Source organism: Paraburkholderia sp. (assembly GCF_047605525.1).
Lineage (GTDB): Bacteria > Pseudomonadota > Gammaproteobacteria > Burkholderiales > Burkholderiaceae > Paraburkholderia.
In genome coordinates this window covers 57672-172536 of sequence record NZ_JASGFN010000016.1, presented here as the reverse complement: position 1 = coordinate 172536, position 114865 = coordinate 57672, and the positions used below count along the sequence as shown (strand labels likewise).

Below are 114865 nucleotides of genomic sequence, written 5' to 3'. Positions count from 1 at the left end.
TGAAGAAAGCGCAGGCGCTTGACAAGGCCTTTAACGAGGTCGTGACCGCCGTTCAGGAAGGTGATCGGCGGCGTGCGGTGGCCGCTGACTTCGAACTGCACATGGTGATCGTCCGGCTGACCGGACACTCACGACTGGAGACCCATTACGGGCTGATTTCGCAGCAGATGCGTCTATATCAGAAGATGGTCAGTCAATTCCTTACGCTCGACGACTATGTCGAACTTCACGCTCCGCTGATTCAGGCAATCAAGGAGGGACGGTCGGTCGACGCGCAACGCATTGCGTCAGAACACAATACCGAAGATGGAGAGAAACTGGTCAAGGAGTTGACGCAGCGCGAGGAGGTCGCGAGAAAGGCCGGGTAGAAGAATAGACGAGCAGTACGACACACAACGACAGAAGATGGTGCATTTAGTGCGCCATTTTTGCCAATTTATTTGCATTCCTAACCATCTTAGGGAGAATCACGATGAAGGTGTTTCTATGTGGTGTGGTGCTGGCACTCCTTTCGTTTGCCGACTATCAAAACGCGATTGCGGCAGACGGTGGCACTCTGAGCCGTGTCCAGCAGGCGAAGAAGGTCATTATTTGTACCTCCAATGATGTCCCCTACGCATATCGGGATCCGAAAACTCAGCAAGTCACGGGAACCGACATTGACATGGATCGGGCAATCCTAGGGAAGATGGGCGTCACATCTATCGATATCTTCGAAGTTCCGATCTCGGGGATTATCTCGGCTCTCAACACAGGCCGTTGTGACATGATATCGGACAATATCGCGATTACAGTGAAGCGCTCCGAGCAGGTGTCGTTCTCGACCCCCATGTACAAAGCAGGTCAGGCGCTGATCGTGCCGAAGGGAAACCCGGCCAATATTCATAGCGAGCGGGATTTCCACCGCCATACGGTAGGCTCATACCTTGGGACGATCCAGCTTGACTGGTTAAATTCCCTAGCCCAGAAAGACCCGTCGATTCAGGTCAAGCCGTACAAAAACATTCCAGAGATCTTGGCGGAATTGCGCGCGGGCCGTCTTGATGCGGGGGCCTTCGACGACATGGTTGCAGCAGATGCGCTTCGCACCGATCCCACTTTGCCAATTCAGATTCTCGATTACAAGATGCCAATCGGAGACTATGCGGTAGGTGCTGCATTCAGAAAGGACGATGTGGCATTCCGTCAGGCATTTGACGAGGCAAATCGCCAGTTTCAGCTCGACGGCGGATTGACCAAGGTACTCGCACAGTGGCGGCTGACCCCAGTCGAACGCTACTACCCATTTCCAAACTGCTGCCAGTAGGGGCTATCGTGGAAACCATTCTTGCCTATCTCCCGGCGCTGTTAAGCGGTGCGGTTGCGACCATCTATATCACCTTTCTGTCGATGGCGATCGCACTCGTCCTCGGTTTGTTCATCGCGTTGGGCCGGAGGTCGCACCTTCGGCCTGTTCGGTGGGCACTACGTGCGTACGTCGATTTCATGCGAGGTACGCCTCTGCTTCTACAACTGTTCTACATCTACTACGTGTTTCCGTACATTGGCATCAGGATGCCCGCGTTGCTAGCGGGGGTGTTAGGCCTGTCTCTCAACTACGCGGCATACCTGTCTGAGGTGTATCGGACTTCGATCGATGCGATCGGCATTGGGCAGATCGAGGCGGCACGGGCATTGGGCCTTCGTCCCCGACACGCCTTTTCCAAAGTGGTCTTTCCGCAGGCGCTGCGCATCGCTGTTCCGCCCATCGGCAATTACTTCATTGCGATGTTCAAAGATACCGCTTTGGTCGCCGTCATTTCGGTTAAAGAATTGATGTTCACCGCCGACCAACTCAGTTCAACCACCTATCAATACCTGATCATCTATTCGACTACGTTCGTTATCTATTACCTCATCAGCTATCCGGCCTCGATGCTGGTTGCGCATCTGGAGCGAAGAATGAGGCGAAACGACAGGGTATTGAAACCGGAGGCTGGACAACTGCTCGGTGGGCACGTTTAGCGCCCACTGAGACGACATCCAAGCAACTGATTTCAAGCTTATTATAAAGGATTCCTAATGTGTGAGCCTGTTATATATGTAAATGGTAAATTCGTGCCAGAAAGCAAGGCGACAATTTCCGTGCTTGATCATGCGGTTCTTTACGGCGACGGCGTGTTCGAGACCGCTCTCGCTTGGGAAGGAAGCGTTTTCAAGCTTGACGATCATCTGGATCGCTTTTACAGATCCATGCATGCGCTATCTCTTACGTGCTCTGTTTCTCGTGAACAATTGATCTCTCTCATACTTGAAGCCATACGCCTGAACAATGTGCGTAATGCGTACATCAAATGGATCGTGACGCGTGGCACGAACGGGAAGCCACTCATGGAGCCTGCGGGTTGCGTACCGAACCTGATCATTTTGGTTCAACCCTATCTGTACATGGCGGCAAAGGAGCGCATCGAGGGTGGACTGCGCGTCAAGACGGCTGCAGTGCGTCGCCCTTCGGGCCAGGTTTTGGACGCTCACATCAAGAGCCTCAACTACCTGAACCTGATTCTCGCGAAGCTTGAAGCAAAGGCGGCCGGCGCAGACGAAGCGCTGTTGCTTGACTCGTACGGCCGGATCTGCGAGGCGCCGGGATATAACGTCTTTGTGGTCCGGGGACAGCAATTGTTGACACCCTGTCATGACATTCTGGCCGGCATCACCCGGCAAACTGTCATGGAGTTGGCCGGAAGTCTCGAATTGTCTGTCGAGTCTTTCGATCTGGAACTTTACGATGCCTATACCGCCGACGAAGTGTTCTTCTGCAGTACGGCGGGTGGGCTGCTACCGGTGGTCGAACTGGACGGCAGGACAATTGGCTCAGGCAAACCGGGGCCCATCTTCGGCAAGCTGTCGAAGGCGTATCTGGAGCTGATTGCTTCCGGGCGTTACGGAATACCGATCGACAGAGTCGTTCGGATTGGAGACTGAGATGCGTACACAAGCACTACGCGCACGACATGCACAACCGTCCGCAGGAGTCGCAGGGGCTGACGCTACTGGCGATGCCTTGGCGAAGGTGATTGGAGTGGCTAACAGTGACGCCGCCAAACGACGCCTGCTGAGCACGTCGGGCCATGCAGCCATCGAGATGAACGGCGTCAGCAAGTGGTTCTGGCACCATAAAGTGCTCAATAACGTCTCCCTGAAAGTGAACGAGGGGGAGCGGGTTGTGGTCTGTGGCCCCTCGGGCTCGGGCAAGTCAACACTCATTCGATGCATCAACCAGCTCGAAGCACACCAGCAAGGCCGTATTGCGGTGAACGGAAGCGATCTCACCGATGATGGTCGCGCGCATGACAGCTTGCGCGGTGAGGTAGGAATGGTCTTTCAATCATTCAATCTTTTTCCGCACTTGACCGTTATCGAGAATTGCATGCTTGCGCCCATGCTCGTTCGACAGATGAAGCGGTGTGAAGCGGAGGCGCTAGCAGTCAGCCTGCTGCAACGTGTCGGCATCGAAAGTCAGGCAGCGAAGTATCCCCCGCAGCTATCTGGTGGCCAGCAGCAGCGGGTAGCAATCGCTCGGGCTCTCTGCATGAAGCCGAGAATCATGTTGTTCGATGAGCCCACATCTGCACTGGACCCTGAAATGATCAGAGAGGTGCTCGACACGATGATCGAACTGGCCAACACAGGAATGACCATGGTGTGTGTGACTCATGAGATGGGTTTCGCCCGGCAGGTTGCCGATCGAATCGTCTTCATGGATGCGGGGGAAATCGTCGAAGTTGGATCGCCCGCGCAGTTCTTCGAAAATCCAGAAAGCGCGCGACTAAAGGTATTTCTAAGCCAGATCCTGCACAGAGAATAAATACTGCAATCGGATCAGGCGCATTTTTCGCCGAACCGAGCCGTAGAAGGGGTCGCTTTAGAAAAGCGGAAATAATGCACGTTAAGCAGGCGACGCCCATCTGGCCCGGGCTTCGAGCTATCTTGCGACGAAGGCTTCAGTCATCTGGCGGGCACGCTTGACCTCGTCACTTTGCAGGTAGATGGAGGTAGTCGCGATTGAGGCATGGCGGAGGTTATCCCGCACGGTTGTCAGTTCGGCTCCGCGAGCCAGCGCATGAGTGGCATGGGTGTGATGCATCCAGTGCGGGCTGGCGCGTCGCAGCTTTTCGGCAAGTGTGGGGTGGTCGGCTGTAATGACATCAGCGACCTGAGCAAAGAAGCGCCGCATCACATTCCACAGACGGGTACCGGTGATGCTGGTCGTGCTGTCCTGTTCGAGGCTCGCGAGCAACGGGGTCCTTGGGTCCCAGCGCGCCGGCGTGATCGGACGGCGACGCTGCACGAGATACTGGTCGAGCGCTGTACGTGCCAGTGGCGGCAACGCTACCTTGCCGGGCTTGCTTCCTTTGCCGACCAGATGGCCGTCGAGACAGGTAGCCACGTCCTCCGCGTCGCGTATACCGTAGAAAGACAGCTCGTCGACCATCAGTCGCGCGACGATCTGCGTCTTTCCGGCGATCTGCAGGCCGGTCTTCTGTGCCAGAAGCTCCTGCTGACCAACCAGCAACGTGAAAAGCTTGATCTGCTGACGGTCCAGTGCATCGTGGACATCGCGCAGCCACTCATATTCGTTCTCGTTGTAGCGTTGCGCCTCGTCGCAAAAAAGCAGTACGGTTCCGCTGCCCGCGCGGGCGGCGGCCTCGCGTATTCTCAGCGAGAGTCGCATCCGCTTCGACGGGTTCGAACCCGCGTTGGGATCGGGGTCCCCGACGGCCTCGAGCAGGTTTGCAAAGAATGGACCTTCGGCATGCCTGGGCTTATGCTCACACTGCGCGTGGTAGCTGGTCATCTTCGGATAGTTGCGCGCCAGCAGCAGTCTCACGTACTCGATCGCCCGCGTCTTGCCGATGCGGGATGGCCCGTAGATCAGCGCCCCCATGATCCTGTAGTGCAGACACCGGACCACGAGCTCGTAGAATGCCTGGATCGCCGGAGTCGCAATGCGGTAGTTGCCGGTCGCAAGCGGATGCAGCGATGGATCGATCGGTCTCGGTACGTCAACTGACATGATGCACCTCCAGTTTGTGATTACGGGTTAGAACACCTGGCCTGAGCCGATCGAGAGCTTACGCACGCGAACCCCAGTGCGAGGGGTCGGTGCCGGGGCTACGCCCGCGGGCTTCTGAACGACGGACACAACGGCCGGTGCCGCAGGGGGCGCCGCGGCGCGCAGTGGCCCGGCTGGCGTGCGAACGGTCGGCGCACCTGCCAGTACCCGGACGGTCTGCGCCAGGTCATTCGCCGCTCGGCGGCTCTTCTTCGCCTGCGCGAGCTTGGCCTGGACGTACGCTTCGATTGGATTCGAGTCGATTCCGGCGCGGGGTCGCCGTCTGCCACGCAACTTGAGGATTTCCTGCCGCAGCTTCAGGTTATGTGGCATCACGCCCCATGCACCTTGCGCATTCAGGACACCCAGCTCGGTGCCGTCTGGCAGGAACGCACGCACGCTACGCAGATCGTCCGCGTTCAGGTACAGCAGCAGTTTTCTGCCTATCAACTGGGTGCTGGAAGCCAGAACGTCGTTCGTATATCGCGCCCCGTACAGGTTGATGTGCGGTCGTACTCCTTGCGGCAGATACGCTCGAACGCTGCAATGGCGCGCGGATTGCATCAGGCACAACGTACGCCGGTGAAATTCGGCGAGCCATGTCACCATCACCTGCTTACCACGGATGAAATACTCCATCGCCTCAAGCGGAGTGACATTGTTCAGGCCGGCATGCGGGGTGCCATGATAGCTTGCGATCGCATATTCAACCAGTTCCTCCAGCTCATGGAGCGATACGCAGAGGCTCAGGTCGCCCTTCGGATCGGCCAGTTCACGCCGCAGGTCGCGCGGATGGGATCCGGTATAGCCAGGCAACCGCGAAGAAAACCGGCTGGCGACCGTTCCGAAAAATCGCTCGACGTACGGACGCTCGTCCGGGCTGTACTTCGGCCCCGCATCAACACAGCAGCCAACGAACTCGCAGAGCGCTGTGAGCGTTTCATTCGCCAGATTCGCCTTCGCGTTGTCAAGCCTGATCCACTCCCATGTCGCCCACGCCAGTTCAGGAAAACGATGGGACGCAAAGCCCTCATGCGGACCATAATCAAGCCCGGGTATCGAAAATGAACGCTTCAGATGTGGCTCAAGCGCCTTCTCTACAGTCTTGATCACGTCGTAACGGCTGTATTCGCGGGCGAGGACGATGTGGTGGCCCAACACCATCCGCGTGCAAACGTCGATGATCACCAGCAGCCATACCCGTTCGATCTCGAATTCGTGCTCAAAGCCCAGCGGATCGCGCACGAGCACCTTCAGACGGATGTCGAGTCGATGCCCGTCAAACTCGACAACCTGATACGGCCGCGTCGCGGCTGGAGTCGCATTCTCGTCGTGCCGTGGCAAACCTTTCAGATGCGATGCGCCCGCCGAATGCGCAGCGGTCCCGAAACTGCGCAGCATCTCCGCTTTCAGTCTCTGCGATAACGACCGGATCGCGTTCCCCGCCGTGTTGAAGGGATAGTCCGCCGCCGTAAGTCCAACCGCGCGACATTGCCGCAGGAACTCGTCATGCAGCGATCGCAGGCCACGCAGGCGCGTACGAAGACGGCCGTCCGTGCCGACCTGTTGCAGCAGTACCCGGCGTTGTTTCACCTGCAATAGTAACCAGGCTGCCAGCTTCGGATATCGCTCGAAGAGCAGCGACAAGGCACCTACGGCACCACGGCTACCGCGGTCACCGTGAATTGTCACCGGACTTGTCCTGACATAATCCGAAATCCGCACGTGTTTCAAACACGCGCGAAATCTGAATATGCGTCCGTCCGGATGCTGCGCCAATCCCCGGTCCAGCAAACGATAGAGTTGTCGCCTGTTCACTCCCGTCGCCAGCTCGATGTCGCTGATGCATTCTCCGCGCACGTATCTCTCGACTGCTTCCATACGACGCTGGAAAGCGCATCGCTCTTCGTCACCAAATTCCGTATACGCGACGCCGGGCCATGCCGCAACGTCCAGCGCCTGAAAATCAGTGCGCCGCCGGTTCACGACTGTTCTCCAACGGCGACAAACTCCGTGAGCAGCGACAATTCGTGCGCGCGTAGCTCGGGGGCCTGCACGCGGCCGGCATGCAGCAAGCCGAAAACCGCGGCACGCACGAGAACTGGATCCCCAGTTGTGAACTCGCGCTCAATCGAAAGTAGCCGATGCGGACGAGCAACAAACCGCTCAATCGCGCCACTGAGCGACGGAGGGACGAGGCCACGCGTGGCGACGAGGCAAGGGAGCATCCGCTTCCAGTTCGCGATCCACGCACGAGAGGCGGCGATTTCAGGTGACTGGACCGACCTGACCGTCAGCCCTGCATTGTCGAGAACCACGTCTGGTTTTACAGATGGCTCGGACGCCGAATCGAAAAGGATAACTAACTCTTGACGATCAAAGTAACGCACCCAAAAATCCGCGAGATAGCGTTTCCCTTCAGATTGGATAAAACCTGGTCGCTCACAGAACGCGGTGACCGCTGGATCTGCCTCAAGCATGACCCACTGCTCGAGCGCGGACTGGCGGTACAGCGTCAGTCGTCGGTCCGCCTTCAGGCTGAACACTTCAAGGCGATGGGCGCCGCGGGGACGGTCGAGCGCGATCGGCTGACAATCGAGAATATTGTCCATAAGATCAGTGGCTTACGGAGAAAATTCGAAGTCTAGGACGCAAATTGACGAATTTAATGCGGACTTATGCGAATTGACGACTTTATTTCGTACGGACTGAAATTAAAGTCGTCAATTCCCACCCGTAGATCACCGCTGGCGCCTCGATTCCGGATTGACAGATTTATTGCGTTCTACGGCCGCCGGCCGTCATGCCTCCGCCAATACGCAGCGTCTCGATGCTGCCGTGCATTTCCAGCGCGTTGACGCCCTGGCCGTGCGTAACCAGACCGCCCGTGATCTCCACTTCGCGAACCGAGCCCCCCGGCTTGACGCTGAACGCGATGGCTGACAGCGTAATGACCACGCCCTTGACCAGCGAGTCGCCCGTGCCACCGTAGGTCTCGATGCCACGACGCACCACAATCCGACCCACTGGCTGGCTGATCTGGATGCCCACGGCACCATCGGCATGCGTGACCACGCGGTCGAACTCGGCCGACTGCACCGTGCCCGTATAAACGTTGAACCCGCGCGCACCCTGGCCAAAGGTTTCGATGGCGGCGTTCACCTTCAGCACGTTGACCGTGCCGAAGTTCACGAAGCCGATGCCGCTCGGACCGTAAGAAGTGATTTTGTCCACCGCCACCCAGCGGTCCACGGTGCCCCAGTTGTCCAGCACCATGTCGTTGGGGCCGTAGGTGGTCACGGGGCCGACGTTGCGCACGCTGTCCACAAACGCACCGTACACCGTGAACACCCCGCCGGTGATACGATCCGGCGTGCCTTTGGCAATGCCGCCGTCGCTGTAGACCGCGCCGGTTTCCAGGCGGCGCGCCATCAACCAGCCGCCCACGTCACCCGCGCCGCTGACGAAGATGCCACTGCCGCGCACCGGCGCGCCGGCACGGCCCGCCGACAAACCGGTGAGGTCCGCGGTGATGGTGACGGCAGGGTCGGTCTGCTGGTTCCAGAGCGTGAAGGCACCCGGGATGACTTCCACGCCATAGCCCTTGGGTCGTTCCTCGTAACCGCGCGCATCGGCTGCCTCGATGTCGATGTCATGGGCTTCGATATGGCCGCCACGCACCTTCTCACGTGCGAGCAATTGCACCACACCGGTTACGTCCAGATCGCGCATTACCAGGCGACCAAGACTCTCAACGGTCGTGTCGTTGAAGATCGCGCGTCGATCCAGGTCGGTGACCAGTCGCAGATTTTCGACCTGGTTGTCGGTTGAAAGCTGAAGGCCGTCCTGACCCGACACAAAATGCATCGATGTTCCTGGATTGCCTCCGGTCAGACTTTGGCCCGGGCGAAGACGTAGCGTAGGCAGGCCGTCCAGATTGGCTGCCACCGTAATATGCACGACAGCGGCATCAGCCACCGCCGCGAGCAGTTCTTCATTCGTGGAAACTTGACATTGTTCGGTGCCCATGCGTTGTTCCTGGTGAGACCACTGAGAAAGTAACTTCGGACAAGCACGAAGGAGCAACCCGGTACATGGTTCCTCCTCGCCGAAATTTCGCTCAGCCTTCGCCTTGCACCGGATCGGTATTGAACGTGTAGAGGACGATCTTCCAGACCCCGTCGATTTTGTGCAGCACAAAGACCTCGCGGTTCAGATCCAGCACGCTCCTGCCGTTCTCGATTACGGCCGCCCCTTTGTGATGATGCGTGCGCACCACTGCCGTATCGCCGTACACGTTGATCGCGTCATACGAAAATACGGTGGTGAATTTCGCGATCCTGAATAGCGCATCGTACCCATCGATCTTCTGCTGGCGCGTCGCATAGGTACGCTTGTCGTTCCATTCCGCAACGCCGTCTTCCGCGAACAGATTCAGGATCGTGGCGGTATCCCCGGCGTTGAGCGCCGTCTCATAGCGGTGGACGACATCGTAGACCTGTTGTTGTACCGCTCGCACGGCGGGATCCGGAGCATAAGGTAACGCTTCTTCTCCGGCCGCGTGTACGCCGGCAACACCACTGAACGAAAGGGCAAGCACCAAAGCTGCTTTGACAGGCAGGAAACGAAAAACCTTCACGGACCGCTCTCCTGAAAAATTTAAGGAAACGACTGGCGCAGCATAGGGGAAGAGTGCAATACTATAAATAGATAAAATCTTGATGGACTCTGTCTGGGAAACAGATAATGTTGGATTCCCTCAGCCTGGACCAGCTTCGTGTTTTCGTCGCGATCGCCGACCACGGCAGTTTCTCGGCCGCAGCGCGTCGGCTGTACCGTGCGCAGTCGGCAGTGAGCAATGCCGTTCTCAATCTGGAAAGCGTGCTGGGCGTCAAGTTATTCGACCGGAGCGGCTGGAGACCGCAACTGACCGAGCACGGGCAAGCCTTGCTGGTCGATGCACGAGCCATCCTCGCGCGCGCCGATCAACTGAAAGCACGTGCGCTCGGTCTGACGCAGGGGCTTGAAGCCGAGTTGTCCGTTGTCGTGGATGTCATGTTTCCGACGGCACAACTCGTGGATCTGGCGACACGCTTTCAGCAGACATTCCCTGGCGTGCTGCTTCGCCTCTGTGTCGAAGTACTGGGCAGCGTACCCGAGCGTGTTCTATCGGGTGAATACGACCTGGGCATCCAGGGATCGCTGCCCGACATCGCACCGGAACTGTCCAGTCACGTATTGCCGGAGATCACCCTGGTGCCCGTCGTCGCGCCAGACCATCCGCTGGCAGTCCAACGAAAAATCACGATTGATACGCTACGGGAGCATACGCAGATCGTTCTGACAGACCATAGCGGGCGAACCAGAGGACGCACCTTCTCCGTTTTCTCAGACCTCCGGATTCTCACTGCCGATCTGGGCTCGAAGCGTGCGATGCTGCTTGCAAAGCTGGGCTGGGGGTTCATGCCTCGTAGCTTCGTGGAGGACGACCTGAGCAGCGCACGGTTGAGCGAACTCGACCTGGCGGAGCGTCAGCCGCGTAGCAGGAAGATGCCTTTGATCGCCATCTACCGAACCGACGCTCCCCTCGGGCCAGCCGGAAAGTGGGTGCTCGATATGCTGCTGGCCGCCGAGAAAAAGCCGACTTCCCGACATTCCTGAGTTGTTCCTCAACTGCGGTTAGTCCGCGGCGCCTGCTGACAGAGTTGGTTCGAATTCCGGAATGCTGGTGCCTTTAGTGGTGATGGCGACGCCCAGTACGATGATGACCGGTGCGGCGAACGCCTTCTGCCGGCGGTGTTCATGCGCGGAGCGGGGTTCGTCTGGCGAGCGGGCGGCTGCGATGTCCACCAGCGGTGCTGACATGCTCGCTTGTCTTCTAAAGGAAATGCATCGGGCCGCTTCAGAACTTGAACGTAGCTTTGGCGGAATCTCGAGGCTCCTTGAGGTGACAGGTTTCTTCTCAGCCTTATGTTTCAGGTTCACAACTCCTATAACGTGCGAAGTGCTAACAGATCGATATCGCGCTGCTGTTCCCTTGCCCTTGCGAGCAACCAACGATGGAAGGCGCGGCACTGTGGACGATCGAACGTACTTTCGCTCCAGGTAAGAATGTACGGCCACGGCAACGGAATGGTCGAAGCAACGGGCATCGAGAGCCTTCCCGCCGCCAGATCGTCTGCGACCATTGAGCACTGGGCGAGCACGAAACCATGGCCGTCGATCGCTGATTGAATCGCGACGCTCGACAGGGAATGCACCTGATACGGCTCGTGCAGTGTGGATGTCTCGACACCGTTCGCGGCAAACCACTCGCGCCACGACGGAGGCGAAGCAAACTTTGGCAGCCAGTCAACCGCGATCAACTCAAATGCGGCAAGATCAGCAGGCCTGAGCGCAACTTTGCCCTTGCGCGGCAGGATCCGGGGGCTGCATACCGGCACGACGCTATCGCGGAACAGTTCGATTGAGGTGCCTGCGTCGTCGCTACGATCGCCATAGCTGATTCGAAAATCCATCTCGTAGGCATCCGGCGACGGCTCCGAATGCGAGCCATCCAGATAGACGCTGATGTCTGGATGCGTTTTTTGCCAGGCGTTGATGCGCGGTGCAAGCCACTTCGATAGCAGCGAGGGCAAAGCGCTGACATTGAGGCTGCGCACGTTTTTTGATCGTTCGATGTCGTCTTGCGCGATCCGCAAAGTTTCGAGCGCCGCGAGGCAACTTTCGTGATATCGGCGGCCCGTTGCGGTCAAGCGCATCCGTTTCCCTTCCTTAGTGACGAGCTTCACGCCGAGCGCGTTTTCGAGCAGCTTGATCTGCTGACTTACCGCACCAGGAGAGACGTTGAGTCTACGCGCAGACTCGACAAGGCCGTCGCAACGGCCGAGTGTTTCGAAAATCTGGATCGCGCGAAGCGGTGCGAGCGTATTCATATCGAGTTTGGACGCCAAGATCAGTTTAGAAATTCTAAAGCAAATTGCGCTTTCTAACTGCTGTTCTTTTCTATTTTGACTTCCTACAGTCAGTGCATCGGCTGCGAGGAGTGGCGCGCAGGCCCGATGGCATTGAAAACAGAGGAAGCGGCTATGTTCGTCAGAAACGCGTGGTACGTAGCGGCGCGCAGCGCCGAAGTCCAGGAGTGCCTTATGCCGTTGAAACTGCTCGGCGAACGAGTCGTGCTGTTTCGCACGCCGGATGGGGCCGTGGTCGCGCTCGAAGACGCGTGTCCGCATCGCAAGCTGCCGCTGTCGATGGGGCGATTGCGTGGCGACCGAATCGAATGTGGATATCACGGCCTGACCTTCGACTGCTCCGGTGCATGCGTGCGCGCGCCGGCTCTCGCGCGCATTCCACGGGCGGCGCAGGTCCGCAGCTATCCCATCGAAGAGCGTTATGGTCTCGTCTGGATCTGGATGGGCGAGGCCAAAGCCGTCGACATAACCCGGATTTTCGATGTTCCCGAATGGGGCGATCCAGCATGGGGCTTGAACGAGGGCGACGCAATGACCGTGGCTTGTAACTATCTCTATGTGACCGACAACCTGCTTGACCCGTCGCACGTCGCGTGGGTGCATCCGGGTTCGTTCGGCAACGCTGCGTGTGAAGCCGAGCCCTTGAAGACCGTTGCAAGCGATGTCGGCGTGACCGTCTCACGCTGGATGCGCGATGTCGAGGTCGCACCGTTTTATGCGAAGTTCGTCAAATTCTCGGGACGCTGCGACCGCAAGCAACACTATGAGGTTCGGTTTCCCTCACACGCGATCATCAAGGCAGTCTTCACGCCGGCGGGTACGGGTGCCGACGACGGCCCGCAGGACGACCACGTATTCCTGATGAATTCATACAACTTCATGACGCCGATCGATGAATCGCATACGCGTTACTTCTGGTTTCAGATGCGCAATTTCGACCAGCAGGACGACGCGGTGTCGCGACAATTCAACGAGGACGTGCGCAACGCATTCGAGGAGGACCGCGTCATCCTTGAAGCCGTGCATGAAGGCATGGCAAACCGGCGCACGCCGAATATCGACCTCGGGATCGACGCTGGACCACTGAGGTTCCGTCGCGGCGTACAGCGGCTAATCGATGCCGAGCATGCGGCGTCGGAACATGTGCCGCTTGTGCGCTTGTCGACTCCGGCAACGAATCAACCGGTGAGGTGATGGGATGAACCGCTCGACATGCTTTGGCGTGACGAGGCGCTGCCTTGTTGCATGTGGACTTCTGAAGTAGTGACACTTCGTGTGACAAGCGCTGGGTTGTATGCAGCCTCACATCAACAGGTCTGACACGATGAGGGAATGGTAATGAGCGTCACTTTTTTCGACACTTCGAGTTTCGCCAATCAGCGCGAGCACTTTCTCGAGGCCGCTGCACGCGTCAAGGCGACTCACGTCGCGTATCCTCACCCGATGCACGGACCACGTGGCGAGGCGCTTTCCACAGACGTCGCGATCGTCGGCCCCGCCGGCGCGCAAAAGCGCCTCGTGCTGCTGTCGGGAACCCATGGAATAGAGGGTTATTACGGCTCCGACAGCCAAATAGCGTTACTCGATAATCTGCGGGACCACGCCTTACCTGAAGACACCTGTGTCGTGCTCGTGCACCTCGTCAACCCTTGGGGCACGGCGTGGCTGCGTCGGGTGAATGAGGACAACGCCGATGTGAACCGCAACTACATCGACTTTACGCACGCGCCACCGGCGAATACGGCATACGAAACGCTGCACGAGATCTATCTATGCCGCGATCTCGACGGAGCGGAGCGTCGGCGCGCGGATGAGCAACTCGCCATGCACATGCGCAACCGCGGGGAAGTATACGTGCGCAATATCATCGAAGCGGGACAGTACCGGCACCCAGACGGCATCTTCTTCGGCGGCACACAGCAGACGTGGACGAACCGCACGGTGCGTCAGATCATGCAGGCACACGTCGCGGGTGCGCGCACTGCCATCGCCTTCGATTTGCACACCGGCGCGGGCGCGTATGGACATCCGATGCTGATGACAATTGCCGAGCGCAAGGTCCCCGCGCACGATACCGCGCAATCGCTATTTGGTCCCTGGCTATACAGAATCCTCACTGCGGCGGACGCGTCGTCCGACAGCGGTGTCGCAGCGACGGCGACCGGTTATACCTCGCAGGCACTGATCGATCAACTTACCGACGTGGATCTGATACCGCTCGTGATCGAATGTGGCACATACGACGGCGCGCGTGGACACACGTTGTTGCGCGACGATCACTGGTTGCATCTGCACGGCGATCCGTTCGACGCGACGGGGCGGCGGATCAAGGCCGCGCTGCTGGAACACTACTACCCCGCCGATGCCGACTGGCGCGACCTGATCGCTCTGCGCACGCGGCAGATCTGGCAGCGGGCACTCGACGCACTGACGAAGGTGTAGTCCGCGAAGACTCTCGCACGACATGGTTCTTTCACCCCACGCACCGGCGGCAAACGTCCGCGGCGTAACACACGAACGGGAGCGCATATGAAACGCATCATTCTGGGTGCCGTGCTGACAATTGCCGCACTGACCACACAGGCAAAGGATATGACGGAGTTACGCTTTGGCGTCGACCCGACCTACGCACCGTTTGAATCGAAGTCGCCTTCCGGGCAACTGGTCGGTTTTGAGATCGACCTTGGCAGCGAAATCTGCAGGCGCTTACAGATGCATTGCGTATGGGTTGAAACAGGCTTCGACGGCATCATTCCCGCTCTGCAAGGCAGAAAATTCGACGCAATCCTGTCCGCGATGTCGATTACGCCGAAGCGCGAAGAACAGGTTGCATTCTCCCAGCCGCTTTTTAACACGCCGAGTCGCCTGATCTCCAAAGATGGTTCCGGTTTGCAACCAACCGTCCAGTCGTTGCGGGGCAAGTCCATTGGCGTCGCTCAAGGTTCGACACAGGAGGCGTATGCGAAGGCGTACTGGGCGACGGCGGGCATCAACGTGGTGTCGTACGCAAATCAGGAACAGGTATATCCGGATCTGCGCTCCGGTCGCATCGATGCGACGTTCACGGATGCTCTTGCAGGCATCAACGGCTTTTTAAAGACACCGCAGGGCCGCGGTTATGGCTTTACGGGTCAAGATGTCAGCGATCCGGAAACGCTCGGCAAAGGTGCAGGCATTGGCTTTCGAAAGAACGACTCTGCACTGCGCCAGAAGGTCAATCAGGCAATTGATTCGATGCTGAAAGACGGCACGTACAAGCGCATCGAGCAGAAGTACTTCGACATCGACATTCACGGAAGTTGATCGCAACCATTTATGCTCCCTGCATCCAGAATGCAGGAGTATGTTGGGAGCAGCACTGCTGCCATGCGTTTCCGGCAGCCGGATGCGGGAGAGGCCTACGAATGTAAGTCTGCAGATGATCAAAAGCTGGGTGTTTATGCGATCCCGGCGAGGATGGCAAGAGTTGAAGTCTTGCCGGAGCGCCGCCGCCGGTTCAACTCATGCAACTGACGTGTTGAAATGGTCGTCGAAATTTCCTCCGGCCTGCAGAAAAAGCGTATCTGTTCTGGACCGTCGTAGTGGATGGCAGCGTCCCCCTTCCGCATATTCGTCGCACAGCGGGAAATAAGTGCGGTGAGATCGAACCATTCCCGTGTTTCACGGTCTCTGTCGCTGGCGAGGAACGCCAGCGCTGACGTGATTATCGACTGCATGATGTCGGTGTTCTGGATCAGCTTGTCGGGCACGACGTCTGTGCGATGGGTTTCAATACACGAACGAGGACTTCCAGTCGCTACTTCGGCGGGAAGGCATTGCCTGCAGCATGAGCCGTCGCGGCGATTGCTGGGACAACGCCGCGATGGAAAGCTTCTTCAGCACCCTGAAGACGGAATGCGTGAACCGAAACGTCTATCGCACCCGAGACGAGGCACGCGCCGATGTGTTCGATTACATCGAGTGTTTCTACAATCCGCACCGTGGGCATTCAACACTGAACTTCCTTAGCCCAGTTCAAGTTCGAGCAGTGCATTACGGGCTAATGCACCTGTCCGGGAAAGCGGTGGAAGGCCAGTATCAAGCACGGCGGCTCGCCGACTTTGTCTCCTTCATGGAAAGCCATAAAGCCGCGATTACCATGACCAGGCTTGCCGTAGCTTGGGCGATCTTGCCAGTTGGCCGGGACGCCTCCTGGACATTGAGGCTCACCGATGTACGTGGCTTCGCCCGGTATGTCGCGAACATCAATCCGCGAACGGAGGTGCCACCCGTCGGGATCTTACCGCCCTTGAATCGCGCTCAGCCATTTGTTTACAGCGAAGCGGAGATCAACGCGCTATTGACGGCGGCTCTGGCCCTGCCGCCTGCAAACACACTGCGACGATAGACTTACCATCATTTGTTTGGGTTGATCGCAGTAACCGGTATCCGCCCACGTTCCGGCTCTTGCTCAAGTTTGCCCAGACGAAGCTCCGCAAACCGCCTTCAGCCTTGACCGTCGCTGATCTGGATGCGCCGTTCATCAGCACGTTTCTTGCCGACCTGGAGACGGCACGGGGCGCCAGCGTCTAGACGCGCAATTTACGTCTGACGTCCATTCGCTCCTTCTTCCGGTTTCTGTCGTTTGAGGGCCCAGCCCACGGCGCTCTCATTCAGCGGATACTGGCGATACCAATGCAGGCTCCGCCTACCGCAATCGAGTGCGTGCGGTCGGTTGCCTTGAGAATCACTCGGCATAGTTCGGTACACGGCATAAACCGCAAAATTGAACGGTATCGATTCAGAGGCGTCGGTATCGATCCGGAGGCGTATCTGCGCTACGTGCTCGCACGGATCGCCGACCATGCGATTAACCGCATTGACGAACTCGCACCGTGGATCATCGCCGCTCAACTCCGCACCGCAGTCTGAAGATCACGATCTCCAGTCCAGACGTCGCTAATGCTACGCTTACGCGTCATCCGTGCGACGTTGCGTTGATGACACATGGTGCAATGTCCACCAGCGCATCGAGTCCGTCTGGACGCGAATCAGGCACCTGCGTCACAAGTAGTGGGCGATTCCGATGCCCGCGCCAAACTGGTTCGCATCGGGCACGATGTTCGTTTCGTATCCGGTTAGCCCCTGTTGTGAGCGATTGTTGCTCTTGGCGAAGCCGAACTGCATGTAGAGATGGGTGCGCTTGGACAGCCCATAGTCGGCCTTTGCAGCGGCGATGTACGGATGCTGGTCGGCCGATCGGTGTCGACTGGCATCCCGCTCGTCGGCTCGGTATCCCAATATAAGCGCGGCACTGCCATGGTTCACGAGTCGCTGGTGGGTTCCCCACTTGGGCTATCGGTTGTTGGTTATGCGGACACGGTCTGCTCGCATCGACCCTCTCACGCTCTGAATCGTACCTTTCATCTGTGCGTTCCGTGGCCAGCAGGCGTAAGCGCGGCACGCCATTGATCTGCGCATCGAGGCTCGTTTCGAGAGCTGGCCATATGGAGATACGCGAGATTTTGCAGGCGATAAAGTAAGATCGGCATTCGCCGGGAGAGAACGCGCATGAAAAGTCCAGAGCACAGCTATGAAGAGCACGCCGGGCGGACAACCGGGAGTGTGGCCTATGAACACGCAACCTTTGTTCCAGAGAAACTCGGGCCGCTGGTCGCCGAGGCACTTGGGGCGACACGATGCATCGTGTCCACTTCGACCGACGAGCGACTCGCTGAGGTCTGCTCCGGTCACGTTGCGTCGTTCGGCGAAATCCACGCTTCGGCGAAGACACCGATCATTGGATACTGCGAGTTCCGGGACAGGATGTTTTCTGTTCTCACGCGACGCGGCAAGTTCGTCGGTTTTGTGCAGGTTTCAGGACCGGAGGGCAGGTCGCGGTTCAGCGAGCACGACCTGAACGTCCTACGGATTCTCAGCATATTTATTGTGACGGCGATCGAGGCAGACCGTCTGCAAAAGCTCAGTGTCTCGCCGTTCACCCAGATAGCCCTGGGACAGTCGCCCGACCAGACGATCGGCGACATCGTCGCCCACTCAATGGGAGATCCCGGTCAGGTATCGAAAATTCTTGCGAAATCGTTCTATCGGGAGATGACGCGCGCGGGATTCGACTTCAGCCAGATTATCGGTGCGGCTACCGAGATCATCTCCGAGCTGGCCAGCAACGTGCGCAAACATAGTGATCGACAAAAAAGACGCGGAGGGTGAAATCCTGTGCGTCGTCAAGCGGCGCTATTGGCAGGCGGTGCGTTCGGAAGCCCTCCAGTCGGATCCGGCCGCGCGTGCGCGCTATCACGGCAGCGTCTTTCCTGGACGCAGGAGACGGATATGAGTCGGGACGGATACGCGCAACTGGAGGCGATGCGGGGCGGCAAGGACTTCGATGAATTTCTGCGAGTCCTGGCTGAGGCGACGATTCATGCATTCGACGACAACATTCGCGGACACCTCAATCCGGTGCTGGACAGCTGGGACGCCAGGGCGACACTGTCGCGTGCTGAACTGGACCAGCGCCTCGAGGATACGCTCTTCAGACTTGATTCGAGCGTCCGCGGGGACCCGTGTATACGGCACGCTGACAGTTCGCACGGGGCTTTCGCTTGCCGTGCCGGCGTGGTGCGAGCGCCCAGCAATCCCGGCTTGACGATCGAGGTTGGACGGTCGGCCTGGCGATTCATGGCGGGTCTTGCCATAGCGGTGTTGCTCAGCCCCTGACACGCTCCGCAACGCGTCGTCAGACCTATCTTTGCCGCTTTTACGGTTCCATGATCATTGGCTGGGCGACCCGGTCCCCTCGCCAGGCCGACACCGCAAGCGTGGCTGCTGCGACCAGTCCGAAGATGCCGGCCACGGCAACCGCGACAGAGAAACCTCCTGCAAAGGCATCCTGCAGTAATGCCCTGAATTGATCCGGCGAAACGTGGAGCGCAGCCGGCATCGCATGGCGATGGACCGCACTGCTGGCGAGCGAAGCCGCCCCAGTGACTCCCATCTGCGACAGGGCGTGATCCAGCGACGCCACGGCTCGCGCGCTCATGCATGTCCCGAGCAGCGCGATGCCGATGGTCATCCCGCCTTGCCGCAGCGCATTCATCGTGGCTGATGCCGCGCCCGTGCGTTCGCGCGGCGCGCCCGCCATCACGGCCGCTCCTGTCGTCGGCACTGCCAGGCCGAGTGCGATGCCCAGGACCGTAAAGCATGGCGCCAGGACGGAGTAGGGGGTAACGGACGTGAATGCCGTCATGGCCAGCATCGAGAGGCCGAGCAGGGCGTAACCAATGATCATCAGGCGGTTGGTGCCGTAGCGCTTCGACAGTTTCCCGAACAGCGGAGAGACGATCGCCATCGCCACGAAGACAGGCGCCATGCGCCAGCCGGTCTGCGTCGCCGTCCAGCCTTGTGCCTGCTGCAGGAACAGCGAGAACAGGAAGAGGCTGCTGTAGCCCGAAAAACCGAGCACGAAAGAGGCGAAGTTGAAGGCAGCAAAATCGCCTCGCCGGAAGAGATCGATCGGCAGGACCGGGCGATCGGAACGCAACTCGACAGCGACGAACAGAACGAACGCGACGGCTGCGACAAGCAGGGGGATGAGGGTTCGCGCATTGTTCCAGCCGGCCCGGCCGGCACTGATCAGTGCATAGGTCAACGCGCCGAGGAAGAGGGCGCTCAGTGCCTGCCCGGCGGGATCGAGCGCGGCGTGATCGGGGTGGGCACTTTCTTCCACGGCCCACACGCCGAGTCCGACCGTCGCGATGCCGATCGGCAGGTTGATCAGAAAGATGCTGGGCCAGCCGACATGATCGACCAGCAGGCCTCCCGCCATCGGTCCGAGAATCAGCGAAACCGCGCTGAAGGATGACCAGCCTCCAATGACGTGCGCGCGCTCGACAGGGTCCGGGAAGGCCTGCGTGAGGATCGACAGCGCGCCGGGAATCACCAGTGCGCCCGCCATGCCCTGCACGGCGCAGCCGGCGATCAGCGCCGCAAGCGAATGCGCGCACGCGCAGATCGCCGACCCTAGCGTGAACATGGCGACGCCGCCCAGCCAGGTCCGCTTGCGTCCATAACGGTCGGCGAGCGGCCCCGCCGAGAGCATGAACGCCGACAGGCAGAGTGTGTAGGAACCGACTACCCATTGCAGACCGGACAGGCTCGTGCCGAGATCTGCCTGAATGGCCGGAAGCGCGACGCTGACGATGCTGATGGCGAGCGTCGCCATGAAGGTGCCGAGATAGACGGCGGCAACGGCGAAGGGACGGCGGGAAGAGGCCATGGAAGCTCCGGTTTGCGCGACTCCAGAGCCTATTAAACTATTAGACCGACCGTCGGTCAATTGCATTGAGCGTCATGAGAAATGGTGTACCATCCCGAAATCGACTCATGGTCGAATCATGAGAGGAGGACGAGGACGATGGTGAGCCGCGCAGGATCGGGGAAGAGCACGCAGGCTCGCCGCTCCCGGACATGGAAGGTGCTTCCTGCCGAAGTGCGGGTGGACGACCTGATGTCGGCAGCGGCGGAGCTTTTCATCGGCAAGGGCATCGAGGCCACGACGGTTAACGACATCGTGGAGCGCGCGGGTGTCGGCAAGGGCACCTTCTACCACTACTTCGAGACCAAGGAAGACGTGATCCTCGCGCTGCGCGAGCGCTTCTCGCGGGATTTCACGGCGCGGGTCGCGCAGGCGGTCGATGCGTGTCCGGCCGACGATCATCGCGCCCGGTTTGCCGCGTGGCTGCGAGGAACCGTTGAGGCCTACATTGCCAATTACGAACTGCACGACGTGGTGTTCCATGAGTTCCGTCACAGCAACCGCAACGCGAAGGACAAGGAGATCGTCATCGATCAACTGGGTGCGGTGCTGGCCGCCGGCGCCGCGGCGGGGGCCTGGACATTGCTGGATGCGCGCGCTGCTGCAATTGTGATCTACGATGGCATGCACGGCGTGGTCGACGATGCTATTGCGGATGACCAGCGCGACGCAGAGACGATCTGTTGCCGGCTATCTGGGTTATTTGAACGAATGCTCTCGAAATAAATGTCGCGCTTCATCGTCAGGCTCGGCATGAGGTTTGTCGATCCCAGATGGATCGGGACGTAGCAAGCGGAGATCGCGGACATTGGCAATCTGCGTTGATCGCTGCAGAATGATGCCCTTTATGAATTCGGGTAAGAGGACAGGCGGAATGTTGCTTGGGATATCGCGAACCAACTGTGATGGCACTCCCCCGATGTAGTCATCGGGGACCTCGAACACAGGCTGTACTCGTATGCGACGTGATACTCCATGGCGGGACCGACTGACTGTTTCGCAATTATACGGGGCGCTGTGAGGCGGGCGATGTTGGGCTGTCAGGTCGTTCCCGGTGCCAGATACCCAGCGAATCTGCCTTTCCGGTTGAAGATTGTATGCGGCCGCGAGAGTTGAGCGTCTGCTCCACCGGTCAGGGTCTAACCGATACAGATCCCGACGAGAGCACGGCGCTAGCGCGGCTATAGGGCTGAACGGTATCATTTCATCAGTGCGGCTTGTCGGATTGAGACAAGCCGGGACCTCGACATCTCTTAGTTGCTATTGGCAGTCTGTGCAATCGTCGTGCGTAAGCAGTCCAGGTCGCTTACCTTGCATGCATGGGCAAGAGGTGTTTTGCCATCTGGCTTTTCTTCATGCGGGCAGCCTGGTCTGTTGTCGGGCGAAAGTGCCCTGTCACGTGCTGAGTTCGAGTGCCAGACGAGACCACTGGTCAATCTTTGGCCTACTGGAAGCAGACGAGTACACGACTTTCCTCCAAATGTCGGCCTATCGCACGCAGGCTGGCTTGACAGTGGAAGCCCCGATGTGGCGCATTGTTGCAGCGGATGAACAGGCATTTCGCGTCCACAAATGTTAGCCAGATGGTTCAGCCAGGGCGAGATCGACCGCGATCGCAAGCATCATCGCTGCGGCGTTAGCGGGTGGCGGCTTCATCCTTGTGGGACGGTAGATCGCATCGCCTGCGGCGATTCGTTGTCCACTCAGTGCGCATATTCCCGTTCGTCTGGCGGTGGCGAGCCGCCACACCTGCTCGCCGTACTTGCAGCCCTGCGGATCGCTCCATGAGACCGTCGCCGCTTGAGGACTGATCCGATCGAGCAGGGTGATCGCGATGGTTCTGTTGCTGTTCGACACGTGACTTGCATGCGAATCGACTGGATGCGTGACGCTATTCACCAACTGATGCACATATCCGGCATCCAGTTGACCGATAGCGCGCTGCCATGTGGTGCCCTCCGTCGTGTTCCGATCCAAATGTGTACTCCTGTCAACGACGACGTGAACCTTCTCAGCTCAACCGTATTTCCGGCTGCACCAGGCCGTTGAGCCGCTCTGCTGTCCACAGCAGTGTGGCCTTGCGAAAACCATGCAACGCCTGTTGATGACGGCGATAGAGCATGGCGTGGCTCAGTTGCGCGAACCGCCCCTTGATAAATCCGCCACGAAAGAACCCGAACTGCCCGAGCGTGCCGAAAGCGTTGTAGTCGCTCAGCGACACAAGTGCGCCCAGGTCCTTGAACGCGAAGTCTGGCAATGCGGCTCGGGCCGCCAGCCAGTCCGGCAGGTACTTCGCAAGAAACTCCGCCTGTTGTGTGGCAACCTGCGCCGTCGGAGCGAGAGGGCGCTCGTGACCGGCTGGCGTCAGGGTCGAGCAGTCGCCAAGCGCGAAAATCCGGTCGTCGTCCAGTGCCTGCAGCGTGGGCCGAACGCTGATCTGGTTCGAACGGTTCACTGCGATTCCATTCAGCCTGCCGAGAAAATCCGGCGCCTTGACGCCTGCCGCCCATACGATCAGATCGGCCGGCTGCCTGCTGCCGTCGTCAAGCCGGAGTCCATCCGCCTCCGCTGCCGTGACGCGTGTGCCGGTTCGCACAGTGAAGCCGATATCGCGCAACTGCGCCTCGCTGGATTCGGAGATGGCCGGCGGAAATGCCGCCAATATGCGGGGCGCGCTTTCGTAGAGTGTGAGATTCAGCCGCGAGCGAATATCGGGGTCACCATAACCCGCGGCAACTTCGAGCAGGCGACTCAGCTCTGCCGCCAGTTCGACACCGGTCGCCCCAGCCCCGACAATCGATACTCGAAACGCGCGATTCGCCACAACGCTCTGGAATACGCGGATGCGCAGGTTTTCGTTGAAGGCTTCGGCCTGCGCCTGGCTGTCGATGAAATGGCAATGGTCGAGTACACCGGGTGTGCCGAAATCGTTGGCGCGGCTACCCAAAGCGAGAATCAGCACGTCGTAGCCTGCCACACGTGGACCGATCACGACTTCGCCCGAGGGCGCCCTGAGTTCGGCCAGCTTCACCTCGCGGGTGTCCCGATCCAGGTCCTGCATCTCGCCGGGCTCATAGTCGAAACCGTGTTCCCGGGCGTGCGCAAGATAGATGACCTGCTGTTGCCGGACGTCGCGCGTGCCAGCCGCGATGGTGTGCAACATGGGCTTCCAGACGTGCGTCGCGCTCCTGTCGATCAGCGTGATGCGGGCACGCCCGTTACGGCCGAGCGTATCGCCCAGGCGTGTTGCCAGCAGGAGTCCGGCGATGCCGCCGCCCACGATGACGATCCGGGGGACTTGACCCATTGTCCAATATTCTACGAGTGATGAATTAATGTGATACTACGGCGCTGGCGGACGCATGTCAAACGTGGCACGAGGTGGTGTGCGCGTGAGCGTACCGGTTAAACTTCGGAAGTTCCTTCGACCGAGACGTGCTGCTGATGAAACACCCGGACGACAACGCGGCACCTGCTACTGCGATCACCGCCCGCCCGCGTCGACCGCGTGGTCGACCTGCGTGTAGCGATGCTGGTGGCGCCGATGCGTTGCTTCGGAGTGCTCGCCGCGCGTTCGCAAGGAGCGGATACGATGCGACGAGTGTGCGTGAAATTGCCAGGGAGTCCGGCGTCGATCCCGCGCTGGTTGCGCATCACTTTGGTTCGAAGGCCGCGTTGTGGATAGCGGTGGTGGATCAGATCGCTGAAGAAGCCGCGCCCATGATCGCGAAGACGGCGGCGTTGCGTCAGACATCGGGTCTGGGTCCGCGAGCCCGAGTCGAGAATGCCGTATCGATCCTGATTGACCAGGTGTTTATGACGCCGGACGTCGGCATGTTTTTTTCGACTGCCGCTACCGAAACCGGGGAGCGTCTCGACCTGTTGATCGAGCGGGTGGTCCGGCCGTTTCATGATGTTTTTGTGCCCTTGCTCATCGATGCCATTGATGCAGGTGAGGTTCCGGATCAGGATCCCGAGATCATGTTCATGTTGCTGGCCAACGGCATCAGCAAAACCGTCGCCTATAGCCATGTATTGAGCCCGTTCTCATCATTAACGCGATGCCCCAGGGAATTCAAACGTGCCGTCCTGAAGGCTGCGCTGGCCACGCTCGGCTGAATATCACGATCGCCGGGCAGGACGAAGTGTCTGTTTCTTGCGCGAGAAATGTCACCGTGCGAATCCGACGGACACCAGTATCACTGGTCCATTGAATCGTGGTGGCGGCGGGGCGAACCCGACGTTGTCGCCGACGCAGGTAACGCTGCGCCGAAATGCGCGCTGGCAGGCGGTCCATTGGACATTGCGCGCACAGCATGCGCTGTCCGGGTTTCTTCCCGGAACAGGAGTGCGGTTTCCATGTGGTCGACCACAACGTAGGGCGGGTCAGGGCGCCAACGCAGGAGCAACGGTCCGCCCGGCGTATCTGCCAGGATGGCGGGCACGCGTTTCCGGTCATCAAACTGCAGGTAGATCCGCTGGCTGTCGTCGAATACCTGATATGGCCGGACTGCGGTGTCACCGCCCAGATCCCAGTCGAAGTCGTAGACCGGTCCCGTCGCGGTCGGTGGTTCGGCGCAGGCTGATTGAAGCAGACAGGCCGTGAGCAGTACGGTTACAGAAAGCAGGGCGGTGAAGGGTTTCATCGATGGCAACTCCCGTCAGTGGTGCCGGGCGGCAGCAGCATGTCGCGCTGCGTGATGAACGTGATGCGCTGACCCGGCTCCAGCCGCAGCGTGGGCTGGATGTTCATGTTGCGTTGAAGGATCGTCTGCGTGGTCTGGGATAGCGATTGCGCGGCTGCCTCCGACAGATCGGTCGACATGCTGCCGTTGATGTTGATCGTCGTGCCGTTCGACTGGCTCTGGTTGTGGCCGATCCAGGCCGCGACGCCTGCAATCAGGAACGTCGATCCGAAGATCCTGAAGAAGTGATTGTTGACGTCGGCGCTGACACCGGCATCACCATCGGGGTCGTTGCCGGTCAGGCCGTCGAGCCGCATCGAGGCGTGGCGGAAAATCATCCGCGTGGCGGCCATCAGCATCAGGTCCTGACCGATCGCCACATCGTTATTCGTGCGACCCAGGATCCGCGTGCCCTTCGGAATCAGCAGGCAGCTTCCGTCGATGCTGTCGTAGATGTCGCGATCGACCATCGTGCGGAAAGTACCGGGCATGTCGCTCTTCGCGCCTTGCAGGATCACGGTGGGGATCGGTGTGCCCCCCATCACCATGTAGGGCGAACTGACAGGAACCGGGACCAGCGGGACACTGTCGTCGTTTCCTTCGCCCTGCTGCCTGATCCAGTCGGCGTTCCGATGATCGGTCGCACTGGATACGCTCACGGAGGACCGTCCCGATGGGGGTGACTCGCCGCCGCTCGTAGCGGCGCGGCCCGCCGCCGTCTGCTGGTCCGGGTGTTGCGACAGGTTGTCCGCGATGTGATCGAGCGGCGAGACATTGCCGGCGGGCGCGTTGCTCGTGCCGCTGCCAGTGTCTTCGTAGGCGACGAGCGACTGGCTCTGCATGGCCTCGATCTGCCGCTGCAAGGCGAGGCGATCGGCATCGCCCGTTCCCGGTGCCTCACCACCATTCCGGTAGTTTCGGGGGAGTGGTCCGCTGTCGTCTCCGGGCACGCCTTTGGGGATGCCGTCGAGCGGCGTACCGCCGAGCGGGGCGCTCGCGCCCGATGCCGCATCACCCGCACGAGCCAGTGCCAGGTTGCGCTGGTCCTCGAGGCGCTTGCGGATCGCATCGGGCGAAGCCTTGGGCTGCCGGGCGTCCGCCTCGATCTGTTCACGCTCGCGCCGTTCGGCCGCGGTCTCGTGGGGATGGGACAGCGCATGGACGAGCACGATCGCGAGCAGCGCCGAGCACAGGACAATCAGCAGCGTTTTCGCGAGATTGCGGCGAATGCGCGTGAGCTTCGCCGGTTCCTGCGTGAGCGGGGCGCTGCTTTTTTCGGGAGCGGCCATGGTCACGACTTTCCGTAGACGTTCTTCATGCGGGCGGAGTCACAGCCGAACAGGCCACACCCGTGACCGCGACCGTTGAAGACCCGGACTTCCTCCTTGCCGCGTCTGAGCAGCAGACCGTACGTCGTACTGGACTTCGTGTCCGAGCGCCGTGGCGAGTGCTTTGAGCTGCAGGACATGATCTGGGACGCCTGGTCGGCCGAGCGGCTACACCTGATGCTGGTTGGCCAACCGCTCGATGGCTGCGTTGAACCCACCAAACGTGTTTCGTCAACCTGCCTCGTGACCTTCCAGCGCAACCGCTACAGCATGCCAGCGTCGTTCACCAACCGGCCCATCAGCCTGTAGGTATAAATGCTAGTAAGAAAATCACATTGAAAAGCTTGCTAAAGGCTTGCCTCCTCATAATAATGCATACGTTATTGAATTAGTTGTGGAGAGGCCATGACCAAAGCCAGAGTTACTATCGACTCGCTGGCTCGCGTCGGATCAGGACTGGTCCGGCCTGAATGTGTCTTGACGAACTGGCGAGGCGATGTCTTTACGGCCGACTGGCGCGGCGGAGTCGCCCATCGCAAGCCCGATGGGACGGCCGAGCTGTACCTGGCCGAATCCGGAAGCGGGCCGCGCCTGCGCCCGAACGGCATTGCCCTCTGCCGCGACGGCAGCTTTCTGGTTGCCGATCTGGGCGAGCACGATGGCGGCCTTTATCGGCTAACCCGCACGGGGCAGGTCACTCGTCTGCTTGATGAGGTCGACGGGGTGTGTTTGCCCCCTTCCAACTTTCCGTTACTCGACGTGCAGGGGCGTATCTGGCTCACCGTCAGTACACGGCGCCAGCCTCGCGCCGAAGCTTATCGCCGCGATGTCGCGGATGGATTCGTCGTTCTGCTGGATCAGGGGTGCGCACGCATCGTTGCCGATGGACTGGGTTATACCAATGAGGCACAAATTTCCCCGGACGGGCAGTGGCTTTACGTCAACGAAACCTTTGGTCGGCGCCTGAGCCGCTTTCGCATCGGGGGCAACGGTGATCTCGGTCCACGCGAAACCGTGACGGTCTTTGGCGAAGGTGTTTTTCCGGATGGTCTGTGTTTCGACGCGGAAGGCGGCATCTGGATCACGAGCATTGTCAGCAATCGCGTGATCCGGATTGCTCCATCCGGCGAACAGCAACTGATCATCGAAGACTGCGACGAGGCGCACCTGGCCTGGGTGGAAGCAGCCTATTTGAACAATTCGATGTCGCGTGAGCATCTCGATCGATCGGGCGGTGCTTACCTTGGCAATATTTCGAGCCTCGCCTTCGGCGGTTCCGACCTGAAGACCGCGTATCTGGGATGTCTGCTCGACGACTGCGTCTATCGTTTCCGCTCTCCTGTAGCCGGCCTTGCCTCCGTGCATTGGCTGTACTAATCACGGCATTTGCCCCAAGTGGTGAGGTTGGATGCAGATGCGACGTAACTCGTTTCAGGGAAAAAAGAAGATGATTTACATGAATCGTCCTGCCGAGCATCAATTTCACGACGACGCAGTGGCGGCAGAGGCTGAGGAGGTCGCGTTGGAAGCGCAGCTTCAGCGCGTGACCATGCGCAAGGTTGCCTGGCGGATATTGCCGTTTGCCGTACTCTGCTTTTTCGTCTCGCTGGTGGACCGGGTGAACATCGGATTTGCCGCGTTGCAGATGAATCACGATATCAACCTGTCTCCTTCGGAATTCGGGCTGGCGGGTGGTCTTTTCTTCGTGGCGTATTTCCTGTTCGAGATACCCAGCAATCTGGCACTGGAGCGATTCGGGGCGCGCCGATGGCTCGCGCGCATCATGATCAGCTGGGGCATCGTCTCGATGGCGACAGCGTTCGTCACCGGACCGATATCGCTTTATCTGGCGCGTTTCCTTCTGGGGGCGGCAGAGGCGGGATTTTTCCCGGGACTGCTGCTTTACTTTACCTACTGGTTTCCTGCACGCTACAGGGCAATGGCCGTGAGTGTGCTGTTCATGGCGTTGCCGATATCGAGCGTGATCGGCTCGCCCATTTCCTCTGCCTTGCTCGATATCGACGACCGGTTCGGTCTGCATGGCTGGCAATGGCTGTTTCTCGTCGAAGCCTTTCCATCCGTGATGCTCGGCATCCTTACGCTGGTCGTTCTGCGCGATCGGCCGCATCAGGCCAGATGGCTTACCGAGAACGAAAGCAACTGGCTGACCCGGGAACTCGAGAATGAGCGCAGGACCAGTTCGGCCGCCGGGAAAGTGCCCGTCTGGCAGGCGCTATTCGACAAACGGGTCATCATCCTGATATTCGTCTATGCCGGGTCGTCTTCGATCGTGAACGGTCTTGCGCTTTGGCTCCCCCAGATCATCAGCAGTTACCACATTTCGAATGCCCGGGTCGGCGTGCTCAATGCCCTGACGTTTGCACTCGCTTCGCTCGGCATGATCTGGTGGGGGCGGCATTCAGATCGTACGAACGAGCGTATCTGGCATACGACAATTCCGCTTTGTGTGGCGGCCATCTGCCTGTCGTGCTCGACACTGTCTCTTTCATTGCCGCTCTCCATCGGCATCTTTGCCCTGACGCTTGCCTCAACCTACGCCTGCAAGGGACCTTTCTGGGCGCTTGCCAGCGATTGGATGCCGGGCGCCAGCGCGGCGGTGGGCCTTGCCCAGATCAATTCCCTGGCCAATCTCGGAGGGTTTGGCGGCAGCTACATGATCGGTCTCATTCGCGAAAAGACCGGCAGTTTCACGCTCGCGCTTGGTCCACTGGTGCTGCTGCTGGTGGTTTCGGTGTTTGCGATCTTCTGGGGGGCAAGGCATGGACGAAAAACGTCCATCGCCTGACCGGCAGATCCCAGCACACTGCGTATTAAATTCGTTTTGAAGCGTAACCGGGAGATTGGAAAAAGTGACGTCAACCAACCTGAACACGGCATCCGGTGCAGTACAGGCAGGGAATGCGGTGTTGTATGACGGGTCGAATGTCTCGTCATACAGCGAACGTGCCGCTCAGTGGCTTTCCGCGCTGGATTATCGCGACATACCCGACGACGTGCTGGAACAGACGAAACTCCGGATGCTCGACGTCATCGGCGTGACACTGGCTGGTAGCGCGTTGTCTTATGGTCCGATTGCCCACGATGCGGCGCTTGCCCTGGGAGGGAAGGCCGAAAGCACAATTCTGGGATTCGGTGAGCGGACGGGGGCTGCATCGGCAGCCATGGCGAACGGGCTGATGGCGCATGCGCTCGAATACGACGACACACATAACGAGACGCTCATTCATGCGAGTGTCACGTCGGTGACGACGGCGCTTGCATTAGGCGAAAGTCTGCAGGCGCCGGGACCCGCGGTCCTGACTGCAATCGCCGGGGCCAACGAGCTTGCCTGCCGTATCGGCATCGTCGCGCCCGACGTGTTGTTGCCCAATGGATTTCATCCGACGGCGGTGGTTGGCACATTCAGTGCAACCTACCTTGCTTGCCGGTTACTGGGACTCGATGTTGCGACGACGCGAAATGCGGTGGGCATTGCTGGCAGCATGACCTCGGGCAGTATGGAATGCTGGTCTGACAATACTCACGCCAAAACCCTGCATCCCGGTTGGTCGGCACATGCCGGCATCACGGCTGCTTATCTGGCTAGAGCAGGATTGACTGGCCCCGCGAGAATTTTCGAGGGACGCTGGGGTTTCTTTCGTTCGCATGTGCAGCAACCAGACTATGCGTTCCGCTTCGATCGCTTGCTGGACAGAATCGGCGACGAATGGGAGAGCCGCAATCTCTCGTTCAAGCCCTATCCGGTTGGTCACGTTATTCACCCATTTCTCGATGCGATTCTGCATCTGTATCGACAGGAGGGGTTACGTGCCGAGCAGGTTCGGGAAATTCGCTGCCTGGTACATCCGGACTGGCTTACCGTCGTATGCGAACCGGTGGCGGAGAAACTCTCGCCGAAGACCGCATGGCATGGGCGCATCAGCCTGCAATACACGCTTGCCGAAGCCTTGCACACAGGGCACCTTGATGTTCGCAGTTACGCGGACGAGAGTCTGTTCAATCCGGCGATCCTCACCCTGGCAAAAAAAATCGTTTGCGAGGCCGACCCGAATCCGACGGATCGAAAGCAGTTCAAGGGATGGGTCGTGGTCGACGCCGTTGACGGACGCCGTCTCGAACGCGTCGAACCATTCAACCGTGGTAGCCGGGAAAATCCTATGACCGCTTCGGAAATCGTGGAGAAATTCCGGGTGAATCTGCCGGAGAAATTCCACGGTACAAAAGCGGACGCGATCGTGGCCGCCGTCACCGAGTTGAATCGGGCGCCAGCGATCGCCGGACTGATTGCACTTTGTCAGTAAACAGGAAAGGCATCGCGGTACACGGAAAGGAAGCCGTGTCGACGATCGCTTCTCTATTCATATAAACGGAGGAAACGTTATGAAGCAGTCGATTGCCAGAATCTTGAGCTTGTGTGCGATGACGGTGTTGACGGGTGTTACGCAGAACACATTTGCAGCCGAATTGGTAAAAGTAGGGGCGGGGAGCGATGCCGATCTGAAACTTTACGTCATCGATTGCGGTGTCCTTCTCTACAACAATCCCAATAAATTTGGTTATAAGAAAGAGGATCTGAAGGAAACCAATCTGTCGAACGGTTGCTATCTGATCGTGGATCCTGGCAAGGGAACTTTGCTGTGGGACACCGGCGTGATACCCGACAATCTGTGGAAGGGGGACGGTATTTCGCCCAAGAAATTCTATGCCGAAGGGACCAGACCCCTGAAGGAACAGCTCGCCGAAATCGGTTACCAGCCGGACGATATTAAGTATGTGGCGGTCGCCAACCAGTACTGGGACCACATCAGTAACCTTTATCAGTTCGCTAACGATACCTGGCTGACTTCGAAAATCACGCGTGACAAGCTGCTTTCCAGTAATGCCCCTGAGCACACGGATCCAGCTCTTTTTTCCTCGCTGAAGGATACCAAGACCATTACCATTCCGGACGACAAGAACTATGACGTATTCGGCGATGGGTCGATCATCATCATCCCGACGCCAGGCCATACCCCCGATCATCACAGTCTCCTTGTCAATCTGAAAAGAACCGGTCCGATTATCATTTCGGGGGATCTGTGGCACTACACCAAGGATTTCGAGACCAACTTTACCCAAAACAATGACGATCGGCCGACCACTCTCCTGTCGAGAGCCAGGATTTTGCAGTTGGCAAAGAAAATCAACGCAAACATCTGGATACCGCATGATTATATTCAATTTAGTCAGTTGAAGAAGTCGCCCGAATACTACAACTGAATCGTGGGCGATAAAAGTAAATTCGCTATAGAGAAGAAGTGGTATGCGAGGAAAGCGATATCGGAAACGATGATATTAAGTTATAAAATTTAGCAGACTGGTGTTTGTGTTGTAATGAATTGTCGAGTAATCGAGGTATGGATGGTTCAAATATTTCGTCATATTACTAAGGATAACAAAACAAAGCAAAGGAGATGGCGGGATGAAGAAGATCTGCTCGGTGGCGTTTGCCACCTATGCCGGTATGGTGACCACGGTCAATGCGCAGAGCAGTGTCACCCTATACGGTATCGTTGATAACGGCATCAACTACCTCAGCAATGTGGGAGGGCATCGGTCATATGCGATGGGCGGCGGTGTGGGCAGCCGCTTCGGTTTTCAAGGCGTGGAAGATCTCGGTGATGGAAACAAGGCAATTCTGCTACTGGAAAACGGCTTCGATCCGAACAGTGGAAAGTTGGGACAGGGTGGGTTGCTGTTCGGACGACAGGCATATTTTGGACTGTCGAGCCCTTATGGAAAGGTTACGCTGGGTCGCCAATATGACGTTAAGATGGATTTCGTTGGTCCCTTCGAGTTCGGCAGTCAGTGGGCTGGCAGTCTGGCCGCGCATCCGGGCGACCTCGACAGTATGAACCGGTCTTTCCGCGCCAATAACTCGATCAAGTTTGACAGCGTCAGCTATGACGGACTGTCCTTTGGGGTGCAATACGGTCTTGGCGGCGTTGCCGGAGACGTTAGCAGGAATCAGACGTTCTCCCTGGGGGCTGGCTATGCGAATGGGCCCCTGACACTGGGCGTGGGCTACTTGAACGTCCGGAACGCGAACGTCAGCTTTTTCGGCAACGGCACGTCGGGCACCCCACAGGCTACGGTGGCAAACAACAGTTCGCCGGTGTTCAGTGGGTTTCTGTCTGCGCACACCTATCAGGTCGTGAGCGCAGGTGGTGCCTACCGGCTCGGGAAAGCGACGCTCGGGACGACCTACTCGAATATTTCCTTTCGAGGACTCGGCGATCTCAGCAGTGGCCCCAATCCGATCCATTACTCGGGCAACGTGTCATTCAACAATGCCGAGCTGAACATTCAGTATCAGCTGATACCGACGTTGATCGTCGGCGCGGAATACGACTACACGAAGGCCGGGAAAGTGTCGATGCTCGCAGGGAGAGGCGGCGGAGCCACTTATCAGGTGGTGGCGGCGGGCTTGGATTACCTGCTATCGAAGCGCACGGACGCCTACGTACTGGCAGAATACCAGAAGGCATCCGGTACGAACTCGCTCAATCTCCCGGCCGTCGCCGCCATCAATACCGAAACGGCGTCAGGCAGCGACAGACAAACCCTAATTCACCTCGGTATCCGTCACAAATTCTGAAAAGCCGCTCTGTGCCGGAGATCAACGATTCCTCACGTGACGAACGGATGTCCCCGCCGTACCGCGGAATTGACTTTTGTCACTCTCATCATTATTGTATACGTTAACGTATTAATTTCATCGACCCATTTACCTGCTGTGAGGTCTATGTGAACGGAACATCCACGACTCAAACCCTCGACATCGCGGTGTTGCCCGGTGATGGTATCGGTGTCGAAGTCACTCATGCCTGTCTCGACCTTCTGCGGGCTGTTGAGCCTCTATGCGGCGCACCGGCTCTGCATTTTGCCCGGTACGATGCAGGTGCCCAGTTTTATGCGAGGAGCGGCGAGGCATTGCCTGAGCGGACGCTGGAGGCGTGCCGGCGTTCACAGGCGATTCTGTTCGGTGCCATGGGATGGCCGGACATACGTTACCCCGACGGTACGGAGATCATTCCGCAGCTGGATCTGCGTATGGCGCTCGGCTTATATGCAGGGGTGAGGCCCATCCGCTGGTTCCCCGGATTGCCGCGAATCCTCGCGGACGAGCGCGCGCAGGATATCGACTTCGTTCTGGTCCGGGAGCAGACCGAGGGCCTGTTCTATGCACGGGGACGGGGCCAGGTTCTCGACGATCGCGAGGCCTACGACACGATGCAGGTCACACGGTCCGGCACGCAACGCGTGACCGAATTTGCCTTCCGCATCGCAGAACGGCGCAAGGCCAATGGAAGGCGCGCAAGGGTGACCTGTGTCGACAAGGCGAACGTGTTTGCCTCAATGGCCTTTTTTCGCAAGGTGTTCGATGAGGTGGCGGCCCGGCATCCCGAGATTTCGCACGATTATGCCTATGTCGATGCCATGGCGTTGACGATGGTCAAGAAGCCATGGTCTCTGGATGTTCTCGTGACCGAGAACATGTTCGGCGACATTTTGTCGGATCTGGCGGCGGGGCTGATTGGCGGTATGGGGATGGCCCCTTCCAGCGATATCGGTGACGATCATGGACTGTTTCAGCCGGCGCACGGCACCGCGCCGGATATCGCGGGGCAGGGAAAGGCAAATCCTTGCGCCATGTTTCTGTCGGGGGCCATGATGCTCGATTGGCTGGCCGAACGTCACGGCGAGTCGGGTCTGTCGGTGCGTGCCAGGCTGATCGAATGTGCGATCGAACTGACCCTGTCCAGCAAGACCGCCGTACCGATGGAATATGGTGGAAACGCGGATACCGCCGCCATGACCGCGGCAGTCATCGATGCCTTGCCCACTGCTTTGCGGAAGGTTGCGTAATGGATCCGATACTTGCAGGCGGGCTGGTCGTTGCCGTTACATTTCGCGTGAATCCGGTGAAGCGTGATGATTTTCGGCGGGCGGTACTGAACAATGCGCGCGAGTCACTCTCCTTGGAACAACTGTGCCACGTCTTCGACGTCAACGAGCATGCCGACGAGCCATTGTTCTTTTTATACGAGGTGTACGAGAGCGCGGCAGCTTTCGACACACATCTGACCTCATCGCATTTTCTGAAATTCAACGAGGCCACGACACCGTGGGTCACCGAAAAGCACGTCTCGCGTTACGTTCACCTTGGTGAACGGGGATCACCTGTTCCGGATTTTCCGGATCACAACTAGACCGGTGATGAGTCATGTTCCAGCCAAACGCCATGTCTTCGCCGACTCGTTCCAGGTACGGATATTCAAAGCTGATGCAGTCCGGTGTTTTTCAGAATGTGAAGCAACTCGTCTCCCGCGCGTTGCCGATGTTCCCGCTGTATCAGTGCAGCGGCTGGGGCATCGCCCCGTTGCAATGCATCGACGAGCGCCGCGTGTTCGCGCGTGGAATTCGCTGGCCGGGTTCGCAAACGCAGTGTCACCATGCGGGCTCGATGTGCGCGATCCCAGAAATTCAGCACGATATTGCGCAACATCGTATTCCCACACAAATCCAGCAGATGCCGATGAAAACGCTCATCCGCTTGCGCCCATGCATCGAGATCTTCCTGCTGTAATGCGCGATCCATATCGTCGGATGCCGTTCTTAGCGGTTGTAGCGCGGCTGCGCCGAGTCGGCGAGCGGCGACCAGTTCTGCGGCGGTGGCTTCCAGCGACGTCAGGATCGTATAGATCTGCGCCATGTCCTCGGCGGACACCGGTAGCACGCGCATGCCATGGCGCGGTACGACGTTCACCAGACCTTCGTGCTGAAGGCGCATCAATGCCTCGCGTACGGGGGTTCGGCTCATCCCGAGTCGAGTCGCCACTTCTTTCTCGGTTGCCTGCATACCTGCGGGCCATTCGTTATCCATGATCCGTTGGCGTATTTCCTGATAAGCCAGTTGCGTCATCGGGACACTTGCGGTGAGCTTGTCGCCGGATTGGGCGATGTCGTCGCTGGATGCCAAAGAAAACTCCATTCGGTGAAATTGAAGAGATTGATGGGCAGGGCGCGAAGTTAAAGCTTGTCTTCGCCGGACGCTGGAATTGCACGACATTATGTATGCGTTATCTCATACGTCATAGTATATGGGACGGGATACGCATTTGAATATTCTTTGTTCTGGAGCATGCTGACCGCCACCTTCCAGGGTGGGGATACAACGGCCTCGCAGGAGATTGCATGAATGCCGAACCACGACGCCCATTGCTGGGTTGTATTGCAGACGATTTCACGGGAGGTACCGATCTCGCGAGTATGCTCACGCGCGCTGGTATGCGCGTCATTCAGACCATTGGCGTGCCGGCCGCCACTGGAAAGATCGATGCCGACGCTATCGTGGTTGCCTTGAAGTCGCGCACGGTGGGCCGCCGACGAGGCAGTCGGGCAGGCACTCGCCGCGCTCGACTGGCTGCGTGAGCAAGGGTGCCCTCAGTTCTTCTTCAAGTACTGTTCGACGCTCGATTCGACGGACCTGGGCAATATCGACCTGGTCGCGGACGCGTTGCTCGATGCGTTGTGGCCGGAGGCGCGGCAGGCGACGGATTTCACTATCGCGTGTCCGGCGTTGCCGGAAAACCGCCGCACCGTGTATCTCGGCCACCTGTTCGTCGGAGACCGGTTGCTCAACGAGTCGAGTATGGAACACCATCCGCTTACCCCGATGCGCGATCCCAATCTCGTGCGTGTATTGCAGCGGCAGACGAAGTCAAAGGTCGGACTGATTCCGTTCGAGGCGGTCAGGTGCGGGACGGATGGCGTGCGCCACGTCATCGAAAGCTTGCGTGCGGATGGCGTTCGATTCGCGATTGCGGATGTCGTGACCGACGCGGATCTTCACGTACTGGGCGCGGCGTGTGTCGATCTTCGACTGGTGACGGGCGGTGCCGGCGTCGCAGTCGGTTTACCGGACAATTTCCGTCGTGCCGGTCTGCTCGATGCAGCGGTCAGGCCCGCCCGCCTGCCGGTCGTGGACCGGCCAGCCGTCGTGTTGGCCGGGAGCGTATCGAAGGCGACCAATGTTCAGGTCGCTGAGTGGTTGCGCAGCCGTCCGGGCATGCGTATCGATCCTGGAGCATTCGCACGCGGCGAACCGGTCGTCGAAAACGCACTCGCGTTTGCCGAAGCGCATCTCCGGGCGGCGCAACCGCGGCCCGTGCTGCTCTACGCAACAGCCGCACCGGATGAGGTGAAGGCCGTGCAGGGAGAACTCGGTGCTGCTGCGGGGAGACTGGTGGAGGAGATGCTTGCATTGATTGCCCGGAAATTGAAAGCACGCGGCGTGCGCAAGTTTGTCGTTGCGGGTGGCGAAACCTCGGGGGCCGTGGTTCAGGCGCTTGATGTGAAGATGCTGAGGATCGGAGCGAACATTGATCCGGGCGTGCCGCTTACAGTGAGCGTCGGCGAGACACCTCTCGTGCTTGCGCTCAAATCAGGTAACTTCGGGTCGGTTGATTTTTTTGCTCGCGGGTACGGCAAACTCCGCGTTATGGCGCCGCAGATAAACCTGGTCCAGATACGCGTTGGCCTGCTGCATGTCGGTGATGCCCGCCTTGGCCAGCTCGCGCGGCAGCCTCCCCTGATGGGTGCCAAACGCGCGCTCCGAGCGCCCGCGCGCCTCGGGGCGAGTACGCCGCGATATGCTCGATGCCCAGTTGCGCCAGCGCCCGGCCGAACTGTGTCGGGTTGGAGCGGTCGACCTTGCCGCCAGCCTCGGGCGTATGGAAATAATGGCTGCCGCGATCGGTGTACAGCGCGTAGAACAGACCGTGGCGCGCAATCGTCTGGCCCACGCCATGAAAGCTCGACGCGGTGCCTTCCTCCTGGCAGAAGAACATCGACAGGTGTTCACCGGTCGCGTCGTCCAGCGTCACCACCAGGTCCCAGTCGTGCCCGCTCACCCACTCGTGACAGCTCGTATCCTGATGCACCAGCATGCCCGACAGTGGCGCGCGCTCAAGTTTCTTGCGATGTTTGCCGCGGGCCTTTGCCCGTTTGACTTCACCGGCCTGCTGCAACTGGTTCTTCACCCACGTTGTAACTGCGCGCCACTGTGCTCACGCCGGTACCAGCTATGGAAATGCCGCACGTTCCAGCCCGCGTAGTCGCGCCGGTATAGTTCCACCAGCTTGACCACCTCATCGACCGGCGCGCGCCGGTGCGAGATCTGCTCGAGCCGTTTGTCGATCAGCCCGTCCAGCCCGTCGGCTTTATAGCGGTCCGTCTGCCGGCGAAACGTGCGCTCGCAAACCCCTAGCAACCGCGCCGCCTCGGCCTGCGTCAGCCGACTCTCCGCCAGTCCGTGTATGCCTCTTCGAATCTCATCTCCCGGGTTTCCTGTAACCAGCGTGCCCGGCTCAAGGGTGGCTTCATGCCGCACCCAAAAACCGGACACATTCGTGCTACAGAACCAGCAACAGCAACGCGCCCAGCGCCTTGTAGGCGATCACGACGAGCACACCGCCGACGCAGAACGCCAACACGGTGAAACCGTGCAGTCTGAGCTGTTCGACATGTCTGGCGTGGTTGTCCGTGCGCTCTCCGCGCACCAGCATCGCAATCAGCAGACCGATGCCGATATCGGTCGGCATGCCCGATATGTGCGTCGTGCGGACGCGCTAATTCGAGATACGGGTGACCACCGCGTTCTGAAAGCCCATCAACGCGCTCAGCCCGAGCACGAGCACGAGCACGATGCCCTCGCGGTATAGAGCATGTCGACGATCGCGAGCACAAGCAGCAGCATCGCTTCGGACAGGATGCAGAGCGCGAAAATCCGGACGATGCCGCACCGCAGCCCCGCTTCGACGACGACTGTCGCGAGCGTCGCGCCGGCGATGAACGCGAGGCTATAAGCGAGACGGTGATCGAGTCGGGCGGGGCGATCCGTTCCGCGATGAATCAGCATGGGTTCTGGTCTTGTCCTGATTTCTCCCGCTCGTGACCGTTCCATGAACGAGACCCCGTGCGGAGGGACACAGGATATCCGCTCGCTACGTGAGCATGGTCTTCGCGTAGCGTCGGTGAATCAGCCAGTTCGACGCGACTGCGCAGCCGAGCGTGACGATCATCAGGATCAGGGCGAGCGCCGCGCCGAACGGCCAGTTCGACGCCTTGCCGATCTGGTCGTAGATGGCCGGCGTCATCATCGTCAGGCTGGTGCCGCCGAGCAGCACCGGCGTCGCATAGGCATTCATGCACAGGATGAACACGAGCATCGAGCCGGCGGCGATACCGGGCAGCGACATTGGCAGGACCACCGACACGAACGTGCGCATGAAGCCCGCGCCGAGATTGCGGGCGGCTTCCTCGACAGACAGGTCGATGCCTTCGAGCACGCTCTGTAGCGTCAGCACCATGTACGGCAACACGACGCCGGTGGTGCCGAGCACGACCGCGAGCGGCGTGTAGAGCAGCCGGATCGGCTGGCTGACGATGCCGGTATGCACGAGCAGCGCGTTGACGAAGCCGGCGTTGCCGAGGATGACCATCCAGCCCGCCGCGCGCACCACGTTGCCGACCATCAGCGGAAACACCAGCAGCATCATCAGCAGGCTCTTGAAACGACTGCGCGTCTTCGCGAGCAGATACGCGACCGGAAAGCCGAACACGAGCGAGAGCGCCGTACACAGTGCCGAAATCTTCAGCGTCGTGAACAGCACGTCGGAGAAATACGGATCGGTGAAGAAACGGACGTAGTTCTCCAGCGTCCACGCCGACTTCATCAGCGTCAGCGGATCGAAGTGATTCAGGCTGTAGCGCACGAGCTGCAGTGCCGGCACCACGATCACGATCAGCACGATCACGCTCGCCGGCAACGCCAGCCATGGGCCCGAACGCTCCCGCGCCGCGTGCTTGCGCGCAGGGGCCGGCAGGGTGGATGATGGGTTCATCGCGGCGCGCTCAGAGGCCGACCTTGAAGTCCTGATTCCAGTAGTCGAGCAGACCGGGCTTCTGCGCGGCGACCTTCGCATAGTCGATCTTGAGCAGCTTCGCGAGTTCCGCGTCGGTGAAGCCGACCTGCTGCTGCAGGGCCGGCGGCAGCGCCGCGTTGCGCACGGTCGGCGCGTAGCCCATCGTCTCGGCGAAGCCGCGCTGCGCGCGCGGGTCGAGCATCGCGTTCAGGTAGTTGAAGCCGCAGGCAGCCGCCTGGCTGTTCTTCGGCACCGCCGCGTCGAATATCGCGGTCACGGCGCCTTCGCGCGGGAACGAGAACGCGACGGGCAGGCCGGCCTTCTTCCACTGGATCGCGCGCGCTTTCCACATGCAGGTGATCCATACCTCGCCGCTTTTCAGCGCGGCGGCGGTGGTCTCGTTCGACGGATACACCTTCGGCTGGTTCTTCTTCAGCTCGCGCAGAAACTTCATGCCGGAATCGAGCGATCCCGTCTTGTCGCCGCTCGCGAGCGCGCCCATCATCGCGTTGTAGTGGAACAAAATGTCCGTCAGACCGATGCGGCCTTTGACCCGCGGATCGAGCACGGCGTTGAACGAGTCGGGCGGCGTCGGGAATTTCTCCGGGTTGTAGATGATCACCATCGCGCTGAAGATGTGCGGGATCGCATACGGCTTGCGAAACTGCTCGAACGTGTTCACCAGATTCGGCACCGCCGCGTCGGTCGCCGGCGCTAGCAGGCCGGCGGCGTTCATGTCGTACATGTCGACGTCGGCCATGCAGGTGACGTCCATCGAGCCATGCCGCGAATTTTTCTCCGCGCGCATTTTCGTCATCCGCGTGATCTGGTCAGCGGTCGCGTAAGTGACGTTGCCGCCTTGGGCCTTGATGAGCCGCCCGACGTTCGCTTCGAGCTGGTTTTCGTAATCGCCGCCCGAGGTGCCGACGATCACGTCGGGACAGGCGGCGGCCGCCAGCGACGGGCGCGTGGCCAGGCCGAGCGACGGCGCGAGCATCAGACCCGAGGCGGTTTTGAGGAAGGTGCGGCGGCTGTGGCGGGTGTTCATCTCGGACGCTCCGGGCGGTAGGTGTGGGCGGTCAATCGAAGAGAACGCAGTCTTCGCTGCGGAAATGGGCAAAGGTCGTGCCGCCAGCGGTGAGGTGGGCCGGGTCGGCGAGCGCGTTGTTCTGCAGATGCGCGATCAGCGGATCGCCGTGCTCGGTCGTCGCGCGCACCTCGAGCGTCGCGCCCATATAGACGAGCGACGATACGACAATCGGCACGCAATGGGCGTGAGCGACCGGTGCGCGCCCGAGCGCGAGCCGCTCGGGACGCAGGCCGATCACGCGCGCGGCCGGGTGCTCATCGCGCAGCGTGCCGAGCGCGATCGGCGTGCCGCGCCGCGTGACGAACCGGCCGTCCTGATCGAACCCGCCTTCGAAGAAATTCATCTTGCCGAGAAAATCCGCGACGAAGTGATTGGCCGGCCGCTCGTACAGCGCGTCGGCGGTGCCGATCTGCTGGACCCGGCCGTCGTGCATCACCGCGAGCCGATCGGCGATCGTCAGCGCTTCTTCCTGGTCGTGCGTGACGAAGATCGTCGTCAGACCGAGCCGCTGCTGCAGCGCGCGGATTTCGTCGCGGACCTCGACGCGTAGCTTCGCGTCGAGATTCGACAGCGGCTCGTCGAGCAGGAACACTTCGGGCCGGACCGCGAGCGCGCGCGCGATCGCGACCCGCTGCTGCTGGCCGCCCGAGAGCTGGCGCGGATAACGATCGCGCAACTGGGTCATGCGCACCATGTCGAGCGCTTCGCGGATTCGTGCGTCACGCTCGGCGGTCTGCAGCTTGCGCATCTTCAGCCCGAACTCGACGTTTTGCGCGACCGTCATGTGCGGAAACAGCGCGTAGCGCTGGAACACCATTCCGGTATTGCGACGATCGGGCGGCAATGACGTGACGTCGCGTCCGCCGATCTCGATCGAGCCGCCGCTCGGCTCGACGAAGCCGGCGATCATGCGCAGCGTGGTGGTCTTGCCGCAGCCGCTCGGGCCGAGGAACGCGACCATTTCGCCATCGGCGATACCGAGCGAGAAGTCGGCGACCGCGACGGCGTTGCCGAATTGCTTGCGAAGATTGCGGAGCGCGACCTGTGCCATGTGAGCGGACTCTAGAGAACCTGACTGAGCTTGACGAAGCGGTCGGTGATGAGCATCACGATGCCGAGCAGAACGATCTGCACCGAGGACACCGCGGCGATGGTGGGATCGAGATTGAACTCGAGATATTCGAGGATCGCAATCGGCAGCGTCGTATGGCCGGGGCCGACCAGCGGCAGCGCGAGTTCGAGGTTTTCGAACGAGATGATGAAACTGAACAGCGCGGACGCGACGATCGCGGGCCGCAGCATCGGCAGCGTGACGCGCCAGAAGGTCTGCCAGGCGCTCGCGCCGAGATTGCGCGCGGCTTCCTCGACACTCGTGTCGAGCCCGCCGAGCGCGGCCGAGACGAGCCGCATCGTCCATGGGATCGTCAGGCACACGTGCGCGAGCAGCAGGCCGCCGAAGGTGCCGACGAGGTCGATGTTCAGCAGGTCTTCCGCGCGAAGATAAAACAAATAGATGGCGATGCCGGCGACGATTCCGGGCACGACGAGCGGCGCGAGCAGCAGCAGATTGATGAGCGCCGCGCCCCGCGTGCGGCGGCGCGAGATGCCGAGTGCGGCGGCGACCCCGACACTCACGCCAATCAGCGCGGCAAGCACCGCGAGTTGCAGGCTGAACACGAAACCGTTCGCGAACGACGCATTGCGCCATGCGTTCATGTACCACGAGGCGGTATAGCCCGATGGCGGGAACGTGAAGATCGCGTCCTTGAAGAAGCTGAGCCAGATGACGAACACGAGCGGGCTCAGAATGAACAGGTAGACGAGCACGACCAGCGTTCGGGCGGCGAACGCCGGCAATTTCCGGCCCGTGGTCCGAAGATCCCGGGCGGACAATGCAGCGATGCCTCCAGGTGACAGAATGCCCAACTTCAACGAACCCATTTGCTTCTCCCGTGCAGCAAAACCGTGATTCTATGGACAGACTGTAACGACTATCACGTACAGCCCACTGTACGTGATTCAGTATATTGCGTCAAGCAACCGGCGAGCGTGTCAGGGTTTCCCGCATGGCGCTTGCTGGAGCGTCAACTTTCCGCGATCAGCATAGGAGGAGATAACAGGCTCGCGGCGCGTTTGAGTTCGTTTATGACGTCGTTTCGCTGCTGGGGCGCGTCATCGGGCGCAAACATCGAGGCGCCGATCGCCAAGGCAGTCCGACTGCTTCTGCAAGGCTGAATGACCACCGCGAGTCCCACAACGTTCGAAAACACCTCGCCCTCATCCAGGGCGTAACCTCTCTCACGTACCTTCGCGAGCTTTTTATGGAGTGCCGATAGCGAGGCCACCGACTTGTCAGTGAAGCGGGGCCAGGCTTCGAGATCGGCATAGAGCGTATCGATCTCGGCAGGCGGTATAAGGGAGAGCAGCGCGTTTCCCACCGCCGTGACAGAGGCAGGGAAGCGGTCGCCTATGCTCGCTGACATCCGCATCGGGCTGTGCCCTTCGTGGCGCGCCAGATACAGTACATCGCGTCCGTCCAGCATGGCGATCTGCAATAGCTGTTTACCTAGCACTGCGGATTCAGAGCAGATTCGGTAAAACTCCCTTACCTGGTCGAACGACCTCAGGTAGGCGCCCCCGAGTTCCACGGTGCGGCGACCGAGCGTGTAACCGAGCTCCTGCCGCTGGATGAGGCCACCGGCCTCCAGCGCCAGGCAGAAATTCAATACTGACGACTTGGCGATTCCAAGAGAAACGGCAATTTCCGTCAGGCTTTGCGGTGCGCCACGTGCAGCCAGGAGATTCAATATGGCAACGGCCCGGGTCACCGCTGGCGCGGCCCCGCGGTCCATGCCGCCTGGCGCCGCCACGACGCTTTCCATTTTCGTTTGACTCGACACTGACGCTCCTTTCGGTTTCCGTGAGTCCATCCGCCGCCCCGCCAAAAATCGAGAGTAAACCAGATCTGCTGTTCGTTTACAACGTCAACGCAGTCCGGATTGGCTGGCTCCCCGTCGCTGCCCCTGCGAGCTTGGCGGGTTATTGACTCAATATACTGAATCACGTACAGTATATTGTACTGGATGACGTAGTTGCAGTCTGTCTCGGAATCATGGTTTTGCTAACTGCAAGGGAGAAGCAAATGGGTTCGTTGAAATGGGGCATTCTGGCACCCGGCGGCATCGCAGCATTGTTTGCGCAGGATCTTCAGTCCGCAGGACGGACATTGCTGGCGGTCGGATCGCGCAGTCAGGAGAGGGCGGATCAATTTGCCGCCAGGTACGGCGCGGCACGGGCGTATGGGAGCTACGAAGCTCTGGTGGAGGACCCCGATATCGAGGCGGTCTATATTGCTTCGCCGCATTCCGAGCATGCGGCGCATGCCGAGCTGGCATTGCGTCATGGCAAGCACGTGCTGCTGGAAAAGCCGTTCACGCTGACCGGAGTGCATGCTCGCCGGGTCCGCGACGTGGCGCGCGAGACGGGACTGTTCGCCATGGAGGCGATGCGTACCCGCTTCATGCCGCACACCGTCCGTATTCATGAACTGATCAAGGAAGGCGCGCTGGGCGAGATCAAGGCGTTTATTGCCGATCACTATCAGAGCCTCAACACCGACCCGGTCGGGCGGCTGTGGAATCCCGCGCTGGGTGGCGGCGCGCTGCTGGACCTGGGCATTTATCCCGTATCTTTCGCGTCCGATATCATGGGGACACCGAAGGACATCACCGCCGTGGCGACGATGACTTCGACCGGCGTGGATCTGTCGACTTCGATGATCTTCAAGTACGACAACGGTGCCATCGCCAGTCTGCAGACGGCCATGAACGCGCGCGGGCCCAACCAGGCAACGATCATCGGTGAGAAGGCTCGCATCGAAGTCGGGTCCGTGTTCTACAAGTCCTCGAAATTCAAGCTCATCAACGGCAAGGACGAGGTCATCGAGGACTTCTCCGAGCCCTATCCGTTCTGGGGCAAGCAGTATGAGGCCCAGGAGGTCGAGCGCTGCATTGCTGCCGGCCTCACCGAAAGTCCGCGTATGACCCTCGACGAATCCGTCGCAATCGCCGAAACCATGGACAAGGTCAGAGAGAAAATCGGTCTCAAATATCCGGCTGAAGCGTAGAGATGAATCCTGGAATTGCACCGGCGATGACCATGGAAAATGAACTTTCGCTTGCGCTACCCAGCCTTTGGGGTGACAAGGACCGACCGCATACTGCGCGCGAATGGGAGTATGCGCGAAAGCCGGAACTGATCGAACTCTATTCCTCGCAGGTGTATGGACGCACGCCCGAGGGCGGGGGCGTAACCGGCATTGAGGTAATGTCCCGGAACGGGAGAGCCTTGAACGGTCTCGCGACGATGACGCAACTAAGGATCACTCTGAGCGGCCCCCGCAAATCGAAGACCGCGGTTCTACTGCTATATACGCCGAACAGCGCGACGGCATCCTCTCCCGCTCCGGTCTTTGTCGGGCTCAACTTCATGGGGAATCATTCGACGACCTCGGACCCCACGATCGAAGTCATCCCGGGTTTTGCAAGTGCGGCGGGGTGGGAGACCGCTGCGGCAGAGCGGGCCGCACAAGCGCGCCGTTGGCCTGTAGGCATTGCACTTGAGCGTGGCTATGCGGTCGCCACGATGCATTGTGCGGACCTGGAAGAGGACGGGCCGGGACTCGCTGCCGGCGGCGTGCGCGGTCTCTTCAACAGCGAGGCGGAACTCGCGTCCCCCACGCCGGACATGTGGGGGGCCATCGGCGCCTGGGCTTGGGGCCTTTCGCGAATTCTCGACGTGCTGGCGACGATACCGGAAATCGACGCAACCGCGGCGATCGTGCATGGCCATTCGCGCCTGGGCAAGACGGCCCTCTGGGCCGCGGCGCAGGACCCCCGTTTTGCGGCGGCCATCAGCAACAATTCCGGTTGCGTGGGCGCATCGCTATTCCGTCATGCTTCGGGCGAGACGATTTCGATGATTACCGAGACGTTCCCGCACTGGTTTGCGAAGAACCTCAATGCCTATGCCGACGATCTGGAAGCGCTGCCTGTCGATCAGCATCATCTGCTGGCATTGATCGCACCCCGGCCCGTGCATGTCAGCAGCGCGACGTTGGATGCCCATGCGGATCCGCGCGGCGAGTTCCTGTCGACCGTGTATGCCAGTCCCGTGATGGAGCTATACGGCTATCACGGCACGCTGCCCCGCGACAAGGCACAGGCCGGATCGGATGTGTCCTGGCAGACCGCGGTCGAGTTGCCCACCCCGGAGCCGGGTAGCCGGGTCGGCGAGCGCTTGTCCTTCCATATGCGTGAGGGCGTTCATGACGTCCTCGCCGAGGATTGGAGGCACTTTGCCGACTTTGCCGATGCAAACGTGCTGTCGTAGCCGCGCGCAAAAGTTCGTGATCGACATGAAGGTCCGGAGAGAAGAGGCGTCCGAATGATTATCCGATATGCGCTTTTCGAGGGGCAGGTTTACCCCGATCAAATGGCCGCGTTTCAGCGCGCGGTGATCGAGGAAGTCCTGCCTCTTTGGAAGAAATTTCCCCACGCGAATGCGGTGCGCGTGAGTTTTGCCCGGTCTCGCGACCCGGGCGCCCAGGAATTTCCGATGATTCTGGCGGTGACCTATCCGAACCTCGAAGCCGTCGACATGGCACTTGGGAGTCCCGTGCGAATCGAGGCGCGGGCCGCAACCGAAAAGGTGTTGTCGCGCTTCTTTACCGGCAAGGTACATCACCACGTTATGGATGCCGAGGAGCAGGAGCTGTAATCGCTATCGCAACAACGTTGCGAGCAATCATATTGTTGTGACTTTGCCGGAGCATATTGTGGCCTTCGAAAGTTTTGACCTCAGCAACCGTTGGGCGCTGATCACTGGGTCGAGTCAGGGTATCGGGTTTGCACTGGCGCGCGGGTTGGCCGAGCATGGCGCGTCGGTTGTTCTGAACGGCCGTGACCGGGCGAAACTCGATGCCGCGGCGAGCGCGTTGCGGGAGACCGGCGCAACGATAGCCGTCGCCGACTTTGACGTAACAGACGCGGACAAGGTGAAGCGTGGCGTGGATGCGATCGAGGCAGAGATCGGCCCGATCGAGATCCTCGTCAACAATGCCGGCATGCAGTACCGCTCTCCGCTAGAGGATTTTCCGGTTGAGCGTTGGGAACAACTGCTGCGGACGAATGTATCGAGCGCCTTCTATGTCGGACAGGCGGTGGCCAGGCATATGATCGCGCGCGGCCGGGGCAAGATCATCAACATCGCCTCGGTACAGAGCGAACTTGCCCGTCCCGGCATCGCCCCCTATACGGCGACCAAGGGCGCGGTGAAGAATCTGACGCAAGGCATGTGCACGGATTGGGCCAAGTATGGCTTGCAGATCAACGCGATCGCTCCCGGCTATTTCAAGACGCCGTTGAACCAGGCGCTGGTCGACAGTGCCGAGTTCTCGTCCTGGCTGGAAAAGCGTACGCCCGCAGGCCGCTGGGGTGACGTCGAGGAACTGGTCGGCGCGGCGGTGTTCCTGTCGGGTAAAGCCTCTTCCTTCGTCAATGGACATACGCTTTATGTCGACGGGGGCATCACCGTCAGCCTCTGAGACGCGATGCCGCGACGCTCGACGTCGAGCAAACGCTGGTGGCCATCGTTGCGATGGCTACGAAGTTTTAGCCGCGTGCAAGCGCCATGGGGCCAGGCACACTCACCAGAGGAAACAATGAGCAAACCCGACATCCTGCTGATGGGACCCTATCCGGAATGGGACCTCGTAGAGCTCGACGAGCGATACACCGTCCACAAGCTCTACGAGGCGCAGGACCGCGACGCCTTCCTGAAACAGCATGCGGCAAGCATCCGCGCCATCGCCACGCGCGGGGAGCTTGGCGCATCGCGTGCTGTGATCGAGGCGCTTCCGAAGCTCGAGGTCATCGCCGTCTATGGTGTCGGTTATGACGCCGTCGATCTCGCGGCCTGCCAGGAACGAGGCATCCGCGTCACCAATACGCCCGACGTGTTGACCAATGACGTCGCCGATCTCGGCATCGGGATGATGCTTTGCCAGTCGCGCGGCATGATCGGTGCCGAGCGCTGGGTAAAGGACGGCAGTTGGACCGCAAAGGGGCTTTATCCGCTGAAGCGCCAGGTCTGGGGCCGTAGCGCCGGCGTACTCGGGCTGGGCCGCGTCGGCTTCGAGGTGACCAAGCGCCTCAGGGGCTTCGATATGGACGTCGCCTACAGTGATGTCGCCGAGAAGCCCTATGCCGGGGGGATGACCTATGTCGCCGATCCGGTGAAGCTTGCGGAGCGTTCGGACTTCCTGTTCGTTACGCTGGCGGCCTCGGCGGCCACGCGTCATATCGTCTCGAAGCAGGTCATCGCGGCTCTGGGTCCGGAGGGAATGCTGATCAATATCTCGCGAGCATCCAATGTCGACGAGGCGGCCCTGCTCGATGCACTGGAAAACGGTGCGCTGGGATCAGCGGCGCTCGACGTCTTCGACGGCGAGCCGCAGCTCAATCCACGCTTTCTGTCGCTCGAGAACGTGCTGGTGCAGCCGCATCACGCATCGGGCACGATCGAAACCCGCAAGGCGATGGGCAAGTTGGTGCGCGACAATCTCGCCGCCCATTTTGCCGGCATCGCACTGCCCACTCCCGTTATTTGAGAGAAAGCCCATGAAAGCCGTCGTCATCCATGCCGCCAAGGATCTGCGCATCGAGGAGCGCGAGGCTGAAAGCCTCGGTCCCGGTCAGGTGGAGGTCGCCGTCGGGGCGGGGGGCATCTGTGGCTCCGACCTGCATTACTACAATCATGGCGGGTTTGGCACGGTGCGCGTCCGCGAGCCGATGATCCTCGGTCACGAAGTTGCCGGCACGGTCCGGGCCCTGGGCGAGGGGGTCGTGGGCCTGGCGATCGGCGATCGCGTGGCGGTTTCGCCGAGCCGCCCCTGCAACGCCTGCGAATACTGCTTGAAGGGGCAGCAGAACCATTGCCTCAACATGCGCTTCTACGGCTCCGCCATGCCGATGCCGCATATCCAGGGCGCGTTCAGCCAGCACCTCGTCGCCGAACAGTGGCAATGCCACAAGATAGCGAAAGGCGTATCGATCGAGGAAGCAGCGATGGCCGAGCCGTTCGCGGTGGCGCTGCATGCGGTCGCACGCTCCGGTGCGCTGACGGGCAAGCGGGTGCTTGTCAGCGGCTGCGGGCCGATCGGCGCGCTGGCGATCATCGCCGCTCGCGCCCACGGCGCCCGCGAGATCGTCGCCACCGATGTCATGGATGCCGTCCTTGACAAGGCGCTCGCAATTGGCGCCGACCGGGCGATCAACGTGGCGAGCCACCCCGAAGCGCTTTCTGCCTATGCGGCCAACAAGGGATACTTCGACGTGCAGTTCGAGGCCTCCGGAAACGAACGTGCCGTTCGCTTCGGTCTCGAAGCGCTCAAACCGCGCGCCACGCTGGTGCAGCTCGGCCTCGGCGGCGACGTCTCGATCCCTCAGAACATGATCGTCTCCAAAGAGATCGAGATGAAGGGCACGTTCCGCTTTCACGAGGAATTCGGCCTCGCGGTCGATCTCATCAACCAGCGCCGCGTCGATCTCAAACCGTTACTGACCGCCACCTTCCCGCTCGAAGATGTCGTCGAGGCGTTTAAAGTCGCCGGTGACAGGAGTAAATCGATGAAGATCCATCTGGCGTTTTAGCGTCTTCGATCGATCGAACTGCGGTAGAAAACATTCGCCACCCTGCGTGTTGCATTTTGACGACGGATTCGGTTACAACTGCGGATCGTTGCATTTTTCGTTGTATTTGCAGGATCGAATTGGGGACGAACCTTTGTTCGGCAGGGCGGGCAGCGGCGCTTTGGAACCCCTCAGCACCACCAGTTTCGAAATTCGCCGTTGTCCAAAGTAGTCTGAAAAAGTTGCTTGCAGTCTCTGAAACCCGCGTGGCTATTGGCTCCGCGGGTTTTTTGTTGCCTGTGGGCGGTACAGGCGCGTCCAAGGGCGGCTATTAGAAAGAACCGCACTTTTATCGTTGTATTTCCCGAGGTATGTTGTATCCGTTGTCAGCCCCAGACACGAAATGAACGGCACGGCTTCCGTGCTACTACTGGCCGCATCCTCATTCGTGAGCGCCAGGGCGACGACGACGAAGTCGTTGAACGACCTCTGGCGCATGGCAGTGAGGATGGCTTCCGGATACCATGTTTTCCCGGCGACCGAAGGCATTCGATTCAGCAACGTTTGCTCTCTGGTCCGACACGGCTACGCTGGAAAAATGCCGGGCAACGATCCGGCTTCGCATCACAGGAAACACCATGAGTACGTTTAGCGTGCAAAGTCTGACGCGCAGGGTCGATCTCTTCACCCTGCGGCTGTTCCTTACCGTGGTGGACGAGCGTCAGATCCGGCGCGCAGCCATTCGTGAGAACATCGCGGCGTCCGCGGCCACGAAGCGTGTGCAGGACCTTGAGAGTGTCGCCGGAGTTCAACTGTTCGAGCGCGTTTCGAATGGCGTAGTCCCCAGTGCGGCCGGTGAAGTTCTGGCGAAGTATTTGCGCCAGTTGTTCGATAACCTCGAGGACATGCGGCGAGAACTTTCCGAATTCTCGCAAGGAGTGCGCGGGCATGTATCGATCGGCGCGACGGGTGCCACGATCATCCAGTATCTGGCCCGCGAGTTCGGTCAATTCACACGCGATTTTCCGCTCGTCGAACTGGACGTGATACAGGACGCCAATATCAACGTCGTTCGGGCCGTCGTATCCGGTAGTCTCGATCTCGGCGTCTATATCATGACTCCGGATCTCAATGACGAACCCCTCGACAGTTTTCCATATCGTACCGATCGGCTCGTGGCCGTCGTGCCGCTCGGGAACTCGCTGGCTGAACAGATGGAGGTCGGAATAGCCGACCTGATTACCCAGCCCTTTATTGCAATGCCGCCGCACACGACGCTGATGTCAGACGTGAATCGGGCCGCGTCGACAATCGATAAAGCAGTACAGGCGAGGTTCACGGTGAGTCATCCCGACGTCGCGCGCAGCCTGGTGGGGGCGGGCCTGGGGATTACCGTTTTGCCGGAGTGCCTGGTGCCGGTTGATACCGCCGCCCAATCAGTCGCGTTACGCATCAACGAGCCGTGGGCAATACGCGCGGTGCGCCTCGGAACTCGCCGCGGCAAGGCAATGACCGCGGCCACCCGTGCGTTGATTCATCAACTCACCGAGCAACCTGAAAATGCATCGTCCACAAACGGTGGTTTCGGGAACAATTGACGCCGCAGAGCCGATTCGCATCGTTATGAGATTTAAGGCGACGGCTCGCTCATTTGATTTGCCGCTGGAAAAACGCAATCGTTGCGCCGAGCAATGCCAGTACGATCATCACCTGAAACCCGTCCAGTACGCTCATGAAATTTGCCTGGTGCGCAGCTAGGCGAGCGAGCTCCGCCAGCGCGAGATTTCGCGCATCTCCGGAATCGTGTCCCGACGCCGTGAACGCGTGCGTCATCGCCTCGAGCGTGTTCTGGAAAACCGGGTTGTAGGGGCTTGCGAATTCAGTCAGCCGGGTTTCGTGGAGTGCCATGCGATGTTGCTCCAGGATCAGAACGGATGCGGTCGACAATGAATAGGAAAGCTGCTTGACGATATTCTTGAAGCGGTAGCCATGTGTGAATTCATCGTTCGAGAAGATCTGCAGAGCGACGCTGGCTGTAGGCAGCGCGATGAACATGAGCAGGAAGCCTCGTATCACGAGCGGCGGCAGCAGCCACGACATGCCGACGTCCGGCGGCAGAAGCACGAACCACATGCTGACGAACGCCGCCATCAGGAATCCCGGCACGATGAGCCATTTCTTGTGCGTGATGCGCTGCGAGTAGCGAAAGTAGGCGAACGCCATTGCGATGGACGAGAACGACGTAAACCCGAGCAGCCGCCCCGTGTTCTCGACCGGATAACCGAGCCCGCCTATTAACAGGCGAGAGACCAGGAAACCGATCGCGTTCGTGATGAAGTAGTAGAAAGCGTACAGCACGATGCCGACCCGATAGCGTCCCTCGCGCAGCGCATTCAGGCGTACAAGCGGTCGCGGATGGTGCCATTGCTGCCATGCGAACCAACCGAGCGCAAGCAGGCCGATTCCGGTCTGGAGCAGTAGCAGCGGTGAGGTCGTGAACAACTCGAAGTGGACCTGCTGCGTGACGATCTGAAGGGCGCCGAGCGCGGATGCAAAGACGAAGTAAGGCCACAAATGAGCCGCGCTGCGGGCTTCGGGTCGACGCTTGCCGATGTGCGGCACGAGCAGGAATGCGAGCATTCCCAGCAACGTTCCGGCGACCGTCGAGCACGTGAAGAGCGCGCGCCAGTCGAAATGCGCGACGAGATAGCCGCCGGTTATCGGCGCCAGCGCGCTGGCGAGAAGGATCATCGTGAGGAAGATCCGCGTGGCCGGTGCACGCTCCTGTGGAGTGAGACCCGTCTGCAGCAGAATGCGGCACGTGCCGAGCATCGGCCCGATAAAGTATCCCTGAAAGCCGCGCGCTATCGAAAGCTCGAGCGCCGACTCGCTCAGCGATGATGCGAGCGAGCCCACGGCGAACATCAGCAGGCAAACGGTGAGATAACGACGAAATCCAAGCCGTTCGATCAGCCACTGTTGCTGAACGATACCGAGCACGGATGCCGTAGCGTAGGCTGTGGATGACCAGACGAGTTCGTCGGACGACGCGTTGATGCCACCGGCAATGTAACTTGTGAAGAACGAAAAGATCGTGTTGTCGAAGTAGTCGATGCCGACGGCCAGGGCGATCACCCACGGGAACAGATCTTTACGCAGATGCCTGAGCGTCAGGATGCGCAGGCGGGAATTCGTCAGCTTCACCAATGGGTCCTTCGGTACACGCCGCGTTCCGTGCATTGAAACGCCTAGTGGCAACTTTCTTTGTGCAGCCATCCTATGGACGCGTACCGGGCATCGCAAGTCGTATTTCGCGAATCCCCAAGTTCCGGATTGCGTATGCGTTTGCGCAACGGTATGGGATACATGCGACCTCGATGCTTTGCAAGCATCGTTTCAGAGACGCACAACTGGCACTCCGCGAAAAACGGATGCCAGTGTTCAAAGGCCATTGACGTGATAGTTGAACGCCGACACGGCGGTGCCGAAATTGTCGGCGACCGATAACAGCACGCTGCCCGGTATGCCGACTCAGTGCCCGAACGGAATGAGAAAATCGGGTGTCAATTCATCGAACGGGAAGCCCAGAGAGTCCAACGGTCTTTTTCAACGATCGGTCCGTTGTCCGGCAGTCTCGTCTGGATATAAGCAATCAGCTTCTGCAGTTCGCTGTCGCTGAGTTCATGCAGGATCGAGCGGCCGGTGCGCGCCGCGAGATCCCGCGCAAGTTCGTCGAAACCTCCATAGGTCTTGCGTGTTTCCCAGACGGTGCGTGTGGTGATCTGCGTGAAGCCTGCTTTACGCAGGGCATTCTCGACCGTGACGGATTCCGGCCGGCGGCCTCGTTCGATTTCCAGCAATCGCGGAAAACACTCGAAGAAATAGCCTCGCAGATGTTCAGTCGATGCAGCGGCCTCGACGTCGGCGGGGGTACGATCCTGGATCAGGAATAGGCCGCCCGGCGCGAGAAGACGTTTTGCTTCAGCGAAACAGCCTTCATAGCTGTCCAGATGGTGGATCAGCGCCCGCTCGAAAACGACGTCCACGCAGTCTGCCGGCAGTCCGGTCGCGCATGCATCCCCCTGGCTGATCGAAGCCTGCGGGTAATCCTTCAGGCGCGCCTTCGCCGCCGCGACCATCTGCGCCGAAAAATCGATACCAAAAACAGCTTGTGCACCCAGATTGAGCCACGCCTCGGAGTAAATTCCGCCTCCGCAGCCTACGTCGGCGATTCGTCGATCGTCCGGTTCGACTAGTTGCGTGACGGCTTGCACCCAGTCCGCGCTGGCATCCCGGCTATCGTAGGTATGGCGGTTCAGTTTGCTGTGGAAATCGATCGACATTTCAACTTCCTCGTTCATTGACCGCTGTATGGTACGGCGCAAGAAAGGAGATATAAAATATCTTATAAATACCGTAAGCAGACGTTTTATATATCTATGGGATATTCAATCGATGGAACTCCGGCACTTGCGTTACTTCGTCGCCGTTGCCGAGGAAGAGCACATGACCCGGGCTGCTGCTCAACTCGGCATTCAGCAGCCGCCGCTGAGCCAGCAGATACGCGATCTGGAACGGGAGCTCGGCGTCGAGCTCTTTGACCGCACGCCGCGCAGCATCAAATTGAACGCAACTGGCAGCGTCTTTCTCGACGATGCAAGAGCGCTCCTCGCGCTGGCTGATGAAGCGAAGATACGTGCACGACAAACGGCACGCGGGGAACTCGGTCATATCGTCGTCGGATATACCAGCTCTGCATCGCTACACGAATACGTCCCGCAAATCATTCGTGCGTTTCGTGCCCGCTATCCGCTTATCAGGCTGGACGTGCGGGAAAACACGACACGTGATCTGCTCGATGCTGTAGCCGATAAAAAAATCGATGTCGCGTTCGTCAGATCGTCGACGTTGCATCGTCCAGAGCTGCTGAACATTCTCCTGTGCGAGGAACCGATGGTGGTTGCGATGCCGGTCGATCACCCGCTCGCCTCAGGCTCGACTCCGCTCTCTCTCGGCACGTTGGCGAATGAGTCTTTCGTCCTGTATCTAAGGGGTGATGGACCGGGCATTCAGGACGTCCTGATTCCCGCATGCCGCAAGGCTGGTTTTACGCCGCACATCGTCGAATCGGTGTCGCGCCTGCTTTCGGCCGTGACGATGGTTGCCGCGGGACGCGGAATCTCGATCGTGCCGGAAGTGCTGCAATCGGTTCATCAGTCGAGTGTCGCCTATCGCGCGCTCGACGCTCAATCGAGCTTTAGCGTGCCATTAAGCCTGGTTTGCCCGCTGGTGCGAGAGGACTCGCCGGTGGGCCGGTTCGTCGCCATTGCAAAATCGCTGCGTTCCGGTGACGCGGCAAGCAAGCGTCGCACGGACTGCATCGGCTAACAGCGCAGTCGGTTCTTCGCAGATTCGTCAGGATAGGGCCATTCTGGCCGACGGCGTTACACTCGACCGCTTCTTTACAGATGGCTTCCGGATCGGCTGGCTGGGAAGATATCGGTTGCCAAGTTGCGGCATCTGCGGCAAAATTTCGCGTTGCTGTATTTTTCGTGGTATCCGCGAACGACAACAGTGTTTCAGCAGCGAACGTAGTAAAAAGCGCAGTATAAGGAGTGGTAGTTCAGTCGGTTAGAATACCGGCCTGTCACGCCGGGGGTCGCGGGTTCGAGTCCCGTCCACTCCGCCAGTATCCACGAAAGGCGAACTCCGGTTCGCCTTTTTTATTGCCCGCTGTTGTAAGATCGGGCGTTCTGTTTTTGGCACCCCTTACGCATGCTCGATTTTTTCCGCAATCACCAGCGCCTGATGATGTTCATGCTCATCCTCGTCATTTTGCCGGGGTTGGGTTTCGTGGGTATTCAGGGTTTCCGCGGCTTCTTTGACGAAAGCGCCAACGTCGCGAGCGTCAACGGTCACAAGATCACCCGCGCGGAGTACGACGACGCGATGCGTCAGCAACTCGACCGCGCGCGTCAGATGCTCGGCGCGCAGTTCGACATGAAGACGTTCGATACGCCGGAGCATCGCCGCGAAATGCTCGACGGCATGATCGAGCAGCGTGTGCTGGCCGACGAAACGCAACGCCTGCATCTGACGGCTTCGGACGACGCGGTGCGCCGTGCACTGATGGCCGATCCGGTGATCTCGTCGCTGAAGAATCCCGACGGTTCGATCGACCTCGATCGATACAAGCAGTTGCTTGCGATGCAGGGCATGACGCCCGATCAGTACGACGAGCGCGTGCGCTACAGCCTCGCGATGCAGCAGTTGCCCGCGAGCATTCAGGCGAGCGCGTTCACGTCGAAGACGCTCGCGCAGCATCTGACCGAACTCGCCGATCAGCAGCGTGAAGTGCAGGGCATCGCGTTCCATCCGCGCGACTATGCGGCGAAGATCCAGCCGACCGACGCGCAACTGAAGGCCTACTACGACGCGCATAGCAATGACTTCGCGACGCCGGCTACCGCGATGATCCAGTATGTCGTGATGTCGCCGGCTACGCTGGGCGCATCGATCCAGCCGGGCGACGCGGACCTCAAGAAGTACTACGACGACAACATTGCCCACTTTCGCACCGACGGTGAAGTGCGCGCCAGCCATATCCTGATCGCGGCGCCGAAGGATGCGAGCGCGGCCGACAAGGCCAAGGCGAAGCAGAAGGCCGAGGAATTGCTCGCGCAGGTCAAGGCGCATCCGGACCAGTTCGCGCAGATCGCTCAACAGAATTCGCAGGATCCGGGCTCGGCGGCGAAGGGCGGCGATCTCGGCTACTTCGGCCGCGGCATGATCGCGGGCGGCCCGGCATTCGACGACGCTGTGTTCGCGCTGAAGAAGGACGAAATCAGCGGCATCGTGCAGACCGATTTCGGTTTCCATATCATCAAGGTCACCGATGTGAAGCCGGCGGTCACGAGGCCGTTCGACGAAGTGAAAGACCAGATCGCGAAAGACCTGAAGACGCAACTCGCCACCAAGGCGTTCACCGACGACTCGGAAGGCTTCACGTCGCTCGTCTATGAAAAGGCGAAGAGCCTGCAACCGGCGGCGGACAAGTACAAGTTGCAGGTGCAGACCGCGACGGTCACGCAGCAGCCGGATCCGAAGCTGCCGCCCGACAGCCCGCTGAACAACGCGAAGTTTCTCGCGGCGGTGTTCGCGAACGACTCGGTGTCGGCGCACAACAATACGCAGGCGATCGATGTCGGCAGCAACACGCTGATCTCGGCGCGCGTGACCGACTACAAGCCCGCCGCGGTGCCGGCGTTCGACGTGGTGAAGGACGCGGTGCGCCAGAAGGTGATCGCCGCGCAGTCGAACGAAGCCGCGCACAAGGACGGTATCGCGCAACTGGCCGCATTCGAGAAGTCGAAGACGACGGCCGGTTTCTCGTCGCCGCTGAAGGTCTCGCGCAACGATTCGCAGGGCGTGCCGCCCGCCGCGCTGAGCGCAATCTACAAGGTGGATGCGCAAAAATTGCCGGCCTATGTCGGTGTCGATCTCGGCGACGACGGTTACGCGATTTATCGTGTGCACCAGGTCGTGGCCGGCACGGCGGTCGATCCGCATCGTCTTGACGCGGCGCAGCAGCAGATCGCGCAGGTCGACGCGCAGTCGCAGGTGGAAGCCTTCGTGAAGGCGCTCCGCGAGCGTTCGAGCGTGAAATTCTACGGCGCGCCCGATAGCGCCGCGCAGACGGTCGACCAGTAAGCATTACCTGCCAGATGAAAAAAAGCCCCGCGACGCGGGGCTTTTTTCATTTGGCGATCAACATGAGATTGGCCAACGCTCCATTACAGACATCCGCTGATCGCGCTGGTGGCCTCGCTGCCGCCGGCGCCGTTCGAGCGGAAGCCGACCCACGTACCCTTGCCGCTATACGACGGACGTACCACCGCGGCGGCGCCGTTAGGCGGCTGCTGGCCCGGCACGTAGACGTCCATGGCCTGGTCGTTCGCGAGGGTGTTTTGCGAGACTACCTGCTGTTGCGACGCGTCCGCCCATTTTTGCGCGATGCAGCGGCCGACGGCGGCCGGTGGTTGCTGGCTCTGACCAACGGATTGGACGCCGGCAGGCGGTTGAGCGGCGCAGGCCGAGAGGGCTACAGTCAAAGCGATTAACGGTAAATATTTCACGTTATCTCCTCAGAAGTCGCTCAGGAATGAGCCGGGTGCACGGGATTGCGAAAACATCTTACAGCTTCGGCGATCCGTGTTCCCCTGGTTCCGGAAACAAGTTGTTAGCAGGCTTTTCAGTGCGGCGAACTTGTGCGAAGGAGTGGCTTGACAGCTGGCCACACGTTGTCCAGTAGCACGGGCTGTGCCTGCTCGGTCGGATGGATCTGATCCGCCTGGAACATGTCCGGTTTGTCCGCGATGCCGGCGAGCAGAAACGGTACGAGCGGCACATGAAATTCCTTCGACAACTGCCCGTAGAGACCGTGGAACTTTTGCGTATAGTCGGGGCCGTAATTCGTCGGTACGTACATACCGACGAGCACGACCTTCGCGTGGCCCTGCTGGGCCTGTTCGATGATCGTGCGCAGGTTGTCCTCGGTCGTGGACAGCGGCACGCCGCGCAACGCATCGTTGGCGCCGAGCTCGACGATCACGATGCGCGGCTTCAGCCGTTGCATCAACGTGGGCAGGCGCGCCCGTCCGCCGCTTGTCGTGTCGCCGCTGATGCTGGCATTCGCGACGCTATAATCGATGCGCTCAGCGGCCAGACGCTGACGCATCAACGCTACCCAGCCCGTATCGCGGGGCAGGCCGTATTCGGCGGAGATGCTGTCGCCGAGCACGACGATTACCGGCTTCGCGGCTTCCGGCGCATTGGCCGCATGCGCCGCCAACGGCAACGAAACCAGCGCGGCGGCCATCATGGCCGCGCCGAATGCCGCGGCCAACGCCGCGGCGCGAGGGGCGATGGCGCGCACTTTCAACCTACGCTTCACCATGCCAAACAGAACTGATCCAGTCATTGAAGTGCGGGGTTTGTGCAAGAGGGTTAAGGATGCAACGGGCGAACTGACGATTCTCGACGACATCGATCTTGCCATCGATGCCGGCAGTAGCGTGGCGATCGTCGGCGCATCCGGGTCGGGCAAGTCTACGCTGCTCGGCTTGCTCGCGGGATTGGACAGCGCGAGCTCGGGCTCGGTTCGGCTGCTCGGCCGCGAACTCGGCGAATTGAGTGAAGACGAGCGCGCCGCATTGCGCAGCGGCTCGGTCGGTTTCGTGTTTCAGTCGTTTCAATTGATGCCGCATCTGACCGCGCTCGAAAACGTCACGTTGCCGCTCGAGCTGCAAGGCGGCATCGGCACGCGCGAGGCGGCGGCGCGCGCACGGGGTCTGCTGGAGCTGGTCGGGCTCGGCAAGCGCACCAGCCACTATCCGAAGCTGCTGTCGGGCGGCGAGCAGCAGCGCGTCGCGTTGGCCCGTGCGTTCGTTACCCATCCGGCCATTCTGTTTGCCGACGAACCGACCGGCAGCCTCGACGCGGCCACGGGTCACGCGGTGATCGATCTGATGTTCGAGATGAATCGCGCGCATGGCGCGACGCTCGTGCTCGTCACGCACGACATCGAACTTGCGCGCCGTTGCGACACGACGGTGACGATCGAAGCGGGGCGGCTCGCGTGACGAACATGTCGCCGATGCAAAAACAAAGCGGGCCGTAGCAGCCCGCTTTTTTCATGACGGTACACTCGACCCGCGCGAGTCGACCTCAGCGCTTCAGCGCGGCGCGGGCCCGCGCAATCAACGCCGACGTCGACGAATCGTGCTTTTTCGCATCGACGCTCGCCGCCGTCAGATCGGCCTCGACCACCTTGCCCAGGATCTTGCCGAGCTCGACGCCCCATTGATCGAACGGATTGATGTTCCATACCGACGCCTGCACGAGCACCTTGTGTTCGTACAGCGCGATCAGCGCGCCGAGCGAACGCGCGGTGAGCGCGTCGAGCAGCAGCGTAGCGGTCGGCCGGTTGCCGGGGAACACGAGGTGCGGCGCGAGTTCGGGCTTGTCCGGGCCGGCCACCTTCTTCGCCTCTTCGAGCGTGCGGCCGAGCATCAACGCCTCGCTTTGCGCGAAGCAGTTCGCGAGCAGCTTCGGATGATGGCCCGCGAGCGGATGCTCGGGCGTGAGCACCGCGATAAAGTCGATCGGCACGATCGTCGGACCTTGATGCAGCATCTGGAAGAACGCGTGCTGGCCGTTCGTGCCCGGCTCGCCCCAGGTGACCGCCGAGGTCGGATAGTCGACCATCGCGCCGTCGAGCCGCGCCGACTTGCCGTTGCTTTCCATCTCCAGTTGCTGCAGATACGACGGCAGGAAATGCAGCGCTTCCGAATACGGCGCGACCAGATAGCTTTGCGAGCCGAAGAAGTTGCGATACCAGATGCCGATCATGCCCAGCAGCACCGGCAGGTTCTTCTCGAGCGGCGCGTCGCGGAAATGCTGGTCCATCGCATTGGCGCCGGCGAGCAGTTCGTCGAACTGTTGCGGGCCGATCGCGATCATGATCGACAGACCGACGGCCGACCACAGCGAATAGCGGCCGCCGACCCAATCCCACATCTCGAAGACGTTTTCTTTCGCGATGCCGAACTTGACGACCTCGGCCGGGTTGGCCGACACGCCGACGAAGTGCTTCGCGAGCGCGCTTTCCGGACAGCCTTTTGCGATGAACCAGTCGCGCAGCGAGCGCGCGTTGGTCATCGTCTCGAGTGTCGTGAACGTCTTCGACACGATGATCGCGAGTGTCTCTTCCGGATCGATCTGCTGCATCACGTTGTACAGATCGGCGCCGTCGACGTTCGACACGAAGTGCATGGCGATCTCCGGCGTGGCCAGATGATGCAGCGCGTGCACGACCATCTTCGGCCCGAGGTCCGAGCCGCCGATGCCGATATTGACGACGTGGCGAATCCGCTTGCCGGTGTAGCCGGTCCACGCGCCGCTGCGAATCTGCTCGGCGAACGCGGCCATCTTCGCGCGCTCGGCCTGCACTTCGGCGAAGAACGGCGCCTTCGGATCGGTCGCGCGCAACGCCGTGTGCAGCGCGGCGCGGCCTTCGGTCGGGTTGACGACCTCGCCCGCGAACATCGCGTCGCGGCGCTTCTCGACGCCGGCTTCGCGCGCGAGCTGCACGAGCAGTTTCAGGGTTTCGTCGGTGATGCGGTGCTTCGAGAAATCGGCGGCGAGACCGCCGCCCTCGAACGTGAAGCGCTCGGAGCGCGTGGGAGCGGGATCGTTCCCGGGGGCGAACCAGTCGCGCAGATGCGCGTCGCGAATCTTGTCGTAATGCGTCTGCAGCGAGGACCAGGAGGGGAGCGAGTTCTGGGTCATAGCGTCCGTCTAACCAAGGGGCACGAAGAAAGGCGCGCGCGAGGCGCGGCCGAGAAATGATGCGGCGATGCAGTCAGAGCGATGCCGCGCGGCCGGATTCGGGTGGGAGTGCTGGCGAAAACTCGCGACTCTCGCAACTCTCGCGAAGCGCAACGCGGTGTACGCGCCCGCCGAAGTTTCGCCACCACCCGCGATCGATCCGACCTCCGACACGCGGCGCAGACAACCAGTATAGCGGGGATGTATGACAGACGGCAGCGCGTTATGTATCCGTGCGGTATCCGTGCGCATGGGGGTCGGCGCCGCCACATACGCACGATGCGCGCGTTTCACGCGGCCGTCGGCGTATAGGGCGGATAGAACAGCCGGTTGAGCAAGGTTCGCACCATCGGCGCGAGTTCGCCCGCCGTCAGACCGGCGGGGCCGTGACCCTGCGCGGTGAGCGTGTCGGCGGCGAGGCCGTGCAGGTAGACGCCCGCGAGCGCCGCCTCGTAGCGCGGCAGATGTTGCGCGAGCAGCGCGCCGATGATGCCGCCGAGCACGTCGCCGGTGCCGCCCGTCGCGAGCGCGGCGTTGCCGCTCGGATTGATCGCGAGGCGGCCGTCGGGCGCGGCGACGATCGTGCCGACCCCCTTCAGCACCACGATGCTCGCAAAGCGGGCCGCGAGCGCGCGCGCGGCCGCCAGCCGGTCGCGCTGCACGCCGGGCGCGTCGCTGCCGAGCAGACGCGCGGCCTCGAGCGGATGCGGCGTCAGGATGCACGGATCGCCTTGCACGCCGCGCGCGGTCAGTTCGGCGGCGAGCGCGGGGTCTTTCGCGATCAGATTCAGCGCGTCGGCGTCGAACAGTTTCGGCACGTCGAGTTGCAGCACGTCGTGCAGCACGCGCGTCGCGATGTCGCGATGTCCCATGCCGCAGCCGATCGCGAGCGCGTCCATTGCATCGAGCGGCAGCGTGTCGATCGCATGCAGCATCAGTTCGGGATGCGGCGGATCGTAGGGCGGCGCGCCTTCGCCGAGCAGCGCGACGTGGACCTTGCCCGCGCCGGTGTGGAGCGCGGCGCGCGCCGCGAGGATCGGCGCGCCGCACATGCCGGTGTCGCCGCCGACCACCGCGAGGCTGCCGAAGGTGCCCTTGTTGGTCGCGAAATCGCGTGGTGGCATGAAGGCGCCGAAGAGTTCGGGGGCGTTCAGTTGAAGAGCAGGGCGTGGCGTGCCGCCGCCCTCGTTGCCGTCGCCGTTGAGCCCTCTGCTTAGTCCGAGCGGCGCGAGCGTCACGCGGCCGGCGAGATCGCGGCCTTGTGCGGTGAAAAGCCCCGGCTTCGCGCCGATGAACGTGATCGTGTGAGTCGCATGGACCGCTGCTGCGCCGTTGCCGCCGACCACCGCGCCGGTGTCGCTGTCGAGCCCGCTCGGCACGTCGAGGGCGAGCACCGCGCCTTGCGCCGGGCGTGCGTTCGTGCGTTGCGACAGCAGTCGGGCGACCCCCGCGAATACGCCGTCGAGCTCACGCGTGAGACCGATGCCGAACATGCCGTCGACGAGCCAGCCATAGCCGTCGAGCGACGCGGGCGGCGCCGCGTTGACCGGTACGCCCGCGGCGCGCGCGGTATCGCGCGCCCAACGCGCGTCGGCAGGCTTGACGTCGACCGGCATGCAGACTTCGACGGCGATGCCGGCCTTATGCAGTTCCGTCGCGACAACCAGCGCGTCGCCGCCGTTGTTGCCGGGGCCGGCGATCAGCCAGACGCGCTGCTGCGATTTCGTCACCGACGTATCGGCGGCGATCCGCTCGAGCAGCCAGCGCGCGGCCGCGTGGCCGGCACGCGCCATCAGCGTGTGTTCGGGCAACGCGGCGGCCGCCTGCGATTCGGCGACGCGCAGATCGGTCAGCGTGAGCAACGGCAGCGCGCGCGGATGCGAGGCATTCAGGGGATCGATAAGCGTGGGCGGCGTGTTTTCGGCGTCTGTCATGGCGAAACCTGGCGGTTTGCCCGCGCTGAGGCGGGCAGGCTTGGAATCGCTATGGTAGTGCCGATGCGCGCGCGGTGCGCGGCTGTTTCGTCGTGTGTGCGGCGCGGATACGATCGATGGAAATGAGGGGACCGCGGGGCCGCGATTGGCGGAGTAATGGACGGCGAAGCCGGGCCGCCGGATCCGGTCAAAGCCGCGCGAAGATTTACAGAAACCGCTCCGGCCGCAACGCGGCAAGCGTCTCCTGCGCAAGCGCCGGCGTCTCCCCCGAAACCAGCCCGGCAACGAGCTTGCCCGCGCCGCACGCGAGCCCCCAGCCCGCCGGGCCGTGGCCGACGTTGACGAACAGCCGCGGATGCAGCGCATTGCCGATCACCGGCAAACCATCCGGCGACAGCAGCTTCACACCTTCCCACGGCAGCGCCGCCGAAATCCGCGCGGCGCCCGGCATCCAGTCGTGCGTCGCCTGGCCGAGCAGCGCGAGCGCTTCTTTCGTCAGCGCGTCGCCGAGCGGCTTGTCGATCTGGTTCGCACTTTGCAGCACCGCGCCGCCCGCGATCCGCAGCCGGTGGTTCATGCGGCTCACCCCGATCCGCTTGACCGCGTCGACGATTGCCACGTGCGGCGCGCATTCCTCGTGCGCGATCGGCGCGACCAGCGTGTGCAGCCGCAGCGGATGCAGCGGCAACCTGAGCCCCACGCGCTCGAGCAGCGCCAGGCTGCCATGGCCGGCCGCGACGACGACCGTGTCGGCGTGAATCACCTCGACTTCGCGCAAACGGGTCGCGTGCTCGCGCGGCGCCAGTTCGACCGACGCGCGCTGGTTTTCGAGACGGATCCCCGACACTTCGCAGCCCAGCATGAATTGCACGCCGCCCTGGGCATCGAGCACCTGTTTGATCAGCTTCGTGAAGAGCGGACAGTTGGCCGTGCGTTCATGCTCGAAGAGCACGCCGCCGGCGAATTCCGGCTCGGTGGGCACCGCGTGCTCGAATCCCGCGCATTCGGCCGGCGTCATCACATGATGCGGGACCTCGAACCGATGCAGCAGATCGAGCGCCGCCGCGCTCTGTTCCCATTCGTGCGCGCTTCGCACGAGGTAGAGCAGCCCGCTCGCCTGTTCGAATTCGAGACCGAAGCGCGCTTCGGCGTCGGCCATCGCCTCGCGCGACGACTCGATCAGCGGCCGCAGCAGCGCGTACTGGCGGGCGAACGCCTCGGGTTCCTGCAACTCGGCGAGCTGCTTGACGAACTGCCGCGCCGGTCCATTGAAACCGGTCTTCGTGATCACACCGTTTTTTGCGTTGTGGCGGCTCGCCATGAAGGTCGGACCGAACCAGACGTCGAGCGGCGTCGGCAGCACGGTGCCACCTTGCCCGTAGGTCGCGCCTTGCGCGACGGTCGCGTGACGCTCGACGACGCACACGCGGTGGCCCGCCGCGCGCAGGTGATAAGCGGTGGCGACGCCCGCTATCCCGCCGCCAATGACGATGACATCCATGCTCTGATTCGATGTGCCGACGGGCGGCTGACGCGCGCCCGTTGGATGTGGCATGCGGCGCGCCGCCGGACGAGGCTCGGGCCGCGCGCGCCGATCTGGTGAAAGGGCGAATGATAGCAGTCAAACCACCCGCGCGGCGATGCGGCGGGCAGGATGCGGCAGCGCCTGGGCGCGAAAGCGGGGCGCGCGCGACGCCACGAAAAGCCCTCCGGACAGCCCTGCCGAGGCCCGTTGGACGCCCGTTCCCGGGGTATAATCCCGGACTTCCTTTCCGCCTCACGTCGCCTGCATGCATGCGCGACTCTCCGGCATCATTGAGCGACGCAACGTCAAGTCCCATGGCCCACTTCTCGTGTTTCCCCGGCGCTTCGGCCCTTTCCGATTTCCGTCAAACCCGCCTGCTCGACACGCTCACGCGCATCGACCCGAATATCACCAGCGTGCGCGGGCAGTATCTGCACTTCGTCAACGCCCAGACCGGACTGTCCGCTGAAGACAGCGCGAAGATCGAGGCGCTGATGCACTACGGCGATCCGTTCGAAGCAGGCAAGGAACGCGGCGCCGCCGAGACCTTCCTCGTGGTGCCGCGCTTCGGCACCGTGTCGCCGTGGGCCAGCAAGGCAACCGATATCGCGCATCTGTGCGGCCTCGCGCAGGTGCGCCGCATCGAGCGCGGCGTCGAGTACACGGTCACGCTGAAAAGCGGCCTGCTCGGCGGCAGGAAGACGCTCTCCGACGAAGCACGCGCGGCCGTCGCCGCGGCGCTGCACGACCGCATGACCGAAAGCGTCGCGATCTCGCGCGACCAGGCAATGCATCTGTTCGACGAACTGCCCGCGAGGCCGCTGCAAACCGTCGATGTGCTCGCGAGCGGCCGTGCCGCGCTGGAAGTCGCGAACACGGAACTGGGCCTCGCGCTCGCCGATGACGAAATCGACTACCTGGTCGACGCATTCACGAAGCTCGGCCGCAACCCGACCGACGTCGAACTGATGATGTTCGCGCAGGCCAACAGCGAGCACTGCCGCCACAAGATCTTCAACGCGGACTGGACGATCGACGGCGAAAAGCAGGACATGTCGCTGTTCAACATGATCCGCAACACCGAGAAGCTGAACCCGCAGGGCACGATCGTCGCGTATTCGGACAATTCGGCGATCATGGTCGGCGGCATGGCCGAGCGCTGGTTCCCGCGCACGCCGGCTGACCTCGGCGCGAACGAATTGCCCGAGCACTATCGCCGCGGCGTCGAGCTCACGCACACGCTGATGAAGGTGGAAACGCATAACCATCCGACCGCGATCTCGCCGTTCCCGGGCGCCGCGACCGGTGCGGGCGGCGAAATCCGCGACGAAGGCGCAACCGGCCGCGGCGCGCGCCCGAAAGCGGGTCTGACGGGCTTCACGGTGTCGAACCTCGAACTGCCGGACGGCGTCGAGGCATGGGAAAACGCGCGCGACACCGCGCAGCCGCTCGCGCATCGCAATCCGCACGATCAGCACGAAGCGTATGGTCGCCCGGACCGCATCGCGTCGCCGCTGCAGATCATGATCGACGGCCCGCTCGGCGGCGCCGCATTCAACAACGAATTCGGCCGTCCGAACCTCGGCGGCTACTTCCGCACCTACGAGCAGAACGTCGCGGGCCTCGTGCGCGGCTACCACAAGCCGATCATGATCGCCGGCGGCATCGGCAATATCTCCGACCAGCACACGCACAAGCACGATCTGCCGGAAGGCTCGCTGCTGATCCAGATCGGCGGCCCGGGCATGCGCATCGGCATGGGCGGCGGCGCCGCGAGTTCGATGGCGACCGGCACCAACACCGCCGAACTCGACTTCGACTCGGTGCAGCGAGGCAACCCGGAAATCGAGCGGCGCGCGCAGGAAGTGATCAACGCGTGCTGGCAGCTCGGCGACAACAACCCGATCCTCAGCATTCACGACGTCGGCGCGGGCGGTCTGTCGAATGCATTCCCGGAAGTGGTGGATGGCGCGGGCAAGGGCGCCGTCTTCGAGTTGCGCAAGATCCAGCTCGAGGAAAGCGGCCTGTCGCCGCGCGAAATCTGGTCGAACGAAGCGCAGGAGCGCTACGTGCTCGCGATCGCGCCGGCCGATCTGCCGGCATTCGAAGCGATGTGCAGGCGCGAGCGCTGCCCGTTCGCGGTGATCGGCATGGCTACCGCCGAGCGTCAACTGAAGCTGATCGACGCCGAACAGAAGGAAGGCTCGCACGAGCCGGTCGACATGCCGATGGAAGTGCTGCTCGGCAAGCCGCCGCGCATGCATCGCGACGTGAAGCGCGTCGCGCATAACCTGGAGCCGGTCGACGTGACCGGCCTCGCGCTCGCCGACGTCGCGCAGAGCGTGCTGCGTCATCCGACGGTGGCGAGCAAGTCGTTCCTGATCACGATCGGCGACCGCTCGGTCGGCGGCACGACCGCGCGCGACCAGATGGTCGGTCCGTGGCAGGTGCCGGTAGCCGACGTCGCGATCACGACGATGGACTACGCGGGCTTTGGTGGCGAAGCGATGACGATGTCCGAGCGCACGCCGCTCGCGGTCATCGACGCGCCGGCGTCGGGCCGCATGGCGGTCGGCGAGGCGATCACGAACATCGCGGCGGCGCCGATCGCGTCGCTCGACAAGCTGAAGCTGTCGGCGAACTGGATGGCCGCGTGCGGCGCGCCGGGCGAAGACGCGGCGCTGTACGACACGGTCAAGGCGATCGGCATGGAACTGTGTCCGGCGCTCGGCATCGGCATTCCGGTCGGCAAGGACTCGCTGTCGATGCGCACGCGCTGGGAAGACCGCGGTGTCGCGAAGGAAGTGGTCGCGCCGGTGTCGCTGATCATCTCGGCGTTCGCGCCGGTCGGCGATGTGCGCAAGCACCTGACGCCGCAACTGCGCCGCGTGAGCGAAGCCGGCGACTCGGTGCTGATCGCGATCGACCTCGGCCGCGGCAAGCAGCGTCTGGGCGGCAGCATTCTCGCGCAGGTCACGCAGCAGGTCGGCGACACGGTGCCGGACGTCGACGATCCGGAAGATCTGAAGCGCTTCTTCAACGCGATCCAGGCGCTGAACCAGGACGGCAGGCTGCTCGCGTATCACGACCGCTCGGATGGCGGCCTGTGGGCAACGGTCTGCGAAATGGCGTTCGCGGGTCACGTCGGCGTGTCGCTGAACGTCGACATGCTGGTGCTCGATCCGAACCACGAATCCGATTACGGCGACGCGAAGGACTGGGCGAAGCAGACCAGCGGCCGCCGCGAAGACCGCACGATTCGCGCGCTCTTCAACGAGGAGCTCGGCGCGGTGGTGCAGGTGCGCGCCGCGGATCGCGACGCGGTGCTCGGCGCGCTGCGCGAGCACGGCTTGTCGGCATGCTCGCACGTGATCGGCAAGATCAACGAGCGCGATGTGATCGAGGTTTATCGCGACGCGAAGAAGATCTACGAAGCGCCGCGCACGGAACTGCATCGCACGTGGAGCGAAGTGAGCTGGCGCATCGCGCGTCTGCGCGATAACCCGGCTTGCGCCGACGCCGAATACGATGCGCTGCTCGACGCCGCCGATCCGGGCATCACGCCGGTGTTGAGCTTCGATCCGGCGGAAGACGTCGCCGCGCCGTTTGTCGGCAGGGGCGCGCGTCCGCGTGTCGCGATCCTGCGCGAACAGGGCGTGAACTCACATCTGGAGACGGCCTATGCGTTCGATCGCGCCGGCTTCGACGCGCACGACGTGCACATGAGCGACCTGCTCACGGGCCGCGCGAATCTGGCGGATTTCGCCGGCGCGGTCGCGTGCGGCGGCTTCTCGTACGGCGACACGTTGGGCGCGGGCGAAGGCTGGGCGAAGACGATCCGCTTCAACGCGCAACTGGCCGACATGTTCGCGGCATTCTTCGGCCGTAACGACACGTTCGCGCTCGGCATCTGCAACGGCTGCCAGATGATGAGCAGCCTCGCGTCGATGATCCCCGGCGCCGAAGCCTGGCCGAAGTTCACGCGCAACAAGTCGGAGAAATTCGAGGCGCGCTTCTCGCTGGTCGAAGTGCAGAGCTCGCCGTCGATCTTCTTCGCCGGCATGGAAGGCTCGCGCATTCCGGTCGCGGTCGCGCACGGCGAAGGCTATGCGGACTTCTCGCAGCAGGGCGATGCGTCGAAGGTCGCGGTGGCGATGCGCTACGTCGATCACCGTGGTCAGGCGACCGAGCAGTATCCGTTCAACCCGAACGGCTCGCCCGCCGGTATCACGTCGGTCACGACGGCCGACGGCCGCTTCACGGTGCTGATGCCGCACACCGAGCGCGTGCATCGCGCGGTGCAGATGAGCTGGCATCCGGCAGGCTGGGGCGAGGGCGTCACGGACGCGAGCCCGTGGATGCGCGTGTTCCAGAACGCGCGCCGCTGGCTGGGCTGATGGGAAAAGAGGGCTGCCGCTTCGGGCGGTGGCCCTGTGCAGTCCCGCCGCAGCCTACCTCGCAGAAACAGGAAAGCCGCCCACGGGCGGCTTTTTTTGCATTCAGGCTTGCGGAGCCGGGCGGACTGTCAGAAGACAACCCGCTCGCTGACGCTTACTGAATCTTCGCGTTCTTACGCAGACCTTCCTCGAACGCCTGCAGCTTTTCCTGCTGGATCTGCTGCACGATCTGCGCACGCACCTGCTCGAGCGGCGGCGGGGTGACCGCGCGGATGTCGTCGACGCGGATGATGTGCCAGCCGAACTGCGTATGCACCGGCGTGTCGGTCATCTGGCCTTTCTGCAGATGCGTGGCCGCGTCCGCGAATTCAGGCACGTAGGCCTTCGGGTCCGACCAGTCGAGGTCGCCGCCGTTCTTGCCCGATCCCGGGTCCTTCGAGTATTGCTTCGCGAGATCTTCGAAGCTCGCGCCGGCCTTGATCTTCGCGATCAGGTCCTTGGCCTGCTGCTCGTTGTCGACGAGGATGTGATGCAGGTGATATTCCTTGCCGCCCGCGTCCTTGACCAGCGCGTTGTAGCGCGCGGTGATTTCCGCGTCGCTCGGCTGATTGTTTTTCACGAAGTCTTCGATCAGCGCGCGCAGCACCACGGTTTGCTGCGCGACCGCGATTTGGGCCTTGACGTCCGGACGGTTCGGCAGGCCACGGCGCAGCGCTTCCTGCATCAGGATTTCGCGGTTCACGAGTTCTTCGCGCACGGCCTGCTGCAACTGCGGCGTGTCCTGCTGGCCCTGGTGAACCAGTTGCTCGATCAGCGCATCGGCGCGTGCTTTCGGAATCGGCGTGCCGTTCACGACGGCGATGTTCTGCGCGAATGCAGGTGCGGCCGCGAACGCGGCCAGCAATACCCAGAGGCGGGTTTTCTTCAAGGTCATCGAAAGTTCCTAGCGGGGCAACAAAGCAAATTCTTCGGGCGTATACGCCGTGATGGCAAGGGCATGAATGCCGCGCTGCATGGCATCGGCCAGCGCATCATACACCATGCGATGCCGCGCCACGCGGGCCTTGCCGGCAAACGCGGCGGCCACGATCGTGACGCTGAAATGACCACCGGCCGCGGCGCCGGCATGGCCCGCGTGCTGCGCGCTGTCGTCGGTGATGCGGATCGATTCGACGGGCGCGAGCGCGGCCGTGAGGCGCGCCTCGATCAGCGCGGCGCGCTCGGCGGTGGTGGCGTGCATGAACGCATCGCTCATGTCATTCTTCCTTCATGTACTTCGACAGCCACAGGCTTTGTCCGACGATGAACACGAGCAGGCAGCCGGTCGCGCCGAACAGCTTGAAGTTGACCCACTGGTCGGTCGTGTAGTGGTACGCGACGAACAGGTTGAGCAGGCCGAGCAGCACGAAAAACACTGCCCAGATCAGGTTCAGCTTGCCCCAGATCGCGTGCGGCAGCGTGATCTGCTTGCCCATCATCGCTTCGATCAGGTTCTTGTTGAAGACGAGTTGCGAGACGGTCAGCACGACCGAGAACGCCCAGTACAGCACGGTCGGCTTCCATTTGATGAAGGTGTCGTTATGCAGCACGAGCGTCGCGCCGCCGAACACGGTGACGACGCCGAGGCTCACCCACAGCATCGGGTCGACCTTGCGGTGGCGGAACGCCACGAACGCGATCTGCACCAGCGTGGCGACGATCGCCACTGCCGTCGCCGTGAAAATGCCCCAGATCTTGAAGGCGACGAAGAACAGGATGATCGGGAACAGATCGAACAGGAATTTCATTATCTGGCCGGGAAATCGGAGAGTGAGTCGAGCAATGAAGGGCGCCGGGTCAGCGGCGTGTGGGTCGCATCCGCTCGCGCGCAGGCCGCCCTGAAACACCGCGGCGGCACTGCGGCGACGGGCGCATGGCGTGATGCGAAGTTCGCCATTCGCGCGCTGCTCGTGCAAATAGCGTGCAAGCCGGCTGCCGGCTGCGCGCCGCGTTGCCTGGGCTCGCGCGGTGCGTTACTTGGGCTCGAATTGTAACGCAGCCGAATTGATGCAGTACCGCAGACCGGTCGGCGCCGGGCCGTCCTCGAACACATGGCCGAGATGCGCGCCGCAGTTCTTGCATTGCACTTCGATGCGCAGCATGCCGTGCGAGCGGTCGGTCTTCTCGGCGATCACCTCGCCGTTGATCGGCCGGAAGTAGCTCGGCCAGCCGCAGCCGGCGTCGAACTTCGTGTCCGACTCGAAGAGCGGCGTGCCGCAGCACACGCAGTCGTACACGCCACGTTCCCAGTGATCCTCGTAGCGGCCCGAGAACGGCCGCTCGGTGGCCGCATGGCGCGTGACCTGATATTCGATGTCGGAGAGCTGCTTGCGCCACTCGGCGTCGCTTTTCTGCACCGCTGGGGCGTCATGCTTGAGGTCGTCGGGATTGTTCATGGTCGGTTTCCTGTCTCGGTTTGTCTCAGCCCTGGTCCCGGTATGGTCCCGGTTTCGGGCTGTCGGGGATGGCTGCCTCGGGCGAAACGCGGGCAGCGATTGTCCGGTTTTTCAGCCTGGTTGGCGCATTACGACGAACAGCTCACTTCCAGCGAGCTCGCCCAGTCGGGCGGCAGTCCCGCATACGCTTCGTACTCGGGCTGCTCGTCGAACGGGCGGCGCAGCACCGCAGCGAGCCGCTCCAGCTCGGAAAAATCCTTCTCCTTCGCGCGCTGGATCGCCGTTTCCGCCAGATGATTGCGAAGCACGAATTTGGGGTTCACGCGGTTCATTGCAATGGCGCGCGCGGCGTCGTCGCGTGTCTCTTCGGACAGCCGCGCGCGATAGTCGTTCGCCCACGCGTCGAACGCGGCGCGATCGAGAAACAGGTCGCGCACCGGCGCGTCGCCGCTCGCATCGTGTTTCGACATGCGGGCCAGATTGCGGAACGTCAGCGTGAAATCGGCGCGGTTCGCGTGCATCACCTCGAACAGCCGGTTGACCAGCGCGTCGTCGCCGTCGCGCGCGTGTTCGAGGCCGAGCTTCGCGCGCATGCGGTTTTCGAGCGCCGGCGCGAAGCGCTCCTTGAAGCCGCCGAGCACGCGCTGCGCGTCTTCGACCGCCTTGTCGGCGCGCACGCTTTCGTCGTGCCGTTCGCCGAGCAAAGGCAGCAGGCCCTGCGCGAGGCAGAACAGGTTCCAGTAAGCGATCTGCGGCTGCATCCGGTACGCGTAGCGGCCCTGCGTATCGGAATGGTTGCAGATGTGGCCGGCGTCGAAACCATCCATGAAACCGAACGGGCCGTAGTCGATCGTCAGGCCGAGGATCGACATGTTGTCGGTGTTCATCACGCCGTGACAGAAGCCGACCGCCTGCCAGTCGACCATCAGGTCGGCGGTGGATTGCACCGCTTCGGCGAGCAGCGCGAGATACGGATCGTCAGTTTCCCGGCAATGCGGATAGAAGCGTTCGATCACGTGATCGGCGAGCGCGCGCAGCGCGTCGACGTGATCGTTCGCATAGAAATGCTCGAAATGGCCGAAGCGCACGAAGCTCGGCGCCACGCGCGTGACCACCGCGGCGGTTTCGATCGTCTCGCGCCGCACCGGCTGGTCGGAACCGATCACGCATAGCGCGCGCGTGGTCGGAATGCCGAGATGATGCATCGCCTCCGAGCACAGATATTCGCGGATCGACGAGCGCAGCACCGCGCGGCCGTCGCCCATGCGCGAATACGGCGTGCGGCCCGCGCCTTTCAACTGCAATTCGAAACGCTGGCCGTCGTGTTCGAGTTCGCCGAGTCCGAGCGCGCGGCCGTCGCCGAGCTGGCCGGCCCACACGCCGAACTGATGTCCTGAATACACGGATGCATAGGGCAGCGCGCCGGCCGGCCAGTCGCGCGTGGCGTTGCCGCAGAACAGCTCGAGAAAACCCGGATCGCGCTCGATGCCCGGCGGCAGACCGAGCCGGGCGGCGACGTCGGCCGCGAAGCCGACCAGATACGGCGCGCCGAGCGGCGCGGCGGGCAGGCGCGTCAGGAACGTGCCGCCGAGCCGCGCGAACGCATTGTTCGGGGGCGTGACGAGGGTGTTGGAAAGATCCGTCAAAGCCGCGGATAGCCCTGCAATGCTTGGGGAAAACGACATATTGAGCGCCTCTGGATTAACCGATATTGTAAGTCGGCGCCTGCGGCGCTGCTGGCCGGCCGCCCGAACTGCCCGGACCTCTGTTGAAGCGTTTGAACCGTGCCCGACCGTTCGATGCCGCCGCAACGATCTTTCGCCTCGCGCGCCTCATTCGCTCCATGCGCGTCATTGGCCCCGGCCGATTGCCGGCCACGCAACTGCAACCCAACCGAAACCGAACCGCAACCCAACCCAACCGACACTCACGAGCCGAGGAGACCCCGCTTTATGACGACGCCGCTGCTAGGCCAGATGATGGACGTGCCGCTTACCGTGTCATCGCTGCTCGCGCATGCCGCGCGGCATTTCGGCGGCACCGAGATCGTGTCGCGGCGCATCGAAGGCGATCTGCATCGCTACACGTACCGCGATTGCGAAAAGCGCGCGAAACAACTGGCGCAGGCGCTGATCGCGCTCGGTGTCGAACCCGGCGAACGGGTCGCGACGCTCGCGTGGAACGGCTACCGGCATCTCGAGGCATATTACGGCACCACCGGTTTCGGCGCGGTGTGCCACACGATCAACCCGCGGCTCTTTCCGGACCAGATCGCCTACATCGTCAATCACGCGGACGACGCCTACGTGCTGTTCGACACCACCTTCGCCGCGCTCGTCGACGTGCTTGCGCCGCAGTGCCCGCGCGTGCGCGGCTGGATCGCGCTCGCCGACGAAGCGCACCGGCCGTCGCTGCAAACCCCGGTGCTGTGCTACGAAACGCTGATGGACGCGCAGGACGGCAACTTCGACTGGCCCGCGCTCGACGAGCGTCAGGCGTCGTACCTTTGTTATACGTCCGGCACGACCGGCAATCCGAAGGGCGCGCTGTATTCGCATCGCTCGACGGTGCTGCATGCGTTCGGCGCGTCGCTGCCCGACGCGATGTGTCTGTCCGCGCGCGACGCGGTGCTGCCCGTCGTGCCGATGTTCCATGTGAACGCGTGGGGCATTCCGCATGCGGCGCCGCTGACCGGCGCGAAGCTCGTGTTTCCCGGCAAGGACCTCGACGGCAGGTCGCTGTACGAGCTGATGGAGAGCGAGCGCGTCACCTATTCGGCCGGCGTGCCGACCGTGTGGCTCGGTTTGCTGAATTACCTGCGCGAGGCGGGCGTGAAGTTTTCTTCGCTCGAGCGCACGGTGATCGGCGGCTCCGCGTGTCCGCCGGCGATGCTGCGCACGTTCGAGGACGACTACGGCGTGCAGGTGATCCATGCATGGGGCATGACAGAGATGTCGCCGCTCGGCACGCTGTCGAAACTGACGTGGGCGCAGAGCCAGCGTCCGCTCGCCGAGCGGCGCAAGCTGCTGGAAAAGCAGGGGCACGCGCTCTATGGCGTCGACATGAAGATCGTCGGCGAGGACGGCCGCGAGCTGCCGTGGGACGGCGTCGCGTTCGGCGATCTGCATGTGCGCGGACCGTGGGTGATCGACCGGTATTTCCGCAAGGACGACTCGCCGCTCGTGGACGGCTGGTTCCCGACCGGCGACGTCGCGACGATCGACCCCGACAGCTTCCTGCACATCACCGACCGCTCCAAGGACGTGATCAAGTCGGGCGGCGAATGGATCAGCTCGATCGACGTGGAGAACGTCGCGATCGCGCATCCGGCGGTCGCGGAAGCGGCCTGTATTGCCTGCGCGCATCCGAAGTGGACCGAGCGGCCGCTGCTGGTCGTCGTCAGGCGGGCGGACCACGAAGTGACGCGCGACGAGCTGCTTGCGTTCTACGAAGGGAAGGTCGCGAAGTGGTGGATCCCCGACGACGTCGTGTTCGTCGACGAGCTGCCGCACACGGCCACCGGCAAGCTGCAGAAGCTGAAGCTGCGCGATCAGTTCCGCGATCACGTGCTGCCGTCCGCGCTCGAAGACAGCCGGGACCGTCCATCGAATCCCGACGCTTAGGGGAAACCCCGCCCGACGTCAAATTGAACGAGCGTGCTTTTTTGTGTATTCTGCCTGCTGACCCCGGAACCGTCGCTCGAAAAAGCCTGACAATGAGCGGGCTCGATGAACCGGACGAGGCGGCGCATCTTGCGTCGCCTCATTGCATGGATTGCACGGAGGCAGGCAGATGGCAGTGGACTACACGACTCATGACGGCGTGGCCGTCATCACGCTGAACAATCCTCCCGTCAATGGCCTCGGCCTGTCGACGCGAGCGGGCATCGTCGAAGGGCTCGAGCGCGCGCGGAACGATCCGGCCGTGAAGGCCATCGTGCTGACGGGCGCGGGCAAAGCCTTTTCGGGCGGCGCCGACATCACCGAATTCAATACGCCGAAGGCCACCCAGGAGCCGACGCTCGCGACGGTCATCAAGGCCGTCGAAGACAGCGCGAAGCCGGTCGTCGCGGCGATTCACAGCGTCGCGATGGGCGGCGGCCTCGAACTCGCGCTGGGTGCGCATTACCGGGTCGCCGCCCCCGGCGCGCAGATCGCGCTGCCCGAAGTGAAGCTCGGCATCCTGCCGGGCGCGGGCGGCACGCAGCGTCTGCCGCGCGCGATCGGTCTCGAAGCCGCGCTCAATATGATCGTGTCCGGCGCGCCGGTGCCGTCGGAACAGCTCGCCGAATCGGGCCTCTTCGACGAAGTCGTGCAAGGCGATCTCGCCGGGGCGGCGCTCGCGTTCGCGCGCAAGGTCGGCGCGCAAGCCGGCCCGCATCCGAAGCTGCGCGACCGCAAGATCGAGCATCCGAACGCGGCCGGTTTCATTCAGTTCGCGCGCAACAGCGTCGCGGGAATCGCGAAGCATTTCCCGGCGCCGCATAAATGCATCGACGCAGTCGAAGCGGGCGTGCAGAACGGTTTCGACAAGGGCCTCGCGTTCGAGCGCGAATGCTTTCTCGCGCTGGTGCAGACGCCGGAGAGCCGCGCGCTGCGTCACGCGTTCTTCGGCGAACGCGCGGCGAGCAAGATCCCCGATGTGCCGTCCGATACGCCGGTGCGCGATATCGGTCAGGTGGCCGTGATCGGCGCGGGCACGATGGGCGGCGGCATCGCGATGAACTTCATCAACGCGGGCATTCCGGTCACGCTGCTGGAAACGAAACAGGAAGCGCTCGACCGCGGTCTCGCGACGATCCGCAAGAACTACGAGGCGACGGTGAAGAAGGGCAAGCTCAAGCTCGAGGTGCTGGAGCAGCGCATGGCGCTGATCAGACCGACGCTGTCCTATGACGACCTGAAGAACGCCGATCTGATCGTCGAAGCCGTGTTCGAGGAACTCGGCGTGAAGGAGCAGGTGTTCCGCCGTCTCGACGAAATCGCGAAGCCCGGCGCGATCCTCGCCTCGAACACGTCGACGCTCGACGTCGACAGGATCGCCGCGTTCACGAAGCGTCCGCGCGACGTGGTCGGCATGCACTTCTTCAGCCCGGCCAACGTGATGAAGCTGCTCGAAGTGGTGCGCGGCAAGCAAACCGCGAAAGACGTGCTCGCGACCGTGATGAAGCTCGCGAAGAAAATCAAAAAGACCGCGGTGGTGTCGGGCGTGTGCGACGGCTTTATCGGCAACCGGATGATCGAGCAGTACATCCGCCAGGCGCTCTTCATGCTCGAAGAAGGCGCGTTGCCCGCGCAGGTCGACCGCGCGATCGAGAAGTTCGGCTTCGCAATGGGCCCGTTCCGCATGAGCGACCTCGCCGGCAACGACATCGGCTGGGCGATCCGCAAGCGCCGTTATCTGGAACATCCGGACATGCATTATTCGAAGATCGCCGACCGTCTGTGCGAGATGGGGCGCTTCGGCCAGAAGACCGGCGGCGGCTGGTACGACTACAAGGCGGGCGATCGCACCGCGTATCCGTCGGGCGTGGTCGACGGGATGATCGTCGCGTTCTCGCAGGAAACCAGCACGGAGCGCCGCAAGATCAGCGACGAGGAAATCGTCGAGCGTCTGGTGTTCGCGCTCGTCAACGAAGGCGCGAAGATTCTCGAGGAAGGCATTGCGTCGAAGGCGTCGGACATCGACATGGTCTATCTGACCGGCTACGGTTTCCCGCTCTATCGCGGCGGCCCGATGCTGTACGCGGACACGGTCGGGCTCTACAACGTCGAGCGCGCGATTCGCCGCTACGCGGCGCGGCCGAACGGCGACGCGTGGACGCTCGCGCCCAGCATCGCGAAGCTCGCCGCCGAGGGCCGCGGCTTCAACGGCTGAGTGAGCCATATCGACTGGGCGGCCGGGGCGAACCCGCTCCGTCCGCATGAAACGACAGAGGCGGCGCGACCACGCGCGGACGCCGCACGGCAGTTCGCCGCCGCGCCGCCATCGACATCTGGAAGCAGGAGAGACGCATGACTGACGCCGTAATCGTATCCACCGCCCGCACGGGTCTCGCCAAATCGTGGCGCGGCGGTTTCAACATGACGCACGGCGCGACGCTCGGCGGCCACGTGACGCAGGCCGCGGTCGAGCGCGCGAAGCTCGACCCGGCGCGCGTCGAGGATGTCATCATGGGATGCGCGAATCCGGAAGGCGCGACCGGCGCCAATATCGCGCGGCAGATCGCGCTGCGCGCCGGCTTGCCGGTCAGCGTGCCGGGCATGACGGTCAACCGTTTCTGCTCGTCGGGGCTGCAGACGATCGTGCTCGCCGCGCAACGCGTGATCGCCGGTGAAGGCGACGTGTTCGTCGCGGGCGGCGTCGAGTCGATCTCGTGCGTGCAGAACGAGATGAACCGCCACATGATGGCCGAAGGCTGGCTCGTTCGGCACAAGCCGGAAATCTACTGGTCGATGCTGCAGACCGCGGAGAACGTCGCGAAGCGCTACTCGATCTCGAAGGAACGCCAGGACGAATACGGCGTGCGCTCGCAGCAGCGCGCGGCCGCCGCGCTCGAAGCCGGGAAGTTCAAGGACGAGATCGTGCCGCTGACAGTGCTCGCCGGCGTCGCCGACAAGGCCACCGGCCGCCTCTACACGAAGGAAGTGACCGTCAGCGGCGACGAAGGCATTCGCGCCGACACGACGCTCGAAGGCGTGGCGAAGATTCGTACCGCGCTGCCGGGCGGCGTGATCACCGCCGGCAATGCGAGCCAGTTTTCGGACGGCGCGTCGGCGTGCGTCGTGATGAATGCGACGCTGGCCGAGCGCGAAGGCCTGCAGCCGCTCGGCATCTTCCGCGGCTTCGCGGTGGCCGGCTGCGAGCCGGATGAGATGGGCATCGGCCCGGTATTCGCGGTGCCGAAACTGCTGAAGAAGGCCGGGCTGAAGGTCGAGGACGTCGGTCTGTGGGAGCTGAACGAAGCGTTCGCGGTGCAGGTGCTGTACTGCGCTGACACGCTCGGTATTCCGCACGATCGCCTGAATGTGAACGGCGGCGCGATCGCGGTCGGTCATCCGTATGGCGTGTCGGGCGCGCGGCTCGTCGGCCACGCGCTGATCGAAGGCAAGCGGCGCGGCGCGAAGTTCGTCGTGGTGACGATGTGCATCGGCGGCGGCCAGGGCGCGGCCGGGTTGTTCGAAGTGGTATGAGCCGGGCCGCTCGTCACGTATCCGCGCTCCCGCGCGACATCATCGCGACGCGATGCCCGGCACCGGCAGGCTCAGCGTGCCCTGATCGATGAAACGCGTCGAGCCGGTCAGGCCGGTGCCCGCGAGCTTGCCGCGCAGGATGTACGGAATCTGTCCCGACTGCGTGGCGCCCGCGAGCGCCAGTGCCTGGCGGACCGCGGAGAATGCCGGCACGGTCAGCGGCACGGCGATGATGGTTTCGCCGAAGCGCGGCACGCTGCCGCTCTGGTCGCTGACGCCGCTCGCGAACGGCTTGCCGTTCAGTTCGAGGTCGAGCGAGATGCCGTTGAAGCTCACGGCGGTGTCGTTCGGGTTCTGCACGCGCAGCTTGAGATTGAAACGCATCTCGAGACCTTCGCTCCGCAGCGGCTCGATCCCGGCGACGCTGACGCGCAGCGAATCGCCGCCGAGCAGGCCGGCACAGCCGTCGAGCGTCAGCGCGGCGCAAACGGTGCAGACGGCGAGCAGGAAAAGACGCGGAAGAGTGGAGCGGCGCGCGAACGACGGCGTGCGAAAACATGACACGAGCGATGCCACGACCGATGACATAAGCGACGACATGACCGGCACCTCGAAAGAAGCGGGAAGAAAGAAGCGGAAAGAGAGCGGAGTTGGTCATGCATTCTAGCGGGCGAAATTGCCGGCGGTGAAAGATTGGACGGACCCGAATCCGGGCCGGAGATAAAATGCATCGCTCGATGGATTCAATCTGCCTGCCCGGATACAAACCGGATACAAGCGGCGCGCAAGCCACGCACGAGAGCCATGCACAAGGCACCCGCAGGCAGTCTCAACACGCACTCCGAATACCGCGATGACCGACTCGACTCCCTCTCCCAAAGCAGGCAACGCCACGCTGCCCGAAAGCCCGTTCGTCGACCGTCTCGGCGCGCAGTTGCTGAGCGCCGCCGATGGCGTCAGCGAAGTTCTGCTGCCGTTGCGGCACGAACATATGAACACGTGGGACGTCGCGCATGGCGGCGTCACGATGACGCTCGCCGACGTCGCGCTCGCGATGGCCGCGCGCAGTCTCGCGGGTGACGGCATCGGTGTCGTCACCGTCGAGATGAAAGTGAACTTCATGCAGCCGGGCCGCGGCGAGTTGCGCGCGACGGGCCGCGTGCTGCATCGCTCGACCACGATGGCCTATTGCGAAGGCGAAATTCGCGACAGCGAAGGCCACTTCGTCGCGAAGGCGCTCGGCACCTTCAAGTACATGCGCCGCCTCGCGGTGGGCCGCGAGGTCACGCGGCAGCGTCTGCGCAGCGACCCGTCGGCGAAGCCCGGCCCGAGCGACGGCTGATCGCGCGGCCTGCGACGCGCATTCCATTCATCCCGGACGTGGACCCACCCGGTCCAGGTCAACCCCGATCAACCGAAGGAGACGACCCCGTGGCCCAGATCAATCGCCAGCTTCTGCTGGCTTCCCGCCCGCAAGGCGCTGTTACGCCCGATAACTTCAAGCTCGTCGAAACGCCGCTCGCGCCGCTCGCCGACGGCGAGGTGCGCGTGCGCAATCATTTCCTGTCGCTCGATCCGTATATGCGCGGACGCATGAACGACAGCAAGTCGTACGCGGCGCCGCAGCCGCTGAACGAGGTGATGATCGGCGGTACGGTCGGCGAGGTGGTCGAGTCGAGGAATCCGAAATTCGCGGTCGGCGACAAGGTCGTCGCGATGTTCGGCTGGCAGGAGTACGGCACGTCGAACGGCGCGGGCATGCAGAAGGTCGACGACACGCACGTGCCGCTGTCCGCGTATCTCGGCCCGGTCGGCATGCCGGGCGTCACCGCGTGGTACGGGCTGAACCGCATCATCGCGCCGAAGGCCGGCGAGACGGTGGTCGTCAGCGCGGCGAGCGGCGCGGTCGGCAGCGTGGTCGGGCAACTGGCGAAAGCGGCTGGCGCGCGGGCGGTCGGCATCGCGGGCGGCGCGGACAAGTGCCGCTACGTGGTCGAGACGCTGGGCTTCGACGCCTGCGTCGATTACAAGGCCGGCAACCTGTATCAGGACCTGAAGGCCGCGACGCCGAACGGCGTCGACGGCTGCTTCGAGAACGTCGGCGGCGAAGTGCTCGACGCGACGCTCGCGCGCATGAACGCGTTCGGACGGATCGCGCTGTGCGGCTTTATCGCGGGCTACGACGGCCAGCCGTTGCCGCTCAGGCATCCGTCGCTGATGCTCACGCAGCGGCTGCTCGTGCAGGGTTTTATCGTCACCGAACATATGGACGTGTGGCCGGAAGCGCTCAAGCAGCTCGGCACGCTCGTCGCGCAGAAGAAGCTGCATTATCGCGAGACGATCGCGCAAGGGCTCGAAGCCGCGCCCGACGCGTTCATCGGCCTCCTGAAGGGCCGCAACTTCGGCAAGCAACTGGTCAAGCTGATCTGAGCATCGACTTGAGCCATAACGTGGGGCCCAAGCGGCACACCGCCACACAACGAAACACAACCGGGGGAGTCAGACGATGTTCGAATTCGCAGGCAAGGTGGCGGTGATCACCGGCGCGGGCAGCGGCTTCGGCCGCGCGTTCGCGCGGAAGGGCGCGGCGCTCGGCATGAAGCTCGTGCTCGCCGACGTCAATGCCGCCGAGCTCGAACAGACCGTCGACGCATTGCGCGACGCCGGCGCCGACGCGATCGGCGTGCCCACCGACGTGTCGAACCGGGCCGACGTCGAAGCGCTCGCGCAGGCCGCGCTCGCCGCGTTCGGCAAGGTGCATCTGCTGTTCAACAACGCGGGCGTCGGCACCGGCGGCTTCCTGTGGGAAAGCTCGGCGAACGACTGGTCGTGGGTGTTCGCCGTCAACGTGATGGGCGTCGCGCACGGCGTGCGCGTGTTCACGCCGATCATGCTCGCGCAGAACGAGCCCGCGCATATCGTCAACACGGCATCGGTGGCGGGCCTGCTGTCGCCGCCGGCGATGGGCATCTACAACGCGTCGAAGCATGCGGTGGTGTCGCTGACCGAGACGCTTTATCACGACCTGAAGCTCGCGCAAACTGGCACCGCCGGCGAGGTCGGCTGTTCGCTGCTGTGTCCCGCCTTCGTGCCGACCGGCATCGCCGATGCGGAGCGCGCGCGTCCCGAGGAACTGCGCAACGCGAGCCGGCCGACGCGCTCGCAGATCACCGCCGGCAAGCAACTGCATCGCGCGGTGGAGTCGGGCAAGCTGTCGGCCGCCGATGTCGCCGACATCACCTTCGAGGCGATCGCCGCGCGGCGTTTCTATATCATCACGCATCCGGGCATCATGGCGACTGTGAAGCTGCGGCACGAAGACATCGAGCAGTTGCGCGAGCCGACCGATCCGATGTCGCTGAAGCCCGAAGTGAAGAACGCGGGTTAGTGGCCCGCCGTTCGGGGCCGGCGCGCGCAGCGCCGGCGCTTTCCGTTCAACCGGAGTGTAGCGGGCGCGGCGCATGGATTCGCCGGCGCGCCGTGCGACACACCCCAGATCGCATCGAACCATGCCGCTGAATCCGAAGATCGAGCAGGTGCTCGACATGATCGCGCGGGCCAAACGCCCGCAGTATCACCAGATGAGCGCGCAGGCGGCGCGCGCGTCGTACGAGAAAAGCGCGCCGATTCTCGAGATCGCGAGCGCGCCGATGTTTTCGGTCGAAGACCTGCGTGTGCCGACGCGCGACGGCGCGACGATCCGCGCGCGCCTTTATTTTCCCGTCGAGCCGAACTGGGCCGAGCCGATGCCGGCGTTCGTCTATTACCACGGCGGCGGCTTCACGGTCGGCAGCGTCGACACGCACGACGCGCTGTGCCGGATGTTCGCGCGCGACGGCCAGTGCGCGGTGCTGTCGGTCGACTACCGGCTCGCGCCCGAGCACAGGTTTCCGACCGCGGTCGACGATGCATTCGACGCGCTCGGCTGGCTGCATGCGCACGCGGCCGAATTCGGCATCGACGCGGACCGGCTCGCGGTTGGCGGCGATAGCGCGGGCGGCACGCTCGCGACGGTTTGCGCGGTGCTCGCGCGCGACGCCGGCATCGCGCTCGCGCTGCAACTGCTGATCTATCCGGGCACCGCCGGTCATCAGCAGACCGACTCGCACTCGCGTCTCGCCGACGGCTTTCTGCTGTCGGGCAATACGATCCAGTGGTTCTTCGAGCAGTACCTGCGCAACAGCGGCGATCGCGACGACTGGCGTTTCGCGCCGCTCGACGGCACGCGCGGCGCGCCGGATTTTCACGGCGTCGCGCCTGCGTGGATCGCGACCGCTGAATACGATCCGTTGAGCGACGAAGGCGATTCGTATGCGGAAAAACTGCTCACGCTCGGCAACGAGGTCACGCTCAGGCGCTACGCGGGCATGATCCACGAGTTCTTCAAGATGGGCGGCTTCGTGCCCGAGGTCGCGCAAGCGCACGCGGATGCCGCGGCGGCGTTGCGCGCGGCGTTCGGCATCGGGTGAGGGTGGTTTTTTAAAGCGATCGGCAGCCGGTCACGAAAGCGGCTTACGCGTCCGTCAGGCCATCGCCCGCTCGACATTGAACGCAAAACTGCGCTCGAAGTCGCCCGGCCGCACGATCCGGTGCGAGCCGTTGTCGTCGCCGCGCTCGGCGACCGCCACGCCGATCACGTCGCCATACACGGCCACGCGCAGCCCGGTCGTGCTGCGCGTGCCATATTCCGGCGATTCGATGAACGCGGCCGACAGCACCCGTTCGCGTTCGAGCGGAATGCCGGTGGCCGGCAATTCGTCGTCGCGCGCGACACGCGGATCGCGCATCAGATCGATCAGGCGTTCGAGCGGCGGCATCGCGTCGCGCGCGAGCAGCGTGCCGAGTTCCGCGCGCTTTCTGACGAGCTTCGGCCACGCGGTATCGAGCACCGCGTTCGAGATACCGTGGGTGCCCGGCGCGAGCAGCGCGGGGCCGCTGCCTGTGTTGGCTGCGTTGGTTTGGTCGCCGCGATTGCAATACCACGCGAGTTCGCGGCGCGTCCAGTCGCCGACCAGCAGATTGAAACCGTTGTAGATATCGCCGGTGCGCGCGACGTGCTGCAGATACGCCAGCGGTGTTTGATGCGGATTACCGTGCGCATCGCGCGCGGCGCCGGTCAGCCAGTCGCTCACCAGCGTGCCGCGGGTCGGCGCATCGGCGCGCATTTCGCGCGGCGCGCGGTAGTTGGTCAGCGCGGCGAAGCGGCCGTCGCGCGACAGGCCGAGCCACGTGCCGCCGCCGACGAGATCGCGGCCCGCCAGCACACCCGGCGCGTCATGCCACCAGCCGATCGGCTCGGTGGTGCGGTGGAAGAATTCGTCGCGATTCGCGGCGAGCGTGAAGAGCGGGCCATCGACCGCGTCGGGTCGCCAGTCGAAAACGATCAGGCACATCGGGGGACGTCTCCCGGTGAGAATAAGCCGGCCGGACAACGCCGCCCGAAAAGCCAACGAGAATAAGGCAACCGACAGGCAACCAGTCGGCAAAAACAGGCAGCCGATAAAAACGGCGCCTCATCGCGCCGCTTCATATCTTGCCCGACACTCAGACCTCGGCCGGCAACCCGTAGGGCAACGTGAGAAAACGCAGCGCCGGGCCATCGGCCGCGCCCAGATGCACGGTGCCGCTGTCGAGCGCCGCGAGCTTGATCTCGACCAGCAGATCGACACCGCCGCCTTGCGCCGACGCCGCGTTCACGATCATCCCGCACGGCTGGCCCGGATCGTCCGAATGGAACAGCTCCGCGCCGGGCCGCACCATGTCGAGTTCGCCGGCCACGTTGGCAAGCGACGTGCGCCGCTTGATCGTGCCGCGATACTGGCTGCGCGCGACCACTTCCTGGCCCGGATAGCAGCCCTTGCGGAAATTCACCGCGCCGAGCACGTCGTAGTTGACCATTTGCGGCACGAACTGCTCGACGACCGGCTGCGTGATGCGCGGCTCGCCCGCGCGGATGTCGAGCCAGTCCCATACCGCCGGCGACACGCGCTTCAATTTGCCGTCGAGCGACGGCAGCAGCGCGTCGACCCGCGCCTTCGGTCCGATCCACAGATAGCGCAGCCGTTCGAGCGCGTCCGGCACGCGGATCAGCGAGCCCGCCGTGCTGTCGACCTGCACGTGCACGCCATCGGGCAGCGCGTCGAACACGCCCGAGAGCGCGTGGCGCACGTCGCCCGCGAGGCCGACAACCGCGAGTTCGCCGCTCGCGTCCGCGAGCTTCGCCTTCGCGCGCAGCACGAACATCGACAGACGCTTCTGCACCGCGGCCTGTACGTCCTTTGATACCAGCAGGCGGATCGTGTCGCCGCTGCGCCAGCTAAGGAACGACGCGAGCAGCCGGCCCTTCGCCGAGCAGTAGCCGGAAAGCCGCGCGTGGGCGGCGTCGAGATGCTGGACGTCGTTGGTCAACTGGCCGTGCAGGAAGCTCGCGGCGTCGTCGCCGGTCACGTCGATCACGCCGAACTGGGTGAGCGGCATATAGGCGCCGTGCTGGAGGACGGCGTCGAATTCGTCGGCCGATGGGCGCGGCAACACCGGCAGTGCGGTGGGAGCGTGAGCCGAGGCGTTACCAGATGCACTAACGAGCGGTGTGTTCATGGATTCCCGGAACAGTCAGTTCTGACTTTGGCTAGGACAAGTCGTCATTATATTCAGGCCAACCTTGTCATGTTTCGCAATGTCCCTGGCGAATAAAGGCTTTCCGAGCGCCTTGCGCAGCACGGGTTCGCGCGTTATCACCCTGCGGCTGGGCCCATATTGTGACCATGTTGGCGTGTTCTGCGAGATGGTCCGGCGCAAGATTGGCATATCGGAGAACGTGCTCATACTTCGCCGACCTTGGCCTGGCCGCCACAAGAATCGTCAGCGCGGAAGTGGGGCGTGCGGTTCCCAATTGCCGCGGCTCGGCCCCCGGTCTTTTGCGTCGGCGCGTAGATGGCGCCCGAAGCGATCGGTTGCTGTTATTCCGCGGGCGGCTTGGCCGGTGCCCAGTCCATCGGCTGCTCGGTCGTGATTTTCAGGCGTTCGCGCAATTCGGGATGCGCGATTGCCTGAATCAGAATTGCCATTCCCCCAAGCTTTCGGGCGTCCTCGTCTGTCACTGGCAATAGTGAATTTTCAGGAGCATCCGGTGGGATAGTGATTGCCAGCGCTCGATCAATCGCCGCTTGCACGTGAACCCGTGAAACTGTGCACATCTTTAACTGCTGAGTATCGGCGTCGTAAAAAATGATGCTGGCCCGATCCGGGTTAGTCATCTCAATATCCCCTGCATGCCTGGAATTTGTCGAAGGCTCGCTGTGTGCAAAGCGCGTAGGTGCGTGGATCTTGATACATGGCTCGGACTACCTGACATTGCCCCATGTCTGAATGGTAGTCCGCGAAACACTCAGCCTCATCCACCTCACTGACGCCACGCGCGGCCAGTTCCTGCACATCGCCGAACTGCGGATCCCCGGTGTATTCAAACGGCCGAGCATCGCCGAGTGGTGTCGATACCGGCGTAGCGATGGTTCCGTCTGGCAAGACGTCGCCGGGGCGGGCGTACCAGATCGCGAGGCCATCGTCGGCGGCCAGCCGCGGCAATCTGGGGCGCTCGAATGAGCGCGAGGCACGCGCCGCCGGCAGCGCCTTCGGGAATAGCTGCGACGGCGTGACGATTGGATAGTACGGGCGGATCTCCTGCTTGACAGGCAAGCCGCCTCCGCGTGAGGCGCGCGGCGTCGGCACGACTGCGATCACATCGCCGCGCTCGACGGCGGCTCGAAGTTCTCGGGCGATCTGTCCTGGAGCCGCGCCGCTCGCATAGGCGCCGCCGCGCGCATTGCGCATGAACGCGACGAGCGTCGCCAACTGGCGCGTGTTGTGCGTAAGTTCCCATGCACTCGCCGAAACAATGAGCTGGCGGCCGGCACGCGCATCGTCGCTAAATGCGTTGCCGCGGTATTCGCGCCGTGTGTGGAGCATGCAGCCCCGGTGGATTCCGACTGTGAAGTCGATCGCCATGCACCCCCTTTGTCATGCCAACTCAGCCGGGATACCTATGGCGGCGCCCCCGATCCTGCGTTGCGAAAGAATGAATTTCGATGCGAACCCTATTGTTGTTGTCGTATGGCCGTGGCCGCCACAAGAATCCTCGGAGCGGAGCGACGGCGTGCACCCTCCCAATTGCCGCAGTTCCCGCTCCGGTCTTTCGCGTCGGCGTGCAGGTTGCGCCTGAAGCGTCGTTTAAAACTGTCAACAACGGTCAAAGGCGGCAGGAGCCGAAAAAGCGTTTGTCGCCAATCGTCCCAACGCGTGTAACGTCTGACCTATGTCGCGCCAGCGTACGATTCGAATTGCATCAGAGCGATGCAAGCGGATTGCATATCGTTGTCTCGCGCTTCTGACCATCTCGGGCACGCATCTATACAATACAGGTCGCAAAAGGCCGGGAAGCTGCGAGGCGGCACGGTCGCCATGTTGACCGGCGCAAGATCTTTCCGTTAAAAATCAGTTCGTTGCAATCTAAACGCTAATTCTTTCCCGTCGTGTCCCTTCTGAAGAAATGTTTCGTCGCCGGCTCGATTGTCGTCGTGCTGGCCGCGGCGGCCATCGCCGCTGGATATCACTGGGCCACGAGCCCGCTCGAACTGACCCCGGCGCAACTCGACGTCACCGTCAAACCGCATAGCAGCCTGCGCAGCGTCGTGCTGCAACTCAATCGCGGCGGCGTGCCGCTCGAGCCCGAGCTGTTCATCGCGATGACGCGGCTGCTCGGTTTGCAAGGCGAACTGAAATCCGGCAACTACGAATTCAGGAGCGGCATCACGCCGTATGAGGTGCTGCAGAAAATCGCGCGCGGCGACGTCAACGAATATGTGGCGACGATCATCGAAGGCTGGACCTTCAAGCGCATGCGCGCCGAGCTCGACGCGAATCCTGCGCTCAGGCACGACACGCTCGGCATGAGCGACGCGGACCTGATGACCGCGATCGGCGCGCCGGAAGCGTCGATCGGCAACGGCGAAGGGCTGTTCTTCCCCGACACCTATCTGTTCGACAAGGGCACGAGTGATCTCGACATCTACCGCCGCTCGTACCGCCTGATGCGCGTGCGCCTCGACGAAGCGTGGCTCGCGCGCGCGCCGAACCTGCCGTACAAGACGCCGTACGACGCGCTGACGATGGCGTCGATCGTCGAAAAGGAAACCGGCAAGCCGTCCGACCGGCCGATGGTCGCCGCGGTGTTCGCGAACCGTCTGCGCGCCGGCATGCCGTTGCAGACCGACCCCACGGTGATCTACGGCATGGGCGAGAACTACACCGGCCACATCCGCAAGAAAGACCTGCAAACCGACACTCCCTACAATACCTACACCCGCATGGGCCTGCCGCCGACGCCGATTGCGCTGCCCGGCGTCGCGTCGCTGCAGGCGGCGCTGAATCCGGCGCAAAGCAACGCGCTGTACTTCGTGTCGCGCGGCGACGGCAGCAGCATTTTTTCCGACACCCTCGGCGAGCACAACAAGGCCGTGGACAAATACATTCGAGGGCAATGATGGCGCGCGGCAAATTCATTACGTTTGAAGGCATCGACGGCGCGGGCAAGACTACTCATCTCAGCTGGTTCCGCGAGCGGCTCGAAGCGAAGCTCGCGGGCACCGGCCGCGCGGTCGTGATGACGCGCGAGCCGGGCGGCACGCCGCTTGGCGAGCAGATCCGCGAGATCGTGTTGCATCAGAAGATGGACCTCGAAACCGAGGCCTTGCTGATGTTCGCGCTGCGCCGCCAGCATCTGGCCGAAGTGATCGAGCCGGCGCTCGCGCGTGGCGACTGGGTGCTGTCGGACCGTTTCACCGACGCGACCTTCGCGTACCAGGGGGGCGGCCGCGGCTTGCCGCGCGACAAGCTGGAAACGCTCGAGCGCTGGGTGCAGGGCGGTTTTCAGCCGGATCTGACCGTGCTGTTCGACCTCGCGCCCGCCATCGCGAGCGAGCGGCGCAGCGCGGCGCGCGATCCGGACCGTTTCGAAAGCGAGTCGGCGGCGTTTTTCGAACGCACGCGCGCCGAATACATGCGCCGCGCGGAAGAGGCGCCTTATCGTTTCGCTATCATCGACTCTTCGCAGAGTATCGCTCGAATTCAGAAGAAGCTTGAAGAATTGATTGCAACTCTTTGATTTAAAATAAATATAACTTCAACTTATAAAGAACGGCAAAGCTCGTGCTATATCTCAGATAGCATTCTCAACTTATTGATTGCAAAGAAAAACGATGATTTATCCCTGGCAGGCCGATGACTGGAACCGTTTGCAGCAATTGCGCGCCCACTGGCCGCATGCATTGCTCTTGCACGGTCAGGCGGGCATCGGCAAGCTGCGTTTCGCGCAGCACCTCGCGCAGGGGCTGCTGTGCGAGGCGCCGCAGCCCAACGGCGAGCCGTGCGGCGCGTGCGTGGCCTGCAACTGGTTCGCGCAGGGCAATCATCCCGACTACCGGATCGTCGTGCCGGAGGCGCTGGCTGCCGAAGCCGGCCCGGCCAACGCCGCGAACGGTGCCGATGAAAAAGCCGACAAGGCCGACGGCGACGAAGGCAAGAAGACCCGCACCCCCAGCAAGGAAATCAGGATCGAGCAGATTCGCGCGCTGCTCGACTTCGTCGGCGTCGGCTCGCACCGCGGCGGCCTGCGCGTGGTCGTGCTGTATCCGGCCGAGGCGCTCAACGTTGCGGCGGCCAACGCGTTGCTGAAGACGCTCGAAGAGCCGCCCGCGGGCGTCGTGTTCCTGATGGTGTCGGCGCGTATCGATCGCCTGCTGCCCACGATCATCAGCCGCTGCCGTCAATGGCCAATGAGCGTGCCCGCGCCGGAAGCCGCCGCGCCGTGGCTCGCCGCGCAAGGCGTCGAAGATGCGCCGGCGCTGCTCGCCGAGGCCGGCGGCGCGCCGCTCGCGGCGCTCGCGCTCGCCAGCGACGAAAATCGCCCGCTGCGCGACTGGACGCTCAAGCAACTCGCGGCCGGCGCCGCATGCGACGCGTTCGCATGTGGCGAGGCGCTGCAAAAGCTGCCGGTGCCGCTCGTGCTCGGCTGGCTGCAACGCTGGATGTACGATCTGCTCGCGCAACACACCGCCGGCGCGCCGCGTTATTTTCCGCAGGCGTCGGCGGCCCTGGCGCGCTGCGCGTCGCAGGCCGATGCCCATGCATTCGCGCGTTTTCTGCGCGTCGTGACGCGTCAGCGCGCGGTCGAAAATCATCCGCTGAACGCGCGTCTCGTGTTCGAGGAACTGTTTATCGGCTATCGCGCGCTGTTCGCGTAGCCCGGTTTGCTCCGTCTTTTTTCAAGCCACTCCGCCATGAGCCTTTGCTACCGCGATGCCGCGCTCGACGATCTGCCGGCGATCGTTGCCATCTACAACTCGACCATCCCGTCGCGGCAGGTCACCGCCGACCTTGAGCCGGTGAGTGTCGAAAGCCGGCTCGGGTGGTTCCATGCGCACAGTCCGCGCAAGCGTCCGCTGTGGGTCGTCGAAGCTCCGCGCGAGCCCGGCCGCCTCATTGCGTGGCTCAGCTTTTCGGATTTCTACGGCCGTCCGGCTTATCAGCGCACCGCTGAAGTCAGCATCTATCTCGATGAACGCGCGCGCGGCCAGGGCCTCGGCAAGCAACTGCTGGCCGCGTCGCTCGAAGCAGCGCCGGGCCTCGGCATCGACACGCTGCTCGGCTTCGTGTTCGGTCACAATGAGGCGAGCCTGCGGCTGTTCCGCGGCTTCGGCTTCGATACGTGGGGGTCGCTGCCGCGCGTCGCGGTGCTGGACGGCGTCGAGCGCGACCTGGTGATTCTCGGCAAGCGCGTCGCGCACGCCAACTGAGCGCATCGCCTAAGCTGTTCTCTGAGCGGCCGCGCCCACGACATCACCTGGCCCGCCAGCCCATTTTTCGCAGGACCTGATCATGTTTGTCGATTCGCATTGCCATATCAATTTCGAAGGACTCGCGGACCGTCTGCCGCAACTGCTCGAGAACATGCGCAGCCATTCGGTCTCGCACGCGCTGTGCGTGTCGGTGGATCTCGAAACGCTGCCATCCGTGCTGGATATCGCCAGCCGGTACGAGAACGTCTACGCGTCGGTCGGCGTGCATCCGGATCACGAGCACATGCGCGAGCCGACGGTGGCCGAACTGGTCGAACTGGCCGCGCACCCTAAGGTCGTCGCGATCGGTGAGACCGGGCTCGACTACTACCGGCTCGAAGGCCGCGCGATCGCCGACATGGAGTGGCAGCGCGAGCGCTTTCGCACCCACATCCGCGCCGCGCACGCGACGATGAAGCCGCTGATCATTCACACGCGCGCGTCGGCGGAAGATACGCTGCGCATCATGGCCGAGGAGCGCGCGGGCGAGCCGGGCGGCGTCATGCATTGCTTCACCGAGCCGTGGGCGATCGCCGAGCAGGCGCTCGCGCAGAATTTTTACATCTCGCTGTCGGGTATCGTTACGTTCAGGAACGCGACCGACGTGCAGGACGTCGCGCGCCGCGTGCCGCTCGAGCGTTTGCTGATCGAAACCGATTCGCCGTATCTCGCGCCGGTGCCGTATCGCGGCAAGCCTAATGAACCTGCGTACGTGAGTTATGTCGGACGCTTCATCGCGCAGCAGCGCGAGATGCCGGACGAGGCGCTGGCCGCCGCGACCACGCAAAACTTCTTCAGACTGTTCAAGCTTCCCGCGCCAGTTGGCGCATGATGAAAAGTCGATAAACATCAAAGGGATAGGAAAATTTCCTAAAGTAAAATATGAAAAACGTTCCGCTGTCGCTCTTCGCATTCCAACCGTTTTCCGCCGCACGTGGCGCACTGGCTCCGGCCCGGCGCGGCGCGCTGGCGATCACGCTCGCCTGTGCGGCCTTGACCTCGCTCGCCAGCGTGCCCGCGCACGCGGCGCCGATCGATTCGCTGATCAAGTCGGTCAAGTTCGACGACGTCGACGGTGTCAACAAGCTGCTCGCGAAGGGTATGGATCCGAATAGCGTCGACAACCAGGGCATGCCGCTGCTCGTGATCGCCGCGCGCGAGAAATCGGACAAGGTGGCCGCCGCGCTGCTCGCCAATCCGAAGACCGATATCGAGATCCAGGACAAGGCCGGCGAAAACGCGCTGATGATGGCGTCGCTGGTCGGCGATCTGAACCTCGTGAATCTGTTGATCTCGAAAGACGCCGAGGTCAACAAGAAGGGCTGGGCGCCGCTGCACTACGCGGCCGCGAACGGCCACGACGACATCGTCAAGGTGCTGCTCGACCACTCGGCCTATGTCGACGCGGGCTCGCCGAACGGCACCACGCCGCTGATGATGGCCGCGCGCGGCGGTCATGTGTCGACCGTGAAGCTGCTGCTCGACAACGGCGCGGATCTGATGGTGAAGAACCAGATCGGCATGACCGCGCTCGATTTCGCGAAGACCTACAAGGAGCCGGACGTCGTCGAAGGGCTCACCGCGCGCATGCAGCAAATGCAGAAGCAATAAGCCGGGTGGGCCTGGGCGGTGGACGCTCTCCGCGAGGCCTGTTTCGCGGTGCCTCGCCGGCTCGGCGGCCCGGTCCTGATTAGTCTTTGAATTTGTCTAACAACGCGGTAGGCGGCGTGCTGCCGTCGCGTAAAACAGTGCAGAATGACGACTTTGGCGCGCCGCACGGCGCGCCATCCGGACGCGGCGAAAGACCGCGTGATAAACAACCCTGGAAAGGAACACCATGCTGCGGGCTTTGATTTTCGCCGGCGCGCTCGCCTTGCCCCTCTCGGCAGCCGCGTTTACGGGGGGCGACCTCAACAAGCTGTGCACCAAGACGGATGTGGCCTCGCGCGCGGCGTGCGCGGCCTATATCGAAGGCGCGGCCGACGGCATCTTCAACACGATCGACGCGATCGGCGGCACCACCGGGCCGCGCGTCGGCCAGTATTTCTGCCTGCCGCCGGATGCGCGCTCGGCGCAGTTGACCGACGCGGTGCGCAAGTACATCGCCGAGAATCCGAACGTCGCGGGCTACAACGCGAGCACGGCGATCTCGCTGGGGCTCGGCAAGGCATTTCCGTGCAGGAGCGGCGGCTGATCTCCATCCCGCCCGGAATCACGCCCGGGCGCCCGTAGCGGGCGGGCGCGCCGGCTGCCGAGGTCATCGTTCCCAGCCTGGCGGGACGCATACCCGAGCCTGAGATGTCAGAAGTCCCGCAGGCGCGCCGCCGCTCTTCGAGCCCGGAGGAAGATGCCCGTTATGCCTACTTTCTACGACTTCGGCAGTGTGGCCGCCGCGCCGCTGCATTCGTGGTTCGGCGCGCTGATCGTGACGGCCCTGATGACGGTGGTGGCCATCGGCATTCACCGCTTCGGCTCGCGCGTGGTCAGGCGGCTCGCCGAGCCTCACGCGCTCACCAGCGTGGTGCTGCGCTATATCGACAAACCGTCGCTGTTCGTCCTCGTGATCCTCGTACTCGCATGGATCTGGTCCGAGGCACCCGATACCCTCAATTTCATCGAACCCGTGCGCGACGTCACGGGAATCGTGCTGATCGCCGCGCTCACGTGGCTGTCGGTGCGCTCGGCCGCGGCGATCGGCGAGGCGATCATTCGCGCCCATCCGCTCGATACCGTCGATAACCTGCACGCGCGCCGCATTCATACCCAGGCGAGGGTGCTCGCGCGCTCGGTGATGATCGTGATCGTGATCGTCGGCGTGGGCGGCGCGCTGATGACGCTGCCGAACGTCCGCCAGATCGGCGCGAGTCTGCTCGCTTCCGCCGGTGTGGCCGGTCTGGTCGCCGGTATCGCGGCGCGGCCGGTGCTCGGCAACCTGATCGCCGGTTTGCAGATCGCGCTGTCGCAACCGATCCGTCTCGACGACGTCGTCGTGATCCAGAACGAGTGGGGGCGCATCGAGGAAATCACCGGCACCTACGTATCGGTGCGGTTATGGGATCAGCGCCGGCTGATCGTGCCGTTGCAATGGTTCATCGAAAATCCGTTCACGAACTGGACGCGCAGCAGCTCGCAGATCATCGGCACAGTGTTTCTGTTCGTCGATTACCGGATGCCGCTCGCGCCGCTGCGCGAAGAACTCGCGCGGATCGTCGAGGTGGCGCCGGAATGGGATCATCGCGTGCAGGTCCTGCAGGTCGTCGACTGCACCGAGCGCGCGATGCAGTTGCGCGCGCTCGTCAGCGCGCCCGATTCGGGCCTCGCGTGGGATCTGCGTTGCCGCGTGCGCGAAGGGCTGCTCGATTTCGTGCAACGGCACTATCCGGAATACCTGCCGCGCGCCCGCGCCGAGGTGTCGGCGGAGCTCGAGACCGGCGACGGCGAGAGCGTCGACTGGTTGCCGCGCGGCGCGCACGCGCCGGCCGGCAGCACCGCCGCGCATACCGAGGCCGATCCGGTGGCGAGCCGCATCGGCCGGCCGGGAACGGGCGTGGCCGACGCCGCGCGGGAGGCGAAGGAGCGGGCGTAACGGTTCGACGCCGGCACGGTTTTGCATCCGGGCACGTGGTTTGCTAATTCGGGGTGCGCGGCCATGCCCGATGAACCGATGTGCCGCATGAACCACGGAGGATATCCAGCATGGGCCGACTGATCGTCGTGTCGAATCGCGTCGCGACGCCAACGGAGACGAAGGGCTCGGCGGGCGGGCTCGCGGTCGGCGTCTTCGGCGCGCTGAAGGATGCGGGCGGCGTCTGGTTTGGCTGGAGCGGCGACGTGGTCAGCGAGACCGTGGCCAACGCGGGGCCGGTGCTCGAACAGGACGGCGCCGTGACCTTCGCGACGGTCGGCCTGACGCGCAAGGACTACGATCAGTATTACCGCGGCTTTTCGAACGCGACGCTGTGGCCGGTATTTCACTACCGCAACGACCTCGCGCGCTACGAACGCGAGGAATACGCGGGCTACCGGCGCGTCAATGCATGGCTCGCGCACAAGCTGATCCGGCTGCTCGAGCCCGACGACATCATCTGGATTCACGACTATCACCTGATCCCGTTCGCCGAGGCGCTGCGCAACGAGGGCGTGACGAACCGCATCGGCTTTTTCCTGCATATTCCGTTTCCCGCGCCGCAGATCCTGCTGAACATTCCGCCGCACGAAGAACTCGTGAAGTCGCTGTCGTGCTACGACCTGCTCGGCTTCCAGACCGATACCGACCGGCAGGCCTTCCACGACTACGTGACGCGTCACGCGCGCGGCACCGCGAGCGCGGACGGCATCGTCGAGGCGTTCGGCCGCAAGCTGCGCACCGGCGTCTACCGGATCGGCGTGTTCCCCGACGAAATCGCCGAGCAGGCGAAGCGCTACGAAAGCCGCCAGCACGTGCTCGAACTGAAGCAGAGCCTGGAAGGCCGCAAGCTGATCATGAGCGTCGACCGGCTCGACTATTCGAAGGGGCTGGTCGAACGCTTCCGCTCGTTCGAGCTGCTGCTCGAACGCTCGCCCGAATGGCGCGGCAACGTCACGCTCGTGCAGATCGCGCCGCCGACGCGCTCGGACGTCGCGACGTACCAGAAGATCCGCCAGGATCTCGAATACGAAGCAGGGCGGATCAATGGCCGCTACTCGGGCCTCGACTACACGCCGATCCGTTATCTGAACCAGCAGTACGACCGCTGGAAGCTGATGTCGCTGTTCCGCGAATCGCAGATCGGCTTCGTCACGCCGCTGCACGACGGCATGAATCTCGTCGCGAAGGAATATGTGGCCGCGCAGAATCCGGACGATCCAGGCGTGCTCGTGCTGTCGATTTTCGCGGGCGCGGCCGCGGAGCTCTCCGGCGCGCTGCTCGTCAATCCGCACGACGCGGTCGGCATGTGCGAGGCATTGCAGCGCGCGCTGCAGATGCCGCTCGATGCGCGCCAGCGGCGTCACGAAATCAACATGGCCGTGCTGCGCAAGAACGATCTCGGCGTATGGCGCGACACCTTTCTCGACGATCTGCGCAGCATGCCGGTGCGAAAGCCGGGCGAGGGCGGCTGATATCAATGACGCGCGCGCTCGCGCGGGGACGCGCCGCCTGTCACCGGATGTAAGCCGTTTGTAACAGCGCCGAGCAAATGCAAGAGCAGCGGCTTTTCGCCGGATGCCAGGGAATAATGAGCCATACCGAACGGTGTGCGGCCGGCGCTGATGCAAGCCATGCGCATTGATCGGAGGTAACGGCGCTGTCATACTCGGCGTCGCTGACGCGTACGCGACCACGCGGCAAGCCGTCAGATCACGGAGACACAACATGAAGATTGCGCAGATCGCCCCGCTGACCGAGTCCGTGCCGCCGAAGCTGTATGGCGGCACCGAGCGCGTCGTGTCGTATATCACCGAAGCGCTGGTCGAGCAGGGCCATGACGTGACGCTGTTCGCGAGCGGCGATTCCGTCACGAGCGCGAAACTCGAAGCGGTCTGGCCGCGCGCGCTGCGTCTCGATCCGGGCATTCGCGATCGCATCGCGCCGCATATGCTGCTGATGGAACTGGTGCGCCGCCAGGCCGATGACTTCGACGTGCTGCATTTTCACCTCGACTACTACTCGTTCTCCGTGTTCCAGCGCCAGGACACGCCGTTCGTCACGACGATGCACGGCCGTCTCGATCTGCCCGAGCAGCAGCCGGTGTTCGACACGTTCAATACCGCGCCGGTGATCTCGATTTCGAACGCGCAGCGTCATCCGCTGCCGCAGGCGAAGTGGCTGACCACCGTCTATCACGGGCTGCCGGAGCAGCTCTATACGCCGCAGCCGGTCGAGCAGCGGTATCTCGCGTTTCTCGGCCGGATTTCGCCGGAAAAGCGCGTCGATACCGCGATCCGGATTGCCGGGCGCTGCGGCTTGCCGATCCGCATCGCAGCGAAAGTCGACGCGGCCGACCGCGAATACTTCGAGCGCGACATCCGGCCGTTGCTGGATCTGCCCTATGTCGAATACATCGGCGAGATTGCCGATCATCAGAAGGCCGAATTCCTGTCCGGCGCGCATGCGCTGATATTTCCGATCGACTGGCCGGAGCCGTTCGGTCTCGTGATGATCGAGGCGATGGCGTGCGGCACGCCAGTGATCGCGTTCAACCGCGGCTCGGTGCCGGAAGTGCTGGAAGAAGGGGTGACGGGCTTTATCGTCGAGGACGAGATCGGCGCGGTAGCGGCCGTGAACCGTCTGGACAAGTTGCCGCGCGCGGGCGTGCGGCGGCGCTTCGAGGAACGCTTCACGTCGCACCGGATGGCGCGCCAGTACGTGCAGGCGTATCAGTCGGTGATTCGCGCGCAGAAGCGCTCGCGCCTCAAGGTGGTCGATTCGTCGGGCGGTTGAGGCAGGCTCGCTCGCGGAGAAAAGAGCGGCGATGTGCGATGCACGTCGCCGTTTTTTTTGGGGTCTCGCGGCGGCAAATCAGCAAAACAGCCATCCGCAAAAAAGCCGCGCGAAGGCCCGCACAGGGCTCTTCGCGCGGCCTTCGCCGCGATGCGATTCAGGTGCGCGGCGTGGCGTCCGCCGGGGCCATTGCCGCCTGGGTCATGGCCGATGAAGCCACCCTCGCAAACCCGCGAGGTTCGCGAGTTCTGCTAGTGCATGCTGAATGCACTCACACCCGCACTCACACCGTGCTCAAATCCGCACCCGGAAGCGCGCTCAGATATTCAGTCGCGAGACCTTCGTGCCTTGCAGCGACACGTCGCCCATCAGGCCGGCGTTGGTCAGCACGAACACCTGCACCGGAGCGGTGGCGGTGGTCGTGTCGATCGCGCCGTTCGCGCCGACCTTCACGAGCGCGACGGACGCATCGGCGCCGGCCGACCAGCCGTCCGCGTTGCGGAATTTGTCGAGCGAGTCCTGCGTCATGAACAGGAAGATGATCGCCTTCGACTGCGCGCCCGCCTGCAAGCCGAACGAGCCGGAAACGGTGCTGTAGTAGCCGACCGTCGCGCCGCCCACGCGCAACGCGCCTTCGCCATACTGGCCGCCGACGATGAAGCCCGCCTGCAGCACCGACGGGAATACGAGTACGCCACGCGCCTTCGATACCAGCTCGCGCGAGCCTTGCACGGTCGTGAAGAGCTTGGACAGCGTGCCGTCGACGCTCGCGTTGATCGACTGGCGTTTGGACGCGTTGGTGGAAGCGGTGGGATTGTTGCTGGCCGTCGTCGTACAGCCGGCGAGTGCAAGGCCTCCGAAAGCAAGCGCGGTGGTGGTCTTCAACATGAAGTGTCGTCTTTGCATCTTTTTTCTCCATCATGGATCCGGGTCGCAACCGGGTGGAATTCACCCGGTTGCCTTTGAGTTATAACACACGCGGGCATAAAAGGCGCGTTGCATCACAACGCGAAAAGCCTTGCGGGACGGGGCTTTGAGGCTGATTGCAAGAGGTCTTCGAGTAATTTTGACCGGCGCTGCGGCGGGGGCGAAACGCGTGGCGCGCGGGCATCGGACGGGTGGGCGACGACGCGTCGCCGATGCGCGGCGATCCTCGGGATGCGGCCGGACGGCCGGGCAGCGTGCCTGTTTTTACCGATTCTTCAGGGTGCGCGCGATGACTGGAATCGAATCGGAGTGTTGCTGTCGCGCCGCACCTCGAACGGGGCAGGAAGCGAGGCCGCGCGCCAATCGTGAGCAAGTGAAGGCCGTCATTCATCCGTGATTTGCCGGACTCTTGACCGCGGGCGGGCGCCGCAGCGCGCGGCGCACCATGCCGATGATCACGCCGACCACGAACAGGATCGCCGCCGGCACGACCCAGTAGCCGACGAACGCGTGCCACAGATACGACATCAGCGTCGAGCGGCGCACGTTGTATTCGTTGATCGCGTCCTGCTGACGCGGCGCGTTCGCGGCCAGCACATCGGCTGGACAGCCGGCGGCTTTCGCCTCGTCGGGCTTGCCGTGACAGTGCGCCGGCGCGCCGGCCGCGCGTTGCGCATCGGTGAAATTCCAGCTGGTCAGCGCGCGATCGAGATCGACCGCGTTATACGACATTTCCTCGCGGATCTCGTTGACCGCGACGATCGCCACGGGCACGGCCCAAAATATGATGACCAGCAACCACCGCCTTAACCAGCGGTTTTTATGCTTCGATACCATCCTTGCCTCCGATCGATGCTCGACGCACGAACGACTACGAACGACAAGATGGCGGCCCGGCTGACGCTATTCGTTCTGTATATGGGGTGGGCCGTCTCCGCAGCCATCATAGAAGAAAATGGGCGCGTTCGGGCGGCCGGACTGCGAGAGGGAACCGGGAGGGGAACACGAGGGGAGCGCGGGAGGGGCGCCGCACGATGCTACCGGCAAGCGCGCGCGAGGACTGATGCGATGATGGTGATGAAATGCGTGGGTGATGAATGCGCGGACGATCAATGCGCCGGCGCCGCGTTCGTCACGCGGCGCCGGATCAGGCCGACGGGTGTGATCAGTTGGCCGGTGCCGACGACAGGCAGGTCTTCATGAACGCCTTGCGGTCGTCGCCCTTCTTGTCGGCAGCCTGCTTGTTGCAGACTTTCATTTTCTCCTGCTGGCTCATCGGCGCGGCGGCCGGCTTCGCGGACAGGCAGGTTTTCATGAACGCCTTGCGCTCGTCGCCTTTCTTGTCGCCAGCCTGCTTGTTACAGTCGGCCATTTTGGTCTGCTGGCTGTTCTGCGCGAACGCCGGCGACACGAGCACCGCACCCAGCACCAGCGCAGCAATAGCGGATTGCATTTTCATGGGACACTCCATCGGTGGTGAAAACGTTTTTGGTCTTTCATGCGCGCGGGCGTCGACGGCATCCGGTGCCCCTCGGCGCATCCATTATGGCAAATGCCGTCTGCGAGAACGGACCGAAATGCATTCTGGTTGACAACAGGCTGACGCTCGTTTTCCCTTAGGCGACGGGCGAAGCGCGGGTGCCGTGTTTGAAACGGTCGAATGAATCGATACCAGAAGCAGCAAACCGGAGCATGAACAAATATGTTATGCCATGTAGATCAATTTATCGGGGCATTTTCAAATCGATTGAATTACCAGTTATTGGGTTAATCGCGTGAAGGGCGATGGATGCCTTTGCATTGCTGCGACTGCACCTGAATAGAAATTCGGCATGAAATTCGGCAGCCATTGCCGTCCGTAATACCCCTCGAAGCATGCCGGCTCACCTGTCATTCTTCATCCTCGCGAGGAGATTTCCATGCATTACCTGCTGATGTACGACCTGGTACCCGACTATCTCGAGCGCCGCGGCGAGTATCGCGACGCGCATCTGAAACTCGCGTGGGCCGCCGCCGGGCGCGGCGAGCTCCTGCTGGCCGGGGCATTGGCCGAGCCCGCGGACGGCGCGGTGCTGCTTTTCAACGGCGCTTCGCCCGCGGTCGCGGAAGCCTTTGCCAAAGCGGATCCGTACGTGCTTGCCGGGCTCGTTACGCGTTGGCGCGTGCGTGAATGGACCACCGTGGTGGGCGAGCATGCGTCCAGGCCGGTGCGTGTCTAGAGGATCGACGCAGGAACCCGCGCGGCATCGTCGCGCGGACGCACGTTGCGCATACGCGCCGCCACACGTTCGACGCGCTCCACCAGCGCGCATTTCCGAATGACCGGAATGCCGGGAAATGCCACGCGAATCGGCTTTCGAATTTGTAAAGGCCATTAGTGTGGATCGCCTCGAATTGTGCCGTGCAATAGCGCAATTCGATGCACGATAAGATGGCGCTTCCGTTACGGCAATGCGTGAATCGACGCAGCGAAAAGGACAAGATTGTTTCTATCCGTAACACTTGTCTCAACTATATTCACACCTGGTCTTGAATGGTATGCTTCGTGCACAAATTCTCCCATGCACGAGTGAGACCGCATTTTGTGCCTCGCAACAGGGATGAACCGCACCAACTCCGGGCGGGATCGCCCAGCCAGCCGAGCGTACAAAACAAATTTGTGCAACCGGGGGTCGCACACGGATCGAGAACGCTGTGAATCCGTGGCTGGCTCAAAGCCGCGGCCAGGCCAGGCTGCGTGGAGAAAATCCGATGTTTTTCGATGAATTGAACAACGACGAATGGGCGCTGCTCGCGCCGCTCGTCTCCGACGAGCCGGCCGTCCGTCTGAACCGGCGCGGCCGGCCGCGCGCCGAACCGCGTATCGTGACGAATGCCGTGCTATGGATTCTGACCACCGGCGAGCCGTGGTCGAAGCTGCCGGGCCGCTATCCGTCGGGGCCCACGTGCCGTCGCCGGTTCGAAGAATGGCAGTTGAACGGCACGCTTCTCGAAATGGTCCGTCTGCTGTCGCAAAGCGGGCGCACGTTCGCGTACATTCCCCAGCCGGCGCCGCCCGTGACGGCCAAACCCGCGGCGCCGGCCGCGCCCGCTCCGGGCACGCGCGACGAAGGCTTGCGCGGCGTGTCGTGGAAGAGTCCCGAGTCGTGGCAGGCACCCGGCGCGCCGGGCATGCCGGGCCAGTGGCGCTCGGCCGATCCGATCGCGGATATCACGCGGCAATTGTCCGGCCTCGCGGACGCGGCGCCGGCTCGCGCGCCCGTGCCCCCCGTGGCGCGGCCCGCGATGCATGCCGATCCGCTCGCGCAGCGGCCGGATGCGGCGTTCGACGCGGACACCGCGTCCATGAACGTGACGACGAATGCGACGAATGCGATTGAGGGGCGCGCCGCGCCGACAGCCGCATCCTTCGCATCCGCCTACCGCGCGCCGGCATCGGACGATCAACGCACACCGCTGTCGATGAGCCTCGCGCCGCGCGGCACGCAGGTCGCCGATCCGCGCGGCTATCTGATTTATGTCGTGGTCGAGCAGGTGCCCGGCGCGATGTATCGCGGATGGGCGGAGATCATGAAGGACGGCAAGCGCGTCGAGCGTTCGGGCCTCGTCGGCCCGCGCTTCGTGGATGCGCGGGATGCGCAGCAGTACGCGCTCGACTGGGCGCGTCAGTGGATCGAGCGCGAATGCCTGACGCAGGCGGCGGCTTCGGCACAGGTCACGGCGCCGCCGGCATTGGCAACGACAGCATCGCCGCAGGCGTCGCCCGCGTATGCGCAAAGGCCGGCGGCCCGTCCGTTGCCCCCATTGCGCCATGCGCCGGAGCCGGCATCGGTGCAACTCGGTGGCCAACCCGGCGGCCAGTTGGGCGCACCGCTCAACACGTTCCGCGGACCGCTGCGCCGCTATCCGGCCGAGCCTGCCGCCGCGGCCGCGGCGGGCGTCGCCAATGCCGCGACCGACAGTACCGCCACCGACCGTTTTTCCCCGTTATATCAGGCGCTCATTTCTCACGTGGGATAAAACAGCCCGGCGGCAGTAAACCGGCGTTTTCACTGCCGTCCATAGGTATCGTCGAAGCGCACGATATCGTCTTCGCCGAGGTATGAACCCGACTGCACCTCGATCATTTCGAGCGGCATCTTGCCCGGGTTCTCGAGGCGATGGGTGACGCCGAGCGGAATATAGGCCGATTCGTTTTCGGACACGATAAAGCGCTCTTCGCCGCGCGTGACGAGCGCGGTGCCGCGCACGACGATCCAGTGCTCGGCGCGATGATGATGCATCTGCAGCGACAGCCGCGCACCCGGCTTCACGACGATGCGCTTGACCTGGAAGCGCTCGCCGGTGTCGACGGAATCGTAGTTGCCCCATGGACGATGCACCTTGCGATGGTTGGCCGCTTCGAGCCCGCCGTCCTCGCGAATCCGGTTGACGATCTTCTTCACGTCCTGTACGCGCGACTTGTCGGCGACGAGAATCGCATCCGCGGTTTCGACGACGACGAGATCCCGCGTGCCGACGCAGGCGATCAAACGTCCCTCGGAGTGCGCGAAGGTCGACGCCGCGCCCTCGAACATCACACGGCCGCGCGCCACGTTGGCGTCGGCGTCCTTGGCGGAGATGTCCCAGATCGCGTCCCACGAGCCGACGTCGGACCAGCCGGCCCGCAGCGGCACCACCACGCCGGAGGCGGCGCCGTCATCGTTGCCGAGCGGCTCCATCACCGCGTAGTCGATCGAATTCGACGGCGACGCGCTGAACGCATCGCGCTGCAGGCGGAAGAAGTCGCCGTCCGCCTTGCCGCCCGCGTAGGCCGCCGCGCACGCTTCGTGAATCGCGGGCTGAAAATGGCGGATCGCCTTGAGCCACGTCGACGCGCGCATGATGAAGATGCCGCTGTTCCACCAGTACTCGCGCGATTCGACGTAGCGCTGCGCGAGTTCCAGATGCGGCTTCTCGACGAAGCGGTCGAGTGCATGCGCGACGACTCGCGCGCCCGCTTCGTTATCCGCGGCATCGGCACTGCCGGGCGCCGCGGCGAGCGGCGCGCCGATGCGGATGTAGCCATAACCGGTTTCGGCGCGCGTCGGCACGATACCCATCGTGACGATATGGCCGGCCGCCGCATGCCGCACGCCGGCGGCCACCGCCGCGTGAAAAGCCGCGCTGTCGGTGACCGCGTGATCGGCGGGCATCACGACCATGATGCCGTCCTCGTCCTGCGCGGCGACCGACAGCGCCGCGACCGTCAGCGCGGGCGCGGTGTCGCGTCCCACGGGCTCGAGAATCAGCCGGCTCGGCTTGCCGCTCGTGCGCAACTGCTCGGCTGTCGTGAAGCGCTGCTCTTCGTTGGCCACCACGACGAGCTGTCCGGCGAGCGGATAGCCGGATTCGAGTCCATCGAGACGGCGGGTCGTCGATTGCAGCAGCGACTCTTCGCCGAGCAGGCCGATCAGTTGCTTCGGATGCTGTTCGCGCGACATCGGCCACAGCCGTGTGCCTGAGCCGCCCGCGAGAATCACGGGATGAACCTTCAGCTTTACGCCAATGGACGTTGAGGTCATGGACGATTGAGCGGGGGTGGACCGGGTGCCGGCGGGCGTGACCGGGGCCGGAGCTGTCATGATGAACTCCTCGAGGCTGGATGAATGCATCGAGTTTTATCACGAAGTTGCAAATCAATAAAAGCGCGTTAAATCCAATTTCGGATAAATCGCGCAATTAAATTTGCCCAATAAAGAAGAAAAAATGTCCTCCATATTTAAACAAAAATAAAAATTACCCGAAAAAAATTGGCGCGGATTTTTTTGCGGCCGACTCCCGGCCAGAATGGCGTCGGCGAGCGGCGCGTAAGCTTCGTAGGCTATCTTGCCGGGGATGGGAATCCGCCTTACGGAAGGGCCTGCGCGAGGTCGTCGAACATTTTTTTCACGCCGCATTCCAGCAATAATTGCCGAATAAAACACGGAAAAATACCGAAATTTTGACCGATACAATTTGAGATATTTTGCGGTCTTGCCGTGCGAATTTTAATACCGCTTTATTGATACCTGTACAAGGGTATTCACTCATTCCGACTCGAATTTCCCAGTCCGGCCATTCAGGTAATGAGAGGAATTGGCGAAGCGGGAAAAACACACCAGCGCAATTGCAATAGCAGCGGCAACGAACCACCTGAGCCCGTTTTATCCGTCTCGTGGCGCGCGCCGGGCCGGCAGCGCAATCCGGAGCGGAAGCACGAACAGACCTGAAAGCGGAAGTGCACAACGAATTTCAACCAACCGGCGGATCGCACTTGACTGACGAACTGAGGGGCGGCGCATGCTGAGCGTTCTATCGAGAATCATCGACCTCGCCATGGTCGCGCTCGGCGCCGTGCTGGCGGCGGCCGTGCATAGCGGGAGAGTGGTGTGGCTCGACGACATGCAAAGCGTGTCGCTCGCGTTCGGCTGCCTGCTCGTGGTGGTGTTTTTCCCGGCGCTCGGCATCTATCAGTCGTGGCGCGGCAAGCCGCTCTACGATCTGCTGTCGCGCGTCGCGGGCGGCTGGCTGATGGTCGAGGTGGCCGGCGTGCTGATCAGCTTCAGCGTGCACCGCTCGGACAGCCTGTCGCGGCTGTGGCTCGTGTACTGGGCAGCCGCGACGATCGTGCTGCTCGTCGTCACGAAGGCGATCGTCTATTCGATCCTGCGCGGGCTGCGCCGCGAGGGCTTCAATCAGCGCGCGGTCGCGATCGTCGGCGGCGCGCCGTATGGGCGCTTCCTGATCGAGCAGATGCGCGGCCGCCCGGAGGCGGGCTTCACGCCGGTCGTCGTGTTCGACGAGGGCGGCACGATCAACCACTACGAAGACCCCGACACGGCCGATGCGATCGACGGCGTGCCGGTCGAGCGCGACTATCGGCGCATGATCGAGCTCGTGCGTCAACGCGCGATCCGCGAACTGTGGCTCGCGCTGCCGATCTCGAAGGAGCAGGCGATCCATCGCTTCGTGAGCGATCTGCGCAACGACTTCGTGAACATCCGTTTCATTCCGGACGTCGGCAGCCTGACGCTCTTCAACCAGCCGATGGTCGAGCTGCTCGGCGTGCCCGCGATCAATCTCGCCGCGTCGCCGATCACCGATCTGCGCGTGCTGCCCAAGCGCGTGTTCGATCGGGTGTTCGCGCTCGGCGCGCTGACCGCGCTCGCGCCGCTGATGCTCGTGATCGCGGTGATGGTCAAGCTGAGCTCGCCGGGGCCGGTGTTTTTCCGCCAGAAGAGAAAGGGCATCGACGGCCGCGAGTTCGAGATCTTCAAGTTCCGCTCGATGAAGCTGCACCAGGAAGAGGCCGGCAAGGTCACCCAGGCGACGCGCCGCGATCCGCGCATCACCGCGGTGGGCGCGTTCCTGCGGCGCACGAGCCTCGACGAACTGCCGCAGTTCATCAACGTGCTGCGCGGCGAGATGTCGGTGGTGGGTCCCCGGCCGCACGCGCTCGAACACGACGACATCTACAAGGATCTGGTGAAGGGCTACATGCACCGCTACCGGATCAAGCCGGGCATCACCGGCTGGGCGCAGATCAACGGCTATCGCGGCGAAACCGACCGCATCGAAAAGATGATGGGCCGCGTGAAGCTCGATCTGTACTACATGCAGCACTGGACCTTCTGGCTCGACATCAAGATCGTCGTGCTGACGCTGTGGAAGGGCTTCGCGGGCAGCAACGCCTACTGAATTCCGCTGGACACAGCGCATCGCGGCGCAGCGGCGCGCGCCTGTTTCAACTTCTTTTTCCGAGGTGCAATACATGAACCTGACGATCATCGGTAGTGGCTACGTCGGCCTCGTGACGGGCGCATGTCTGGCCGACATCGGCCACGACGTGTTCTGTCTCGACGTCGATCAGCGCAAGATCGACGTGCTCAACAACGGCGGCGTGCCGATCCACGAACCGGGTCTGCAGGAGATCATCGCGCGCAATCGCCGCGCCGGCCGCCTGACGTTTTCCACCGATATCGAAGCCGCGGTCGCGCACGGCGACATCCAGTTCATCGCGGTCGGCACGCCCGCCGACGAGGACGGTTCCGCCGATCTGCAATACGTGCTCGCCGCCGCGCGCAACATCGGCCGTCATATGACGGGCTTCAAGGTGATCGTCGACAAATCGACGGTGCCGGTCGGCACCGCGTCGCGCGTGCGCGAAGTGGTCGCCGCGGAGCTGGCCGCGCGCGGCGTCGCGCAGATGTTCTCGGTCGTGTCGAATCCGGAATTCCTGAAGGAGGGCGCGGCGGTCGAGGACTTTACGCGGCCCGATCGCATCGTGCTCGGCTGCGACGAGGACGTGCCCGGCGAAAAGGCGCGCGAGCTGATGAAGCGCCTCTACGCGCCGTTCAACCGCAATCGCGAGCGCACGCTGTACATGGACGTGCGCTCGGCGGAGTTCACCAAGTACGCGGCCAACGCGATGCTCGCGACGCGCATCTCGTATATGAACGAGCTCGCCAATCTGGCCGATCGGGTCGGCGCCGATATCGAGGCGGTGCGCCGCGGCATCGGTTCCGATCCGCGCATCGGCTACGACTTCCTGTATGCGGGCTGCGGCTACGGCGGCTCGTGCTTTCCGAAGGACGTGCAGGCGCTGATCCGCACGGCGGCCGATCATCGCGCGAACCTGCGCATCCTGGAGGCGGTGGAAGCGGTCAACGACGCGCAGAAGCAGATCCTCGCGCAGAAGATCGTCGCGCGTCTCGGCGAGGATCTGTCGGACCGCGCGTTCGGCGTGTGGGGCCTCGCGTTCAAGCCGAATACCGACGATATGCGCGCGGCGCCGAGCCGTGAGCTGATCGCGGAACTGCTGCGCCGTGGCGCGCGCGTGAAGGCATACGACCCGGTCGCGATCGACGAAGCGAAACGCGTGTTCGCGCTCGATCTGCGCGACGTGCCGCAGCAGCACGCGCGGCTCGAGTTCGTAAGCGAAGAGATGGAAGCCGCGAGCGACGTCGACGCGCTCGTGATCCTCACCGAATGGAAGGTCTTCAAGAGCCCCGACTTCGATTCGCTGAAGCGGATCCTGAAGACGCCGCTGATTTTCGACGGCCGCAATCTGTACGAGCCGGACGTGCTGCTCGAACAGGGTATCGAGTATCACGCGATCGGGCGGCGGCACGCGCTGCGCAATGCGCCGGCGCGAGTCGGCGCGAACGGTGCGCCGGCGGCTGAAGCCAGCGAAGCCGCGGACGCAACCGAAGCGATGACCGCCGGGCCGTCGGGCCGCTGAGCGCCGCCGCAACCACGACAACCCCATGCTACGCAAAGCCGCCGGGACGCAACGGCATCAAAGCCGTGCTTCGAAGGAGCCTGCCATGTTCGACAACGTTCTGATCGTCTGCCACGCCAACGTGTGCCGTTCGCCCGCCGCCGAGATGCTGTTCAAGGCGCGGCAGACGCGCGTGCCACGCAAGGGCGCGGCGCCGATCGCGTTTCATTCGGCGGGCATCCGCGCGGTGAACGGCCACGGCATGGATCCGGTGATGCGGCGTCTGCTCGAAGAGCGCGGCATCGCCGCCGGCATCCACCATGCGCGGCGCCTCGACCGCGCGCTCGTGCGCGCGGCCGATCTCGTGCTCGTCACCGAGCGCGCGCAGGTGGGCGACGTCGAAGCGCTCGATCCGGCCGCGCGCGGCAAGGTCTATCCGCTCGGCAAATGGGAAGCCGATTCGGATGTCGCCGATCCGCACGGCGGCGCGGAAGACGAATACCGGGAGAGTCTCGTGCTCATCGAACATCTGGTCATGGGATGGCTGAACAAAATATGCTGATGAAACCAATCGCCGCACACTCATTCGCGAGCGTCCGCTCGAAGCTCGCCGCCTCGCTTTTGCTGACGTCCTTTCTGTCGGCCTGCGCCACCGCACCGGGCAATTACCTCGACACGTCGCGCCTGAAGGACAACGATCAGGCGCCCACCGAAACCTATCCGGTTCATCTGATCGACGCGAACCTGATCATGGCGCAAGCCCAGGCCGCCGCCGCGAAGACGCAGCCGCTGCCGCCGTCGACGTTGTCCGATCCGTCGCAGTACGTGTACCGGCTCGCGCCGCAGGACATTCTCGGCATCACCGTGTGGGATCACCCTGAACTCACCACGCCGCAGGGCAGCACGCTGTCTTCAGGCGGCAATACCACGCAGACGATCGCGGGCGCGTTGCAGCAGCCCTATACGGCCGCGCTGCCGGGCCAGGCCGATCCGTACGGCCAGACCATTGCCGCCGACGGCACGATCTTTTTCCCGTTCGTCGGCCGCATCAAGGCCGCGGGCAAAACCACGACCGAACTGCGCGATCAGCTCGCGAGCGGTCTGGTGCGCTACATCCGCAATCCGCAGGTCGACGTGCGCGTGCTGTCGTATCGCGGCCAGAAGGTGCAGGTGACCGGCGACGTGAAGCAGCCGGGCCCGCTCGCGGTCAGCGACGTGCCGCTCACGCTGGTCGACGCGATCACGCGCTCGGGCGGCACGACCGACAACGCAGACATCCAGCGCGTGCGCCTCACGCGCAACAAGCAGCTATACGTGCTCGACGCGAACCGCATGCTCGATCGCGGCGACACCACCCAGGACGTGATGCTGCAGAACGGCGACGTGATCAACGTGCCGGACCGCAGCGACAGCCGCGTCTTCGTGATGGGCGAAGTGAAGACGCCGATGCAGATGCCGATGTTGAAGGGCGAGCTGACGATCGCCGACGCGCTCACGCAGGCGGGCGGCATCCTGGACACCGACGCGAATCCGCGCCAGATCTTCGTGATGCGCGGCATGCGCGAGCATCCGACCACGCCGGAAGTGTTCCGCCTCGACATGACGCAGCCGGACTCGATCATGCTGTCCTCGCAGTTCCAGTTGCAGCCGATGGACGTCGTGTATATCGGCACCGCCGCGTCGACCACGTTCAACCGCGTGTTGCAGCAGGTGCTGCCGAGCATCCAGACGCTGTTCTACCTGAAGCAGTTGACGCGCTGAACGTCCGGACCGCACGACACCCGCGCCGCTTTCATCACGGCGGCGCGGGAGCGCGACGAACGCGGCAGGACCGGCTGACGCACAGGCCGCAGCAAACGATACGGGAAGCGAATTGTGAGCAATCAAATCTCTCCACACATGGCTGGTCCGATCAGGACCGAAGAAGAGGACATCGTCCTCGGACAACTGGTGCAGGTGATCCTCGACGACATCTGGTGGCTGCTCGCGATCACCGCGATCATCGTCACGCTGGCGGTCGCGTACTGCTATCTCGCGAAGCCGATCTATTCGGCCGATGCGCACGTGCGCGTCGAGCAGTCCGACAACACGTCGCAGGCGCTCACGCAAACCCAGACCGGCGCCGCGATCACCAGCGGCTCGAGCTCGCTGCCGACCGACGCCGAGATCGAAATCATCAAGAGCCGCGGCGTGGTCGGCCCGGTCGTGCAGCAACTGAAGCTGAACTTCAGCGTCACGCCGAAGACGATTCCGGTGCTCGGCAACATCGCCGCGCGGCTTGCCACGCCGGGGCGGCCCGCGCGGCCGTGGCTCGGTCTCACCTCGTATGCATGGGGCGGCGAGAGCGTCGACGTCGATTCGATCGACGTGACGCCCGCGCTCGAAGGCGAAAAGCTGACGCTGCGCGTGATCGACGACCAGCATTACGAACTGTTCGCGCCGAACGGCTCGCTGCTGCTGCGCGGCCAGGTCGGCCAGCAGGAGCAGGGCGGCGGCGTGACGATGCGCGTCAATACGCTGGTGGCGCGCCCCGGGCAGGAGTTCATCGTCGTGCGCGCGAACGACCTCGACGCGATCAGCGCGTTCCAGTCGGCGATCACCGTGCAGGAGCAGGGCAAGCAGACCGGCGTGATCCAGATCTCGCTCGAAGACAAGAACCCCGAGCACGCGGCGCTCGTCGCCAATGCGCTCGCGCAGTCGTATCTGCGCCAGCACGTGTCGAGCAAGCAGGCCGACGCGAGCCGGATGCTCGACTTCCTGAAGAGCGAGGAGCCGCGCCTGAAGTCCGATCTGGAGCGCGCGGAAGCCGCGTTGACCGCGTATCAGCGCCAGTCCGGCTCGATCAACGCGAGCGACGAGGCGAAGGTCTACCTCGAAGGCAGCGTGCAGTACGAACAGCAGATCGCCGGCCTGCGTCTGCAGATGGCGCAGCTCACCGAGCGCTACGGCGACGACCATCCGATGCTGGTCGCCGCGCGCCAGCAGATGGCCGAGCTGCAGGCGCAACGCGCGAAATACGCGGACCGTTTCCGCGATCTGCCCGCCACCGAAGTGAAGGCCGTGCAGTTGCAGCGCGACGCGAAGGTCGCCGAAGACATCTACGTGCTGCTGCTCAATCGCGTGCAGGAGCTCTCCGTGCAGAAGGCGGGCACCGGCGGCAACGTGCATATCGTCGACGCGGCGCTGCGTCCGGGCGTGCCGGTCAAGCCGAAGAAGATGCTGATCATCTCGGCGGCGGTGATTCTCGGCCTGATCGCCGGCACGGGCTTCGTGTTCCTGCGCCGCAATCTGTTCAAGGGCATCGACGACCCCGATCACATCGAGCGCGCGTTCCATCTGCCGGTGTTCGGCATCGTGCCGCAGAGCGCCGAGCAGACACAGCTCGAAAACAGCTTCGTGCGCGGCGGCGAACGGCTGCGTCCGGTGCTCGCGAACGCGCGGCCCAAGGACGTGACGATCGAAAGCCTGCGCAGCCTGCGCACCGCGATGCAGTTCACGCTGATGGACGCGCGCAACCGCATCGTGATGCTGACCGGCCCGATGGCCGGCGTCGGCAAGAGCTTCCTGAGCGTGAATCTGGCAATGCTGCTCGCGCATTCGGGTAAGCGCGTGCTGCTGATCGACGGCGATATGCGGCGCGGCACGCTCGAACGGTACGTCGGCGGTGTGCAGGAGAACGGTCTGTCCGAATTGCTGAGCGGCCAGATCTCGCTCGAGGAAGCGATTCGTCCGTCGAGTATCGAGGGCCTGAGCTTCGTCTCGTGCGGGCGCCGTCCGCCGAATCCGTCCGAATTGCTGATGTCGCCGCGTCTGCCGCAATACCTCGACGGCCTCGCGAAGCGCTACGACGTGATCCTGATCGACACGCCGCCGGTGCTGGCGGTGACCGACGCGTCGATCATCGGCGCGTATGCGGGCTCGACGTTCTTCGTGATGCGCGCGGGCATGCACAGCGAGGTCGAGATCGCCGATGCGCTCAAGCGTCTGCGCGCGGCCGGCGTGCACGTGCAGGGTGCGATCTTCAACGGCATGCCGGCGCGCTCGCGCGGCGGCTATCGCGGCTACGCGGCGGTTCAGGAATATCTGAGCACGTGAGCCGCCCCGTCGACCCACGCACGAGACGAACACAGGACATCACGATGAAAGTAACGGTACTGGTTCCGACCTATCGCCGCCCGGCCGATCTCGCGCGCTGCCTCGCGGCGCTCGCGCGGCAGGCGCGCGCGCCCGATGAAGTGGTGGTGGTCGCGCGCGTCGACGACGACGCGACGCATGCGTGCCTGCGCGATCCGGCGACTTGCGGCAGCCTGCCGCTCGTGATCGCGCCCATCGACGTGCCCGGCCAGGTCGCCGCGCTCAATCGCGGGCTCGACGCGGCGAGCGGCGACGTGATCGCGATCACCGACGACGACGCCGCGCCGCGCGCCGACTGGGTCGCGCGGATCGCGGCCGCGTTCGAGGCGGACCCGCGCCTCGGCGCGCTCGGCGGGCGCGACTGGGTGCATGAAAAAGGCCGCGTGCTCGACGGCGCGCGGCCACTGGTCGGCAAGGTGACCGCGCACGGCAGGATCATCGGCAATCACCATCTCGGCGTGGGCGCCGCGCGCGAAGTCGACATCCTGAAGGGCGCCAACATGAGCTACCGGCGCGACGCGGTGCGCTCGATCCGTTTCGACGCGCGACTACGCGGCGCGGGCGCGCAGGTGCACAACGACATGGCGTTCAGCCTCGCGGTCCGGAACGCGGGCTGGAAGCTCGTGTACGACCCGCGGGTCGCCGTCGATCATTTTCCGGCCGAACGTTTCGACGAAGACAAACGCGACGCCCAAACGATGACCGCGCTGCGCAACGCCGCGTACAACTTCCATCTGATCCTGCGCGACCAGTTGCCGCCGTTGCGCCGCGAAACCGCGTGGTGGTGGTGGACGCTGGTCGGCACGCGGCTCTATCCGGGGCTCGCGCACGCGGCGCTCGCGCTGCTGTCGAAGCGGGCGTCGTTGCAACTGTCGCGCTGGCGCGCGGTGCGCGGCGGCGCGCGCGAGGCGCGTCGCGCGTTGTCGTGAAACGGAGTGTGCATATGAGTACCAAGGTCCACGTTCATCTGTTTTACGGCGCCGATCCGCGCTTCTATCGCAAGGGCGACGATATCGGCTGCCTGTACGGCTATCACCATGCCGAGTCGGACGCGTTCGCGCTGACCTATTCGCGGGACGCGCGCGAAAGCCGGCCGGTGCGGCTCGCGCGCCGCGCGCTGAAGGCCGCGCTCGGCTTCGATTTCATTCATACGTGGCGCAATCGCGCGGAAATGCTGGGTTCGGACGTGATCTGGACGCACACCGAGCAGGAATGGCTGTCCGCCGCGCTGATGCTGCTGCTGTGCGGCCGCAAGGCTGGGCCGGGCGCCGCGCCGTTGCTGCTCGCGCAAAGCGTGTGGCTGCTCGACAAGTGGCCGTCGTATGGCATCTTTCGCAGTTGGCTGTATCGCAAGCTGATGACGCGCGCGGACCGGCTGACCACGCTCGCGAGCGAAAACGCCGGGCTGTGCCGACGCTATTTCGATCGCGACGCGACGCCGCTGCTGTACGGGCTGAACACGCGCGACTTTCCGGTCAACGCGCCCACCCAATGGACGCCGCGCACGCCGCTGCGCATCGCGGCGATCGGCAACGACCGCGACCGTGACTGGGAGACGCTGATCAAGGCGTTCGGCAACGATCCGCGCTACACCGTGAAGCTCGCGACGCGGCGCCGTATTCCCGCGTCGCTGCGCGCATCGAATGTCGAGATCGCGCTGTTTTCGGGCATCAAGAAGCAGCACGAGCTGTACGACTGGGCCGACGTGGTCGTCGTGCCGCTGCGGCCGAACTCGCACGCGTCGGGCATCACCGTGATGCTCGAAGCGGCCGCGCTCGGCAAGCCGATGGCCGTGACGAACGTCGGCGCGCTGCAGGATTATTTTCCGGCCGACGAAGCCGCCTACGTGCCGCCGTTCAGTCCGCAGGCGCTGCGCGATGCGGTCGATCGCCTCGCCGCCGAGCCGGCGCAGGCGCTGCGTCAGGCGCAGGCCGCCGCGGCCGGCCTGCTCGCGCGCGATCTGACCACGCGGCACTATGCGATGCAGCACGTGAGGATCACGCAGGAGATGCTGCGCGCGCGGGCGCAGGCGCATACGTCGGCGCCCAAGCCGGCGCCCGCGCCCGCCCATGCCCATGCACCGGCACGCGCGCAGCCGCCGCGGGCCGACGGTCAACGCACGCCCGCGCGCGAATCACGCGGAGGCCTGTAAGCGATGTCGACGATTCCGCGCGCCGGCTCCCCGCACCCGAACGGGCGCGGCAACGCGGGCCGCCCGGGCCAGGCCGGCGGCGCGGCAAAACGCGCCGGCGGCGGCCTGCTGTCCGGCAGTCCGCAGGAATGGCTGCCGCCGCTGCTGCTGTGGCTGATCACGGCGGTGCTGATCATCGCGCATCAGGGCACCGTGCTCACGCTCGCGTTTCCGGTGCTCGCGATCCTGACCGGCCTGTGGCTCTACTTCAAGAGCCCGGCGCGCTATATCGGCTTCATGTGGTGGCTGTGGTTCCTGAGCCCGGAAGTGCGGCGTCTCGCCGACTGGTCGAAAGGCGCGTTCACGCCGACCAGCCTGATCCAGGTCGCGCCGCTCGCGGTCACCATGATCAGCGGCCTGTCGCTGCTGCGCTACTACCGGCTGCTCGCGCAACGGCGCGGCCTGCCGGTGCTGCTGATCCTGCTCGGGCTGGTCTACGCGTTCCTGATCGGCGTGGTGTCGAGCGGGCCGCTCGCGGCCACGTACGACCTCGCGAACTGGCTCTATCCGATCCTGATCGGCTTTCACATCATGGCGCACACGCGCCAGTATCCGCGCTACCGCGACACGATCGTCAATACGTTCATCTGGGGCATGCTGGTGATGGGCGGCTACGGCCTGATCCAGTTCTTCGTCATGCCGCAGTGGGACGCGCTGTGGATGCTCGGCTCGCAGATGAACTCGCAGGGCGACCCGGTGCCGATGGGCGTGCGCGTATTCAGCACGATGAATTCGTCGGGACCGTTCGCGTTCGCGATGATGGGCGCGATGGTGTTCGTGATGGCGGCCACGCACCGCGTGCGCTGGATCGCCGCGGCGCTCGGCTTTTTTTCGTTCGCGCTGAGCCTCGTGCGCTCGACGTGGGGCGGCTGGGTGATCGCGCTGCTGATCCAGTTGGTGAAGTCGAACAACAAGGTGCGCGTGCGCATCGTCGCGAGCGCGGTGCTGCTCGCCGGCGTCTGCGTGCCGCTGCTCGCGGTCGGGCCGGTGGCCGAGCGGATGCAGGCGCGGCTCGACACGATCGTCAATCTGCACGACGACCAGAGCTACGCGGCGCGCAACGAGTTCTACGCGACCTTCGCGAAGACCGCATTCACCGACGTGGCCGGCGAGGGCATGGGCGCGACCGGCACGTCGACCAAGCTCTCCAACGACGGCGGCCAGCTCGGCCAGTACGGCAACTTCGACAGCGGCGTGATGAACATTCCGTTCGTGCTCGGCTGGCCCGGCACGCTGCTCTATATGTCCGGCATCGTGTGGCTGCTCACGCGCGCGGTACTCGCGTCGTTCCGGCTGCGCGACGACAAGTTCGTCTCCGCGTGCCTGAGCCTGTGTCTGGCGACCTTCGCGATGCTCGTGTTCACGAACTCGCTGGTCGGCACCGGCGGCCTGCTGCTTTTCATGAGCGCTTTTTCGATTCTTTCCGCGGCCCACTACGAAAAAATGAACCGTAGACGCACGCCATTTCTCCACGGAGGCACTGATTGAGAGTCGCCATTGTCACGCACGTAGTGCGCCATAACGACGGCCAGGGGCGCGTCAACCACGAGATCGCGCGCGCGGCGCTCGACGAGAACATCGGCGTGACACTGGTCGCGTCGCACGTCGCGCCCGAGCTGCTCGCGCATCCGAACGTGCGCTGGGTGCCGGTCAGAATCGGCCGCTGGTGGCCGACCAATCTGCTGCGCCAGCAGGTGTTCGCGCTCCGGAGCGCGCTGTGGCTGCGCGCGCACCGCCGCGAATACGACGTGCTGCACGTGAACGGCTTCATCACGTGGATGCCGGCCGACGTCAATACGTCGCACTTTGTGCATAGCGGCTGGTTCAACAGCAAGTACTATCCGTTCGGCCTCACGAAGGGTGTGTGGTCCGCGTACCAGTCGATCTATACGCGCTGCAATGCGCTTTTCGAGCGCTGGGCGTACCGGCGCTCGAAGGTGATCACCGCGGTGTCGCAGAAGGTCGCCGACGAAATCCGCGCGATCGGGCTCACGCCGGAGAACCGCGTCGACGTGATCTACAA

At 62.9% G+C, this 114865-nt stretch carries 105 protein-coding genes, 1 tRNA gene and 5 pseudogenes (2 of these 111 only partly in view); 65 read left to right on the top strand and 46 right to left on the bottom strand.

Annotated elements, in window-relative coordinates; all coding sequences use genetic code 11:
- The 5 genes from QM685_RS23160 to QM685_RS23140 form a co-directional block, all read left to right on the top strand.
- Positions 1–368: the 3' portion of a GntR family transcriptional regulator gene (locus tag QM685_RS23160; RefSeq protein ID WP_415119719.1), read on the top strand. The gene continues 355 nt to the left of window position 1, outside the view; the window shows 368 of its 723 coding nt (coding positions 356–723); its start codon lies off the left edge, out of view; its stop codon occupies positions 366–368.
- Between the two features lie 104 nt (positions 369–472).
- Positions 473–1306: a substrate-binding periplasmic protein gene (locus QM685_RS23155; RefSeq protein ID WP_415119717.1), complete on the top strand. Its 834-nt coding sequence runs from the start codon at positions 473–475 to the stop codon at positions 1304–1306.
- Positions 1307–1314: 8 nt separating this feature from the next.
- Entirely contained in the window at positions 1315–2004 is a 690-nt protein-coding gene (gene ehuD, locus QM685_RS23150; protein WP_415119715.1) for an ectoine/hydroxyectoine ABC transporter permease subunit EhuD, read from the top strand.
- A 57-nt stretch (positions 2005–2061) separates the two neighbouring features.
- Positions 2062–2964, top strand: coding sequence for a branched-chain-amino-acid transaminase (ilvE, locus tag QM685_RS23145; RefSeq protein WP_415119713.1), 903 nt, complete (start codon positions 2062–2064; stop codon positions 2962–2964).
- Positions 2965–3124: 160 nt separating this feature from the next.
- Positions 3125–3847 carry an amino acid ABC transporter ATP-binding protein gene (locus QM685_RS23140; RefSeq protein WP_415119771.1) on the top strand — a complete coding sequence of 241 codons (723 nt, stop codon included), beginning with the start codon at positions 3125–3127 and terminating at the stop codon, positions 3845–3847.
- A gap of 117 nt (positions 3848–3964) precedes the next feature.
- Here QM685_RS23140 and QM685_RS23135 read toward each other — a convergent pair whose 3' ends face one another.
- From QM685_RS23135 to QM685_RS23115, 5 genes are all read right to left on the bottom strand, one after another.
- The gene (locus QM685_RS23135) at positions 3965–5056 is read right to left on the bottom strand and encodes an AAA family ATPase (protein ID WP_415119711.1); all 1092 of its coding nucleotides are present in this window, start codon (positions 5054–5056) and stop codon (positions 3965–3967) included.
- Between the two features lie 27 nt (positions 5057–5083).
- Positions 5084–7081, bottom strand: a complete 1998-nt coding sequence (locus QM685_RS23130) for an integrase (RefSeq protein ID WP_415119709.1) — start codon at positions 7079–7081, stop codon at positions 5084–5086.
- A complete protein-coding gene (locus QM685_RS23125) occupies positions 7078–7707 on the bottom strand; it encodes a hypothetical protein (RefSeq protein ID WP_415119707.1) in 630 nt (209 codons plus the stop codon). The genes QM685_RS23130 and QM685_RS23125 overlap by 4 nt, the downstream gene beginning before the upstream one ends.
- A 163-nt stretch (positions 7708–7870) precedes the next feature.
- Positions 7871–9124, bottom strand: coding sequence for a hypothetical protein (locus QM685_RS23120; RefSeq protein ID WP_415119706.1), 1254 nt, complete (start codon positions 9122–9124; stop codon positions 7871–7873).
- 91 nt (positions 9125–9215) lie between these two features.
- Positions 9216–9734, bottom strand: a complete 519-nt coding sequence (locus QM685_RS23115; protein WP_415119704.1) for a YybH family protein — start codon at positions 9732–9734, stop codon at positions 9216–9218.
- Positions 9735–9841: 107 nt separating this feature from the next.
- Between QM685_RS23115 and QM685_RS23110 the strand changes: the two genes are divergently transcribed.
- Complete coding sequence (locus tag QM685_RS23110; RefSeq protein ID WP_415119702.1) at positions 9842–10756, top strand: LysR family transcriptional regulator; 915 nt, start codon at positions 9842–9844, stop codon at positions 10754–10756.
- Between the two features lie 18 nt (positions 10757–10774).
- Here the strand turns inward: QM685_RS23110 and QM685_RS23105 are convergent, their stop codons facing one another.
- Both QM685_RS23105 and QM685_RS23100 read right to left on the bottom strand, forming a co-directional pair.
- Complete coding sequence (locus QM685_RS23105) at positions 10775–10960, bottom strand: hypothetical protein (protein ID WP_415119700.1); 186 nt, start codon at positions 10958–10960, stop codon at positions 10775–10777.
- Between the two features lie 125 nt (positions 10961–11085).
- On the bottom strand, positions 11086–12030 hold the full coding sequence (locus QM685_RS23100) for a LysR substrate-binding domain-containing protein (protein ID WP_415119698.1): 945 nt from the start codon (positions 12028–12030) through the stop codon (positions 11086–11088).
- Positions 12031–12156: 126 nt separating this feature from the next.
- Here QM685_RS23100 and QM685_RS23095 point away from each other — a divergent pair, with 126 nt between their 5' ends.
- The 3 genes from QM685_RS23095 to QM685_RS23085 all read left to right on the top strand — a co-directional run bounded on the left by QM685_RS23095 (position 12157) and on the right by QM685_RS23085 (position 15372).
- A complete protein-coding gene (locus tag QM685_RS23095; RefSeq protein WP_415119696.1) occupies positions 12157–13263 on the top strand; it encodes a Rieske 2Fe-2S domain-containing protein in 1107 nt (368 codons plus the stop codon).
- Positions 13264–13407: 144 nt separating this feature from the next.
- Entirely contained in the window at positions 13408–14511 is a 1104-nt protein-coding gene (locus QM685_RS23090; RefSeq protein ID WP_415119694.1) for a DUF2817 domain-containing protein, read from the top strand.
- Positions 14512–14598: 87 nt separating this feature from the next.
- Positions 14599–15372 carry an ABC transporter substrate-binding protein gene (locus tag QM685_RS23085; protein WP_415119692.1) on the top strand — a complete coding sequence of 258 codons (774 nt, stop codon included), beginning with the start codon at positions 14599–14601 and terminating at the stop codon, positions 15370–15372.
- Between the two features lie 134 nt (positions 15373–15506).
- Here the strand turns inward: QM685_RS23085 and QM685_RS23080 are convergent, their stop codons facing one another.
- On the bottom strand, positions 15507–15818 hold the full coding sequence (locus QM685_RS23080) for a hypothetical protein (RefSeq protein ID WP_415119690.1): 312 nt from the start codon (positions 15816–15818) through the stop codon (positions 15507–15509).
- A gap of 14 nt (positions 15819–15832) precedes the next feature.
- Here QM685_RS23080 and QM685_RS23075 point away from each other — a divergent pair.
- The 3 genes and pseudogenes from QM685_RS23075 to QM685_RS23065 form a co-directional block, all read left to right on the top strand.
- Positions 15833–16112: pseudogene (locus tag QM685_RS23075) on the top strand (IS3 family transposase); the annotation flags it as partial.
- 20 nt (positions 16113–16132) lie between these two features.
- Positions 16133–16456, top strand: coding sequence for a hypothetical protein (locus tag QM685_RS23070; protein WP_415119688.1), 324 nt, complete (start codon positions 16133–16135; stop codon positions 16454–16456).
- 404 nt (positions 16457–16860) lie between these two features.
- A pseudogene (locus tag QM685_RS23065) lies at positions 16861–16980 on the top strand (transposase domain-containing protein); the annotation flags it as partial.
- Positions 16981–17112: 132 nt separating this feature from the next.
- Here the strand turns inward: QM685_RS23065 and QM685_RS23060 are convergent.
- Complete coding sequence (locus tag QM685_RS23060; RefSeq protein ID WP_415119686.1) at positions 17113–17376, bottom strand: hypothetical protein; 264 nt, start codon at positions 17374–17376, stop codon at positions 17113–17115.
- Between the two features lie 243 nt (positions 17377–17619).
- Between QM685_RS23060 and QM685_RS23055 the strand changes: the two genes are divergently transcribed.
- Both QM685_RS23055 and QM685_RS23050 read left to right on the top strand, forming a co-directional pair.
- A complete protein-coding gene (locus QM685_RS23055; RefSeq protein ID WP_415119684.1) occupies positions 17620–18279 on the top strand; it encodes a hypothetical protein in 660 nt (219 codons plus the stop codon).
- Between the two features lie 120 nt (positions 18280–18399).
- A complete protein-coding gene (locus QM685_RS23050; protein WP_415119682.1) occupies positions 18400–18786 on the top strand; it encodes a hypothetical protein in 387 nt (128 codons plus the stop codon).
- A 40-nt stretch (positions 18787–18826) separates the two neighbouring features.
- Here the strand turns inward: QM685_RS23050 and QM685_RS23045 are convergent, their stop codons facing one another.
- Positions 18827–20344, bottom strand: coding sequence for a DHA2 family efflux MFS transporter permease subunit (locus QM685_RS23045; protein WP_415119680.1), 1518 nt, complete (start codon positions 20342–20344; stop codon positions 18827–18829).
- Between the two features lie 138 nt (positions 20345–20482).
- On the opposite strand from QM685_RS23045, the gene QM685_RS23040 reads away from it, so the two are divergent.
- The gene (locus QM685_RS23040) at positions 20483–21109 is read left to right on the top strand and encodes a TetR/AcrR family transcriptional regulator (protein ID WP_415119678.1); all 627 of its coding nucleotides are present in this window, start codon (positions 20483–20485) and stop codon (positions 21107–21109) included.
- 849 nt (positions 21110–21958) lie between these two features.
- On the opposite strand, the gene QM685_RS23035 is transcribed toward QM685_RS23040, so the two are convergent.
- Complete coding sequence (locus QM685_RS23035) at positions 21959–22360, bottom strand: DUF3331 domain-containing protein (protein WP_415119676.1); 402 nt, start codon at positions 22358–22360, stop codon at positions 21959–21961.
- A 34-nt stretch (positions 22361–22394) separates the two neighbouring features.
- Complete coding sequence (locus QM685_RS23030; protein WP_415119674.1) at positions 22395–23690, bottom strand: NAD(P)/FAD-dependent oxidoreductase; 1296 nt, start codon at positions 23688–23690, stop codon at positions 22395–22397.
- Between the two features lie 137 nt (positions 23691–23827).
- Between QM685_RS23030 and QM685_RS23025 the strand changes: the two genes are divergently transcribed.
- Complete coding sequence (locus tag QM685_RS23025) at positions 23828–24502, top strand: TetR/AcrR family transcriptional regulator (RefSeq protein WP_415119769.1); 675 nt, start codon at positions 23828–23830, stop codon at positions 24500–24502.
- 80 nt (positions 24503–24582) lie between these two features.
- Here the strand turns inward: QM685_RS23025 and QM685_RS23020 are convergent, their stop codons facing one another.
- The gene (locus tag QM685_RS23020) at positions 24583–25029 is read right to left on the bottom strand and encodes a TrbG/VirB9 family P-type conjugative transfer protein (protein ID WP_415119672.1); all 447 of its coding nucleotides are present in this window, start codon (positions 25027–25029) and stop codon (positions 24583–24585) included.
- Positions 25026–26357 (bottom strand): TrbI/VirB10 family protein, encoded by a 1332-nt coding sequence (locus tag QM685_RS23015; protein ID WP_415119670.1) that lies wholly within the window; start codon positions 26355–26357, stop codon positions 25026–25028. The genes QM685_RS23020 and QM685_RS23015 overlap by 4 nt, the downstream gene beginning before the upstream one ends.
- Positions 26358–26549: 192 nt before the next feature.
- Here QM685_RS23015 and QM685_RS23010 point away from each other — a divergent pair.
- From QM685_RS23010 to QM685_RS22975, 8 genes and pseudogenes are all read left to right on the top strand, one after another.
- Positions 26550–26702: pseudogene (locus QM685_RS23010) on the top strand (Mu transposase domain-containing protein); the annotation flags it as partial.
- 99 nt (positions 26703–26801) lie between these two features.
- Entirely contained in the window at positions 26802–27773 is a 972-nt protein-coding gene (locus QM685_RS23005; RefSeq protein ID WP_415119668.1) for an SMP-30/gluconolactonase/LRE family protein, read from the top strand.
- Between the two features lie 31 nt (positions 27774–27804).
- Complete coding sequence (locus QM685_RS23000; protein WP_415119666.1) at positions 27805–29202, top strand: MFS transporter; 1398 nt, start codon at positions 27805–27807, stop codon at positions 29200–29202.
- Between the two features lie 64 nt (positions 29203–29266).
- The gene (locus QM685_RS22995; RefSeq protein ID WP_415119664.1) at positions 29267–30718 is read left to right on the top strand and encodes an MmgE/PrpD family protein; all 1452 of its coding nucleotides are present in this window, start codon (positions 29267–29269) and stop codon (positions 30716–30718) included.
- A gap of 79 nt (positions 30719–30797) precedes the next feature.
- Positions 30798–31676, top strand: a complete 879-nt coding sequence (locus QM685_RS22990; RefSeq protein WP_415119662.1) for an N-acyl homoserine lactonase family protein — start codon at positions 30798–30800, stop codon at positions 31674–31676.
- Between the two features lie 202 nt (positions 31677–31878).
- A complete protein-coding gene (locus tag QM685_RS22985) occupies positions 31879–33054 on the top strand; it encodes a porin (protein ID WP_415119660.1) in 1176 nt (391 codons plus the stop codon).
- Positions 33055–33203: 149 nt separating this feature from the next.
- Complete coding sequence (locus tag QM685_RS22980) at positions 33204–34325, top strand: isocitrate/isopropylmalate dehydrogenase family protein (RefSeq protein ID WP_415119658.1); 1122 nt, start codon at positions 33204–33206, stop codon at positions 34323–34325.
- The gene (locus QM685_RS22975) at positions 34325–34669 is read left to right on the top strand and encodes a putative quinol monooxygenase (protein ID WP_415119656.1); all 345 of its coding nucleotides are present in this window, start codon (positions 34325–34327) and stop codon (positions 34667–34669) included. The genes QM685_RS22980 and QM685_RS22975 overlap by 1 nt, the downstream gene beginning before the upstream one ends.
- Before the next feature lie 65 nt (positions 34670–34734).
- Here QM685_RS22975 and QM685_RS22970 read toward each other — a convergent pair whose 3' ends face one another.
- Positions 34735–35439 (bottom strand): GntR family transcriptional regulator, encoded by a 705-nt coding sequence (locus QM685_RS22970; protein ID WP_415119654.1) that lies wholly within the window; start codon positions 35437–35439, stop codon positions 34735–34737.
- 215 nt (positions 35440–35654) lie between these two features.
- On the opposite strand from QM685_RS22970, the pseudogene otnK reads away from it, so the two are divergent.
- Positions 35655–36939: pseudogene (gene otnK / locus QM685_RS22965) on the top strand (3-oxo-tetronate kinase); the annotation flags it as partial.
- A gap of 19 nt (positions 36940–36958) precedes the next feature.
- Here otnK and QM685_RS22960 read toward each other — a convergent pair.
- The 9 genes from QM685_RS22960 to QM685_RS22920 all read right to left on the bottom strand — a co-directional run bounded on the left by QM685_RS22960 (position 36959) and on the right by QM685_RS22920 (position 43357).
- Positions 36959–37501, bottom strand: a complete 543-nt coding sequence (locus QM685_RS22960) for a hypothetical protein (protein WP_415119775.1) — start codon at positions 37499–37501, stop codon at positions 36959–36961.
- Entirely contained in the window at positions 37498–37851 is a 354-nt protein-coding gene (locus QM685_RS22955) for a helix-turn-helix domain-containing protein (protein WP_415119767.1), read from the bottom strand. Before QM685_RS22955 ends, QM685_RS22960 begins: the two co-directional genes overlap by 4 nt.
- Positions 37852–37873: 22 nt before the next feature.
- Positions 37874–38062 (bottom strand): hypothetical protein, encoded by a 189-nt coding sequence (locus QM685_RS22950; protein WP_415119652.1) that lies wholly within the window; start codon positions 38060–38062, stop codon positions 37874–37876.
- Between the two features lie 77 nt (positions 38063–38139).
- The gene (locus QM685_RS22945; RefSeq protein ID WP_415119651.1) at positions 38140–38379 is read right to left on the bottom strand and encodes a hypothetical protein; all 240 of its coding nucleotides are present in this window, start codon (positions 38377–38379) and stop codon (positions 38140–38142) included.
- A gap of 85 nt (positions 38380–38464) precedes the next feature.
- Entirely contained in the window at positions 38465–39364 is a 900-nt protein-coding gene (locus QM685_RS22940) for an ABC transporter permease (RefSeq protein ID WP_415119650.1), read from the bottom strand.
- Positions 39365–39374: 10 nt separating this feature from the next.
- Positions 39375–40433, bottom strand: a complete 1059-nt coding sequence (locus tag QM685_RS22935) for an extracellular solute-binding protein (protein ID WP_415119648.1) — start codon at positions 40431–40433, stop codon at positions 39375–39377.
- Positions 40434–40464: 31 nt separating this feature from the next.
- Positions 40465–41526 carry an ABC transporter ATP-binding protein gene (locus QM685_RS22930; RefSeq protein ID WP_415119646.1) on the bottom strand — a complete coding sequence of 354 codons (1062 nt, stop codon included), beginning with the start codon at positions 41524–41526 and terminating at the stop codon, positions 40465–40467.
- A gap of 11 nt (positions 41527–41537) precedes the next feature.
- The gene (locus QM685_RS22925; RefSeq protein WP_415119644.1) at positions 41538–42416 is read right to left on the bottom strand and encodes an ABC transporter permease; all 879 of its coding nucleotides are present in this window, start codon (positions 42414–42416) and stop codon (positions 41538–41540) included.
- A gap of 143 nt (positions 42417–42559) precedes the next feature.
- Entirely contained in the window at positions 42560–43357 is a 798-nt protein-coding gene (locus QM685_RS22920; protein WP_415119642.1) for an IclR family transcriptional regulator, read from the bottom strand.
- Between the two features lie 260 nt (positions 43358–43617).
- On the opposite strand from QM685_RS22920, the gene QM685_RS22915 reads away from it, so the two are divergent.
- From QM685_RS22915 to QM685_RS22885, 7 genes are all read left to right on the top strand, one after another.
- Positions 43618–44601, top strand: a complete 984-nt coding sequence (locus tag QM685_RS22915; RefSeq protein WP_415119640.1) for a Gfo/Idh/MocA family protein — start codon at positions 43618–43620, stop codon at positions 44599–44601.
- A 32-nt stretch (positions 44602–44633) separates the two neighbouring features.
- Positions 44634–45866, top strand: a complete 1233-nt coding sequence (locus QM685_RS22910; RefSeq protein WP_415119638.1) for a hypothetical protein — start codon at positions 44634–44636, stop codon at positions 45864–45866.
- A 54-nt stretch (positions 45867–45920) separates the two neighbouring features.
- A complete protein-coding gene (locus tag QM685_RS22905; protein ID WP_415119636.1) occupies positions 45921–46253 on the top strand; it encodes a hypothetical protein in 333 nt (110 codons plus the stop codon).
- 58 nt (positions 46254–46311) lie between these two features.
- Entirely contained in the window at positions 46312–47079 is a 768-nt protein-coding gene (locus QM685_RS22900; protein ID WP_415119634.1) for an SDR family oxidoreductase, read from the top strand.
- A gap of 117 nt (positions 47080–47196) precedes the next feature.
- A complete protein-coding gene (locus QM685_RS22895; RefSeq protein ID WP_415119632.1) occupies positions 47197–48144 on the top strand; it encodes a 2-hydroxyacid dehydrogenase in 948 nt (315 codons plus the stop codon).
- Between the two features lie 10 nt (positions 48145–48154).
- Positions 48155–49186 (top strand): L-idonate 5-dehydrogenase, encoded by a 1032-nt coding sequence (locus QM685_RS22890; RefSeq protein WP_415119630.1) that lies wholly within the window; start codon positions 48155–48157, stop codon positions 49184–49186.
- A 617-nt stretch (positions 49187–49803) separates the two neighbouring features.
- Positions 49804–50763, top strand: a complete 960-nt coding sequence (locus QM685_RS22885; protein WP_415119628.1) for a LysR family transcriptional regulator — start codon at positions 49804–49806, stop codon at positions 50761–50763.
- 49 nt (positions 50764–50812) lie between these two features.
- Here QM685_RS22885 and QM685_RS22880 read toward each other — a convergent pair whose 3' ends face one another.
- Together QM685_RS22880 and QM685_RS22875 are read right to left on the bottom strand one after the other, a co-directional pair.
- The gene (locus QM685_RS22880) at positions 50813–52369 is read right to left on the bottom strand and encodes an MFS transporter (protein ID WP_415119626.1); all 1557 of its coding nucleotides are present in this window, start codon (positions 52367–52369) and stop codon (positions 50813–50815) included.
- A gap of 359 nt (positions 52370–52728) precedes the next feature.
- Positions 52729–53508, bottom strand: coding sequence for a class I SAM-dependent methyltransferase (locus QM685_RS22875; protein WP_415119624.1), 780 nt, complete (start codon positions 53506–53508; stop codon positions 52729–52731).
- 112 nt (positions 53509–53620) lie between these two features.
- Between QM685_RS22875 and QM685_RS22870 the strand changes: the two genes are divergently transcribed.
- The 3 genes from QM685_RS22870 to QM685_RS22860 all read left to right on the top strand — a co-directional run bounded on the left by QM685_RS22870 (position 53621) and on the right by QM685_RS22860 (position 56875).
- Complete coding sequence (locus tag QM685_RS22870) at positions 53621–54553, top strand: LysR substrate-binding domain-containing protein (RefSeq protein WP_415119622.1); 933 nt, start codon at positions 53621–53623, stop codon at positions 54551–54553.
- Positions 54554–54777: 224 nt separating this feature from the next.
- Positions 54778–54854 (top strand) — tRNA-Asp (locus QM685_RS22865).
- Positions 54855–54940: 86 nt separating this feature from the next.
- The gene (locus tag QM685_RS22860; protein WP_415119620.1) at positions 54941–56875 is read left to right on the top strand and encodes a SurA N-terminal domain-containing protein; all 1935 of its coding nucleotides are present in this window, start codon (positions 54941–54943) and stop codon (positions 56873–56875) included.
- Between the two features lie 83 nt (positions 56876–56958).
- Here QM685_RS22860 and QM685_RS22855 read toward each other — a convergent pair whose 3' ends face one another.
- Together QM685_RS22855 and QM685_RS22850 are read right to left on the bottom strand one after the other, a co-directional pair.
- Positions 56959–57300, bottom strand: coding sequence for a hypothetical protein (locus tag QM685_RS22855; RefSeq protein ID WP_415119618.1), 342 nt, complete (start codon positions 57298–57300; stop codon positions 56959–56961).
- Positions 57301–57416: 116 nt separating this feature from the next.
- The gene (locus tag QM685_RS22850; protein ID WP_415119765.1) at positions 57417–58121 is read right to left on the bottom strand and encodes an arylesterase; all 705 of its coding nucleotides are present in this window, start codon (positions 58119–58121) and stop codon (positions 57417–57419) included.
- On the opposite strand from QM685_RS22850, the gene QM685_RS22845 reads away from it, so the two are divergent.
- Positions 58120–58806 (top strand): ABC transporter ATP-binding protein, encoded by a 687-nt coding sequence (locus tag QM685_RS22845; RefSeq protein ID WP_415119616.1) that lies wholly within the window; start codon positions 58120–58122, stop codon positions 58804–58806. The genes QM685_RS22850 and QM685_RS22845 overlap by 2 nt on opposite strands.
- A gap of 85 nt (positions 58807–58891) precedes the next feature.
- Here QM685_RS22845 and pgi read toward each other — a convergent pair whose 3' ends face one another.
- The 3 genes from pgi to QM685_RS22830 all read right to left on the bottom strand — a co-directional run bounded on the left by pgi (position 58892) and on the right by QM685_RS22830 (position 63988).
- Positions 58892–60514 carry a glucose-6-phosphate isomerase gene (gene pgi, locus QM685_RS22840; RefSeq protein WP_415119614.1) on the bottom strand — a complete coding sequence of 541 codons (1623 nt, stop codon included), beginning with the start codon at positions 60512–60514 and terminating at the stop codon, positions 58892–58894.
- Between the two features lie 329 nt (positions 60515–60843).
- Complete coding sequence (locus QM685_RS22835; RefSeq protein WP_415119612.1) at positions 60844–62487, bottom strand: NAD(P)H-hydrate dehydratase; 1644 nt, start codon at positions 62485–62487, stop codon at positions 60844–60846.
- A 205-nt stretch (positions 62488–62692) separates the two neighbouring features.
- Positions 62693–63988, bottom strand: coding sequence for an FAD-dependent oxidoreductase (locus QM685_RS22830; RefSeq protein WP_415119763.1), 1296 nt, complete (start codon positions 63986–63988; stop codon positions 62693–62695).
- A gap of 338 nt (positions 63989–64326) precedes the next feature.
- Between QM685_RS22830 and purL the strand changes: the two genes are divergently transcribed.
- Entirely contained in the window at positions 64327–68409 is a 4083-nt protein-coding gene (purL, locus tag QM685_RS22825; RefSeq protein ID WP_415119610.1) for a phosphoribosylformylglycinamidine synthase, read from the top strand.
- A 154-nt stretch (positions 68410–68563) separates the two neighbouring features.
- On the opposite strand, the gene QM685_RS22820 is transcribed toward purL, so the two are convergent.
- From QM685_RS22820 to QM685_RS22800, 5 genes are all read right to left on the bottom strand, one after another.
- Entirely contained in the window at positions 68564–69343 is a 780-nt protein-coding gene (locus QM685_RS22820) for a peptidylprolyl isomerase (protein WP_415119608.1), read from the bottom strand.
- A 9-nt stretch (positions 69344–69352) separates the two neighbouring features.
- On the bottom strand, positions 69353–69664 hold the full coding sequence (locus tag QM685_RS22815) for a BolA family protein (protein WP_415119606.1): 312 nt from the start codon (positions 69662–69664) through the stop codon (positions 69353–69355).
- Between the two features lies 1 nt (position 69665).
- Complete coding sequence (locus tag QM685_RS22810; protein ID WP_415119604.1) at positions 69666–70196, bottom strand: septation protein A; 531 nt, start codon at positions 70194–70196, stop codon at positions 69666–69668.
- A gap of 225 nt (positions 70197–70421) precedes the next feature.
- Positions 70422–70844 carry a peptide-methionine (R)-S-oxide reductase MsrB gene (msrB, locus tag QM685_RS22805; protein WP_415119602.1) on the bottom strand — a complete coding sequence of 141 codons (423 nt, stop codon included), beginning with the start codon at positions 70842–70844 and terminating at the stop codon, positions 70422–70424.
- Positions 70845–70972: 128 nt separating this feature from the next.
- Positions 70973–72529, bottom strand: coding sequence for a protein adenylyltransferase SelO (locus QM685_RS22800; protein WP_415119600.1), 1557 nt, complete (start codon positions 72527–72529; stop codon positions 70973–70975).
- 267 nt (positions 72530–72796) lie between these two features.
- Here QM685_RS22800 and QM685_RS22795 point away from each other — a divergent pair.
- From QM685_RS22795 to QM685_RS22785, 3 genes and pseudogenes are all read left to right on the top strand, one after another.
- Positions 72797–74528: pseudogene (locus QM685_RS22795) on the top strand (3-(methylthio)propionyl-CoA ligase).
- 108 nt (positions 74529–74636) lie between these two features.
- On the top strand, positions 74637–76721 hold the full coding sequence (locus QM685_RS22790) for a 3-hydroxyacyl-CoA dehydrogenase NAD-binding domain-containing protein (protein ID WP_415119598.1): 2085 nt from the start codon (positions 74637–74639) through the stop codon (positions 76719–76721).
- Between the two features lie 137 nt (positions 76722–76858).
- Entirely contained in the window at positions 76859–78037 is a 1179-nt protein-coding gene (locus QM685_RS22785; protein ID WP_415119596.1) for an acetyl-CoA C-acyltransferase, read from the top strand.
- A gap of 39 nt (positions 78038–78076) precedes the next feature.
- On the opposite strand, the gene QM685_RS22780 is transcribed toward QM685_RS22785, so the two are convergent.
- Positions 78077–78637: an LEA type 2 family protein gene (locus QM685_RS22780; RefSeq protein ID WP_415119594.1), complete on the bottom strand. Its 561-nt coding sequence runs from the start codon at positions 78635–78637 to the stop codon at positions 78077–78079.
- A 253-nt stretch (positions 78638–78890) separates the two neighbouring features.
- Between QM685_RS22780 and QM685_RS22775 the strand changes: the two genes are divergently transcribed.
- The 4 genes from QM685_RS22775 (at position 78891) to QM685_RS22760 (ending at position 82506) form a co-directional block, all read left to right on the top strand.
- Positions 78891–79379 carry a PaaI family thioesterase gene (locus QM685_RS22775; protein ID WP_415119592.1) on the top strand — a complete coding sequence of 163 codons (489 nt, stop codon included), beginning with the start codon at positions 78891–78893 and terminating at the stop codon, positions 79377–79379.
- Between the two features lie 89 nt (positions 79380–79468).
- On the top strand, positions 79469–80467 hold the full coding sequence (locus QM685_RS22770) for an NADP-dependent oxidoreductase (RefSeq protein ID WP_415119590.1): 999 nt from the start codon (positions 79469–79471) through the stop codon (positions 80465–80467).
- A 76-nt stretch (positions 80468–80543) separates the two neighbouring features.
- Positions 80544–81425 carry an SDR family oxidoreductase gene (locus QM685_RS22765; RefSeq protein WP_415119588.1) on the top strand — a complete coding sequence of 294 codons (882 nt, stop codon included), beginning with the start codon at positions 80544–80546 and terminating at the stop codon, positions 81423–81425.
- Between the two features lie 121 nt (positions 81426–81546).
- Positions 81547–82506 carry an alpha/beta hydrolase gene (locus tag QM685_RS22760; RefSeq protein ID WP_415119586.1) on the top strand — a complete coding sequence of 320 codons (960 nt, stop codon included), beginning with the start codon at positions 81547–81549 and terminating at the stop codon, positions 82504–82506.
- Positions 82507–82560: 54 nt separating this feature from the next.
- On the opposite strand, the gene QM685_RS22755 is transcribed toward QM685_RS22760, so the two are convergent.
- The 4 genes from QM685_RS22755 to QM685_RS22740 form a co-directional block, all read right to left on the bottom strand.
- Positions 82561–83430 carry an NRDE family protein gene (locus tag QM685_RS22755; RefSeq protein ID WP_415119584.1) on the bottom strand — a complete coding sequence of 290 codons (870 nt, stop codon included), beginning with the start codon at positions 83428–83430 and terminating at the stop codon, positions 82561–82563.
- A gap of 151 nt (positions 83431–83581) precedes the next feature.
- Entirely contained in the window at positions 83582–84634 is a 1053-nt protein-coding gene (locus tag QM685_RS22750) for a YgfZ/GcvT domain-containing protein (protein ID WP_415119582.1), read from the bottom strand.
- A 362-nt stretch (positions 84635–84996) separates the two neighbouring features.
- Positions 84997–85293: a hypothetical protein gene (locus QM685_RS22745; RefSeq protein WP_415119580.1), complete on the bottom strand. Its 297-nt coding sequence runs from the start codon at positions 85291–85293 to the stop codon at positions 84997–84999.
- Between the two features lies 1 nt (position 85294).
- Positions 85295–86041, bottom strand: coding sequence for a hypothetical protein (locus QM685_RS22740; RefSeq protein ID WP_415119578.1), 747 nt, complete (start codon positions 86039–86041; stop codon positions 85295–85297).
- Between the two features lie 524 nt (positions 86042–86565).
- On the opposite strand from QM685_RS22740, the gene mltG reads away from it, so the two are divergent.
- From mltG to QM685_RS22690, 10 genes are all read left to right on the top strand, one after another.
- Positions 86566–87576 carry an endolytic transglycosylase MltG gene (mltG, locus tag QM685_RS22735; RefSeq protein WP_415119576.1) on the top strand — a complete coding sequence of 337 codons (1011 nt, stop codon included), beginning with the start codon at positions 86566–86568 and terminating at the stop codon, positions 87574–87576.
- Positions 87576–88196, top strand: a complete 621-nt coding sequence (gene tmk, locus QM685_RS22730; protein ID WP_415119761.1) for a dTMP kinase — start codon at positions 87576–87578, stop codon at positions 88194–88196. Before mltG ends, tmk begins: the two co-directional genes overlap by 1 nt.
- A 94-nt stretch (positions 88197–88290) precedes the next feature.
- The gene (locus tag QM685_RS22725) at positions 88291–89334 is read left to right on the top strand and encodes a DNA polymerase III subunit delta' (RefSeq protein WP_415119574.1); all 1044 of its coding nucleotides are present in this window, start codon (positions 88291–88293) and stop codon (positions 89332–89334) included.
- Positions 89335–89370: 36 nt separating this feature from the next.
- On the top strand, positions 89371–89886 hold the full coding sequence (locus QM685_RS22720) for a GNAT family N-acetyltransferase (protein WP_415119572.1): 516 nt from the start codon (positions 89371–89373) through the stop codon (positions 89884–89886).
- Positions 89887–89968: 82 nt separating this feature from the next.
- Positions 89969–90760, top strand: a complete 792-nt coding sequence (locus tag QM685_RS22715) for a TatD family hydrolase (protein ID WP_415119570.1) — start codon at positions 89969–89971, stop codon at positions 90758–90760.
- 50 nt (positions 90761–90810) lie between these two features.
- Entirely contained in the window at positions 90811–91539 is a 729-nt protein-coding gene (locus QM685_RS22710; RefSeq protein WP_415119568.1) for an ankyrin repeat domain-containing protein, read from the top strand.
- 226 nt (positions 91540–91765) lie between these two features.
- A complete protein-coding gene (locus QM685_RS22705; protein WP_415119566.1) occupies positions 91766–92122 on the top strand; it encodes a Rap1a/Tai family immunity protein in 357 nt (118 codons plus the stop codon).
- A 162-nt stretch (positions 92123–92284) separates the two neighbouring features.
- A complete protein-coding gene (locus QM685_RS22700) occupies positions 92285–93514 on the top strand; it encodes a mechanosensitive ion channel family protein (RefSeq protein WP_415119564.1) in 1230 nt (409 codons plus the stop codon).
- Between the two features lie 110 nt (positions 93515–93624).
- Complete coding sequence (otsA, locus tag QM685_RS22695; protein ID WP_415119562.1) at positions 93625–95028, top strand: alpha,alpha-trehalose-phosphate synthase (UDP-forming); 1404 nt, start codon at positions 93625–93627, stop codon at positions 95026–95028.
- Between the two features lie 253 nt (positions 95029–95281).
- Complete coding sequence (locus QM685_RS22690; RefSeq protein WP_415119560.1) at positions 95282–96349, top strand: glycosyltransferase family 4 protein; 1068 nt, start codon at positions 95282–95284, stop codon at positions 96347–96349.
- Between the two features lie 318 nt (positions 96350–96667).
- Here QM685_RS22690 and QM685_RS22685 read toward each other — a convergent pair whose 3' ends face one another.
- The 3 genes from QM685_RS22685 to QM685_RS22675 all read right to left on the bottom strand — a co-directional run bounded on the left by QM685_RS22685 (position 96668) and on the right by QM685_RS22675 (position 98735).
- A complete protein-coding gene (locus tag QM685_RS22685; protein WP_415119558.1) occupies positions 96668–97255 on the bottom strand; it encodes a YSC84-related protein in 588 nt (195 codons plus the stop codon).
- Positions 97256–97663: 408 nt separating this feature from the next.
- On the bottom strand, positions 97664–98113 hold the full coding sequence (locus tag QM685_RS22680) for a hypothetical protein (protein ID WP_415119556.1): 450 nt from the start codon (positions 98111–98113) through the stop codon (positions 97664–97666).
- 328 nt (positions 98114–98441) lie between these two features.
- The gene (locus tag QM685_RS22675) at positions 98442–98735 is read right to left on the bottom strand and encodes a PsiF family protein (protein WP_415119554.1); all 294 of its coding nucleotides are present in this window, start codon (positions 98733–98735) and stop codon (positions 98442–98444) included.
- A 460-nt stretch (positions 98736–99195) separates the two neighbouring features.
- On the opposite strand from QM685_RS22675, the gene QM685_RS22670 reads away from it, so the two are divergent.
- Complete coding sequence (locus tag QM685_RS22670; protein ID WP_415119552.1) at positions 99196–99495, top strand: YciI-like protein; 300 nt, start codon at positions 99196–99198, stop codon at positions 99493–99495.
- A 532-nt stretch (positions 99496–100027) separates the two neighbouring features.
- A complete protein-coding gene (locus QM685_RS22665) occupies positions 100028–101296 on the top strand; it encodes a transposase (RefSeq protein ID WP_415119550.1) in 1269 nt (422 codons plus the stop codon).
- A 29-nt stretch (positions 101297–101325) separates the two neighbouring features.
- Here QM685_RS22665 and QM685_RS22660 read toward each other — a convergent pair whose 3' ends face one another.
- Positions 101326–102900: a mannose-1-phosphate guanylyltransferase/mannose-6-phosphate isomerase gene (locus QM685_RS22660; protein ID WP_415119548.1), complete on the bottom strand. Its 1575-nt coding sequence runs from the start codon at positions 102898–102900 to the stop codon at positions 101326–101328.
- Between the two features lie 54 nt (positions 102901–102954).
- Positions 102955–103242, bottom strand: a complete 288-nt coding sequence (locus tag QM685_RS22655) for a hypothetical protein (RefSeq protein ID WP_415119546.1) — start codon at positions 103240–103242, stop codon at positions 102955–102957.
- Positions 103243–103597: 355 nt separating this feature from the next.
- Between QM685_RS22655 and QM685_RS22650 the strand changes: the two genes are divergently transcribed.
- The 9 genes from QM685_RS22650 to QM685_RS22610 all read left to right on the top strand — a co-directional run.
- Complete coding sequence (locus tag QM685_RS22650) at positions 103598–104995, top strand: undecaprenyl-phosphate glucose phosphotransferase (RefSeq protein ID WP_415119544.1); 1398 nt, start codon at positions 103598–103600, stop codon at positions 104993–104995.
- A gap of 73 nt (positions 104996–105068) precedes the next feature.
- Positions 105069–106538 (top strand): UDP-glucose dehydrogenase family protein, encoded by a 1470-nt coding sequence (locus QM685_RS22645; protein ID WP_415119542.1) that lies wholly within the window; start codon positions 105069–105071, stop codon positions 106536–106538.
- Positions 106539–106623: 85 nt separating this feature from the next.
- Positions 106624–107079: a low molecular weight phosphotyrosine protein phosphatase gene (locus tag QM685_RS22640; RefSeq protein ID WP_415119540.1), complete on the top strand. Its 456-nt coding sequence runs from the start codon at positions 106624–106626 to the stop codon at positions 107077–107079.
- Positions 107073–108278 (top strand): polysaccharide biosynthesis/export family protein, encoded by a 1206-nt coding sequence (locus QM685_RS22635; protein ID WP_415119538.1) that lies wholly within the window; start codon positions 107073–107075, stop codon positions 108276–108278. Before QM685_RS22640 ends, QM685_RS22635 begins: the two co-directional genes overlap by 7 nt.
- 138 nt (positions 108279–108416) lie before the next feature.
- Positions 108417–110612, top strand: coding sequence for a polysaccharide biosynthesis tyrosine autokinase (locus QM685_RS22630; RefSeq protein ID WP_415119536.1), 2196 nt, complete (start codon positions 108417–108419; stop codon positions 110610–110612).
- Between the two features lie 44 nt (positions 110613–110656).
- Positions 110657–111580: a glycosyltransferase family 2 protein gene (locus tag QM685_RS22625; protein WP_415119534.1), complete on the top strand. Its 924-nt coding sequence runs from the start codon at positions 110657–110659 to the stop codon at positions 111578–111580.
- A gap of 14 nt (positions 111581–111594) precedes the next feature.
- Positions 111595–112803, top strand: coding sequence for a glycosyltransferase (locus QM685_RS22620; RefSeq protein ID WP_415119532.1), 1209 nt, complete (start codon positions 111595–111597; stop codon positions 112801–112803).
- A gap of 3 nt (positions 112804–112806) precedes the next feature.
- On the top strand, positions 112807–114330 hold the full coding sequence (locus QM685_RS22615; RefSeq protein ID WP_415119530.1) for a glucose-6-phosphate isomerase: 1524 nt from the start codon (positions 112807–112809) through the stop codon (positions 114328–114330).
- Positions 114327–114865, top strand: the beginning of a protein-coding gene (locus tag QM685_RS22610) for a glycosyltransferase family 4 protein (protein ID WP_415119528.1). It continues 691 nt past the right edge of the window; 539 of the gene's 1230 nt are visible here — the first part of the coding sequence; the start codon lies at positions 114327–114329; the stop codon falls past the right edge of the window. The genes QM685_RS22615 and QM685_RS22610 overlap by 4 nt, the downstream gene beginning before the upstream one ends.

Bases quoted from the DNA above. Each gene is read 5' to 3' on its own strand.
- QM685_RS23155 (WP_415119717.1), top strand. From the start codon at position 473: ATGAAGGTGTTTCTATGTGGTGTGGTGCTGGCACTCCTTTCGTTTGCC.
- ilvE (WP_415119713.1), top strand. From the start codon at position 2,062: ATGTGTGAGCCTGTTATATATGTAAATGGTAAATTCGTGCCAGAAAGC.
- QM685_RS23140 (WP_415119771.1), top strand. From the start codon at position 3,125: ATGAACGGCGTCAGCAAGTGGTTCTGGCACCATAAAGTGCTCAATAAC.
- QM685_RS23135 (WP_415119711.1), bottom strand. From the start codon at position 5,056: ATGTCAGTTGACGTACCGAGACCGATCGATCCATCGCTGCATCCGCTT.
- QM685_RS23125 (WP_415119707.1), bottom strand. From the start codon at position 7,707: ATGGACAATATTCTCGATTGTCAGCCGATCGCGCTCGACCGTCCCCGC.
- QM685_RS23120 (WP_415119706.1), bottom strand. From the start codon at position 9,124: ATGGGCACCGAACAATGTCAAGTTTCCACGAATGAAGAACTGCTCGCG.
- QM685_RS23110 (WP_415119702.1), top strand. From the start codon at position 9,842: ATGTTGGATTCCCTCAGCCTGGACCAGCTTCGTGTTTTCGTCGCGATC.
- QM685_RS23105 (WP_415119700.1), bottom strand. From the start codon at position 10,960: ATGTCAGCACCGCTGGTGGACATCGCAGCCGCCCGCTCGCCAGACGAA.
- QM685_RS23100 (WP_415119698.1), bottom strand. From the start codon at position 12,030: ATGAATACGCTCGCACCGCTTCGCGCGATCCAGATTTTCGAAACACTC.
- QM685_RS23095 (WP_415119696.1), top strand. From the start codon at position 12,157: ATGGCATTGAAAACAGAGGAAGCGGCTATGTTCGTCAGAAACGCGTGG.
- QM685_RS23090 (WP_415119694.1), top strand. From the start codon at position 13,408: ATGAGCGTCACTTTTTTCGACACTTCGAGTTTCGCCAATCAGCGCGAG.
- QM685_RS23085 (WP_415119692.1), top strand. From the start codon at position 14,599: ATGAAACGCATCATTCTGGGTGCCGTGCTGACAATTGCCGCACTGACC.
- QM685_RS23055 (WP_415119684.1), top strand. From the start codon at position 17,620: ATGAAAAGTCCAGAGCACAGCTATGAAGAGCACGCCGGGCGGACAACC.
- QM685_RS23050 (WP_415119682.1), top strand. From the start codon at position 18,400: ATGAGTCGGGACGGATACGCGCAACTGGAGGCGATGCGGGGCGGCAAG.
- QM685_RS23045 (WP_415119680.1), bottom strand. From the start codon at position 20,344: ATGGCCTCTTCCCGCCGTCCCTTCGCCGTTGCCGCCGTCTATCTCGGC.
- QM685_RS23040 (WP_415119678.1), top strand. From the start codon at position 20,483: ATGGTGAGCCGCGCAGGATCGGGGAAGAGCACGCAGGCTCGCCGCTCC.
- QM685_RS23030 (WP_415119674.1), bottom strand. From the start codon at position 23,690: ATGGGTCAAGTCCCCCGGATCGTCATCGTGGGCGGCGGCATCGCCGGA.
- QM685_RS23025 (WP_415119769.1), top strand. From the start codon at position 23,828: ATGAAACACCCGGACGACAACGCGGCACCTGCTACTGCGATCACCGCC.
- QM685_RS23020 (WP_415119672.1), bottom strand. From the start codon at position 25,029: ATGAAACCCTTCACCGCCCTGCTTTCTGTAACCGTACTGCTCACGGCC.
- QM685_RS23015 (WP_415119670.1), bottom strand. From the start codon at position 26,357: ATGGCCGCTCCCGAAAAAAGCAGCGCCCCGCTCACGCAGGAACCGGCG.
- QM685_RS23005 (WP_415119668.1), top strand. From the start codon at position 26,802: ATGACCAAAGCCAGAGTTACTATCGACTCGCTGGCTCGCGTCGGATCA.
- QM685_RS23000 (WP_415119666.1), top strand. From the start codon at position 27,805: ATGCAGATGCGACGTAACTCGTTTCAGGGAAAAAAGAAGATGATTTAC.
- QM685_RS22990 (WP_415119662.1), top strand. From the start codon at position 30,798: ATGAAGCAGTCGATTGCCAGAATCTTGAGCTTGTGTGCGATGACGGTG.
- QM685_RS22985 (WP_415119660.1), top strand. From the start codon at position 31,879: ATGAAGAAGATCTGCTCGGTGGCGTTTGCCACCTATGCCGGTATGGTG.
- QM685_RS22975 (WP_415119656.1), top strand. From the start codon at position 34,325: ATGGATCCGATACTTGCAGGCGGGCTGGTCGTTGCCGTTACATTTCGC.
- QM685_RS22950 (WP_415119652.1), bottom strand. From the start codon at position 38,062: ATGCCGACCGATATCGGCATCGGTCTGCTGATTGCGATGCTGGTGCGC.
- QM685_RS22945 (WP_415119651.1), bottom strand. From the start codon at position 38,379: ATGCTGATTCATCGCGGAACGGATCGCCCCGCCCGACTCGATCACCGT.
- QM685_RS22940 (WP_415119650.1), bottom strand. From the start codon at position 39,364: ATGAACCCATCATCCACCCTGCCGGCCCCTGCGCGCAAGCACGCGGCG.
- QM685_RS22935 (WP_415119648.1), bottom strand. From the start codon at position 40,433: ATGAACACCCGCCACAGCCGCCGCACCTTCCTCAAAACCGCCTCGGGT.
- QM685_RS22930 (WP_415119646.1), bottom strand. From the start codon at position 41,526: ATGGCACAGGTCGCGCTCCGCAATCTTCGCAAGCAATTCGGCAACGCC.
- QM685_RS22925 (WP_415119644.1), bottom strand. From the start codon at position 42,416: ATGGGTTCGTTGAAGTTGGGCATTCTGTCACCTGGAGGCATCGCTGCA.
- QM685_RS22920 (WP_415119642.1), bottom strand. From the start codon at position 43,357: ATGGAAAGCGTCGTGGCGGCGCCAGGCGGCATGGACCGCGGGGCCGCG.
- QM685_RS22915 (WP_415119640.1), top strand. From the start codon at position 43,618: ATGGGTTCGTTGAAATGGGGCATTCTGGCACCCGGCGGCATCGCAGCA.
- QM685_RS22910 (WP_415119638.1), top strand. From the start codon at position 44,634: ATGGAAAATGAACTTTCGCTTGCGCTACCCAGCCTTTGGGGTGACAAG.
- QM685_RS22905 (WP_415119636.1), top strand. From the start codon at position 45,921: ATGATTATCCGATATGCGCTTTTCGAGGGGCAGGTTTACCCCGATCAA.
- QM685_RS22895 (WP_415119632.1), top strand. From the start codon at position 47,197: ATGAGCAAACCCGACATCCTGCTGATGGGACCCTATCCGGAATGGGAC.
- QM685_RS22890 (WP_415119630.1), top strand. From the start codon at position 48,155: ATGAAAGCCGTCGTCATCCATGCCGCCAAGGATCTGCGCATCGAGGAG.
- QM685_RS22885 (WP_415119628.1), top strand. From the start codon at position 49,804: ATGAGTACGTTTAGCGTGCAAAGTCTGACGCGCAGGGTCGATCTCTTC.
- QM685_RS22875 (WP_415119624.1), bottom strand. From the start codon at position 53,508: ATGTCGATCGATTTCCACAGCAAACTGAACCGCCATACCTACGATAGC.
- QM685_RS22870 (WP_415119622.1), top strand. From the start codon at position 53,621: ATGGAACTCCGGCACTTGCGTTACTTCGTCGCCGTTGCCGAGGAAGAG.
- QM685_RS22860 (WP_415119620.1), top strand. From the start codon at position 54,941: ATGCTCGATTTTTTCCGCAATCACCAGCGCCTGATGATGTTCATGCTC.
- QM685_RS22845 (WP_415119616.1), top strand. From the start codon at position 58,120: ATGCCAAACAGAACTGATCCAGTCATTGAAGTGCGGGGTTTGTGCAAG.
- QM685_RS22850 (WP_415119765.1), bottom strand. From the start codon at position 58,121: ATGGTGAAGCGTAGGTTGAAAGTGCGCGCCATCGCCCCTCGCGCCGCG.
- pgi (WP_415119614.1), bottom strand. From the start codon at position 60,514: ATGACCCAGAACTCGCTCCCCTCCTGGTCCTCGCTGCAGACGCATTAC.
- QM685_RS22835 (WP_415119612.1), bottom strand. From the start codon at position 62,487: ATGACAGACGCCGAAAACACGCCGCCCACGCTTATCGATCCCCTGAAT.
- QM685_RS22830 (WP_415119763.1), bottom strand. From the start codon at position 63,988: ATGGATGTCATCGTCATTGGCGGCGGGATAGCGGGCGTCGCCACCGCT.
- purL (WP_415119610.1), top strand. From the start codon at position 64,327: ATGGCCCACTTCTCGTGTTTCCCCGGCGCTTCGGCCCTTTCCGATTTC.
- QM685_RS22820 (WP_415119608.1), bottom strand. From the start codon at position 69,343: ATGACCTTGAAGAAAACCCGCCTCTGGGTATTGCTGGCCGCGTTCGCG.
- QM685_RS22815 (WP_415119606.1), bottom strand. From the start codon at position 69,664: ATGAGCGATGCGTTCATGCACGCCACCACCGCCGAGCGCGCCGCGCTG.
- QM685_RS22810 (WP_415119604.1), bottom strand. From the start codon at position 70,196: ATGAAATTCCTGTTCGATCTGTTCCCGATCATCCTGTTCTTCGTCGCC.
- msrB (WP_415119602.1), bottom strand. From the start codon at position 70,844: ATGAACAATCCCGACGACCTCAAGCATGACGCCCCAGCGGTGCAGAAA.
- QM685_RS22800 (WP_415119600.1), bottom strand. From the start codon at position 72,529: ATGTCGTTTTCCCCAAGCATTGCAGGGCTATCCGCGGCTTTGACGGAT.
- QM685_RS22790 (WP_415119598.1), top strand. From the start codon at position 74,637: ATGGCAGTGGACTACACGACTCATGACGGCGTGGCCGTCATCACGCTG.
- QM685_RS22785 (WP_415119596.1), top strand. From the start codon at position 76,859: ATGACTGACGCCGTAATCGTATCCACCGCCCGCACGGGTCTCGCCAAA.
- QM685_RS22780 (WP_415119594.1), bottom strand. From the start codon at position 78,637: ATGTCGTCGCTTATGTCATCGGTCGTGGCATCGCTCGTGTCATGTTTT.
- QM685_RS22775 (WP_415119592.1), top strand. From the start codon at position 78,891: ATGACCGACTCGACTCCCTCTCCCAAAGCAGGCAACGCCACGCTGCCC.
- QM685_RS22765 (WP_415119588.1), top strand. From the start codon at position 80,544: ATGTTCGAATTCGCAGGCAAGGTGGCGGTGATCACCGGCGCGGGCAGC.
- QM685_RS22760 (WP_415119586.1), top strand. From the start codon at position 81,547: ATGCCGCTGAATCCGAAGATCGAGCAGGTGCTCGACATGATCGCGCGG.
- QM685_RS22755 (WP_415119584.1), bottom strand. From the start codon at position 83,430: ATGTGCCTGATCGTTTTCGACTGGCGACCCGACGCGGTCGATGGCCCG.
- QM685_RS22750 (WP_415119582.1), bottom strand. From the start codon at position 84,634: ATGAACACACCGCTCGTTAGTGCATCTGGTAACGCCTCGGCTCACGCT.
- QM685_RS22745 (WP_415119580.1), bottom strand. From the start codon at position 85,293: ATGACTAACCCGGATCGGGCCAGCATCATTTTTTACGACGCCGATACT.
- QM685_RS22740 (WP_415119578.1), bottom strand. From the start codon at position 86,041: ATGGCGATCGACTTCACAGTCGGAATCCACCGGGGCTGCATGCTCCAC.
- tmk (WP_415119761.1), top strand. From the start codon at position 87,576: ATGGCGCGCGGCAAATTCATTACGTTTGAAGGCATCGACGGCGCGGGC.
- QM685_RS22725 (WP_415119574.1), top strand. From the start codon at position 88,291: ATGATTTATCCCTGGCAGGCCGATGACTGGAACCGTTTGCAGCAATTG.
- QM685_RS22720 (WP_415119572.1), top strand. From the start codon at position 89,371: ATGAGCCTTTGCTACCGCGATGCCGCGCTCGACGATCTGCCGGCGATC.
- QM685_RS22715 (WP_415119570.1), top strand. From the start codon at position 89,969: ATGTTTGTCGATTCGCATTGCCATATCAATTTCGAAGGACTCGCGGAC.
- QM685_RS22710 (WP_415119568.1), top strand. From the start codon at position 90,811: ATGAAAAACGTTCCGCTGTCGCTCTTCGCATTCCAACCGTTTTCCGCC.
- QM685_RS22705 (WP_415119566.1), top strand. From the start codon at position 91,766: ATGCTGCGGGCTTTGATTTTCGCCGGCGCGCTCGCCTTGCCCCTCTCG.
- QM685_RS22700 (WP_415119564.1), top strand. From the start codon at position 92,285: ATGCCTACTTTCTACGACTTCGGCAGTGTGGCCGCCGCGCCGCTGCAT.
- otsA (WP_415119562.1), top strand. From the start codon at position 93,625: ATGGGCCGACTGATCGTCGTGTCGAATCGCGTCGCGACGCCAACGGAG.
- QM685_RS22690 (WP_415119560.1), top strand. From the start codon at position 95,282: ATGAAGATTGCGCAGATCGCCCCGCTGACCGAGTCCGTGCCGCCGAAG.
- QM685_RS22685 (WP_415119558.1), bottom strand. From the start codon at position 97,255: ATGCAAAGACGACACTTCATGTTGAAGACCACCACCGCGCTTGCTTTC.
- QM685_RS22680 (WP_415119556.1), bottom strand. From the start codon at position 98,113: ATGGTATCGAAGCATAAAAACCGCTGGTTAAGGCGGTGGTTGCTGGTC.
- QM685_RS22675 (WP_415119554.1), bottom strand. From the start codon at position 98,735: ATGAAAATGCAATCCGCTATTGCTGCGCTGGTGCTGGGTGCGGTGCTC.
- QM685_RS22670 (WP_415119552.1), top strand. From the start codon at position 99,196: ATGCATTACCTGCTGATGTACGACCTGGTACCCGACTATCTCGAGCGC.
- QM685_RS22665 (WP_415119550.1), top strand. From the start codon at position 100,028: ATGTTTTTCGATGAATTGAACAACGACGAATGGGCGCTGCTCGCGCCG.
- QM685_RS22660 (WP_415119548.1), bottom strand. From the start codon at position 102,900: ATGACAGCTCCGGCCCCGGTCACGCCCGCCGGCACCCGGTCCACCCCC.
- QM685_RS22650 (WP_415119544.1), top strand. From the start codon at position 103,598: ATGCTGAGCGTTCTATCGAGAATCATCGACCTCGCCATGGTCGCGCTC.
- QM685_RS22645 (WP_415119542.1), top strand. From the start codon at position 105,069: ATGAACCTGACGATCATCGGTAGTGGCTACGTCGGCCTCGTGACGGGC.
- QM685_RS22640 (WP_415119540.1), top strand. From the start codon at position 106,624: ATGTTCGACAACGTTCTGATCGTCTGCCACGCCAACGTGTGCCGTTCG.
- QM685_RS22635 (WP_415119538.1), top strand. From the start codon at position 107,073: ATGCTGATGAAACCAATCGCCGCACACTCATTCGCGAGCGTCCGCTCG.
- QM685_RS22630 (WP_415119536.1), top strand. From the start codon at position 108,417: ATGGCTGGTCCGATCAGGACCGAAGAAGAGGACATCGTCCTCGGACAA.
- QM685_RS22625 (WP_415119534.1), top strand. From the start codon at position 110,657: ATGAAAGTAACGGTACTGGTTCCGACCTATCGCCGCCCGGCCGATCTC.
- QM685_RS22620 (WP_415119532.1), top strand. From the start codon at position 111,595: ATGAGTACCAAGGTCCACGTTCATCTGTTTTACGGCGCCGATCCGCGC.
- QM685_RS22615 (WP_415119530.1), top strand. From the start codon at position 112,807: ATGTCGACGATTCCGCGCGCCGGCTCCCCGCACCCGAACGGGCGCGGC.